The following is a 110,526-nucleotide window of genomic DNA, read 5'->3' on the forward strand; positions in this document are numbered from 1 at the left end:
GACCGACCCGAGCACCGGCGGGGTCGGCGCGTTCGTGGACGACGCCAGGGTCACCACCACCGGCGGGAACCTGGACGCCGAGGGCTTCGAGTCCGGGCTCGGCGCCTGGTCCGTGCCCGGCCCGCCGGCCGGCAGCCCGGCCGGAGCCGGTGACTTCGCCAGGGCCCAGGCCGACAAGACGGCCGCCGTGACCACGAAGGACACCGTGTTCCTCGGCTTCGGCCTGGAGCAGGTGGCGAGCGACACCGAACGGGCCGCCGCGATCAAGAAGATCATGAAGTACCTGATCGGTTAGGAGGAGCGAGCCGTACGGCGTGACGCCGCACGGCTCCGCGGGGCCGGGCGCCACGGGGCGGGCGCCCGGCCCCGTCGCGTGCTCCCGCAGGGCCGTGCCGTGTTCGGCGGAACGGCTGGCCCGCACCAAAAATTCTTAGTAAGGTTTCCTATTAATAACGCGCTATCCGTCAGCCGTTGGACATGTTCCACCTCCATTCCCCCCTGTAGGAGGAGTCCACGTGCATCTGCGAAACAAGGTGGCCGCCGGGGCGGCGACGCTCGTCGCCGGCTCTCTGCTGGTCCTGCTCCCGTCCTCCCCGGCCGGCGCCCACGGCTCCATGTCGAACCCGCCCAGCCGCGCCTACGTCTGCAAGACGGAGGGCCCGGACAGCCCCGACTCGGCGGCGTGCAAGGCGGCCGTCGCGGCCGGCGGCACCCAGGCGTTCTACGACTGGCACGAGGTGTCCCTGCTCACCGCGGGCGGGCGGCACCGTGAGCTCATCCCGGACGGCAGGCTCTGCAGCGCCGGGCGCGACAAATATCGCGGCCTCGACCTGGCCCGCGCCGACTGGCCGGCCACGAAGGTCAGCGCCGGACCGCTGACGATCACTTACCACGCGACCGCGCCGCACGCCAACAGCAACTTCGAGTTCTACATCACCAAGCCCGGCTGGAGCCCGACCCAGCCGCTGCGCTGGTCGGACCTGGAGCACATCAGGACCTTCACCAACCAGAACCCCACCACCTACACCAACTGGACGATCAACCTCCCGCAACGGACCGGCCGCGCCATGATCTACTCGATCTGGCAGCGCGTGGTCGGCAGCGAGGAGGCCTTCTACACCTGCAGCGACGTCGACTTCGGCGGCGGCACCAACCCGACGCCGACCCCGACGCCGACCCCGACGCCGACCCCGACGCCCACGCCCACGCCCACCGTCACCCCCACGCCGACCCCGACGCCGACCGTCACCCCGACGCAGCAGCCGGGCGGCACCTGGGCCCCGAACACCGCATACGCCGCGGGCGCGCGGGTGACCTACGGCGGCGCGACCTACCAGTGCCTGCAAGGGCACACCTCGCTGCCGGGATGGGAGCCGCCGAACGTGCCGGCCCTCTGGAAGCGCGTCTAGGGAGTCCCCGGTGGAGCCGCCGTCCCGCGGCGGCTCCACCGGACGCCGCCGGTCGGGCCTGGGGGCCGCTCCTCTCCGGCCCGGTCACCACCCCGCGGGAGGAGTTCCCTGATGAGACGTTTCACCCTGGCCGTGCTCGGCGTCCTGCTCCTCGCCGGCTGCGGGGTCCACAGCGGAGAGTGGGCCCGCGACGCCGTGGCCGGCCGCGCCTCCGAGGCCGCCGCAGGCCGGGACTTCAACTCCGCCGACGTGATGTTCCTGCAGATGATGGTCGTCCACAACGGCCAGGGCGTGGAGATCGTACGGCTGGCGCGCGACCGGGCCGCCCGCGAGGAGGTCAGGACCCTCGCGGCGGCGATCGCCACGACGCAGGAGGCCGAGATCGCCTCGATGGCGGGCCTGCTGCGGGAGTGGGACCAGCCCGCGACCGCTCCGGCCGACGAGCACGCCGCCCACGGCGGGATGCCCGGAACCGGCCGCAAGGAGATCGCCGCCGTCGAGAAGGCGGCCCCGGCCGACTTCGAGAAGAAGTTCCTCGACACGCTGATCGCACACCAGGATGACGCGGTCCAGCTGGCGAAGGCGGAGGTGATCGCCGGCCGCAACCCGCAGGTGAAGCTGCTGGCGGAGCGGATCGAGGCCTCCCGCACCGGTCAGATCAGGCACATGCTGCATCTTCTCGGGCAGTGAGGCCCGGCCTCACTCCGCCTCCGTACGGCCGGCACGGGGCCGGTCACGCCCGTCGAGCCGGGCGAGCACCTCCGAGGCGACCTGCCGGGGCGTGAGAGCCGAGACGTCGAAGGTCAGATCCGCCACCTCCGAGAAGAAAGGCCCCCGGCGGGCGCGCTGCTTGACGAGCATCGCCTCCAGGTCGGGTTCGAAGTGCGGGCGGTGCGCGCCGGAGAGCATGCGCTCGGCGAGCACCGCCGGCGGCGCGTCCAGCCAGACCACCACCGCGGACTCCAGCGCGGCGCGGCAGTCCGGATCGTCCACGACGCTCGCCGCCGCGGCGACCACCGGGGCCGGCCGCTCCGCGAGGGCCTCCCGCAGGTGCTCCGCCTCCCTGCGGTGGAGGACCTCCTTGCCTCCCAGCTCCACGGTCTGCGCGGCGGTCTCCCCGCCGTACCGCGCGGCGATGTCGGGATCGCTGTCGCGCAGCTCCCGGCCGAGATCGGCGGCGAGGATCCGCGCCACGGACGTTTTGCCGGAGCCCATCAGGCCGGTGACGACGATCGGGCGGTCAGATATCACGTGCGGCCTCCGATGGCGACGTTTGAGATCCGTGTGGGGGATAGGGAGGAGGTACTGGCTCGAAGGAGGGAAGACCCATGACCATCGCAGGCGGCATCGTCCTCATCATGCTCGGCGCCATCCTCACATGGGCGGTCGAGTTCGACCTCGCGGGGTTCGACATCAACGTGGTCGGCGTCATCCTGATGCTCGGCGGCCTGGCGTGGCTGATGTTCGCGCTCTACCGGATCAACGCCGCTCGCCGCGCTCTGGCGACCAACACCACGGTGGTGACCGAGGACCCTGTGACGCACCAGCGCGTCTACGAGGAGCGCCGCTACGACGACCCTCCGGTCGTGTGAGGTTTCCCCATCCCTGAAACGGAAGGACGGGACATTGAGCAGGGTCGTATCCCGCAGCCTGAGCGCCGCGAGCGGAATGCTCGGCGGTGCTCTGGCCGGAGTCATCTTCAAGCAGGTCTGGAAGTTCGCCTCCGGAAAGGAGGAGGCTCCGCAGGCCACCTCGGAGGAGTACGGCTGGCGCGAGGTCATGGTGGCCGCGGCCGTCCAGGGCGCGATCTTCGGCATGGTCAAGGCCGCGATCGACCGTTCGGCGGCACAGAGCATCCACCGGGCCACCGGCAAGTGAGCCGTCGCCCCCTCCCCGGCGCATGAGCCGTGAGTCCCCCGCCGAGCCCGCCCGCCGCCGTCGACGGCGGCGGGCGCGCGGCGGTCCGGGACGTCGGCGGCCCGGCGCTGTGACTGCTGCGCCGTGACTGCTGGGGGATGCCGCTGATCGCCCGGTGCCGCTCAGCGCCTCCGGCGGCGGATCGCCACGGAGGTGATGGCCCCTCCGATCAGGGCGAGGGCCGCCATCCCGCTGGCCGCGGCCAGAACGGCCGGGCGGCGGCGGGAGCGCCAGGCCCGCCGGGCGAGGTTTCCCCGTCCGTCGCTTTCGTACGGCAGCCGCCACAGACTGGCCACTCCGGTGGGAGAGCCGGCGGCCCTCCGGTCCCCGCCGGTCGCGCGGGAATCCTCGCGGTTCTCGCCACCGCCGGTCCGGCCGCTGGCCGTGCCCTTGTGCCTCATTGCGTCCCCCCTCGGGCTCACGCCGACGGCGTACCCGCCGGGACGTCGGTCATTCGCGGAGCACGGCCTCGTGCGGTGAGAATCTCCTCGTAGACGGCCAGGGTCTCGGTGGCCACCCGATCCCATCCGTAGCGGGAGCCGGCCCGGTCCGCGGCGGCGGCACCGTACGCCGCGAGCCGGATCGGGTCGGCGAGCAGCCTGCGCAGGGCGCGGCCGAGGGCCGCGGGCCGGCGCGGCGGGACCAGCAGGCCGGTGACGCCGTGGACCACGGTGTCCAGGTGCCCGCCGACGGCCGAGGCGACGACCGGCACCCCGCAGGCCATGGCCTCCAGCGGCACGATGCCGAACGGCTCGTACCAGGGCACGCTGACCACGGCGTCCGCCGAGCGCATGAGGGCCGGAACCTCGTGCCGCTCCACCCTGCCGATGAACCGGACCCGGTCGGCCACTCCGCACCCGGCGGCGATCCGGGACAGCCGCTCGCCCTCCGGCTCGCCGGACCGGCAGCCCGCGACCACCAGCGTGGCGCCGGGCACATGGCACAGCGCGCGGACCACGGTCTCCACGCCCTTGCGCGGAACCGGGCGGCCGATGGAGAGCAGGACCGGTCGCGGCCCCAGGTCCAGCACGGGACCGGCGGGGGTGAAGGCGCGCAGGTCCACCCCGCAGGGGACGACGCGAAGGGCCTGCCGGCGGGCCTGCATCCGTTCCAGCTCGGCCACCTCGTCGGCGCAGGTCGCTATCACCGCGTCCGCGTGCGAGGCGATGATCGACTCGACCCCGACGCGCTCGCGCGGGCTCGTGTCGGCCGGGCCCTGGTGGCGCCGTTTGACCGTGCCGAGGGCGTGGAAGGTGTGTGCGACGGTCACCCCGGTGTCCCGGGCGGCGGCCAGCGCGGCCAGGCCGCTCATCCAGAAGTGGCTGTGCGCGATGTCGGGGGCGTCCTCTTCCCAGCGCCGGGCCAGCCAGCGGCTGAAGTCGGGCATCCAGGGAAGCAGGTCGTCCTTGGAGATGCTCTCCGCGGGCCCGGCGGGGACGTGGACGACGGTCACCCCGGGGCCGAAGGCGACCTCTTCGGGCTGGTCCGGGGAGTCGGCGCGGGTGTAGACGGCCACCTCGTGGCCCTGGCCGGCGAGCGCGCGGGAGAGCGCTGCGACATGGACGTTCTGGCCCCCGGCGTCGGCGCCGCCGACGGTTGCGAGGGGACTGGCGTGTTCGGACACCATCGCGATCTTCATAGGCACGGCTCCGCAGCGGTGATGCGACAGCAACGTGCCTGCGTCCTAGGCATTCTCTGCCTGGCTTACCCGATCAGAGGGTTTTAAACCTGTTTGACCTCGGTGTTCACGGGAAGGCGAGCTGTTTTAAGGGGAGAGGAGTTCGATCATGGAGGCTCCGCAATACGTCGCCGCCCGGGTCCAAGGGGCGCTGGCGGAAGACGATCGCACCCACGAGCTCGGGATCCGGGTGGACGTCCGGGGGGACCAGCTCTTCCTGCGCGGCCAGGTGGGCTGCTTGGAGCGCCGCGCGCTGATCGCCGACGTGGCCGCCGAGGCGGCTCCCGGGCTGACCATCCACAACGAGCTCAGCGTCGTCGACGTCCGTGAACCGGAAGAAGAGGAGAAGCTGTGAGTCTGCGTATCGCGGCAGTCGGTGACGTGCACCTCGGCGTGGACGTCGGCGGCCGGTACCGCTCTCACCTGAACGGTATCGAGGAGAAGGCCGATGTCCTGCTGCTGGCCGGTGACCTGACCAGGCACGGCACGCTGGAGGAGGGGGAGGTCGTGGTCAACGAGTTCCGCGACCTCCCGATCCCGGTGGTCGCCGTGCTGGGCAACCACGACCACCACTCGGACAAGCCCGCGGAGATCGCGGCCATGTTGCGCGACGCGGGGATCATGGTGCTGCACGACGACTCCGTCGTCGTCGAGGTCAACGGGACCCGCCTCGGCGTGGTCGGCGGCAAGGGGTTCGGCGGAGGGTTCGCCGGCAAGTGCGCCAGCGAGTTCGGCGAGCCGGAGATCAAGGCGTTCGTGAACCACACCAAGCGGATCGCCGACCGCTGGCGGGTGGCGCTCAAGGAACTGGACGCCGACAAGCGGGTGGTCCTGTCGCACTACTCGCCGGTCAACGACACCCTGGCGGGCGAGCCTCCGGAGATCTACCCCTTCCTGGGCAGCTACCTGCTGGCCGAGGCGATCGACGCCGAGGGCGCGGACCTGATCCTGCACGGCCACGCGCACATGGGCACGGAGAAGGGGCTCACGTCGGCGGGCATCCGGGTGAGGAACGTGGCGCTCCCGGTGCTGGGCCGGGCCTACGGGGTCTACTGCCTCAACGGCGACGAGGGGTGCTGAGACGGGCGCCTGAGGCCGCGAGGCGGCGCAGGCGCCGGACGTGCCGAGACGCGGCACGGGCATCGAGACGGGCATACGACGGCGGGCCGGGTGGTGACCCGGCCCGCTAAGTCATGGAGTGGAATGTCGGGGCGACTTGGTTCAGGCGAGCCACGGCTCGCCTCAGACGTTGAAGATGCTCACACCCCCGGGGCCGACGAGGAAACCGAGGACGATGAGGACGATCCCCCAGAGGAGGTCGCGACGGGCCAGGATCACGTAGATCCCGGCGATGACGAGAGCGACTGCGATGATCCAGAGCAAGGTAACCATAAACGACGACTGCCCTCACAGCTCGCTAATTAACGTCTTTGGTCCGGTAAAGGTCGATGAGCGGCTGGACGAACCAGAACCAGGCGCTGCCCAGCCCGATGGCGCCGCCGAACAGCACGGCCGGCCAGCCGCCGATCACCGTCTCCGTGACGAGCGCGACCGAGCTGGTGATCGAGACGGCGAGCCCGATGGCGCCGGCGATGCCGAGCTCGTTGGCACGGTGGAGCATCCGTTCCTTCAGTCCCGTCCGGAACAGCAGGCGGTGCTGGGCGGCCGGGGTGATGAAGCAGACGGAGGCGAGGGCGGCGCTCAGCAGCGCGATGAAGAAAAGCCACCGGCCGAGGGCGTCCACCTTGTGGAACCCCGAGGAGAACGGCAGCGTCAGCAGGAAGGCGAAGAGGACCTGTACGCCTGTGACAGCGACCCGCAGCCCTTGGAGCAGCTCGTTCAGCTCCCGGTCCACACGTTCCTTCGGGCTCTCGCCCGGCTGGGGTCCTTCCATCTGAGGGTTAGAAGGGTGGCTCATTCACGGGGATTACCCGACCTTTAAGGTGTTATGCCTGGTGACTAGGGGGCGATCCTGGGGGTAATCCTCCGCTATGGGAAGCCACAGTCACGAGGTCACCGATGCGATCCTGGAGACGCTGAAGCGGGCGAGTACCGGGCTCAAAGACGCCGACGTCAGGTTCGCGCTGGCCGGAGGGTGCGCGGCCTACGCGCGGGGGGCCGCTCCCTCCCTGCACGATGTGGACTTCGTCCTGCCTCAGGAGGATGTCCCCACCGCGCTGGAGGCCCTGCGCGACCTGGGCTTCGAGACCGCCAAACCTCCGGAGGACTGGCTGGTCAAAGCCTATGACGAGGGCAGGCTGGTGGACCTGATCTTCCGGATCGCCAACAACCCGGTCACCTCCGCGCTGCTGGATCGGGCCGAGCCGTTGAAGGCGTCCGCGGTGATCGTTCCGGTCCTGGAGGCGACCGACCTGGTCATCTCGTGGCTGCTGCCCCTCTCCGAGCACGCCTGCGACTACGGCTCCCTGCTTCCCCAGGTGCGGGCGCTGCGGGAGCAGGTCGACTGGAACAGGGTCGCGGCGGTGAGCCGGGCCTCGCCGTACGCGTCCACCTTCCTGACGCTTCTGGAGCGTCTGGGCGTGGTGACCGGTCCCGTCGACCCGTCGGGCGATCCCACCTGGCCCTGATCCGCCGACACTGATCTCACCGTACTGATTTCACCGTACGGCGGGCGGGAAGGAGACCGGCCTTCCCGCCCGGAAGGGGTCGTGACCCGGGAAACGCGGAAGGGCCCCGCCGTGAGGCGGGGCCCTTCCTGTTTGCCCACCGGATCAGTAGGTGGCCGAGCCGCCCCCGTAGGGGAAGCGGCCGTAGTACTCACCGACCCGGTCACGGTAGGAGGTCTCCTTGAAGGTGGACTCGTCGAACTCCGGCGCGTCCTTGATCTCCTGCTTGGTGCGCGCGACATAGATCTTGCGCTCCTGCGGATCGATCTGTGTCACCGTGCTGGCCGGGAGCAGGACCTTCTTGCCGAAGATCCACGGACCGGTGTCGACGACGATGTAACTCTCGCCGACATCGTAGGTCGCCTCGTCGACGGAGCCGATCTTTCCGTCCGTGGCCTCGACGTCGTATCCAGCGACGTCCAGGCTCTTGTTGACGTCATAGACGTCGGCGCGGTAGGTCCACAGCTCAGGCTGCATGGTGTTTCTCCCTTCGGTTTGATTCTCCGGGCCTAACCCCCGTACCCGAGCAAAAGGGAGTAAACGGAATTTTGCCAAGCTATCCGGAGCCCGTCCTCCTCCGCCCGCTCACGATGGGAGGAAGGGCAGGTCAGCGCATGTCATCTCATGTACGGACCACATCCTGACGTCCGGTAGTCTTGTCGAGGTCAGGCGCCGCTAGCTCAGTTGGTTAGAGCAGCTGACTCTTAATCAGCGGGTCCGGGGTTCGAGTCCCTGGCGGCGCACGGCGAGGAACCCCGGTTCGCTACGGCGAGCCGGGGTTCCTCTGTTGCACGGCACGATCCGGTCCGCCGTGCGCCCGTGCCGCCTCCCACGCTCCTGCGGCGGCCGGGTCACTCGCGGAGGTTCAGTTCGAGCCGGTGTGCGAGGGCGGTGTTGCGGCGGCGGCCGAGCCGGTGGACCGCCAGCTCCAGGGCCTCACGCTGGCCGACGAGGACCACCCACGACCGGGCCCGGGTGACCAGGGTGTAGAGCAGCCTGCGGCGCAGCATGATGCCGCCGGACTCGGCGACGATCGGCGCGACCACGAAGGGGTACTCGCTGCCCTGGGAGCGGTGCACGCTGATGGCGTAGGCATGGGTCAGCTCGTCGAGCTCGTCGAAGCCGTAGGTCACCGTCTCCCCGTCGTCGATGAGGATCTCGACGAGCCGCTCCTCCGGGACGACCGTGGTGATCCTGCCGGTCTCCCCGTTGAAGACGCCCTTGTCGTAGTTGTTGCGGATCGGCATGACGCGGTCGCCGACCCTGAAGGCGGAGGCGCCCGACCAGTGCTCGGCCCTGCCCTCGGCGGCGGGGTTGAGCCGCTCCTGGATCATCCGGCCGAGCTCGGTGGTCCCCGTCAGGCCCTTGCGCATCGGGCACAGGACCTGGACCTGCTCCGGGCCGACCCGCTGCTTGTGCGGGATCGCCACCGTCGCCAGGTGGACCACCCGCTCGGCGACCTGCGCGGGATCGTCGAGCTCCTCGAACCAGAAGCCGCCCCCGCCGCGGGGCGAGGGCACCTCACCGGCCCGGATCAGGTTGGCGGCCTGGATGATCCCGCTGCCCTCCGCCTGGCGGAAGACGTGGGTCAGCCGGATCCGGGCGATCTCCTCCACGCGCAGCAGGTCGGCCAGGACGCTGCCGGGGCCGATGCTCGGCAGCTGGTCGTCGTCACCCACCAGCAGCAGGTGACTGCCGGCCGGGATGGCCGCGGTGAGCCGGGTGGCCAGATGCAGGTCCAGCATGGAGGCCTCGTCGACCACGATCAGATCGGCCTGCGCGGGTGTCTGCTCGAACAGCGCGCCGGAGTCGGGATCCGGCTCGTGGGCCAGCATCCGGTGCACGGTCATCGCGGGCATGCCGGTGAGCTCCGACAGGCGCTTGGCCGCCTTGCCGGTCGGCGCCGTGAGGGTCACCGTGCCGCCCGCCGCCCGCACGGTCGTCGCGATGGCCCTGACGGTGTGGCTCTTGCCGCAGCCGGGGCCGCCGGTGACGACGGACACGGTGTTGGCCAGGACCATGGTCACCGCGGCCCGCTGGTCGTCATGGAGCCCGGGATCCTCCTGGAACGCGCGCATGGGCAGCGTCGAGCGCGCCTGCCAGAGCCGGGTCAGGTGGGCGGTGAGGGCCAGCTCGCGGCTGTGGACCTCCTTGCTGAAGACGACGGTCCGGCCGGGGTCGTCCGGGGACGCCTCGACGACCACCCGCCGCTCGGCCACCAGGGCGTCCACCGCCCGGCGGACCAGGTCCTCGTCCTGGCCGGTGAGCTCGACGGTCTGGGTCAGTACGGCGAGCAGCGGCAGGTAGCAGTGCCCGCCGCCCGCCGAGGCCTCCAGCCGGTCCAGGACCGCCGCCTTGATCCGCTGGGGACTGCTCTCCGGAACCCCCGACCGCAGCGCGATCCTGTCGGCGGTGGAGAAGGCGATCCCCCTGACCCGGCCGATGAGCCGGTACGGGTCGGAGGCGAGGACCTCACCCGAGTCCGGGCCGAAGACCTGGTAGATCTTGGACGCGAGGAGGGGGCTGATCCCGAAGCCCTGCAGGACCACCATCAGCGCGGCGATGTCCTTCTGCTCCCGCCACGCCTCGACGATCTGGCCCTGCCGCGCGGGACCGATGTTGACGACCTCCCTGAGCCGTTCCGGCTCGGTGTCGATGACCGTCAGCGTCGCCTCTCCGAAATGGTCGACGATGGCGTGGGCGAGCCGCGGCCCGATGCCGCGGATCAACCCCGAGCCGAGGTATATCCGGATGGCCCGGACCGTGGCCGGGACCACCCGCTCGCACCCGGTGACCGCGAAGTGCCTGCCGTGGCGCGGATGCTCGCCCCAGCCGCCGGCGAGCCGGACCGTCTCCCCGGGCTGGACCCCGGCCAGCGCGCGGCCCGAGGCGACGAAGCCGGGCACGTCCTCGGCGCTCATCCGCGCGACCGTGTACTCGTCCTCGCGGACGTACACGAGTTGCTCGACGGAAGCCTCCACAGCCCAGATCCAACCATCTCCGCGGCCGCCGTACGCCGGGCGGGCGACACGCGGGGCGGAAGGGCGTCCTTGACCTGGAGCGAACTCCAGCCCCCAGGATGGCCGGCATGGAGAAACGCGTTATCGGAAACCTCGACGTCAGCGCGATCGGGCTCGGTGCCATGCCGATGTCGGTGGCCGGGCACATGCCCGACGAGGCCCAGTCGATCAGGACGATCCACGCCGCCCTCGACGCCGGCGTGACGCTCATCGACACCGCCGACGCGTACACGCCCTCCTCCGGCGAGGTCGGGCACAACGAGCGACTGGTGGCCAAGGCCCTGGCGCTGTGGTCCGGAGACCGGGGCACGGTCCTGGTCGCCACCAAGGGCGGGCACACGCGCACCCCCGGCGACGGCTGGGGCGTGGACGGGCGGGCCTCTCACATCCGCCGGGCGTGCGAGAGCTCGCTGAAGGCGCTCGGCGTCGAGGCGATCGGGCTCTACCAGCACCACCGGCCCGATCCCGCCGTGCCGTACGAGGAGAGCGTCGGCGCGCTGCGCGACCTGCTCGACGAGGGGAAGATCCTGCTGGCCGGGATCTCCAACGCCGACCCGGAGCAGATCAGGACGGCGTACGAGATTCTCGGCGGGCGGCTGGCGAGCGTGCAGAACGAGTACTCACCGCGGTTCAGGAGCAGTGAGCCGGAGATCGACGTGTGCGCCGAGCTCGGGGTGGCGTTCCTGCCCTGGTCCCCGCTGGGCGGCATGTCGTCGGCGGGCGGGCTCGCCGGGCCGTTCGCCGAGGTGGCGGCCGCCCGGGGCGTCTCGCCGCAGCGGGTCTGCCTCGCCTGGGAGCTCGCCAGGAGCCCCGTCGTGATCCCGATCCCCGGGGCCAGCCGCCCGGAGACCATCCTCGACTCGGTGGCCGCCGCCGATCTCACTCTGACCGAGGACGAGCTGGCCGTTCTGGGGTGAGGCGCCCGCCTCCCCCGCCGTCGCACCGAACATCTGTCGCACCGAACAACACCCGCCGCCGGGAGACCGGCGGCGGGTGTTGACGTATGGGCTCATTATTTCTATGGTTCATTACATAAGTAACGAACCAGCGAAGCAGGTGTTCATGTTCGACGATCGGAGTCCGATCTATCGGCAGATCGCCGACCGCATCAAGGCCGATGTGCTGAGCGGGGTGCTCAAGGGCGACGAGCAGGTCATGTCGACCAACCAGTACGCCGCGTTCTACCGGATCAATCCGGCCACGGCGGCCAAGGCGTTCCAGCAGCTGGTCGACGAAGGGGTCCTCTACAAGAAGCGAGGTATCGGCATGTTCGTCAGTCCGGCCGCCCCCGAGGTGCTCAGGGCCCAGCGCCGGGAGAGCTTCTTCACCGACGTGGTCGACCCGATGGTCGCCGAGGCCAGGGCGATCGGCATCCCGCTCGGCGACATCGTCAGGCGGATCACCGAGACCGGGGGGCACGGATGAAGATCGAGGTCAACGGTCTGCGGGTGGACTACCACGACGTCCGGGCCATCGACGGCATGACGTTCTCCCTCGACGCAGGCAAGATCTACGGGCTCCTGGGGCGCAACGGGTCCGGCAAGACCACCCTGCTCTCGGTGCTGGCCGGCTTCCGCAGGGAGTCGGGCGGCACGGTGCGGGTGGGTGGGCGACCCGTCTTCGAGAACCCGGAGGTCACCCGTGAGGTCTGCCTGATCGGGGATGCGGGCGAGACGATCGACATCGACAAGGTCGAGGACGCGATCTACTTCGCCGAGTGGCTCCGGCCGCACTGGGACGCCGCCTACGCCGAGGAACTGCTGGACCGGTTCGGGCTGGAGCGGAAGATGAGCGTCAAGGCCCTGTCCAAGGGGAAGCGTTCGGCGCTGGGCGTGGTGGTAGGGCTGGCCGGCAGGTCACCGCTGACCATGTTCGACGAGTCCTACCTGGGCATGGACGCGCCCTCCCGCTACGTCTTCTACGACGCGCTGCTCGCCGACTTCATGGAGCACCCTCGCACGGTCATCCTCTCCACCCATCTGATCGAGGAGGTCGGCTCGCTGCTCGAGGAGGTAATGATCATCGACAGGGGCGGGCTGGTCCTGCACGAGGAAAGCCAGACCATGCTGTCACGCGGTACCTCTGTCACCGGGCCCGCCGACCGAGTCGAGGCGTTCACCGGCGGGCTCACCGTGCTGAACACCAGGCGGCTGGGGTCGACCGCCTCGGCGACGGTCTACGGCGACCTCGACGACGCCCGGCGGAGGCAGGCCCGGGAGGCCGGGCTCGAACTCGGCCCGATCGCCATGCAGGACCTGTTCGCCTACCTCACCGAACCGGCCGGAGACGCCGCGCCCGCCGGGCCGCCCGCGGACGTCCCGGCGGAAGGCACCCCGTCCGCCACCCCGTCCGGAGACGCCCGATGAGATTCCCCAGCCGGCTGCTCGCCGCCAACCTCTTCTTCGCCGCGCTGGTGTGGGTCGCCTTCTACGTGGTCGTCACACTGATCACGGTCGGCATCGCGGTCTACGGGACGCTCACGAAGAGCGTGTGGGAGGGCGCGACGCAGCTTCCCCGCTGGTTCGCGCTGTTCGTCGGCGTCGCCCTGATCCGGGATTTCCTCCCGCTCTACATCGCGCACGGGCAGACCCGCAGGCAGTTCGGCGCGCAGGCGGCGGTGACCGTCGCCCTGTACGCGCCGTTCCTGTCCGCCCTGCTCGTCCTGGGCTATCTGCTGGAGGCGCTCCTGTACCACCTGGCGGGCTGGCCGCAGGAACTGTCCAGCGCCCACCTGTTCGGCTCGCCGACGCAGGTGCCGCTCGTCTTCGCCGAGTACCTCGTCGAGTTCCTCGCCTGGATCGTCGCGGGAGCCTTCATGGCGGCGGCGTTCTACCGCTGGCGGGGCGGAGGGCTGCTCTCGCTCCCGATCGGCGTCGGGCTGATCTTCCTGGGTGAGGCGGCCGTGGGCGCCGAGTTCCGGCTGCCCTTCGTCCGCCTGGGGCTGGACGCCGGTTCCGCTCCGGGCGTGCCGGTGACCCTGGCGGCCGGTCTCGGCTGCTTCCTGCTCGGCCTGGCGATGACCTGGTCGATCATCCGGGACGTCCCGCTCCGCAACAGACCCTCGTGAAGGTTCCCGACATGCCCCGCCGAAGAGAGGCCGCCGTGCCGGTTCCGGAGTCATCGTGCTTCGCAGGAGCCACAAGGACAGGCTCGCCGTCGACGGCTTCACCGTACGGGAAGGCGAGACGTACGGCCTGCTCGGTCCGAACGGTGCGGGCAGGACCGCGACCATCCCCGTGATCGTCGGAGTCCTCGCCGGGGACGCGGGTGAGGTGCGGATCGACGGCTCGCCGCACGGCGCCTCCGGCACGCACACCAAGGCGCTGATCGGATACGTTCCGCAGGAGCTTGCCCCCTACCCGGGCCTGACCGCCGGGGAGAACCTGAACTCGGCACTCGGCACTCGGCACTCGGAGGCTACGCCGCGCACTCACGGCGTAGCCGCCGGACTACTCAAGCGATACGTGGTGTTTCCTCAGACGGGGGCGGTTTCGGCTTACGGTGAGACGGGGGTGGATATATGAGGATGTTCATCTGTACGGCGGCGCTGGTCACGGCATCGGCTCTCGTCTCCGGATGCGGTTCCACGACGGGCGGGACGGCGGCGCAGGCGCCCGCCGCAGGGCCGGGGGCGGGCTCCGCCCAGCAGGGGACGGCTCAGGCGAGCCGGGCCGAGGCGAACCCCGGTACGGCAGGTACGGGTACCGGGGGCCCGGCCGAGGTGAGCCCGGCCGAGGTGAGCCCGGCCCAGCACCGTGTCCTGACCGGCCAGTGCCGGTACGCCGACACGGAGCGGCTGCGCGGGGAGTGCCGGTCCGCGGTCGAGCGCGACTACCGGGTGGGGAAGGCGAACCCTTCCCTGGACTGCCGGACCTACTCCGGGATCAGCGTCTGCGGCACCCTCCTGCTCAGCGAGCGGGAGCGCCGGTGCGCCGAGGACGCGGTGGCTGCCGGGCTGGAGTCGCGCCGGGCCGAGGTCGAGTGCTACGTGCTTCCCTGACCCTCCCCTGACCGCTGTGCGGTACGGCGCCCATGCCACGATGACCCCCTGAAGCCCGCCGTACCGTGAGGAGAACCCCCGATGCGCATCAACCGGCTCGATCACCTGGTCCTCACCGTCGCCGACCTGGAGGCGACGATCGGCTTCTACAGTCGTGTCCTCGGCATGGAGCCGGTCACCTTCGGCGAGGGGCGGCGGGCGCTGGCCTTCGGCCAGTCGAAGATCAACCTTCACGAGGCGGGCCGGGAGTTCGAACCCAAGGCGGCGCACGCGGTCCCGGGCAGCGCCGACCTCTGCCTGATCGCCTCCGATCCGCTGGAGCAGGTCGTCGCCGAGCTGGCACGGCACGGCGTGCCGATCGAGGAGGGGCCGGTTCGCCGCACCGGCGCGCTGGGCCCGATCGACAGCGTCTACCTGCGTGATCCAGACGGCAACCTCATCGAGATCAGCGCCTATGCCGAGAGGCCGTGACCCGCAACGTCGCGGTGACGGCGGCACACCGGACCGGTGCGGCCGACAGGGTACGGGCCGGTCGTGCGGCGGTGACGGGACCGGTCGCGGAAGATCCGCCTCCGTACGGTGAGGTGGCCTCTCACTACCGGGTGTCGCCCTACCGGCACATCCTTGTCTCCCCGGTTGATTGCAGGAGGTGGGGACAGGTGCGGCTCCCAGTGGAGGATGTCGTCTGGGAACGGTTGCGCAGGCGGCACGCCGATGCGTGGTCGATCTGGAGAAGTGACGGAGGGCGCTGGTACGCGACCCGGCTCACCGGGACGTTGTCGCAGGCCGAGATGGACGCGGGCCTCGTCATGACCGCGTACGGCGATGACGCCGACGAGCTCGGCGCGATCCTGGCCGAGCAGGAGCGGTTCACCGGCCTGGCCGCGGACCGGCCGTAGGGCCTCGCGGCAGCGTCTCCCCGGGGTCACAGGTCGCGGACCACCCGGGCCGGGGTGCCCACGGCGACGACGCCGGAGGGGATGTCCCTGGTGACGACGGAGCCGGCGCCGATGACGCTGTCGGCGCCGATGGCGACTCCGGCCAGCACGATGGCGCCGCCGCCGAGCCAGACGTTGTCGCCGATCACGATGGGTGCGGCGGCCTCCAGCTTGTTGCGCCGCTGATCGGGGTCGAGCGGGTGGGTGGGGGTGAGCAGCTGCACGTTCGGGCCGATCTGCACGTCGTCGCCGATGGTGATGGGGGCGACGTCCAGGGCGGTCAGGCCGTAGTTGGCGAACGTGCCCGAGCCGACGGTGACGTGGGAGCCGTAGTCGACGTAGAGCGGGGGCCGGATGTGGGCGTCGGGGGCGATCGAGCCGAGCAGCTCCTCCAGGACCGGGCGGGCGGCGTCGGGGTCGGTGGGATAGAGCTCCCCATAGCGGTGGGCCAGGGCCGCGGCGCGCCTGAGGGCGGCCTCCAGCTCGGGATCGTCGGCGATGTAGAGGTCGCCGGCGAGCATGCGCTCGCGGTTGGTACGCGGATCTCCAGGAAACAGGTCGGTCATAGGTGTGAACGTAAGCACGGAGCGTACGTCCGTACGCGAAGGCACGACGATTTCTCGGTGGTCCGTGTCCGCCTCCGTCTGCCGGCCGGGGTCTCATCCGATTCTCAGGTCACCGATATGGGCGTCTCATCCAGACCCCCGACCATCAGGGCAGGTCAACGAACCACGCAGATACGGGAGCGTCATGAACCGCACCAAACGTCTCGTCGTCATCGCCGGGATCGGCACCGCCCTGGCCGGTGGGCTGGTCGCTCCGCTGGCGGCCTGGGCCGCCGAGCCGGCGCCCACGTCGTCTCCGGACACCGCCACGACGGATCCCGGTGCCCGGCCCGGAATCGAGCGGCCCGGAATCGAGCGGCCCGGAATCGAGCGGCCCGGAATCGAGCGGCCCGGAATCGAGCGGCAGGGCCTGCGCGGCGGCCACGGCCAGATGGCCGCCAAGCTCGCGGAGCTCCTCGGCCTCGACGAGGACAAGGTCGCCGCGGCCCTGGAGGGGCTCCGACCCTCGGCCGGCACCGGCCGGCCCTCCGGAGAGGGGCGGGAGGCCGCCCGGCAGGAGATGATCGAGGCCCTGGCGGCCAGGCTCGGCGTCACCGCCGACAAACTCGCCGCGGCGATGGACACGCTGCGTTCACAGCGCGCCGCCGAGGCCGAGAGCGCGCTGAGCAAGCGGCTCAAGACCGCCGTCGCCGGGGGCACTCTCACCCGGGCCGAGGCCGACGCGGTCCTGAAGGCCCACCGCGCGGGCCTGCTCGGCGGCGGGCACCGAGGCGGCGGCGAGGACGCCGGCCGGAGTTCCGGCCAGCAGTCCTGATCCGGCACGCGGCCGGGGTGCGAGACGCCCCGGCCGTACCGTGCTCCAGCCGGGTGGCGGGAACCCGCCGGTGGCCCCGGGAGTGACCGTTCGGGCCGGACGGCCTACGGGACCCTGGCCACCACGGCGAGGGCGCCGGGCCGGCTGAGATCGAATTCGGCGTCCTCCTCGAACTCCGGGCGCCATGACTGGACCGGGACGATGCCCGGGTCGAGCACCTCCAGGCCCTCGGTGTAGGCGGCGAGATGGGCCGGACCGCGGGTGACGGCCAGCCCGGTGGAGGTGGAGCTGTAGGCGCCCCTCATCTTGGCGCGGTCCTCCTCCGAGAGGTTTCCGGCGTGACCATGGGAGATCACCAGGTGGCTGCCGGGGACCATGACGTCGCGGACCGCCGCGACGATGCCGGCGGCGGCGTCGTCGTCCGGGACGAAGTGGAGCATGGCCAGCAGGAGGACGGCGACCGGCTGGTCGAAGTCGATGTTCGCGCGGATGGCGGGGTGGTCGAGCAGGGCCTTGGGCTCGCGCATGTCGGCCTGGACGACGACGGTGTGGGGATTGTCCTCCAGCAGGGCCCTGCCGTGCGCCAGGACGATGGGGTCGTTGTCGACGTAGACGACCCGGGCGTCGGGGATGACGCGGTGGGCGACCTGGTGGACGTTCTCCTGGGTGGGCAGGCCGGAGCCGATGTCGAGGAACTGGCGCACGCCGCGGCCGGCGATCTCGGTCACCGCCCGGGACAGGAACGCGCGGTTGGCCCGGGTCACCTGCCGGACGTTCGGCGCGGCCTGCATGAACTTCTCGGCGGCCTCGCGGTCGGAGGCGAAGTTGTCCTTGCCGCCCAGGTAGTAGTCGTACATCCGGGCCACGCTCGGGATCGTCGGATCGATCCCCGCCGGTGCCTGCTCCTGGACCATGACGCTCTCCCCGATCCGCTTGATCGTCTCATGGGCGATGGTAGATCAAAGGGGGAGATTTTTCGGGTTCTGGCCTGAAGGTTGTGCAGCGGACGCAGAGTCCGCTGCGGCCGGCCCGTATCCGTGAAGGGGCCGCGCCTTCCACGCGGCCTGTTGCAGAATCCCGATCACTCGACCGGCGGAGACCTGGACGCCGGCGGCGAGGGTGCGCCGATCCACTCCGTGGTGCTCCTCCGCCGTCTTCCGGTCGTCACCCGGAGGCGACCCTCCTCGCAGGCCGACCCCGGCGCCAGAGCACCACGGCGGATGCTGCCTCCGGCCTTCGACGGTCAGTCGCTACTGGCCGTTCCGATCCTCCTCACGGGCCTTCGCGGTCGCTCAGGCGAGATCAGTCGGCGGGCTTGCCGAACCAGCGGGAGAGGTGGTCGTCCAGGTCCTGCTGATCGTCGCCGATCCAGGCGACGTGGCCGTCGGGGCGTAGCAGGACGCACGGAGCATCCAGTGCCGCAGTGGGATCCGCGAGGTAATCGACCCGGTCCGACCAGCCGCCGACGGTCAGGCGTTCGGTGCGGTCCAGCAGCAGGCCGCGGCCGCGATGCAGCAGACCGTAGAGGCGGCCCTGTTTCACGTCGATGTCGCGCAGGCGGCGGCCGAGCAGGTCGGGGCCTTCCCCGAAGTCGTAGCGGATGCCGATCGCGGTGATCTTCTCGATCAGACGGCGGTTCACCTCGTCGGAGTCCATCAGTTCGGTGAGCAGTCTGCGCACGGCCTGCGGGCCCGGTTCGGTGGACAGCAGTTCCATCTGGGCGCGGGTGTTGTCCAGCATGTCCTCGGCGACCGGATGACGTTCGGCCTGGTAGGTGTCCAGCAGTGTGTCCGGCGCCCAGCCGCGGAGCTGTGCGGCCAGTTTCCAGCCGAGGTTGAATGCGTCCTGAACGCCCAGGTTGAGGCCCTGACCGCCGATGGGTGGATGGATGTGCGCCGCATCGCCGGCCAACAGCACCCGACCGACGCGATAACGTTCGGCCAGCCGGGTGGCATCCCCGAAGCGGGACAACCAGCGCGGGGAGTGCACGCCGAAATCGGTTCCGGCGACGGTGCGCAACTGTTGTTTGAAATCTTCGAGGGTGGGCGGTTCCGCACGGTCGCTGACTCCCGCGGCGGGGACGACGACGCTGTAGACCCCTTCGCCGAAGGGCCGGAGCCAGAATCGCCGATGGGTCTCGCCGATCTCGGCCACCTTGGCGGCGATCTCCTCCTGCGGCATGCCCGCTTTCATCTCGCCCATGAGCGTGTCGGTCCGTGAGGGCTCGCCGGGGAAGCCGACGCCGAGCAGTTTGCGCACCGTGCTGCGCGCGCCATCGCAGCCGACGAGATAGCGCGAACGCAGTCGCTCCCCGTCGGACAGCTCGACGGTCACGCCCTCGTCGTCCTGCTCGAAACCGGCGACCGCGCGACCGCGCCGGACCTGCGCGCCCAGTCCGATCGCATGTTCTTCGAGCAGGTGAACGATGACCGGCTGCGGGATGCCCAGCAGATAGGCGTACGCGGAATCCAGGCCCTTGGGCGCGGGCTTGGGGATGGCGGCGAAGAAACCGCCGGCCGGGCGCTGTCTTCCATGCGGGAGAATGCGATCCAGAAGTCCGCGCATCGCCATCAGCTCGAGACTGCGAATATGCAGACCGACTATGCGGACGAACGACACGGGCTCGGTTTCCTTCTCCAGAACGAGTACCCGCACATCGTGCAGCCGCAGTTCGGCGGCCAGCATCGCACCGGTCGGCCCGCACCCGGCAATGATCACGTCGAAGACGGGGGGCGTGTGGTCGGCGCCGGAGACCGGCGACCGGAGAACTCCGGGGGCGTCGCCCACCGGGGAGTCACGCTCGACCCTGTCGTTCGACGGCGGTTCGGCGGTGACCTGCTGAGAGTGCATGGGTGTTGCCTTTCGGGAGGGCCTTGTCGGAGAGGCGCTCCCGGCGACACCTACGTCAATCGCCCGACCGTGACGGGAAGGGGGAGCACCCACATCGATACAGCGTTCATGGGTCTCACCTCCTCGGGCGGTGTCGCGGTCAACGGCAAGCTACAAGCCCGGACATCATCCCGTCCAACCCTTTCCCGGCAACGTGATCACGACTCCGAACGGGCCCGTGCGGTTGCAGGACGAATCCGGCGTGGCGGCCCGGCCGTCCCGGTCACGGTCACGGCCGACGACCTGATCCCGCACCGGCTGCTGGAGGGGAACCGGTTCGTGGTGCGTACCGACTTCTCTGACCGGGGACGACGGCAGGCCGTACGCGACCCGCCCGGCGGCATCGACAAGGGAAGACGACGTCGACCAGGTGCAGCGAGTCGCGGATCGTCCCGACGCGACCTCCGCGCCGCGGAACAACGAGGCCGGGCCCCGCTCGCTTTCCGGACGCCGTCCAAAGGGCGGCAACACAAACCTAAATTGTGCATACTGCACAGTTTCGCAATGTGGTGCCCGGGGAGCATGGGGCTGCAGCGCACAAGCGCCGGGGGTCCGTACCAAGAGGTCAGATGAGAGAACGGAATGCGCTTCTGTTCCGGCGGGCCGTCCCCGTGGGGGTCGCGCTGATTCTTCTGGTGACAGCAGGTCTCGTCGGCTACTTCGGAATCGAGGACCTGGGCGAAGCCCTGGCGTTCACCGGGAGGTTCACCGGAGCCCTCTTCGTCGTCGCCGCCGCGGTGATGGCCGTCTCGGTCATCGCGGTGCTGGACCACTGGTTCTGGAGAAGCTACCAGAATTCCGGCCTGGTGGTCGTGGCCGGAACCGGTCTCGCGTTCATGGTGAACTCCATGCTGCTGATCACGATGATCAGGGATGCGGAGCAGAAGCGGTATCTGCTTCTCTGGCTGGTCCTCGCCGTCGGATCCGCGTGGGCGCTCTATGCGAGCTACCGGGCGGACGTCGTGATCCCGTCCCCCAAGAGGTTCGGGATCGCGGTGATGGCGACCACCGTCGTCGCCGTGGCGGATTTCGGCTACTCCCAGCTCTATGAGCCGTACGAGCAGCCGACGCACATGATATTCGAGGCGAGTCTCGGTGATCCGGTGTACACCGCCGAGTCGACGGTCATCTCGCTGCCCGTGGACATAAAGATCGTGAACGGCGGCAAGGTCGGGGTGTACGTGCTGGCGACCGAGTATCAGGTCCTGGGGAGGAAGGCGGCCGTCCGCCCGGACGGCCGCGAGAGGAACGAATGGCGGGACGACGCGGTGGCGGACTATCCGATCTCCCTCTACACGGACATCGAGTATTTCGACCTGGTCAGGAAGGCGAAGTTCCTGCCGACGTACGGAGAGTGGCTGAATCCAGGGGAGGAGGTGAACGTCGCCCAGGTGGTGGAGGTCCCGGCCGCGGCCTCATATGACACGATGCAGCTCCGGGCATTCGCCATCATCGCGCGGAAGGACAGGATGGGCCTCGAAGGAGGTCTGTGGTTTCCGGCAGACTTCTCCTGGGAGCATCCGGAAAAGTTCGGGAAGGAGGTCGAATTCATCGAGTATCGCAGCAGGATACACGAGAACAACGCCATAGCGGAGTTCGCGAGAGAGCCGCGGTCCATCGCCATACGCCAATATGTGAACGATGCCGAACTCCCGGCGATCGCCGTTCTGCGCAAAGGCGAGGAATACCGCGAGATGTCCCTCGCCGAATTCGACGACATGGTGACCCGGTACGGCCTCATCAGCATCACCACGGGCTGGAAGGAGAAATCCCTCCGGAGGCCCGACCGCTGACTCTCGCACGGCTCCGGGCGTACGGGAGCCAGGCGTACGGGATCGGGCCGGGATCTCTAGCGTCCGCGGGCCTTCACGCCCACGATGCGACGGCCGGGCGATCCTCCTCCAGGGCAGCGGATGTACTTGCCCTCGGCCACGACGGGATCCCGGCCGGGGATTTGGATCATCCCGTAGAAGTGAACGCACCTCATCTCCGGCTCCGTCTTCAGCCTCTCCGTTATGGGGCCTATGTAGCTCTTGTATTTCCCGCTGCTCATCTTCTTCAGGTTGATCTGGCTGCGGGCTCTCGTTCCGAGTCCGACCTCCATCTTGGCGCGTTTGCCCGGTGTGGCCGACTTGATGGTCACCGCGCAGTACCGATCGGCGGTCCTGCTGTAGAACAGGTGGACTCTCCCTACGACCTCCTCGGCTCTGCCGTAGTCTTTGATTTCTCTCTCCTCGACCTTCTTGAACCCTGGACCGCACACGCTCCTGGGCGCCTGGGAGGTGGCGGACGCCGGGGCGCTCGGCGCGGAAAGAGGCAGTGACGCGGCGACGGCGGCGCCCAGGGCGGTCGCGACGAGTCTGTTTTCGACGACTTTCTTCGTGAAGAAGCTCACTACGGGTGCCTCCCCGGTGTGATTTCGCAGGTCTCCTCGTGACCTCCTCGATCGTTTTTGTAATCCCTTTATTTATTTTCGAGTGATTGGTGACGGAAAATCAACCGGGGGTGCGTAAAGATTCCTCGTCCCTTCACCCGGCCGATGCTCCGGCCGTACTCCGGACACCGTCCGCAAGCAGATCCCGCCGGTGGCTCCGGGAAAGGGCGCGGTGCGACGGGGCCGGCAGGCCGTACCGGGGGGACGGCGGTTCCCGGGGTCTCTGCGATCATGCCTTCATGACCGATGACACGGCCGGGCGGCTGAGCAGGCAGGAGATCTCCGAGGCGGTCGGGGATCTGGGGTGGCGGTACGTCCTGGGTTCCATCCTCACGACGGTGCCGGTGGGCTCGCTGGCGCAGGCGGTCGAGGTCGCTGCGCGCCTGGTGGAGGCGGCCGGTGGCGACGCGGACGACAGCCTCCGGATGGACGTGCGCGCGGACCTGCTCGCCCTCAACGTGCAGTCCCTCGCCCTGGCGCGCGTGACCCCGCGCGAGCTGGAGCTCGCCCGGCGGATCTCCGCGGCCGTGGCGGCCCTCGGCCTCCGGCTCGGCCCCGGGGGCGCCGGGTCGGCGGGGCCGCGGGCGGTCCAGCTCATCGAGATCGCGATCGACGCGCTCGACATCGCCCGGATCCGCCCCTTCTGGAGGGCGGTCATGGGATACGGCGACGAGCCCGGCGCCTCGGGTCCCGAGGACGCCATCGTCGACCCCCTCGGCCAGGGCCCGGCGATCTGGTTCCAGCAGATGGACGCGGCGCGCCCGCAGCGCAACCGCATCCACCTGGACGTCTCCGTCCCGCACGACGAGGCGGCCGCCCGCATCGAGGCCGCGCTGACCGCCGGCGGCGTGCTGCTGTCGGAGGCGGCCGCCCCGGCCTTCTGGGTGCTCGCCGACGCCGAGGGCAACGAGGCCTGCATCACGACCTGGCAGGGCAGGGACTGACGCGGCGATCGGACCGGGGGCGCCGGAGCGGAGGCATCCATCGGGGAGAGGACGCTCCGTGCGCCTACCGGTCGAGGGAGAGCGGGAAGGAGACCGGCCCGCCGGGGGTGCGGACGGTCACCCGGCCGCCGGAGCAGGTGACCTCCGGGTCGCCGCTGCCCGGGACGATCAAAGTGAGCACGGAGGCGGCCGCGGGGGAGAGGACCGTCGCCGACCGCGCCGTCCGGAGATGGCCGGTCGCGATCTCCTGGAACCCCACCTCCTGGCCGTCGAGCGGCAGGCCCGAGTCCGGGGAGAGCTGGACCAGCGTCACCCGCTCCTTCCCGTCCGCGAGCACCACCCCGCCGTCGCGTTCGGAGACCACGGCGAGCGACGGGCCGAAGTGCCAGAGGCTGCGCAGCGCCGACCCGGCCGGGACCTCGTCCAGCACGGCCATCAGGTCGGCGCCGTGGTTGACCAGGACCGAGCGGGTGCGGCGGACGCCGTACGCGTCGTCGGTGAGCCGGAAGCACTGTCGCCGTGCGCCGGTGGACGCGCTCACCAGGCGCGTCGCCGTACCCTCCCGGAACGCCGCGTCCACCACGACCGGGACGTTGTGCGCCTCGGGGGAGATCGTCCAGCGCCGGTACGGCGTGCGCTCGTAGGAGTGGAAGCCCGCCTCGACGAGGATGTCGCGGCCGCGGGCGTGGTAGGTGACGCCCAGGTGGTCCTCGTGGCCGTGGAGCGTGCGCCCGGGGCCGAACCTGATGGAGTAGTACGCCGAGCCCGGGTCGTCCCACGCGGTCCTGCCGAAGACGTAGCCGGCGTCGAACACCTTCACCGTGTCCGGCTGGGACGGGAAGCCCGCCGGGCGCACGCCGGCCGGGCCGTCACCGATCGGCACCAGGCACCCGTCGGGCTGGGTGGCGTGGCCGACGTAGGACTCCAGCGACCTGCGCCGCGCGACCAGGTCGGGCGGGACCTCGATCCCGCACCGCTCGATCGTCTCCAGCGCCACCCCCAGCCGCCGGTGGACGTAGACGCCGTAGCGCGGCGCCTGCTCGTGCAGCACGCCCTGCGCGTCGACGGCGAGCCGCGCCGAGGCGGTCATCCGCCGGACGGCCAGCTCCTGCCAGGGGGCGTGGCCCAGACGGCGGCCGATCGTCAGGAGCGCGATGTCCTGGTCCAGTCCATGGTTGTGGCCCTGGCGGTAGAGCGCCGGATCGGCCAGGACCGCACCGTGCTCGGCCAGGCTCCGGCGCAGCCAGGAGGCCCGCACGTGCGCGCTGAGGCAGACCAGTGCGGGGCCGCGCAGTGCGACCGGGTGCTCGGCCCAGGCCCACGGGCTGACCCCGATCCCGCCCCGGGGGTTCGCCCGCACCCAGTCCTCGGCGATCACGGCGGCGCGGTCGAGGAGCTCGCGGTCTCCCGAGCGCTCGTACTCCACGACCAGGCTCCCCATCCAGCGCAGCGCGTGCAGGTTCAGCGACCAGGAACGGCTCCGGTGCGGATCGAGGCGCCAGTCGATCCTCCCCGTGCCGAGCTCGACGGCGGGCAGACCGGCGAACGTGACCCGCCCCAGGGCGACCTCGGAGACCTTGACCGAGGGGAAGCCTCCGGCGGCGCAGACGGCCGGGCCGTCACCCGCCGGGAGGTCCGCTGCGGCGGGCCGCCGCGGGAAGGCCGACGAGGCCAGCCGCCGCAGGAGAGACGGGACAGGGAGCCTGCGGGCGAAGGCCGGCAGGGCGGGCCGGTGCGCGATCGGGCCCGGTGCCGTGCCCAGGTAGTCGGACAAGTGCTTGCTCCAATACGTCGCGCGAGCGGCCCCTGTGCGCTCGCGGAGGGGTGAACGGGCCGGTGGGACGGGTCGCCGGCGCGGGCCGGGCGGCATGTCGCGCGGTGCCCGCAACGCCGGTGCGATGACTCCGGGTGCCGTTGCGAACGCGGACGGTGGCGGCCGGAGGGATCGGGAGGGCGGCCGGGCCGCCTCAGACCCCGGGCTCGGCCGGGGTCCGCAGCGCGGCCGGGTTACGCAGGCCCGGCCGCGAGCGGGTCACGGAAGGCCGGGCGCGGCCGGCTCCTCGTCGGTCCAGCCCGCCTCGAGCACCAGCTCCACCCGGTCGCCTCCCGATCCGGGCGGGCCCGTGACGGCGGAGGAGAGCACCTGCGAGTCGCCGGGATCGATGATCAGCGTCCGCTGGACGGGGACCGGGGCGGTCCGCAGGGTGAAGGAGAACGCGGCACCCCTGCGGCCCCGTTCGTCCGTGGCCTCACCCAGGTAGCGGACGTTCGGCAGCTCCGCCAGCGCCCGGTAGGCGGCCGCCCGTACGGCCGGCGGTGACGGCTTGCTCCACAGCAGGCCGCTGAGCGCGTCGGCGACGATGCCGTCGAGTGGGCCGTCGAGTGGGCCGTCGAGCGGGCCGTCGAGCGGGCCGCTCGCGGCGCCGTTCCCCGCGCCTCCGCCGTCCGCCCCGGTCCCGGTTCCCGCCTCCCTCGTGCCCGTGAGGGCGCCGGCCGCCGCCTCCTCCCGCACCGCCCGGCTCACCCAGTCCCTCAGCGCGGCGGCGTCGGCCGGCAGCCCCTGGATCTGCTCGAAGGTCATCGCGCGGCCGGCCATGCTGAACGGCACCTTGGCGGCGGCCTTGATCCGCCCCTTCTCCGGAGAGGCGGACAGCACGTATCCCCGGCTCGACCACTCGGCGGGCGAGCCGTCGCGCCGCCAGGCGTCCTCGTCGGCCTTGCCCGCCGGGTGCGCCCCCAGCGCCCGGGAGCCGGACCAGACCCGGCCGTCCCTGGCGACCCACTGCTCGGTGATCCGCGACTCCACCAGCCGGTAGCGGTTCTCTCCCCGCCCGAGCAGCTCCGGGTGCGGTTGCCGGTGCAGCTTCCTGACCCGCCAGTACGCGCCGGTCGCCGCGGGTTCGGAGGCGGCGGTGGTCGCCGCCGCCAGCAGGACCGACCGTCCGGAGACCGTCGAGATCCGGCCCGGTCCTGCCCGTTCCCCGGCGGTCGTCCCCGCGACCACGGTCATGGCCGCCACCACCGCCGCGGCGGCGAGCCCGGCCACGGCCGGCGCCCACGGCAGCCGCCGCCCCGGCCCGGTTCCCGTGCGCCGGCGGGGACCGGCCCCCCGGCGCCCGCGGGCCCCGGCCTCCAGATGCTCACGGATCCCGGCCTCCACCCGGCCGCGCGTCCTGGCCTTGAGGAACGGGTCGGCCTGCGGCTCGCCGTACAGTTCGCGGAGCGTCTCCAGCTCATCCACGGCCGGCCTCCTCGGGATCGAGCATCGGGTTGCCGCCGAGCGCGGCGCGCAGCTTCCTCCTGGCCCGGCTCAGCCGGGACCCGACGGTCCCGTACGGGATGTCCAGGACGGCGGCGATCTCCTCGTGGCTCAGCCCGGCCAGGGCGACCAGCAGCAGGACGTCCCGGTCGCGCCGGTCGAGCCCGGCCACCGCCGCCGCGAGCTCCGGTCGCAGGCTCTGCGCGCTGACCCGCACGGCGACGCGCTCGTCGTGGGCGGGGGCGTCGGCGTCCGGGCCGTAGCGCCCGAGCGCGCGCAGCGTGCGGACCTCCAGGCGGCGGTGCCTGCCGACGAGGTTGGTGGCGATGCCGTACAGCCACGCCCGCACGCCGGCCCGGGACGGGTCGTAGGAGGCCCGCTTCCGGAACGCGGTGAGGAACGTCTCTGCGACGACGTCTTCGGCGTGGTCGGTGCCGAGCCGCTGGGCGACGTAGCGGTGGATCTCCGCGAAGCAGGCGTCGAAGACCGCGCCGAACGACTCGGGATCGTCGAGGGAGAGCGGGCCTGCCCCGGCCTCCTCCTCGGGCCGGACGGCCCGGGGCGGCGCGGTCACGATGGTCTCCCCGTCATCTGCACCCTTTCGAAAGCGAATCGGCGGTCGTCTGTTATCACCCGATCCGCCGATTCGCTTTCACGGTCACGGATGTGACCTGTGTCACCTTCTCAGGCCCGGCCCCGGTGCACGATGAAGCTGAGCGCGGTGCTCTGGCGGCCCAGACGGGAGTCATAGGCCGTGACCCTAATGTGGTCGGCGGGGTTCTCGGCGCGGCAGGCGAGGACCTTCGAGAGCGCGTGCTCCGGGTCGTCGAGGTCGAACATCGGCATGCCGTACATCTCCCAGAAGATGTTGCGCGGGCCGGGATCGCCGGTGTGCTCGACCGCCACCGAGAACCCCCGGCCCAGGGCGTAGGCGAGCTGGGCGGCGATCTCGGCGTCGGTCAGGTCGGGAAGGTAGGAGAAGGCTCCCTGGGTGATCCTCATCGGACGGGCTCCTCGTCGACAGGGGCGGGCGGGGCGGTCGCGCGGGCTCGGCGCGGTGGGGTCATCGCGCGGGCTCGGCGCGGTGGGGTCATCGCGCGGGCTCGGCGTCGGGGACGTCGGTGGAGGCGTAGGCGAACTCGACCTCTCCCCAGGTGTCGAGGGCGGCCGCCAGCTCGGGGGAGTGCTTGGCGGCGGCCCGCAGGATGTCCGGGCCCTCGGCGGCCAGGTCGCGGCCCTCGTTGCGTGCCTTGACCACGGCCTCCAGCGCCACCCGGTTGCCGGTGGCCCCGGCGGCGATGCCCTGCGGGTGGCCGAAGGTGCCCCCGCCGAACTGCAGGATCACGTCCTCCCCGAGGTGGTGGACGAGCTCGTGCATCTGCCCGGCGTGGATGCCGCCGGAGGCGACCGGCATCACGCCGGGCATCGAGCCGTAGTCCTGCTCGAACAGCAGGCCGTCGCCGGTCCCGTGGGCGGAGGCCCGGCAGGTGGTGTAGTAGCCGCGTACGGCCGAGGCGTCCCCTTCGAGCTTGCCGACCACGGTCCCGGCGTGGATGTGGTCGACGCCGAGCAGGCGGCACCACTTGGCGATCACCCGGAAGTTCACGCCGTGGTCCTTCTGCCGCGTGTAGGTCGAGTGCCCGGCCCGGTGCAGGTGGAGCAGGACGCCGTTGTCGCGGGCCCACCGCGCCATCGAGCCCATCGCGGTGAACCCCACGGTCAGGTCGATCATGATGATCGGGCTGCCGAGCTCCCTGGCGGTCTCGGCCCGCTCGTACATCTCCTCCATCGTCGCCGCGGTGCAGTTCAGGTAGTGGCCCTTGATCTCGCCGGTGCGCTCCTCGGCCCTGCGCACGGCCTCGCTCACGAACAGGAACCGGTCCCGCCAGCGCATGAACGGCTGGGAGTTGACGTTCTCGTCGTCCTTGGTGAAGTCCAGCCCGCCGCGGAGCGCCTCGTGGACGACCTTGCCGTAGTTGCGCGCCGACAGGCCCAGCTTGGGCTTGACCGTCGCGCCGAGCAGCGGCCTGCCGTACTTGCCGAGCAGCTCCCGCTCCATCACGATGCCGTGCGGCGGGCCCTGGAAGGTCTTCACGTAGGCGAGCGGGAGCCGCATGTCCTCCAGGCGCAGCGACCTGACCGCCTTGAAGCCGAAGACGTTGCCGATGATCGAGGAGGCGAGGTTGGGGATCGAGCCCTCCTCGAACAGGTCGATGTCGTAGGCGACGTAGGCCATGTACTCGCCGTATCCGCCGGACTCGTCCTCGCGCACCCGGTCCACCCGGTACGCCTTGGCCTGGTAGTGCCGGTAGTCGGTCAGCCGGTCGGTCCACACCACCGTCCACGTGGCGGTGGACGACTCGCCCGCGACCGCCGCGGCGGCCTCCTCGGGGGTGACGCCCGGCTGCGGGACGATCCGGAACGCCGCCAGCACGTCGGTGTCCTTCGGGACGTAGTCCGGGTCGTAGTAGCCGAGGGCGGCGTAGGGGACGACTCCGGTGCTCAAACGGTTGTGTGCCATGCCTTCACGGTGTGCGGATTCCGTGAAAGCGTCTATGGAGAATCCGCCGACGACTCTCAAGGAAACGCTTGACGCTCACCCAGCTGCGCACCTTCCTCGCGGTGGCCGAGACCGGCTCGGTGCGGGCCGCCGCCGAGCGGCTGTACGTCACCCAGTCGGCGGTCTCCGCCGCGCTCGTCGCCCTGCAGCGTTCCCTCGGCCTGCGGCTGGTACGGCCTGCGGGCCGGGGACTGCGGCTCACCGAGGCCGGGGAGGTGTACGCAGAGTACGTACGGCGCGTGCTCGGCCTGCTGGAGGAGGCCCGTACGGCCGCCGCCGGCGAGGCCGACCCGGAGCGCGGGCAGGTCAGGGTGGCGGCCGTGACCACGGCGGGGGAGGAACTGCTCCCCCCGCTGCTGGCCGGATTCCGGAACCGGCATCCGGGTGTGGGGATCATCCTCGAGGTGGGCAACCGGGAGCGGGTGCACGCGATGCTGGCCGGTCACGAGGCCGACCTGGTCGTGGGCGGGCGTCCTCCGGCGTCCGGGCCGTTCCGGGTGCTGGCCGTACGGCGCAACGAGCTGGCGGTCGTCGCGGCCGGGAGCGCGGTGAGCGGCTGCGACGACCCGGCCGACCGCGCGGACCCCGCCGGATCCGCCGCGCGCTCGGGCCTTGCCGCCTCCACTCCCGCCCCCGCCCCCGCCGACGCCGTGACCTGGCTGGGCTGCCAGACCTGGCTGCTGCGCGAGCCCGGCTCCGGTACCCGGGCCACCACCGAGGCGCTGCTGGAAGGCCTCGGCATCACTCCGCGCACCCTCACCATCGGCTCCAACGTCGCCGTGCGAGAGTCCGTCAAGGCCGGTCTCGGCGTCACACTGCTGTCCCGGGACGCCATGACCGAGGGCATGGTGGAGATCCCCACACCGCTGACCCCGATGCGCCGCGACTGGCATCTGCTCGCCCACCGCGGACCGCTCCCGGCCACCCCGCGGCTCCTGGTGGAGCACGTCCTGCGGCTGAGCCCGCAGTGGCGGCAACGACCGGATCCGCAGGCCGGTCACGGGACCCGGGACACTAGGCGAGGTCCCGGACCGGGATGACGACCCGCAGCAGGGTCCCGGCGCCCCGGCGGCTGTGCACCTCCAGGCGTCCGCCCAGCAGCTCCGCGCGCTCGCGCATGCCGCCCAGGCCGTAACCGGTGGGAGCGGGGCGCTCGGCCAGGCGGGAGGGGTCGAAGCCGACCCCGTCGTCCTCTATCTCCAGCTCGACGTTGCCGCTCCGCACCGCCAGGCTGATCAGGGCGGATCCGGCGCCGGAGTGCTTGGCCACGTTGGACAGCGCCTCCTGGGCCACCCGGTAGATCGCGGTCTCCACGTGCCCGGGCAGCCGGAGCGGGACGAGGTCGGCCTCGACCGCCAGCGACGGGAACGACCTGGCCAGGCTGGCCAGGCTGGCGGGCAGGCCGAGGTCGTCGAGCACGGGGGGACGGAGGCCCTCGATCGCGGACCTGGTCTCGCGGAGCGCGTCGTCGGCCAGCGCCCGCGCCCGCCCGATCTGCTCCGCCGCCACCCGCAGGTCCGTGACGGTACGGCCGCCGCCGGGCGGCGGGGTCTCCGGCGCGAGCGCGTCGAGGGCGGCCGACAGGTGGTAGGAGAGGCTGACGATGCGCTGGCTGATGCCGTCGTGGATCTCTCCTGCGAGACGGCGGCGCTCGGCCTCCTGGGCGAGGACGACGCGTTCGGCGAAGCGCTCCATGGCCTCCTCCCGCTCGGCGAGGAGGCCGTGGAGGCGGGCGTTCTCGATGGTCCCGGCGATCAGGCCGCCCACGGAGTGCAGGAGCTCCACATCGGCATAGGTGAACACCCGGTGGACACGGGTGTGCACGTTGAGGACGCCGACCAGGTGGCCGGGGCGGGCGGCGATCGGGACCGAGCACATCGAGGTGAAGTCCTCGCCCCGCAGCTCGGGGATGTACTTGTAACGGGGATCGGCGAGCTTGTCGTCGTCGATCACCACGGGCCTGCCGTGGGCCGCGACCCAGCCGGCCACCCCCTCGCCGAGGTCCAGCTCGATCTGGCCGGACAGCTCGTCGAAGGGCGGGGTGGCCCCGCGCAGGACGAGCCGCCGGCCGGTGTCGTCGAGGAGGTGGACGAAGCAGATGTCGGTCTCGGTCGTCTCGGTGATCAGTGCCGCCACCCCCTGCACGATCTCTCCGAGGTCGAGTCCGGCGGAGATCGTCTCGATGATCCGGGAGAGCAGCCGCGCCTCCCGCTCGGGGTCGGTGAGCCCGAGCCGGCTCACCGGAAGACCCCCTCGCGCAGCGCGGTGGCCACCGCGGTGACCCGGTCGCCGACGCCGAGCTTGCGGTAGATGCCGCGGGTGTGGGTCTTGACGGTCTCCTCGCTGAGCGTCAGGCGGGCGGCGATGCCCTTGTTGGTCAGGCCGGACACCATCAGCGCCAGCACCTCGCTCTCCCGCTGGGTGAGGCCGAGGTGGGCCCCCGGCCAGAACTCGCCGGAGTGCAGCCGGGCGGCGGACAGGGCGATGCGGCCGGCCAGCATCGGCGCGATCAGCACCTCCCCGGAGGCGATCCTGGTCAGTGAGGCGACCAGTTCCGTCCCGGTGACGTCCTTGAGCAGGAACCCCGAGGCGCCCAGCCGCAGGGCCTGGTAGACGTACTGCTCGTCGTCGTAGACCGTCATGAAGACCACGCGGCAGGCCGGCCGGGCACGCAGGATCCCGGCGCAGGCGTCCAGGCCGCTCTCGCCGCGGAGCCGTACGTCGAGCAGGACCAGGTCGGGCTCGTGGTCGAGAACGGCTCTGATCGCCCCGCCGGAGTCGTGAGCCTCCCCGACGATCTGCACCTGGTCCCGGTACGACTGCAGCATGGCCCGCAGACCGTCGTGGACCATCTGGTGGTCGTCGACGGTCACCAGCCGGAGGGGTGGGCTCCTCATGCGTTCAAGGTACGAAAAAGCAGGCATTTAAGGATCCCCCGGAGCATCCCCCAGTTGGGGGAAGGCCGTCCCGGAAACCCGACATACCGTCCGGATGACGCCTCAACACACCGGAATCCAGCGGAAGTGAGCCGCCCGTGCCCCACAAGCTGATGCGGATCCACCGGGCCGAACCCCTGCGCCCGGCCATGCTCGCCATCGCCGGCGACAGCGCGGCGGGGAAGACGACCGTCACCCGGGGCCTGACCGAGGCCCTGGGCGCAGACCGGAGCACCTCGGTCTGCGTCGACGACTACCACCGCTACGACCGGGCGGAGCGGTGCGGCCTGCCGTTCACCCCGCTCCACCCGGCCTGCAACCACGTCCAGATCATGGAGCAGCACCTCCAGCTGCTCGCCATGGGCCAGCCGGTCCTCAAGCCCGTCTACGACCACCGGGACGGCTCGCTGGTACGGCCCCGCCTGGTCGAACCGCGCGACCTGGTGATCGTGGAAGGGCTGCTCCCGCTCCACACCAAGCTGGCCAGGGCCTGTTTCGACGTGACCGTCTACCTCGACCCGCCGGAGCCGGTCAGGCACGCCTGGAAGATCGCCAGGGACACGGAGCGGCGTGGCTACACCCGCGAGCAGGTCCTCGCCGAGCTGGCCAGGCGGGAGGCGGACTCCTCCGCCTTCGTCCGTCCCCAGCAGCGCGAGGCGGACATCGTGGTCCGCTTCGAGCCGGCCGGGGGTGGCGCCGGCGTGCCTCTGTCGGTGACGCTGCTCCTGCGGCCCACGGTCCGGCACCCGAACTTCGCCCGGATCCTCTCCGGGGCGACCAGCTCGGCCGCCCATCTCACGCTCATGCGCGACTCCGACGGCACCCCGGTGGACGCCCTGCACATCCACGGGAACGCGGACCCGCTGGAGGCCGACGTGGTGGCCAAGGCGATCTGGCACGACCTCGGCGTGCCCGAGCCGCTGCCCGGCTGCCTGGGCCGCATGCCCGACGGCTCGCGCAACGAGCCGCTCCGCATCACCCAGCTGATCCTGCTGCACCATCTGATCCGCGCGGGCGTGTGGCGGATCCCCGGCGAGTGATCCCCGCCCCGGGCGATGTCCCGGTGAATCGCCCCGGTCAGGCTGGGTAGGCCGGAACTCTGAGAGACCAGGAGGCGCGATGAACCAGCAAGGCCAGACCGGCCCCGGCGAGCCCGAGAGGCAGGAGGACGGTTTCCCGGTCGCGGGGCAGCAGCAGTCACCGCTCTCGCAGTCGCCCGACGCCGAGCCCGAAGGGGACGCCGTCCCCGGCGAGGCGCGCGACTGGCTGCCGTCGGAGGCCCAGTCGCCCGACGACATGGAATGACCGGGACGGAGCCCCGGTAACCCGGCGGCGGGGAAGGACGGGGACGGCCGGATCGCCTCTTGCCGGCGATCCGGCGGGTGAGGCGCGGGCCGGAGCGGGACTCAGGCGTCCCAGTCGACGGCCACCTTCTCCGGGTCCTCGGCGGCGATCTTGACGGGGAGACCCGTGCCGGGCAGGGTCCGGTGCAGGTGGGCGGCGGGCACGCGGTGGCCGAGCCGCACCTCGTACGGCAGGCGCCCGTCGGCCGGGGTCACCAGCAGCACGAACCCCACGATCGGGTCGCCGTTGTCGGCGGTCATGCCGTCCATGCCGAAGGTGCCCAGCACCAGGGCGGTGCCCGGCACGCCCCGGGCGAGCAGATCGGCCGCGGACAGATGTTCCCCGGCCATCGTCCTGCCGTACCCCGCTCCGGGTGCCGTGTCCCGCGCCACGGTGAACGACTGTCCGGCGTACACGGCCTCGGCGAACCCGCCGAAGAAGGACATCGTCCGGCTGAGGGTCGAGGCGTGCAGGGCCCACGCCGCGGCGAAGGAGCCCGCGAACATCACGATCATGCCCGAGGCGAACGCCGGCACCGCCCAGACGGGTGAGGGCCACATGGACATCCCCGTGATCCCCGCCACGAGCAGGGCGGCCCCGCATCCCCCGATGCCCAGCCCCAGCTTCCCCATGCGCCCCATCGCTCTTCCCCGTTCCCAGAAGTACGGCGTGCCGTTGTGACGCCGTCAGGAAACCGGAGATCGCTTTCACCCGGGTTGCATCCCGATTGCGTGCGCGCGCAGCGGTCCCCGCCGGGCAGGGTGGGGCGTTTCCGGCTGGGTATGGCCATCCCATGGGACATGTGGTGGTGGGCGTGGACGGATCCGCGGACAGTCTCCGCGCGGTGGAGTGGGCGGTGCACGAAGCCGTGCGGCGGGGCCTCCCGCTGCGCGTGGTGCACGCCGCCTACGCGTGGCTGCACTCCCCGGCGGAGGCGGGGATCGAGGAGGTGCGGCAGTGGCTGCTCAACAACGGCCGCCAGGTCCTCGGCCAGGCCATGGCGCACGCGCGGGAGCGCGAGCCCGAAGCGGTGGTCACGGACGCCGTCGTGACCGGCGACCCCGTCGGGGTGATGGTCGCCGAGGCGGAGGAGGCGGAGCTGCTCGTGGTGGCCTCGCGGGGGACGGGCCGGATCTCCAGCCTGCTGCTCGGCTCCGTGGCGCTGAAGGTGGTCTCCCAGGCGCCCTGCCCGGTGGTGGTGGTCCGCGGGCCGGTCGAGCCGGAGAAGACGTTCGGCGAGGTGGTGGTCGGGGTGGACGGGTCGCCGGCGAGCGCCGGGGCGCTGCGGTTCGCCGCCGCCGAGGCGTCGCTGCGCGGGGCGCGGCTCCGGGTGATCCTGGCGTGGAACCTGGCCACCCCGGCGGCCGAGATGATGCCCCCGATGCTCATCGAGCTCGGCGAGGTCGAGGCCGCCTGGACCCGCGTCCTCGACGAGGCGGTGGGCTCCGTCGCGAGGAGCCACCCGGAGCTCGACATCGCCCACCAGGTGGTGACCGGTCATCCGGTGCAGACGCTCATCGACGCCTCGGAGGCGGCGGACCTGGTCGTGGTCGGGTCCCGGGGGCGGGGCGCGCTCGCCGGGCTCGTACTCGGCTCGGTGAGCCACGGGGTGCTGCACCACGCCTGCTGTCCGGTGGCCGTGATCGGCTCGCACGTCCTCTCCGGCCGGTTGGAGGACGGACAGGCGACCTGAGGACGCACGGGCTCCGGACTCCGCACCCGGGCGGGCAGGGCGACGCCCGAACGGCTCCCCTCCCGGCCGGGTCGAGGGCGCTCCCCGGGCCGTCGGCGCCGTCCCGGCGTCGTCCTGTCTGGGAAGCCGTTCTACGGGTAGCCCCGGGATATGGCGATCTACGGCTTCCATTCCTCGCACGAGCAGATCCACCCGGCCGAGCTGCTGAAGGCGGTGACCCGGGCCGAGCAGGCGGGTTTCGCGGCGGCGATGTCCTCGGACCACTTCTCCCCGTGGAGCGCGCGCCAGGGCCACTCCGGCTTCGCCTGGTCCTGGCTGGGCGCGGCGCTGCAGGCCACGGAGCTGCCGTTCGGGGTGGTCAACGCCCCCGGCCAGCGTTACCACCCGGCGATCATCGCCCAGGCGATCGGCACCCTCGGCGCGATGTTCCCCGGCCGCTTCTGGGCCGCGCTGGGCACCGGGGAGGCGAGCAACGAGCACATCACCGGCGGGCGCTGGCCGCGCAAGGCCGTGCGGACGGCGCGGCTGCGCGAGTGCGTCGATGTCATCCGGGCGCTGCTGGCGGGAGAGGAGGTCAGCCACGACGGCCTGGTGACCGTCGACCGGGCCCGGCTGTGGACCCGCCCGGAGAACCCGCCGGAGCTGTTCGGCGCGGCGGTGAGCGCGGAGACGGCCCGGTGGTGCGCGGAGTGGGCCGACGGACTGATCACCGTGAACGCGCCGATCGAGACGCTGCGCGAGATCTCCGGCGCCTACCGGGAGGCGAGCGGCCGGGGCAGGCTGGCGCTCCAGGTCCACCTGAGCTGGGCCGCGGACGACGAGACGGCTCTGGCGATCGCCTGCGACCAGTGGCGGAGCAACGTCTTCCCCCCGCCCGTCTGCTGGGACCTCGAAACGGCCGAGCTGTTCGACGCGGTGTCGGAGGAGGTGCCGCCGTCCAGGGTGGCCGAGGTGGTCAACGTCTCCTCCGACCCGGGGTGGCACGCAGCCCGGCTGAACGAGTACGCCGAGCTGGGCTTCGAGGAGATCTACCTGCACCACGTCGGCCAGGAGCAGGACGCGTTCATCGACGCCTTCGGCGCGAAGGTGCTGCCCCAGCTGCGGTGATCTCCCGGCCGCGCCCGCGGGATGAAAGTTTCACGCGTGGTTCACATGCTGGGGGGAATGTTCTACATTGGGCTGTGGGAGCGCTCCCATAGGCGAGGAGAATCCAGTGTCCCTCCAGCACAGCCCGCTCGCGGCGCCGCCGCACCCCGAGTACGCCGGGCGTCCCGGACGCACCGGGCGCGTCGGATGCCCGGGATGTGCCGGACTCACCGGCCACGTCGCCGAAGGGCTGCTGCCCGCCGTCCCGGCGAGTGTGCGCGAGGCCCGATCGATGGTCCGCCGGCGGCTCGCCGTGTGGGGAGCCGGGAACCTGGTGGACGACTGCGTGCTCGTCGTCAGCGAACTGGTCACCAATGCGATCCGCCACGGAGGAGCCCCCTGCGTCCTGCGGCTGGGCGGCGGCGAGGGCCACGTGTACGGCGAGCTCTTCGACCCGGGCACGGGCGCGCCTCGGATGCGCGAGACCGGTCCGGAGGCGACCGGCGGCAGGGGCCTGCGGATCGTCGACGCCCTCGCCGACGACTGGGGCGTCACCTGGCCGCCCTCGGGGGGCAAGGCCGTCTGGTTCGTCCTGGGCGCCTCCGTCCTGGGCGCCTCAGTCCCGTCCCACCGCCTCCAGGCCTCACCGGCCGCCGAGCACGCCTGTCGCGGGCTCGGCGCGTAGCAGCGCTCCCGCCCGCGGCGCGTTCCCGCCGGATGACGGAGCCCCCGATGACGGAGCCCCCGATGACGGAGCCCCCGATGACGGAGCCCCCGATGACGGAGCCCCGGAACGGACGCGACCGGCTCTCAGTAACCGACCGCCGTGAAAGGCGTCGGGGTGTACCACGTCGCCTGGCTCTCGGGGTGCCTCTGATCGAAGCAGTGCCCCGACAGCCGGCCGTCGACTCCGAAGGAGCCGTTGTACTCGCCCACCGAATCGGGGTTCCAGCTGACGGTCATCACTATCCTGTCGCCCTGCACCCGCCCGCTCACCTGCCCCTCGGCGCCGTTGTAGCGCGCGGTTCCGGTGAGCAGGAACACATCTCTCCGCTGCAGAGTGAACGTCACTGCGTAGCCGTTGGTCTGGTAGGCGACCCACGGCTCCCTCTCCACGTCGTATGCGCCGGCCATCGGGATACTCCTCTCCTGGTGTCCGTGCGGTCCGCAGGAGATCGGTGCCGGTGGCGGTACCGATCCGGTGCCAGGCCGTACGGCGAGGCCGCAGCCGGACCCGGCGGGAAGCCTGTGCGCGGCCGCCGTCCTCAATGCCTGCGGCCTGACGGAGTCGCCCTGCGAGCGGCCCGGTTCTGGAAGGTCGCGCCTTTCTGCCCGGTGAGCGGACCTGAGACCATCCTCCCTCCGCCGCCGTCGTGACCACAACCATGGCCGGGGCAAGACCGGATGCACCGGCCGTCCACGGCGCCCAGGGGGAGGGAGACCGGCGGTCTGACGCGCCGGACCGCGTGGCGGGTGTGACGCGCCGGGCGGAGCGCGCGGCTCAGCCCCAGGTGATCGTGGCCTTCTCCCGCCACAGGGCGAGCACGCTCCGGTCGCCCCGCACGTCGAGGCCCTCCACGCCTGCCCGGTTCCACAGCAGGAGGTACAGCCCGGTGGCGGGACCCGTGACCACGCAGTCGGCCTCGTGCAGGCCCTGCGTGATGGTCCGCCCGTCCGGCTCCACCCGGATCGTCCAGGCGGTCGGGTGGTCGGTGGCCTGTACGGCCAGGCTGACCGGCGGGTCGGAGACCAGCCGTCCCCGGCGTCTGGGGAGGAAGCCGCCGAAGAGCTCGTCGACGCCGTCGGCCGCGAGGGCGGGGTCGAGCGATGTGACGTCACCGGCGGCGGACTCGGCGTCGATCCGGTGGATCGCGGTCTCGTGCGCCTGGCGGCGGGCCCAGAACGCCAGAGGGGAGGGCGCCCGCAGGAAGGTCCAGCACGTCACGCCGGGATCGGCGTCCTCCAGCGTCCGCACCAGCGCGCCGTGGCCCGCGCGGAACCAGTCGAGCAACCCGTCATCGTCCGGGGCGGAGAAGAACGCCGCCTTCTCGTCGTCGGCGAACGGCTCCGCCCTCGCGGTGGCGACGTGCGCCGCCGCCCAGCGGTGCACGCCGCCGACGTGGCCGAGCAGGTCCCGCACCCGCCAGCCGGGGCAGGTCGGCACCGGGGCGTCCAGCCCGGCCCGCGCCGCCGCCTCCACCAGCCGAGAACCGGCATCCTGCAACGCGACTACATGATCACTGATCTTCATGGTCGGATTGTCCCAGCCGCTCCGGTGCGGTGACCAGCCGTACGGCGCGGACCCCGAAGAACCGGCGGGGAGGCACGCCGCGGAACCACCTGATCGGCGGGTGCTTCCCGCACGGGGGCCAGGGATCCCGGAGCCGGAGGAGACGGTCAGGTTCTGCGGCGGTAGGGGATCCACAGGCCCAGGCCGTAGAGGCCGAGGCCGAGCAGGACCATGAAGGCGATCGTCGGCCACTGGAGCCCGTCGGGCAGGTGGAGCGCGAGGAACCAGCTCCGGTTCTCGGTTCCGCCGGCCTTGAGGACGCCGGCCACGATGCCCTGCGGGAAGAGCGGGACGGCCCCGATCGACCAGCAGATCACCGTGATGATCTGCTCGCGTTTCGGCAGGTGGTCGAGGCTCATCCAGCGGCCCGGCCCGGTGGCGGCGGCGGGCCGCTTGCCCGTGCGCATCGTCTGCAGCAGGTCGGGCCCGTGGCTGTGCAGCCGCCGCTGGGCGAGCAGTCCGAACCCCCAGAAGGACAGCGCGCCGGTCACCACGCCGACGGCCACGCCCGCCCAGCCGTACAGCCAGGCCGCCAGCGCGGCCGGGGCCCCGGTGAGCGCCACCAGCGCCAGGACGGCGTAGGCCAGGCCGGTCATCGCGCCGTCGTCCTCGCTGACGCGCAGCGGGTTGCCGCCGCGCCGGTGCGGGTCGGTGCCGGGGACGAGCGCGTAGACCGAGATCAGCGGCACGATCCCGGCGCCGCCGCCGAGCAGCGCGGCCGTGAGCGCGAGCACCGCCGGTTCGAAGCCGCCGACCGCGGCGGAGAAGGCCAGCGTCACCGCCACCGCCACCGGGCCGACGACCAGCAGCCAGGCCTGCTGCCTGCCCCGCACGTCGGCCGCGCCCGGGGCGACCAGGGTGAGCCAGAGCGCGGTGCCGTCGGCGCCGTAGAGGTTGGCCGACATGGCCGCGGCCATCAGGACGAAGATCGGTCCCGCCCAGGGCAGCATGCCGTGCACGCCCAGAAGCAGCGGGGCGGCGGCGAAGAACACGCCGTAGGCGAGGGCGAAGGTCAGCTGGTGGGTCCGGACCAGGTCGCGCGACCAGACGCGCAGTTCCTTGGCGACCACCGCGCCCGACGCGGTCGAGGCCGTGATGGGCCGCCGGCCCCGGGCCGAGGCCCTGGCCGAGCCCGCGCGCCGGGTGAGCAGGGCGGCCCAGGCGGCCAGCAGCAGCGCGACGAGCACCGCCAGCGCGCCCAGAGTGAGGGCCGCGCGGCCCCAGGATCCGGCGACGGCCGCCTCGACCGCGGCCAGCCCCCAGCCGGACGGCAGGTAGCGCAGCGCGGCCGAGGCCTCGGGCGTGATCCCGCCGGCCTGGCCCAGCGCCACCGCGAAGACCCAGCCCTGGCCGAGGGCGGCCAGGATGGCGCCGTTGACGAGACCGGCGCCGACCGCGCCCACGCGCGAGCGCAGGGCGAGGCCCAGTACGGCCACCGCGACCCGCGAGAGCAGGACGAAGACGGCGAGTTGCAGGAGCATCGCGGGGAGGGCCACCACGACGGCCGCCGGGCTCTGCCGTACGCCGAAGACCGCGAGCCCGGCCAGGGCGAGCAGGCTGATCACGGGGGCGATCCCGACGAAGGCTCCGACCAGCAGGCCGGAGGCCAGGCGCCGCGGGGGGATGCCGAGGAGGGTGAAGTACTCCGGGCGGAGCGTCTCGTCGCCGCCCCCGGAGAAGACCGGGCCGAAGATCCAGCCGAGCATCCAGATCGCGTAGGCCGCGGCGAGCAGATCACCGGTCCGGAACGCGGCGAACAGGGTGCCACCCGCCAGCACGAGCCCGAGCACGCCGCCGATCACGATGGAACCGGACTTCTGGCCGCTCATCGAGTTGCGCAGCACGGCCAGCTTCATGCCGGCCATCGTCAGGGAGGTCGTCAGGGAGGTGGCCGCGGAGGGCGTCACGGAGGCGGTCATCGCGACAGCCACGACAGCGCCTTGGCCCCGGCGCCGGGCGCCCCGACGAGATCGACGAAGGTGTCCTCCAGGGAGCGCTCGCCCCGGACCTCCTCCAGCGTCCCGGCGGCGGCCACCCGGCCGGCGTCGATCACGCCGACGTGGTCGCAGAGCTGCTCGACCAGGGCCATGACATGGCTGGAGAGCACGATGGACCCGCCCCCCGCCACGAAGCCGCGCAGGATGGTCTTGATCGTGGCGGCCGAGACGGGGTCGACGGCCTCGAAGGGCTCGTCGAGCACGAGCAACCGGGGGGCGTGCAGCAGCGCGACGGCGAGCCCGATTTTCTTGCGCATGCCCGTGGAGTACTCGATCACGAGGGTTCTCTCCGCCGCGTCGAGCTCCAGCACCGAGAGCAGCTCCTCGGCACGCTCGGCGACGACCTCCTTCGGCAGGCCGCGCAGCAGGCCGAGGTAGGTGAGCACCTCACGCCCGGTCAGCCGCTCCGGCATCGCCATGCCGTCGGGCAGCACGCCGACCAGCGACAGGGCACGGGAGGGGGCGGACCAGACGTCCGCGCCGAAGATCCGGGCACTGCCGGCGTCGGGGCGCAGCAGCCCGACGGCCATGGACAGGGTGGTGGTCTTGCCGGCGCCGTTCTGCCCGACCAGCCCGTAGAACGAGCCCTGGGGAACGGTCAGGTCGACGTGGTCGACGGCTGTCTTCTCACCGAAGGTCTTGGACAGGCCGACGATCTCAAGTGCTGGGGTCACGAGGGGAGGTCTCCCGGGCCGCAGGTGTGCACACCGGGCCGAATAACGAAGTTCAACGGGCGGGCCAGGAGATTCGATCATGCGGAACCGCGCGGAGTCCATACCTCCGGCGGCGATCGGGTGCCTGCGGACATGTGCCCGGCCGGTCGCGGACCTGCGGGCCGGGCCCGCGACCGGCCCCGGGGAAGCGGGGCCCCGAGGCGGGCTCCGTCACCAGCGGTGGTGCACCTGCGGCCGGATCAGCTCGTCGTAGGCCTCCCGTACGGCGCGCAGCGACTCCCCGGGCAGCGGCTCCGCGGCCGCGGCGGCAGCGTTGGCGCGGGCCTGGCCGGGGTTGCGGGCGCCGGGGATGACCACCGAGACACCGGGCTGGTCGATGATCCAGCGCAGCGCGAACTGCGCCGTGGTCATCCCCTCGGGCACCAGCGGGGTCAGGCGGCGCACCGCCGCCAGGCCGGTGGTGTACTCGACGCCGGAGAAGGTCTCGCCCACGTCGAAGGACTCGCCGTGCCGGTTGTAGGTGCGGTGGTCGTCGGCGGCGAAAAGGGTGGACTCGTCGTACTTGCCCGACAGCAGGCCGCTGGCGAGCGGGACCCGGGCGATGATGCCGACCCCGGCCTCGGCCGCCGCCGGGAGCACCTGCTCCAGCGGCTTGAGCCGGAAGGCGTTGAGGATGATCTGCACGGTGGCCACGCCCGGCCTGGCGATGGCGGTCAGCGCCTCGTCGCACGTCTCCACGCTCACCCCGTAGGCGGCGATCCGACGCTCCTGCACGAGGGTGTCCAGGGCGTCGAAGACCGCGTCGGAGGAGTACACCGGGGTGGGCGGGCAGTGCAGCTGCACCAGGTCGAGGGTGTCCACGCCGAGGTTGGCGCGGGACCGGTCCGTCCAGGCGCGGAAGTTGTCCAGGGTGTAGGCCGAAGGCTCCTGGGCGACGCGGCGGCCCATCTTCGTGGCCACGGTCAGCCCGGGCCTCTCCCTGATCAGCTGTCCGACGATCCGCTCGCTGCGGCCGTCGCCGTACACGTCGGCGGTGTCGATGAAGGTCACACCGGAGTCCACCGCGGCGACGAGGACGGCCAGCGCCTCGTCCTCCCCGACCTCGCCCCAGTCGGCGCCCAGCTGCCAGGCGCCGAGTCCCACGACGCCAACTTTCCTACCGGTTCTGCCTAGTTTGCGCTGTTCCACGTGCCCGATCGTAGTCCGCCGTCCGATCCGCCGGTCAGGCGCTTCCCCTGCCGCCGCCCGCGACTCCCAGGAGCGCTCCCCCGGGGCAGGAGGCGGTGCCGCCGACCTCCTGCTGGGGAGGGACCAGCGCCGCTCGCCGCAGGGCCGGCGGCTCCGTGCAACCGGCGGGCCGGGACGCTAGTTGGCGCAGTCCTGGTCGTTGAGGGCCAGGGCGATCTCGTAGATCTCACCGTGGGACAGCAGGAAGGAGTAGGAGGCCTTCGGGTTGCCCGGGACGGTGACCGTGGCGTATCCGCTGGCCGACTGCTTCAGCTCGGGGTAGGCCTTGATCATCTGCCCGGCAGTGGAGCCGATCTTGATTCCCTGGGGGGTCTTGACGCCCTTGGGCGCGAAGATCATGGCGACGCCGAGCTTCTTGGAGATGTACAGGCCCACGTTGTCGCGGCCGGTCGGGTGCGCCTTCAGATCCCAGCCCGTGCACGGGCTCGCACTGGACTTGCGCACGATCTTCCGGGTGGCCTTGGCCTTCTTGGCGCTCATGCCGAGCTTCACGCCGCCGTATCCGAACGGTCCCAGCGTGCCGCCCGCGGAGGCCGTGTGCCCGGTCGCGGCGGGTGCGGCGACCGCCGCGGGCACGCCGCCGCCCAGCAGCACCCCTCCCGCCAGCGCCGTCGCCAGCGCCGCGCCACCCAGACGCCGGACCGTCGTGTATCCCGTCATGGTTCCCCCGTTGTGGTTGCGAGTCATACCCCGGTTCGATGCAAGATCGACTGAGAAAGTTCGGCGATCCTTCCCGGCTCCGGGAAACAGGCGTGCGTCGGCCGGACCCGTCGCCGGGACCGGGCGGAGGCCGGAGGACTTCCGCCCGGCCGACGCCCGCTTCCCCCGCCGGCGCGCGGACGCGGGCGCCGCGGCGTCATCCGCGGCTGATGCGGACGGCGTCGGCGATGACGTAGCCGGTGCCCGAGGTCTGCCGGCCGACGCCCACCACGTCGTACGTCCCGGCCTTGAGCGTGAACGTCCCGAGGCTGCGCCAGACGCCGCCGCCCGAGCGCTGGTCGACGTAGACCGTCGTGTTGCCGGCCGAGGCCGCCACGATGTAGGGAGCCGAACTGCTGTATCCCGGATGCGCCGGATAGCGGACCTCGACCCGGTACCTGCCGGTGGCGGGGACCTTCATCCTGTACCAGGCGGGGTCGGCGGCGGAGGCGGGGGAGGCGAACCGGTAGTCGGGCCCGAGGCGCTGGCCGGAGTAGGCGGAGGTCTTCCAGTTCGCGCTCGCGGTGAACCGGCCGGCGGTGCTGTTGTCCGTGGTGGCCGACCACGCCGGAGTGCTCCCGCCGGTGACGTACTTCATGTACGTGGTCCAGTTCCAGTGCGGGCCCGGGTCGGTGTGCGTGGCCCCGGGCACCTCCCTGTGGGCGATGATGTGCCTGCGGTCCTTGGGGATGCCGTACTTCTCGCAGAGGTGGCGGGTCAGCGCGGCGGAGGCGCGGTACATCGCGTCGGTGAACCACGCGGCGTTGCTGACGTAGCCCTCGTGCTCGATGCCGATGGACCGGTGGTTGTAGTCCCGGTTGCCCGCGTGCCAGGCGACGTCCTTGTGGCGCACCATCTGGGTGACGGCGCCGTTCGACGACTTGATCACGTAGTGCGCCGAGACCTTGGCGGCGGGGTTCTGGAACCAGGAGATGGCGCCCGCGTACGACCCCTGGGTGACGTGGACGACCACCCGGTCGATCTTCCGGCTCGACGGGCGGTTGGCGGCGGTGTAGTTGCTCGGCCTCGCGGCCACCCAGGTCGCGGACGGGTACTCGGCGCCGGGCGCGGCCATCGCGCCGAGGTCGGGGGCCTGGGCGTAGGGGCCCCGGTCCGCGGTGACCACCTGCGGCGCGACCGTCACGCCGCGGGCGCTGAACCCGGTGCCGAGCAGCTCGTAGACGGCGTCGGCGTAGAGCCGTGCGGTCTCGGGGGAGGAGGCGTTGCCGTACTTCGCCACGGCCTGGTACCAGCGGCCCATGTCCTTCCTGGCGGTCTCGTCGAGGCCGAGCGCGTCGGCGTGGGCGCGCAGGAGCGCCGCGCCGCCGAGGACGTTCGACGCGGCGTCGGCGCGCAGTTTCCCGACCGGCAGGCCGGTGAGTTCGGCGGCCTGCTCCAGCGCGTGCGTGGTGGGGTTGCTGACCAGGTGCATCATGCCGTAGCCGCCGCTGGCGCTGGGCTCGCCGCCGTGGTCGTCGAGCCGGGTCTCGGCGTAGCCGAGGGCGGCGAGCAGGTCGCGGGGGACGCCGTACTCGCCCGCGGCGCGGTCGAGCGCCGCGGGCAGGGGCGGGTCCGGTTCCGGTTCCGCGAGGGCGGGGCGGCCGGCCAGGACCAGCAGGGCCGCGAGGGCGAAGGCGGCGAGAACCGCCGGCCGGCTATGGGCGAACATCACGGAGGTCTCCTTGTCCGGGGGTGAATGCAGCACGGTAGAGGAGCCCACGATGATCATCGGTGAGGTTGTTGCTATGGGTATGGGAGAAAATTTCCGCTTGCTCCGGGACTGGTGATCCGTTCCTGCTGAGATTCCGTCCTGACCAGCGGCTTCCGGCACGGGCTGGAGCCCGGGCGGGCGGATGATCGAATCTGTCGGAGCGGCTCGCTAGGGTGAGCGCTTCGTCCGATTCATCCTGTTTGCCCCCTGAGGGTGTCCACGTGCGTCTCGTCCGCCGCTACCGTTTCGGGTCGATCGCCGCGTTCGTCGCGGTCGGCTATGCGCTCACCCTCGTCGTGGCCGCCGTCATCGCGCTGGCCGGTGGCGACGGACTCCTCCGGCGGCTGGTGTTCCCCGCCGGCTGGTCGGGGCCGGACGACGACCTGACGGGCTGGGCCGTACTTCCGCCGGCCCTGGCCGGCGGGATGCAGGGCTGGGCTCTCTGGCAGATCCTCCGCGGATGGGTGGACGGGGAACGGCCCCGGTCGGAGAAGCGGGTCCGCCGGCTGCGCGGGCTGCTCTACGCCGACCTGCTCCTCGGCCTGACCCTCTCCCACCCCTTCGACCTGCTGGACGTCTGGTGGGTGGACATCCTGTGGAGCCTCGGGCAACTGGCCGTCGTCGTGCTGTTCCACCGGGTGCTGGAGGACGCCTCCCGCCTGCTGAGGCTCATCGCGCTGGTGGCGGGGACGCTCACCACGGTGGCGTGGCAGGGCAGGGTGGTCTCCGGCGAGTTCGGGTTCCAGACCGCTTACATGTTCTTCGACTTCGTGTCGCAGCACGTCGTCGAGGTCGGCTACCGCAGCCCGGGAGGCGAGATCGTGCTCGGGGACCCGATGGGCGGCTCCACGCTCCCCGATCTCGCGCTCCGCGGCAGGAGCGGCGACTACCGGATCCGCGTGCACTACGCCTGGCTCCCCTGGAACGGGGAGAAGTACGGCGCGCAGCACCTGCTGATCATGGCCTATCCCGGCCGCGGAGACGACGTCGTCGTCCACCGCGAGCGGACCAGGCCGTGATCTCGCCGTCGCCCTCGTTGCGCCGAAGGCCGCCACGAACCGGGGCGAGGTCCAGAGCAGAAGAGGGCGCGGTCCGGAGACCGCGCCCTCGGGGGCGTCTGCCCCGGTGGAGTCCGTGCTCGCCTGCGCGGCTCCCCGCCCGTATCCGGAGGCTTTTCCTCCTGAGGGCCTGGTGCGGCATCCTCCAGCAGTCGCGGCGTCATCGCGATCCCGGTGAGGCGCTCGGCCAAGAGGAACGCCGGCCGTCCGTGGGGGTCGGCGATCGGGTGGACGGGGGAGTCGATCCGAGCGCCATCGCGAGGTTCTTCGGTGTGTGAAACCGCTCCCACTCGCTGACCTCGGCGAATTTCCGCAGCCTGTGGGTCAGTTCGTCCAGTTCCGCCATGGTCCTCAGGGTAGGGCTACGACGGGACGAAGACGTGCCGCAAGGGGTTTCGCTGATTTGCCCTGTGCTCACCCGGCGGGACATGCCGAGGGCGGGGAGAGCATGAACCGCCCGCCGCCGGGCATGCAGTGATCATGAGTCTGGAATGGGAGCAGATCGTCGTCGACTCGGCGGATCCGGTCGCCCTGGGCCGGTGGTGGGCCGAGGCCCTCGGCTGGGTGGTGATCAACGACGCGAGCGACGAGTACGAGATCCGCCCGGCGCCCGATCGCCTTCCCGGCCTGCTCTTCGTTCCGGTGCCCGAGCCCCGGACGGTCAAGAACCGGCTCCACCTCGACTTCCGCCCCGACGACCAGGACGCCGAGGTCGCACGGCTGCTGGCGACGGGCGCCCGCCGGGCCGACGTGGGGCAGGGCGAGCAGTCATGGGCGGTCCTCGCGGATCCCGAGGGCAACGAGTTCTGCGTCCTCCGCGCCCGGGCCTGAAGCACCGCCAGAGGTCCCGCGGGGGACCCGGTGCCCGGGATCGAGCGGATCCGGTCCTTCCTGCGCGGGGCACGGCTCCCCGATCATGAGAGGTTCATGCTCTTCCCGACCGGAGGTGTTGCGCGTGGCGCACTACAGCAGGCTCTACACGGTCGTCATCGACGTTCCCCAGGCCGACCATGACCGGGAGGCGGAGTTCTGGCAGGGGGCGATCGGACCGGAACTGAAAGCCAACGAGAGGTATCCGGAGTACCACGGCGCCCTGCTGCACGGGCAGGAGTTCGCGCTGATCATCCAGCGGCTGGGGGATGGGGAGAGCCGGGTGCACGTCGACATCCACACCGATGATCTGGAGGCGGAGGTCGCGCGGCTGGAGCGGCTGGGCGCCGAGCGGGTGCAGAAGGCGAACGACCGCTGGTGGATCATGCGGGACCCGGCCGGGCTGCCGTTCTGCGTCATACCGGACGCCCCCGGCACGCTGCACGACGGCAACGCCCAACGGTGGGACTGACGCCGTCCCCTCTCCCGCCGTGCCCGTCCGGCGGCGGGGGAGGGGGCGACGGGAGAAAGGACGCGCCGCGCCGCCGTCAGGCCGGGCGCTCCGGGAGGCGGCCGGTGACCCAGTCCGTGACGAGGGCGAGGACCTCGGGGTCGGTGGGCCTGCGGATCTGCTGCTTGTAGGTGCGCAGGCCCCCGGCGTCCGGGTCGCGGCGGAGCAGGTGGCTCAGCTCGGGCACCCGGACGGTCGTGACGTCCCCCTCCGTCAGGGCGGCGATGGCGTCGAGGTCGGCGGGGTCGACCTGGACGTCGCCCGAGCCGGTGACGGCGAGGACCGGCACGCGCAGCCCGCGCAGGAGCGGCCCGGGGTCGAAGGCGATGAACTCGCGGTGCCAGCGCGCGTTGGTCTTCCGTCCCTGGACCCGGGCGACGTCGGTCGTGGTGGCCTTGAGCCGGGTGATGGCCTGGTCCTGCTTCTCGAACAGGTCGGTGCGGAGCACGCGCAGGATCACGCGGACCGGTGCGGGCAGGTCCCCGGCGATCTGCCGGGCCTGCCACCTCAGGGTCTCCTCGCCGGTCTTGGCGATGCCGGCCAGCAGCACGATCCCGGCCAGGCCCGCCTGCTCCCCGGCGCCGAGCGCGGTGGCGATGACGGCCCCCTCGCTGTGGCCCGCGAGGAACACCGCCGCCGGGTCGATCTCCGTACGGTTGCGGAGCCAGGCCAGCGCGGCCCGAGCGTCGTCGACGTTGTCGGTCAGCCCCGCGGTGAGGAAGTCGCCCTGCGACTCGCCGACCCCGCGCTTGTCGTAGCGGAAGGAGGCGACACCCGCCCGTGCCAGGGCGTGCGCGAGATCGCGGCTGACCCCGAGGGGCATGCGCCTGTGGTCGGCGTCCCGGTCGAGCGGGCCCGATCCCGTCATGATCAGCACCACGGGGTGCGGTCCGGGGCGGGCGGGCAGGGCCAGCGTGCCGCCGAGGATCAAGCTGCCGGAGCGGAAGGTGACGCGCTCCTCGGCGACCGGAGCGGGCAGGCCGGCCGATGCGCGGATGCGCCCGGCGAGCTCCGGCGCGTGCTCGTCGCCGACCAGCAGCTCGTCGTAGCGGGTGCCGCTCAGGGCCACCCGTACGGCGGGCACGCCCCGGCGGACGGCAACGAACGCCCGGCTCCCCGGCCTCCGCCACGTCCCGATCCTGACCCGGCCCGGGACGGCCAGCCCGGGGGCGCGCAGGCCTCGGGCACCGGTCAGCGCGTCCTCCACGACGGCGACCCCGCGGACCGCGGCCAGCGGCACGCGGATGTCGCCGCGCAGCCCCGCCGTCTTCTCGCCCCGGCCGAGCGTCAGCACCAGCTCGCCGCCGGTCACCGTCATCGTCGCCATCTCGTGTTCCTCCCTTTTCGTCTGCCATAAGTATTCTCATTTTTGAGATTGATGTCAAATATGAGAGCATTAAGCTATGAAGACGACGGTCGACCTTCTTCTCCACCCCGTCCGGCTGCGCATCGTCCAGGCGCTGCTCGGCGACCGCCGCATGACCACCGCGGCCCTCGCCGCCGAGCTCTCCGACGTCTCCACCGCCACCCTCTACCGGCACGTCGGCACGCTGACCGAGGCCGGGGTGCTGGAGGTCGTGGAGGAGCAGCGGGTGCGGGGCGCGGTGGAGCGCACCTACGCGCTGCGCCTGCCGGCGGCGCAGATCGCCGAGGAGGATCTGGCCGCGATGTCGCCGGAGGACCACCGGCGGGCGTTCATGGCGTTCACGGCGGGGCTGCTGGCCGACTTCGACCGCTACACCGGGCGCGGTGACGTCGACCTGCGACGGGACGGCGTCGGCTACCGCCAGGCCGCCCTGTGGCTCTCCGACGAGGAGCTCGCCGAGTTCGCGGCCGACCTCCGGCGGGTAGTGGAGGCCAGGCTGGGCCACGGGCCGGCGGAGGGGCGGGTCAGGAGGCTCTTGACCACCGTGCTGATGCCCGGTGTTCCCTAGTCGGGGTGGTGCTGGTGCTGCAGGTAGGCGGCGGTCTCGGGGTTGGCCGGGAAGTAGGCCTCGATGGCCAGCTCGGCGACGGTGATGTCCAGCGGGGTGCCGAAGGTGGTCATCGTGCTGAAGAAGACCAGCTCGCGGTAACCGCGGCGGAGTCGGAGCGGGATCACGAGCTGCCCCGGACCCGCGCCGAGTTCGGGCTCGGGCTGGTCGCAGGGATAGTCGTCGAGCTCCCGCCAGAGGTCGGTCAGCTCGGGGTCGGCGGTCAGGCTGATCTGGCGGCGGAGCCGGTGCAAAAGATGGGCTCGCCACTCGCCCAGATTGAGGATCCGGTGGGCCATGCCCTTGGGATGCAGGCTCAGCCGCAGCACGTTGACCGGCGGGACGAGCAGCTCGGGCGCGACGCCGCGCAGCAGCAGGCCGGTGGCGGCATTGCGGTCCACCAGGTTCCAGCGCTGGTCGACGACCACGGCGGGGTACGGCTGGTGCCCGCTCAGCACCTGCCCCAGCGCCGTCCGGACCGAGGCCATCTCCGGCGAGTTCAGCGGGGTCTCGGCGAAGACCGGGGCGAAGCCGCCCGCGAGCAGCAGGTGGTTGCGCTCGCGCAGCGGCAGGTCCAGCTCCTCGGCGAGATGGAGGATCATGTCGCGGCTCGGTTTCGACCGGCCGGTCTCCACGAAGCTCAGGTGACGGGTGGAGACGTCGGCCTGGATGGCCAGATCCAGCTGGCTCATCCTCCGCCGTTCCCGCCACTGGCGCAGCAGCTCGCCGACAGGCCGGTTCCCGCTGGTGGTGGTCACAATCACCACGATATCCAGCGATGATCGACCAAACCATTACCCACCATGTAACGACAGTCGTGACGTCCGTTCCCGGTCCTCAGACCTCGTGAGAGACGGCGGATAACGGTTGGCGGCCCGGGTCCCCGACCAGCCAGACTGGCCCGGTGGACCGGGAGCGGGGCCGTACGGCCGACGTGGTGGTGACGGCGGGGGACGACTGCCTGGGGACCTTCGGCCCCTTCCCCGTGGACAGCCCCTGGTGGGCCGACGTCGAGCCGGTCGCCGCGCACCTGACGGCGGCGCTCGGCGCGCCGGTCATGGTGCTCCGCCTGATCGGCGTCACCGGAGGGGAGGGGGGCAGGGGCGGACGGGCCGCCTACCACGCCGAGATCTTCGGGCGGCCCCGCTCCGGGCTGCTCGGGCCCCCTCCCCCCGGCCTCGACGGCCTGCTGGACCCCGCCCCCCGGCGGGCCGGCTGGGCGACGGCCGCCGGACTGAGAGCCGCGCTGGAGTGGGCGCGGCAGGAGCTGCTCGCGGCGGGCCGGCCGGCGCGCGGGGACGCCGAGCAGGTGAAGACCTGGAACCTGTCGGGGCTGTTCCGCATCCCCACCGCCGTGGGTCCCGCCTGGCTGAAGGCCACGCCCGGGTTCGCGACGTGGGAGGCGGGGGCGATGGAGGCGGTCGCGCGGGTGGATCCGGAGCTCGTGCCCGGCGTCATCGCGGCCGACGCGGCGCACGGCTGGACGCTGCTCGACCACGTCCCCGGCGAGGACTGCTGGGAGGCCCCGGACGGGATCGTCCGGGCGATGGTCGGCCGCTGGGCCGCGGCGCAGGCGGCGATCGCGCGGCACCGGGACGGGCCCCGGACGGCCTGCCGGACCGCACCCCGCGGGTCCTGGCCGGGCTGGTGCGCGACCTCCTCGGCAGGGAGGAGGAGCTCGGGCTGACCGCCGCCGAGCTGGCGGCGGCGCACCGGCTGGCCGACGGCCTGCCGGCGCTCGCCGCCGCTCTGGAGGAGTGCGGCCTGCCGGACACCCTGGTGCACGCCGACTTCCACTCCGGCAACTGGCGGTCCGACGGCCGGCGCACGGTCGCCGTCGACTTCGCCGACAGCCACATCGGCCACCCCGCCCTGGACGCCCTGCGGATCCGCGACTTCCGGCCGGGACGGCCCCGGCCCGAGGCCGCGGCCGCCTGGATCGCGGCCTGGTCGGACCTGGTCCCGGGCTCCGACCCGGGCCGGGCGCTGGCCCTGGCCGAGCCGCTCGGGCACCTCATGTACGCGGTGAGATACCAGGAGTTCCTCGACGGCATCGAGACCAGCGAGCGGATCTACCACGAGGGCGACCCGGCGGTGGAGATCCGCGCGGCGCTGGAGGCCGCCGCCCGCCCGTGAGAGCGCCCCGGCCGGGCCCGTGGGCGGGCGCCGTCGCGTGTGCGCGGACCGGCGCCCGGTGCGAGGTCAGCGGCGGCGGATCTTGGAGGCGAGGCGGTTGGTGAGGCGGTCCCACTCGCTGCCGAACGGGTTCTCCTGCACCAGGTAGGTCCAGGTCGCGGTGGGCCGCTTGAGACCCTCGCCGCCGAGATCGAGGCCGTCGGCGGTGATCGCGGCGCTCTCGAACGTCGCGACCGAGCGCGACTCGACCTCGGCGAGCAGGCGCTGGTAGGCGGCGACCGCGTCCTTGTGGAACTCGTCGATCGGGCTGGCCCGGCCCAGGACCCTCAGGTGGATGCCCTCGCGGAGCTCGGCGAGGTAGGCCAGGTGCTCGGCCCAGCAGCGGTCGAGGTGGAACAGGACGATCTGCCGGGCCGCCTCGTGCAGGGTCTCCTCGCGCGTCTCCTCGGGAAGGGCCTCGCTCAGCTCGGCCCAGCGCTCGGGGGCGGCCGCGGCGAGGGCCTCTCCGGCCGTCCGGCCGCGCAGGACCCGGTCACGGCGTTCCAGGACCAGGTCCCGCTGGCGTTCGAGCAGGCGGGTGTAGCGCCAGGTGTTGCGGTGGATCTGCGCGTTGACGCCCTCGGCGACGCGCTGGGCGTGGGCCACGAGCCGCCGGCTCGGCACGCCGGAGGAGTACTCGTCGGCGACGTAGTGGGTGATCAGGTCATCCTCGCCGCTGACGAAGAAGACCGAGCCGCCGGGGTCGCCCTGCCGGCCGGCCCGGCCACGGAGCTGGTCGTCCAGGCGGCTGCTGGCGTGGCGTCCCGAGCCGATGACGTACAGCCCGCCGAGGGCGTCCACCCCCTCCCCGAGCCGGATGTCGGTGCCGCGCCCGGCCATCTGGGTGGAGATCGTGATCGCCCCGCGCTCCCCGGCCCCGGCGATGATCGAGGCCTCCTCGGCGTCGTTCTTCGCGTTCAGGACGGCGCACTCCAGCCCCCGCCCCGAGAGGTTCAGGGCGAGCCGCTCGGACTCGGCCACGTCCAGGGTGCCGACCAGGATCGGCCGGCCGGTGGTGTGCGCCTCGGCGATCTCGTCGACCAGCGCCCGGTCCCGGTCCATGGCGAACTCGAACAACCGGTCCGGCTCGTCCTCGCGGACCAGCGGCCGGTTGGACGGGACGACGGCCACCTTAAGGTCGTAGAACTCGCGCAGCTCGTCGCCGACGGCCACCGCCGTGCCGGTCATCCCGCAGCGCTCGGGATAGCGGGTGATCAGGCCCTGGACCGTGATCGTGTCGAGGATCTCGCCGGTCTCCGAGGGGGCCAGCGTTTCCTTGGCCTCGACCGCGGCCTGCAGGCCGTCCGGCCACCGCTGCAGCAGCGCCACCCGCCCCCGGGACGGGTTGACCAGGTGCACCCGGCCGTCACGGACGATGTAGTCGACGTCCCGGGTCAGCAGGGCGTGGGCGTGCAGGGCGAGGTTGACCTCGGTCAGGCGCTGGGTGTCGTGGTAGAGCTCGACGCCCAGCGCCTCCTCGACGGTGTCGATGCCCTTGGAGGTCAGGTGCACGTTGCGGGCCTGGTCGTCGATCTCGTAGTGGTAGCCCTTGACGAGCCTGCGGACCAGCGCCGCCGTCTCCGGCACGCCTCCGCCCGCGTCGGCGGCCCCGGCGAGAACCAGGGGGACGCGGGCCTCGTCCACCAGCACCGAGTCGGCCTCGTCCACCAGCACGACCTCCGGCTCGGGCAGCAGCAGGTCGGCCGCGTCGACGCGGAGCCGGTCGCGCAGCACGTCGAAGCCGATCTCGCTGACCGAGCCGTAGGTGACGTCCCTGGCGTAGGCCTCGCGCCGCTCCGCGGGCGTCGAGGTCTCCCCGATCCAGCCGACCGAGACGCCCAGCGCCTCGTACAACGGGCCCATCCACTCGGCGTCGCGCCGGGCGAGGTAGTCGTTGACGGAGACGACGTGGACCCGCCTGCCCCGCAGGGCGTATCCGGCGGCGGCCATGGCCCCCGACAGCGTCTTGCCCTCGCCGGTGGCCATCTCGGCGACGTTGCCGGAGAGCAGGACGAGCGTGCCGAGCAGCTGCACGTCGTACGGCCTCAGCCCGAGCGCGCGGTCGGCGGCCTCGCGCGCGATCGCGCAGAACCCGGCCAGGTCGTCCATGGAGGGGGCCGGCAGCTCCGCGAGCCCTCGCAGGCGCTCCTGCCGGGCTCCGGCCGCCTTGACGATCCGCTCGAAGGGGGCGAGGTCGATGGAGCCGGGACGTTCCAGAAATCGCCGGACGAACTGCTTTATCGAGGCCATGTGCTCTCCATGCCCCCTCCAACGCCCGCTTCCGGGATCGCGTTCCCGTCCTGCGTTCCACCGTACCCGCCGGAGTGGATCATCCGCGCGGCGGAGTGCCCGGTCAGGGCAGCACGCGCAGGGTCTCCAGGGCGGTGAACAGCTCGGCCGCCTGGCGGGGGTCGTCGAACCGGCGGCCGGTCAGCGACTCGATCCGGGCGAGCCGGTAGCGCACGGTGTTGCGGTGGCAGAACAGTGATTCGGCGGTTCGCGCCGTCGAGCCGCCCGACGCGAACCACGCGTGCGCGGTGCCGAGCAGCGTGCCGCGGTCCTCGGCGGGCAGGCTCAGGACCGCGCCGAGAACCCGCCGGGCCAGGTCGTCGGCGGTCTCCGGGCTGCTGGCGACCAGCGTGGCGACCGGGCGGTCGCCGTACCGGGAGACTCCGTCGGTGCCGGGCGGGACGGAGGCCAGCGCGAGCCGGGCCAGGCGCAGGGCGGAGGCGGTCTGCGAGATCTGCGTGTACGGCGGGCTGATCCCGAACCGGCCGGGCGGCGGGTCCGTCAGCAGGCCGCCGGGGGAGCGCGGCCCCTCGGCGGGGCGCGAGGCGTCCAGCGAGAGGACGGCGAGGCGCTCGCCGGGCAGCTCGCGCCAGACGGCCTGGACGGGCAGCCGGGGTTCGGCCGCGCTCTCGGCCGCCAGGACGTGGAAGCGGCCCTGCTGGGGCAGGCCCAGCGTGTCGGCGCTCTCCCGGATCCGGGCGTGGTCGGTGCCGAGCAGGGCGTCGAAGAGCAGGTCGCGGTCGCGGCGGACGCGCAGCTCCCGTTCGGCCTCGACCTCGTGGTAGGTGGTGCGCACCGCCTCGGAGTAGTCCTCCAGCCCGAGCCAGAGCTCGCTGACGCTCTCCAGGAGCACGGACTGCGCCCGCCGGCCGGCCGTCGCGACGTAGCTCTCCCAGATGAACAGGGTGCCGACGCGGTAGCTGTGCAGCAGGGCGGCGAGCGGCACGCCCTGCAGCGCGCGGCGGCGGGCGTTGGCCCGCACCGTCTCCAGCTCCATCGGGCCCTCTCCGGCCAGGTAGGTGTAGATGCCGCGCAGGTGCAGCGCGCACACCGCGGTCAGGTCCTCCGGCGGGACGACGGCCAGTTCGGCCTCCGCCGTGCGGATCCGCTGGGCCAGCCGCTCGGCCAGCGGGTCCACCTGGCCGAGCAGGCGTCTGCTCAGCGCCGCGAAGTCGGGGTGCGCCACGGAAGCATTGTCCCAGGCGGGTTGTGCCGTCGCACAATGAAACCGAACGTAATTCGCGTCGGCGGACCGTGGACACGCCACGCCGCGGGGACCACGCTGGACCGGTGGCATTCTCCGACCGCCAGTACGAGATCTACCTCAACGGCCTGGCCGGTCTGCGCCCGCCGTGCCCGGCCGACACCTCCGTCCCCGACACCTCCGTCCCCGACACCTCCGCCCTGGAGCCCGCATGAGCCTGTCCGACCTGCAGCCCGTCCCCGCCGACCGGCTCACCTTCCGGCTGCCGCCGAAGTTCGAGACCGTCGAGGAGGAGCGCCGCCACCGCCAGGAGCGCCTGGTCGCCGCCCTGCGCCTGTTCGGCCGGTTCGGCTTCGAGGAGGGCGTGGCGGGCCACATCACCGCCCGCGACCCCGAGCACACCGACCACTTCTGGGTGAACCCGTTCGGCATGTCATTCAAGCAGATCAAGGTCAGCGACCTGATCCTGGTCAACCACGAGGGGCAGGTCGTCGAGGGCCGCTACCACGTCAACCAGGCCGCCTTCGCCATCCACGCCATGGTCCACCAGGCCCGCCCCGACGCGGTCGCCGCCGCCCACTCGCACTCGGTGCACGGCAAGGCGCTGTCGTCCCTCGGCACCCTGCTGGAGCCGCTGACCCAGGACGCGTGCGCGTTCTACGAGGACCACGGATTGTTCGACGACTACACCGGTGTCGTCGTGGAGACCGAGGAGGGCCGCCGCATCGCCCAGGCGCTCGGCTCCTACAAGGCGGTCATCCTGCGCAACCACGGCCTGCTGACCGTCGGCGACAGCGTCGACGCCGCCGCCTGGTGGTTCATCACGATGGAGCGCAGCTGCCAGGCCCAGCTGCTGGCCAAGGCCGCCGGCCCCACCGTCCCGATCGACCACGAGAACGCCAAGCTCACCCACGGCCAGATCGGCAACGACTTCGTCGGCTGGATCAACTTCCAGCCCCTGCACGACCAGATCGTCGCCTCCGACCCCGACCTGTTCGGCTGAGCGGCGGCCCCGGCCGTTCCCCGGGGCCGGCCCGGCCGGCCCCGGGGTTGAGCGGCCTCAGCCGGGCCGCAGGAGGAACAGGCGTGTCAGGTCGTCCATGCGGTAGCGCAGCTGCCCGGCACGGTCGATGTCCGCCGTGACGAACCACATGTCGACCAGGGTCTCCAGGTGCTCCTCGGCGGCGGCCGGGGTCAGGCCGCAGGCGGCGGCCACGGTGTCGGCGGTGAACTCGTCCGGTCCCCGGCGGGCCAGCCGCTCCAGCGTCGGCCGCACGTCCGGCCGCACCCGCGCGTAGCCCTGACGCAGCGCGTCCCGCACGTCCAGGTCGGCGACGCTCAGCTCGTCCAGGCGGCGGTGCTCCTCGCGCAGCGCCGCCGCCAGCCGGGCCAGCGGCCAGTGCGGCCGGGCGGCGAGCCGGGCGCCGCAGATGCGCACCGCCAGGGGCAGCCGGTCGCAGAGCCGGACCAGTTCGGTCGCGGCCTCGGGCTCGGCGCTCACCCGCTCGGGCCCGATGACGGCCGCCAGGAGCTCGATGGCGTGGTCGGCGTCGAGCCGGTCCAGGTCGACGATCCTGACGCCGCCGACGCCCACCAGCCGAGGCCGCCCGGTGACGATCACCGCGCAGGACGGCGACGCGGGGAGCAACGGCCGCACCTGCGCCTCTCCCGCGGCGTCGTCCAGCACGACCAGCACGCGCCGGTCGTTGGTCAGGCTGCGGTACAGGGCCGCGCACTCGGCCGGGTCGTCCGGGACCGCCGTTCCCGGTACCCCGAATGCCCGCAGGAACCTGCCCAGGACGCGGATCGGAGGCTCCGGGGCGGAGCCGCTGCCGCGCAGGTCGGCGTAGAGCAGACCGTCGGGGTAGACCGGCGCCAGCCGCTGGGCGGCATGCACCGCCAGGGCGGTCTTGCCGACACCGGGGGGACCGGTGACGGCGGCGACCGGCGTGGCCGACGGTCCCCGGCCGTCCGGCAGCCCGCCCAGGTGGTCCAGGAGCATGGCGGTCTGCTTCTCCCGGCCGGTGAAACCGGCGACGTCGGTGGGGATCTGATGGGGGACGACGGGATGCCTCCACCCGCCGGGCTGCCGTTCCGGCGCCGTGCCGCCCGCCGAGACGAGAGGTCCGGCGCTTCCCGCCGCGTCCGGGGGATCCTGGTTGAGGACGGCGAAGTAGGCGCGCTGCGCGTCCGCGCTGGGCGCGATGCCCAGTTCGTCGGCGAGGCGGGAGCGCAGGCGCTCGTATTCCATGAGGGCCTCGGCGGGGCGCCCGCAGGCGGCGTACAGCTCGATCAGGCGGGTGTGCAGCGGCTCGTCGAACGGCCGCGTCCTGGCCAGGGCGTGGATTTTCGGCAGCACCAGCTCGGGGACCCGCGCGGGTACGGCCAGCAGGGCCAGTCTCCGCAGGCATGCGGCGTGGTCGTCGTCCAGCGCCCGTGCTGCGGAGTCCTGCCGTACCCCGTCCGGGGCGCCGTCGAGCACGGGCCCGCGCCACTGATCGAGCGCGGCCATCAGCGTCGTCAGCCGCAGGTGGGGATCGGCGGTGTCGGCGTCGGCGGCCATCGCGGCGCGGAAGCGGGCGGCGTCGACGAGGTGATCGGGCAGCAGCAGACGGTAGCCGCCGTCGGCGTGCTCGACCCGGGCGACCGGGCCCACCCCCTCCCGCAGCCAGGCGCGCAGCCGCGACACGGCCGTGCGCAGGGCCGTCGTGCTGCCGGTACCGTGACCCCACACCTGCTCCAGCAGGCGCGCCTCGGGCACGAGTTCGCCGTTGTGCAGCAGCAGCACCGCCAGGATCATCCGCGGGTGGGGGGCGGGCAGCGACAGGGGAGCCGCCTCGCGGCAGACCCGGAGCGGGCCGAGGATCTGGAAGTCGTACGCGGGAACAGTCGTGTCGACCGTCATGTCCGTTCCTTCGCGGGAGTCGCCTGAGCCGCCCGTACGTCCTGCGCAAAAGACCGATCTAAGTCAGATGTAGCGATGTTTGCGGACATTGCAATCGTACGGCCAATGATCCGAAATCTCCCCCCTTTAACGTTTCGTGTATCAGCGAGCCGTCAGTCGTGCGCGAGGCAGTAACACCGCCAGCGGAGGGCTTCGGAGGGGGCGCAACATGGGGGAACCGCGATGGCATGGAACGCGGCGGCCGACCGGTGCTCCGGCCTCCGCAGTTTCCCCTGCCTCCCCCGCGGCGGCGGCCGTGTGATCCGCCGGACCGGCGTCACCTCCCCGCAGACCCGCCCAGGAACAAGGCAGGAACGATGACCGATGACATGACCGGCGACATGGCCGGTGGCGTGACCGGCGAGGAGTGGGAGGCTCCCGCCTCCTTCGGACAGGAACGGATCTGGCTGGCCGAGCAGCTCGACCCGGACTCGCCGGTGTTCAACCTGCCGTTACCGTTCGACCTGCCGTACCCGCTGGAGACCGACCAGGTCGTCACCGTGCTGCAGGCGCTCATCGACCGGCACGAGGTGCTGCGCACCTCCTTCCGGCTCCGCGACGACACCCTGCGGCAGGTGGTGCACTCGCGGGCCGTACCGGACGTGCGGGTGCACGACCTGCGGGGACTGCCGGCCGCGGAGCGCGGGCGGCGGGCCCTGGAACTGGCCCGGGACGCCGCGGCGGACCCCATCTCCACCGACCGCGCCCCGCTGCTGCGGGGCCTGGCCGTGCGGACCGAGGACGACTTCTGGACGGTGACGCTCGTCGTCCACCACATCGTCTCCGACGCCACCTCGGCCGTCATCCTCTCCAGGGAGATGTCCGAGCTGTGCGAGGCCACGCTGGCAGGCCGCCCGGCCGGCCTGTCCGAGCCGCCCATCCAGTACGCCGACTACGCGATCTGGCAGCGCCAGCAGCTGACGGAGGAGGTGCTGCGGGAGCAGACCGCCTACTGGAAGGCGCAGTTGGCCGGGCTGCCGGCCGTGCACTCCCTGGCCACCGACCGGCCTCGATCGGCCCGGCTGCGCTACGACGGCGGCGAGGTCCGCTTCACCCTTCCCCTGCCGGTGCGGGAGCGGGCCGAGACGGTGGCCCGCGAGGCGAAGGCGACCCCGTTCATGGTGTTCCTGACGGCCTACGTCGCGCTGCTGTCCAGGATGTCCCGTGACGACGACATCGTGGTCGGGGTGACCCTGAGCGGCCGGGACCTGCCGGACGTCGCCGAACTGATCGGCATGTTCATCAACCAGGTGGTGGTGCGGGCCGACACCTCGGGCGACCCGTCCTTCGCCGAACTGCTCGACCGGGTCCGCGACACCGTGCTCGATTCCATGGAGCACGGCCGGGTCCCGTTCCAGGCGGTCGTCGAGGCCGTCGCGCCGCGCCGGGACCCGGGGGTGCAGCCCCTCTACCAGATCGGCTTCAACTACATCCCCGACTCCGGCATCGAGACCGTCCCCTACACCACCTCCAAGGACGACCTGGCGATCGACCTGACCTCGGACGTCAGCCGGCTGCTGTACCGCGCGGACCTGTTCGACCACGCGACCGCCGAGGCATTCGCCTCCCGCTACCTGCGGGTCCTGGCCGCGGCCGTGGACGACCCGCGGATCCGGCTCGGCGACCTGCCGGTGCTGGAGGAGGCCGAGCGGGACCTGCTGCTCGCGCCCGCCGTCCCGGCGTACGAGCCCGCCACGGTGCACCGGATGGTGCGGGAACAGGCCGCGCGCACGCCCGAGGCGGTCGCCGTGGTCGCGGGCGGGCGGCGGCTGACCTACGCGGAGCTGGAGGAGGCCGCCGAGCGGGTGGCCGGGCGGCTGCGCCGGGCGGGCGCCGGACCGGAGTCGCTGGTCGCGGTCTACGCCGGCCCCTGCCTGGAACTGCTGCCTGCCCTGCTCGGCGTGTGGCGGGCCGGGGCGGGATACCTGCCGGTGGATCCGGGTTATCCCGCCGAGCGGGTGGCGTACCTGCTGGCCGACTCCGGCGCCGCGGTGGTGCTCACGCACAAGCACCTGGCGGGCGCGCCGGAGCTCACCGGGACGACCGCGCTGGCGATCGACGACCCCGACGAGTGGACGGCCGGGCCGCCGGACCCCGTACTCCGGAGTGAGACCTCCAGCGAGGCCCCGAGTGAGACACGGAGAGAGGCGGGGCCCGGCAACGTCGCCTACGTCATCTACACCTCGGGCTCGACCGGGACCCCCAAGGGCGTCGTGGTCGAGCAGGCCTCGGTCGCCGCCTACCTGTCCTGGGCGGGCCGCGCCTACCCCGGCCTGGCCGGGCAGGCGCTGCTGCACTCGCCGATCACGTTCGACCTGACCGTGACCGCGCTGTTCGGGCCGCTCACCGTCGGCGGGACCGTACGGCTGGCCGCCCTCGACGAGACCCTCACCGCGGACGACCGCCCGGCGTTCCTCAAGGCCACCCCCAGCCACCTGGCGCTGCTGGCGGCGCTGCCCGAGCACGCGGCGCCCACCGCCGACCTGGTGCTCGGCGGTGAGGCGCTGCCCGCAGCCGCGGTCACCGCCTGGCGCGAGCGGCACCCCGGTGTCACGGTCGTCAACGAGTACGGCCCCACCGAGGCGACCGTCGGATGCGTCACGGCGCACGCCGGGCCGGGAGAGGAACTGCCCACCGGGCCGACGGGCTCGGCCGTCATCGGCCGCCCGGTCCCGGGCAGCGCCGCCTACGTCCTGGACGACCGGCTGCGCCCGGTGGCCACCGGGGTCGTCGGCGAGCTGTACATCGCCGGCCCCCAGGTCACCCGCGGCTACCTGAACCGGCCCGGCGCCACCGCCGCCGCCTACGTCCCGTGCCCCTACGGGCCGCCCGGCGGCCGGATGTACCGCACCGGCGACCTGGCCCGCCGCCGCGCCGACGGGAACCTGGAGTTCCTGGGGCGCGTGGACGACCAGATCAAGCTGCACGGCCACCGCATCGAGCCGGGCGAGATCGAGGCGGCCCTGCGCGCCCGGCCCGGGGTGCGCGAGGCCGCGGTCCGCCTGCACGTCGGAGCCGCCGACGTCACGGGCGCTCCCGACGGCGCGGACGCCCTCGGCGGCGCGCGGCTCGTGGCCTACCTCGTCGGGGAGGCCGACCACCGGGAGGTGAGCGAGGCGCTGGCCGCCGTCCTGCCGTCGCACATGCTCCCCTCCGCCTACGTCACCCTCGACGCCCTGCCCCTGACCGCCAACGGCAAGCTCGACCAGGCCGCGCTCCCCGCTCCGGCCGCGGACGACAAGGCCGGGACCGGATACGTCGCGCCGCGCACCGCGGCGGAGGAGCTGGTGGCGGAGGTGTTCGCCGAGTTGCTCGGCGTGGAGCGCATCGGCGTCCACGACGACTTCTTCGAGGCGGGCGGCAACTCCCTGCTGGGGATCCGGGCCATGGCCCGGATCCGCCGGCAGGTCGGGGTCGATCTCCCGGTGCGGGGACTGTTCTCCTACGCCACCGTCGCCGACCTCGCGGCCGAGATCGAGCGGCGGCTCACCGAGGACCTCGACAGCCTCAGCGACGAGGACGTCGATCGGATGCTCGCGCAGGAAGGCGATGCCCAGGCATGACGACACCCCCGCGGATCTCTCCTCCGGCCTCCTCCGCACCCCCGCCCCCGACCTCCTCCGGGTCCTCTCCGGCGGCCTCCTCGGCGGCCCGCCGGGCGCTGCTGGAACGGCGGCTGCGCCGGCGCGTGGCCACGACCGTCACCCCTCGCCCCGAGGGGACCGCCCCGCCGCTGTCCTACCAGCAGGAGCGGGTCTGGTTCATGGAGCAGTTCGCCCCGGGAACCGGCCAGTACAACATCCCGATCCCGATGCGGCTGACCGGGCCGCTCGACGTCGAACTGCTCGACCGGGCCCTGCAGTCGCTCCCGGCCCGGCACGAGGCGCTGCGCATGCGCTTTCCCGCCGACGGCGACGGCAGCCCGAGCGTCGTCGTCGAACCCGCCGTCACGGTGCCGCTGCGCGTCACGGAGGCCGGCGGCGAGGACGAGGCCCGGGCGCTGGTCACCGAGTTCGCGGACGAGCCGTTCGACCTGGCGCAGGGGCCGTTGCTGCGCGCCCTGCTCGTCAGGATCGCCGACGGCGACCACCTGCTGCTGGTCAGCACCCACCACATCGTCGGCGACGGGTGGTCGGTGGACCTGCTGCTGCGCGACCTCGCCGCGGCTTACCACGGCCTGCGTTCCGACACCGGGACCGTGCTCCCCGAGCAGCCCATCTCCTACGGTGACTTCGCGCACTGGCAGCGGACCACCCAGGCAGGCGCCGAACTGGAGCGGCAGCTCGCCTTCTGGAGTGAGCGGCTGGCCGGGGTACCGGCCCTGGAGCTGCCCGGGGACCGGCCTCGGCCCGCCGTACAGGTCTTCGACGGCGACCGGCACCTCGTCGAGACCGACGCGGAACTCACCGCCGCGCTGAACCGGTTCTCCCGGGAGCGCGGCGCGACCCTGTTCATGACGCTGCTGGCCGCCTACCAGGTGCTGCTGGCCCGCCACTCCGGCCAGGATGACTTCGCCGTCGGCTCCTCCTCGGCCGGGAGGTCGCTGCCGGAGCTGGAGAACGTGGTCGGCATGTTCGTCAACATGCTGCCGATGCGGGCGCGGCTCGGCGACGACCCCACCTTCGAGGAACTGCTCGAACGCACCAAGGTGAACGTGCTCGACGCCTTCGACCACGCGGAGGTGCCCTTCGAGAAGCTGGTCAACGCGCTGGGCGTGCCCCGGGACGTCAGCCGGCCGCCGGTCTTCCAGGCGATGTTCGCGCTGCAGAACTACCGCATGGGCAGGATCGACGAGGCCGGACGGTCGGACCTGGACATCACCTGGCTGCCCACGGACCTGCGCACCACCCGCTTCGACATCGAGCTGCACGTCATCGAGGTGTCCGACAGGCTGGTGGTCAAGTTCATCTACAACACGGCGCTGTTCGACGAGGCGACGGTCCGCAGGCTCACGGCCAGGTTCGTCGCCCTGCTGCGCTCGATCGTCGCCGACCCCGCCATGCGCGCGTCCGAGCTGCCCATGCTGGACGCCGAGGAGCGGGCGCTGCTGCTGGAGGTGTGGAACGACACCGCCGTCGGCTGGGACGCCTCCGGCGGCGGAAAGCCGACCGGCGGGGAGACGGCCGGTGCGGAGGCGACCGGCGGGGAGGCGACGCTGCACGGCCTGGTCGAGGAGCAGGCCGCCCGCACCCCCGACGCGGTCGCCGTGACCTTCGAGGGCCGTCACCTGACCTACCGTGAGCTGGACGAGCGGGCCGGCCGGGTGGCGCACCGGCTGCGCGGACTGGGGGTGGGACCGGAGACCCTGGTCGGCGTCTACGCCGAACGCTCGGCCGAGCTCGTGGTCGCCCTGCTGGGCGTGCTCAAGGCGGGTGCGGCCTACCTTCCGCTCGACCCCGAGTATCCCGCCGACCGGCTGGCGTTCATGATCTCGGACGCGGGTGCGCCCGTGGTGCTGACGCAGGGTCGGCTGCGGGCGACCCTGCCGGCCACCGACGCGACCGTCCTGGACCTGGACGACCCCGGTGAGTGGCGGGAAGGCCCCGGCGAGGGACGGGAGGATCCCGGGGCCGCCCCGGGCAACGCCGCCTACGTGATCTACACCTCGGGCTCGACCGGCCGCCCCAAGGGCGTGCCCAACACCCACCGCGGCATCGTCAACCGGCTGCGCTGGATGCAGTCGGCCTACCGGCTGGGCGCCGGCGACGTCGTGCTGCAGAAGACCCCCGCCGGATTCGACGTGTCGGTGTGGGAGTTCTTCTGGCCGCTGCTGACCGGGGCCCGGCTGGTGCTCGCCCGGCCGGGCGGGCACAAGGACGCGGCGTACCTGCGCGACCTCGTCATCGCGGAGGGCGTGACCACCGCCCACTTCGTCCCCTCCATGCTGGCGGTGTTCCTCGCCGACGACGAGGAGGCCGCGGCGCGCTGCGTCACGCTGCGCCGGGTGATCTGCAGCGGCGAGGAGCTCCCCGTCGCCACGGCCGCCGCGTTCGTCGCGGCCCTGCCCGGCTGCGAGCTGCACAACCTGTACGGTCCCACCGAGGCCGCCATCGACGTCACCTCCTGGCACTGCAGTCCGGAGGCCGTCGCCCGGGCGGTCACGCTGCCGATCGGCGCCCCGATCGCCAACATCCGGCTCTACGTCCTGGACCGGCGCGGGAATCCCGCCCCGATCGGCGTGCCCGGCGAGCTGCACATCGGCGGGGTCGGCGTGGCCAGGGGCTACCACCGCCGCCCCGCGCTGACCGCCGAGCGGTTCGTGCCCGACCCGTTCGGCCCTGAACCGGGTGGCCGGCTGTACCGCACCGGCGACCTGGCCCGCTGGCGGCACGACGGGAACCTGGAGTTCCTGGGCCGCATCGACCACCAGGTGAAGCTGCGCGGCCTGCGCATCGAGCTCGGCGAGATCGAGACGGCGCTGCGGGAGCGGCCCGAGGTCGCCGAGGCGGTCGTCGTGGTCCGCGAGGACACCCCGGGCGACAAGCGGCTGGTGGCCTACCTCACCGCCGCCGGCCGGGACACCGAGCGGGACGCCGACGAGGACATCGACGCCGCCGAGTTGCGGGCCGCGCTCAAGCGCACGCTTCCCGACTACATGGTGCCCGCGGCGTTCGTCACCCTGGAGGCGCTGCCGCTGTCGCCCAACGGCAAGCTGGACCGCGCCGCGCTGCCGGCCCCGCGGGCGCGGCGGGAGGCTTCCGCCGAGCCGGTCGAGCCCACGACCGGGACCGAGCACATGCTGGCCGCGATCTGGGCCGAGGTGCTCGGCGTGGAGCGCATCGGCGTCCACGACGACTTCTTCGACGCGGGCGGTCACTCCCTGCTCGCCACCCAGGTGGTGGCCCGCATCCGCAAGGCCTCCGACGGCTCGGGGCGCCCGGTCGGCGTCATGGACCTGTTCCAGAACCGCACGATCGCCGAGCTGGCCGCCTTCATCGACGGCGGCGAGGGCGCGGCGGACGGGCCGCCGCCGCTGCTGTACGAGCTGACGCCCAAGGGGCGCCCCCGCACCCTGTCGCTGGTCTGCGTGCCGTACGGCGGGGGCAGTGCGATCGTCTACCAGCCGCTGGCCGATGCCCTGCCCGAGGGCAACGCGCTGTACTCGGTGGCCATCCCCGGCCACGACGTGGGGCTGAGCGAGGAGGCGCTGCCCTTCCACGAGCTGGTGGAACGGCTCGCGGCGGAGATCCTCCAGGGAGTGGACGGCCCGCTGGTCCTGTACGGCCACTGCGGCGTCGGCAGCGCGATCACGGTCGGCGTGGCGCGGCGGCTGGCCGAGCAGGGCCGCGACGTCGAGGCGGTCTACATCGGGGCGATGTTCCCCTTCGCCCGGCTGAAGGGCGTCGTGGGCTCGTGGCAGACCCGGTTGGAGAAGCTGCGCCACAACCGCCAGTACGCCAACTGGCTCAAGGGGATGGGCGTCGACACCGACGACCTCGACCCGGAACAGGCCGATCGGATCATCGGCAACATGCGGGCCGACTCCCGCGCCGCCGAGGAGTACTTCACCACGCTGCTCGACCGGCGGGCGGACCCGATCCCCGCGCCGATCATCTCCGTGGTCGGCTCGGAGGACCCGGTCACCGACTACTACGCCGAGCGCTACCGCGAATGGGAGTTCATCACCGGCACCACCGGCCTGGTGGTGCTCGACCGGGCGGGCCACTTCTTCCTGAAGCACCGGGCGGAGGAACTGGCCGAGATCGTCACGAGTGTGCATCCCGCGATGGCGCGGCGCGAGACCGACGAGTACGACATCGCCCATCGGGGCACCGACGCCCCCTGGGCCCTGCACTCCGTGCACCATCCCGGCGACCCGGCCGCGCCTGCGGACAAGCCCGCGGTGCAGCCGAGCACCGCGAGGTTCGCCGCGGTCACGATCGGGCAGCTGGTGTCGTCGATCGGCTCGGCGCTGACCGGCTTCGCCATCCCGGTGTGGCTGTTCGACCGCACCGGATCGGTGGCCGACCTCGGCCTGCTCTGGGCGCTGGCGCTGGTCTTCGGCGTGGTGACGCTCCCGTTCGCCGGTCCGCTGATCGACCGCTTCGACCGGCGGGCCGTGCTGATCGTGGCCAGCGGCGCCTCGGGCGTCATCCAGCTCGGCCTCACGCTGCTGCTGTGGACGGGAGGGCTGGACCTGGCGGCCGTCTACGTGATGCTGCCGCTGAACTCGATGGCCGGGACGTTCCAGCGCCTGGCCTTCCAGGCGGCGGTGCCGCAGCTGGTCCCCAAACGCTATCTGGGACACGCGGCGGGCCTGGCCCAGCTCGGCAACGGCTTCGCGATGCTGTTCGCGCCCCTGGCGGGCGCCGGTCTGTACGTCGCGATCGGCCTGCCCGGCATCCTGGCCATCGACGTGGTCAGCTACCTGTTCGCCGTCGCGGTGCTGCTCGTGGTCCGCTTCCCCGACCTGATGGGCTGGCGTCCCCGCGAGCCGCTGCTGACGGCGATCGGCGAGGGCATGCGCTACTCGTGGAACCTCCGCGGGTTCCGCTACATGATCATCTATTTCGGCGTCGCGAACATCTTCCTGGCCCCGGCGCTGGTGCTGACGGTCCCGCTGACGCTCTCCTTCGGCACGGTCGAGAACATCGCCCACGTGGCGATGGCGGAGGCCCTGGGCGCCACGGCCGGCGGGATCGCGATGGCGCTGTGGGGCGGCCCCCGGCGGCGCCGGATGGTCGGTGTGCTCCTGGGCAACCTGGGGACCGCGGCCGGATGCCTGATCATGGGTCTGCGCCCGTCCCTGGCGGTGGTCGCCTTCGGCGCCTTCTGGCTGGGCGCGGCCATGTCCGTCTCCCAGGGCATCTACGTGACGCTCGTCCAGGTCAAGGTGCCGCAGCGCTTCCACGGCCGGGTCCTCGCGCTCAACCAGGCCATCTCCTGGTCCACCCTGCCGATCGGGTTCGCCCTGCTGGCCCCGCTGGCCACGTCCCTGTTCGACCCCCTGCTGCGGCCGGACGGGGCGCTGGCCGACTCCGTCGGCGCGGTCCTGGGCACCGGCGACGGGCGGGGCGTCGGCCTCACCTACGTCGTCTTCGCGCTGGTGATGGCCGCCACCACCGTCTGCGCGTTCGGCGTGCGGCTGCTGCGCGACTTCGACACCGAGGTGCCCGACTCGCTCCCCGACGACCTCGTCGGCATCCAGGAACGGCAGCGCCGCCTGGAGAGACTCCGGAACGACCCGGCGGCCCCGGCAGACCACCGTCCCATCAAGGAGATCCGATGACAGGCGTCATCCCCGCGAACCCGCCCCGGCTCGGACCGGTCGCCGGGCGCCTCGACGGCAACGAGCACACCGGCCTGGTGGCGTACGAACTCGGGCCGGACATGACCGACCATGTGGGCTGGGCGAAGACCCACCGCGACGGCATCCGGGCCGTCCTGGGCACGCGGGGCGCGGTGCTGCTGCGCGGCCTGCCGGTGGATCTGGAGCTGTTCGACGGGATCGTCCGGGCCGTCGGCGGCGACCCGCTGCCGTACACCGAGCGCTCCACCCCGCGCACCTCGGTCACCGAGGCCATCTACACCTCCACCGAGTACCCCGCGGACCAGGCGATCCCCATGCACAACGAGAACTCCTACTCCGACGCCTGGCCCGGCCACCTGTTCTTCTTCTGCCAGATCGCCGCGGCCACGGGCGGGGCCACCCCGATCGCCGACAGCCGCTCCGTGCTGCGCCTGATCCCGGCCGAGGTGCGCGAACGGTTCTCCGGCGGCATCGTGTACGCCAGGGCGTTCCGGGAGGGGCTCGGCCTGTCCTGGCAGGAGGCGTTCCAGACCGACGACCCGGCGGCGGTCGAGGCGTACTGCGCGCGCCACGGGCAGAGCTTCCAGTGGACCGAGGACGGCCTGCGTACCAGGCACCACCGGCCCGCGGAGCAGACCGAGCCGCACGGGGGAGAGCGGGTCTGGTTCAACCAGGCGAACCTGTTCCACGCCTCCAGCCTCGACGAGGAGGTCCTGGAGGCACTGCTGTCGCTGTACGACGAGGCCGATCTGCCCCGGCACGCCTATCTGGGCGACGGCTCCCCGATCGGCCCCGCCGACCTGGCCGCGATCAAGGCCGCCTACGACGAGGCGTCCTTCTCCCTCCCCTGGCGGCCCGGGGACCTGATGATGGTCGACAACATGCTCTGCGCCCACGGGCGCGAGCCGTTCACCGGCGAGCGCCGGATCCTGGTCGCCATGACGCCCTGAGCGGACGCCGGCCGACCGGCCGGTTCTCAGCCGGGGTGATCGACCTGCTGCCCGGTACGTCCCGGGGGGCCGCGGACGCCCTGCGGAGGCGGGTGCCTGCGCAGGATCCGGTCATACCGCGGGGGAGCGGCCCTTCGGGTATCTTTCCTCAGGCGTGGCCGGGGTTTCCGGCCTCCCCGAGCCCCGCGGACCGATCGGAGTGCGATGCCCGCTGACGAGACGACCGCCCCGCCCCCGGCGGTGCCTCGGGTGGGCCGCTGGAGCGCCCAGGGCTGGTTCGCCCTCGTGCTCGTGGCGATGTCCGTCCTGCTGTGCGCGGGCGCCGTGATAGGAGCGCTGGTCCTGCGCAACACCGCCCAGGTCTCCAACCGTCTGTCCGACCTGATCGCTCCGGCCCGCCTGGAGGGGGAGCGGCTGGAGACCGCCCTGCTCGACCAGGAGAGCGGCATCCGGGGCTTCGTCCTCACCGGCAAGGAGGAGTTCCTGAGGCCGTACACGGCGGGCCAGGAGGCCGCGAGCCGGTCGGCGAAGCGCGTCCGGGAGCTCATCGGGGCGAGGGAGCCGGTGGGGCGGCTGGACGAGCTGGAACGTCTCGCGGCGGAGTGGCGGGTCCGGCACGCCGAGCCGATGGTCGAGCTCACCCGGCGCGAGGGACCGGAGAAGGTGACCCCGTCCCAGACGGAGGAGAGCAAACGGGCCTTCGACGCCGTGCGGAGCGCGATGGAGGCGCACAACGCCGCGTGGACCCGGCTGCGGGACACCGCCCGTGCCGACCTGGAGTCCGCGCGGGTGACACGCGACATCTCCTTCGTCGTCATCCTCGGCGTCCTCCTGCTGGCCGTCCTCGCGATGGCGGTGCTGCTCAGGCTGGTGGTGTTCCGCCCGCTGGAGCGCCTGTCCGCCGCCTCACGCCGGGTCACGAGCGGCGACTTCGAGCACCGCATCGACACCGGCGGTCCGGCCGACCTGGCCGAGCTCTCCCGGGACATGGAGGCCATGCGCGAGCGGATCGTCGCCGAGCTGGAGGAGGCCCGCCGCTCCCGGCAGCTCCTGGCCGACCAGGCCACCGAGCTCAAGCGCTCGAACACCGAGCTGGAGCAGTTCGCCTACGTGGCCAGCCACGACCTGCAGGAGCCGCTGCGAAAGGTGGCCAGCTTCACCCAGATGCTGGAGCAGCGCTACGGCGACAAGCTCGACGACCGGGCCAAGCAGTACATCGCCTTCTCCGTCGACGGCGCCAAGCGCATGCAGGAGCTCATCAACGAGCTGCTCACCTTCTCCCGGGTGGGCCGGATCACCAAGGACCCCGTGGAGTTCGGCCTCGGCGACGCGGTCGCGGCGGCCCGGCGGAACCTCTCGGCCGCGATCGAGGACGCCGAGGCCGTGATCGAGGTCGGTGAGCTGCCGACGATCAGCGGTGACCGGTCCCAGTTCGTGATGCTCTGGCAGAACCTCATCGGCAACGCCGTCAAGTTCCGCCGACCCGACCGCGCGCCGGTGGTCCGGATCGAGGCACGACGCGAGGGCCCGGAGTGGCACATCACCGTGACCGACAACGGCATCGGCATCGACGCCCGGTTCGCCGACAAGATCTTCATCATCTTCCAGCGGCTGCACACCCGCGACGCCTACGCGGGGACGGGGATCGGCCTCGCGATCTGCCGGAAGATCGTCGAATACCACCACGGGCGGATCTGGCTCGACTCCGACCAGCGGGACGGGGCCCGATTCGTCATCGCCCTGCCCGCCAAGGACGACGCGCCGCCGCACGCCGCTCTCCCCGGGGAGGGAACGCGGAACGAACCTGACGCCGGTTGACAGGTATGAGCGGCACGATCGCCCCATGACCACTACCGCGAAGTTCCTCGCTGTGACCCTCGACTGCGCCGAGCCCAAGCGGCTCGCGGAGTTCTACGCGGCCGTGTTCGGCTACGAGGTCCAGTACGCCGAGGACGAGTACGCCGGCATCGGCGACGGCACCATGAGCATCTACTTCCAGAAGAACCCCGAGCGCAAGCCCGCCGCCTGGCCCGGTCCGGACAAGCAGTTCCACCTGGACGTACGCGTTCCGGACGTGGAGCGGGCGGTCGAGGACTACCTGGAGCTCGGGGCGAGCAGGCCCGACTTCCAGCCCGGCGAGGGCTGGGTCGTGCTCGCCGATCCCGAGGGCCACCTGTTCTGCGTCTGCCCGGACCGCGACTGAGCGGGAGCCGTCGCGGGCCGGTGGCGTCCGGGCGTCAGCCGGTCGCGGCGGCCCGCCGCGCGGCCAGTGTCGCGGCCCGCCGGGCGTCGTCCAGAGCGAGGTCGATCGCGGTCCACGCCAGCGCGGTGGCCGCGGCGACCACGGCCGCGTCGGCCGTCGCGGTGGCCGCCGCCGCGGCGAAGGCGGGGGTGTGCGGCATGCTGAGCCCGGCCGGGTCGATGCCGATCACCGGGTGGATGCTCGGCAGGGCGTGGGAGACGTTGCCCATGTCCGTCGAGCCGCCCCGGAACTCGACGGGCACCGGGAACGCCTCGCGGCCGGTGGCGGCGAGGTTGGCGGCGTAGGCGTCGGCCAGCCACGGGTCGTTGCGCATCTCGGCGTAGTCGGGGCTGGTGCGGGTCATCTCCATGGTGGCCCCGGTGGCCAGCGCGCCCGCCGCGAAGCAGTCGCGCACCCGCGCCTCCAGCTCGTGCATGGCGGCCAGGGTGTCGGCCCGCAGGTAGTAGGCCAGCCTCGTGCGGGCGGGCACGATGTTCGGGCGCACCCCGCCCTCCTGGACGATCCCGTGGAGCTGGCCGCCGGGGACCATGTGCTGGCGGAGCAGGCCGAGCGCGACCTGGGCGACGGTCACCGCGTCCAGGGCGTTGACCCCGGTGTGCGGGGCGACCGACGCGTGCGCCTCACGGCCCGTGTAGACGATCTCGAACTGGCCGCTGGCCTTGGTGGAGACACCGCCGGGCGTGCTCAGGTCCACCGGAGAGGGGTGGGCCATCATCGCCACCGTCACGTCGTCGAACGCGCCCCGGTCGAGCATGAGCTGCTTGCCGCCGCCGTCCTCCTCGGCCGGGGTGCCCAGCAGTTTCACGGTGAGGCCCAGCTCGTCGGCGACGGAGGCGAGGGCCAGGGCCGCGCCGACGCTGGAGGCGGCGATCACGTTGTGGCCGCAGGCGTGGCCGATCTCCGGCAGCGCGTCGTACTCGGCGCACAGCGCCACGACCAGGTCGCCGCCGCCGTACGTGGCGCTCAGCGCGGTCGGCAGGTCGCAGACGCCGCGCGCGACGTCGAACCCGGATCGCTCCAGGACGGTGGCGACCTTCTCCGCCGACCGGTGCTCGGCGAAGGCGAGCTCCGGCTCGGCGTGGATGCTCCGGCTCAGCGCCACCAGCTCGTCGGCGGCGGCGGAGACCCGGGCCCTGGCGGCCTTCTTGGGGGACGGCATGTTCTCGGGAGACAGGACGGGCACTTCAGTACTCCTTTATCCCTGCGGCTGTCCCTGCGGCCCGACACGATCTGCGCCGGGAAGGCCTTCCGGCCTTCGTGGTCGGCGTTCAGGTCGTTGCGCGCCCCGGTGAGGGCAGGGTCGTACCGGCGGTCGGTGAACGGCTCGACGATGATGCGGATCCCGCCTCGGCGAGCAGCTCACGGGTGGCGGCCGGCACCGCGTCGTGAGCCTGCTCGCTCCGGGGCCGGCCGGGACGCCGGCGCTGCTCGTCCGCCATGGGTCCAGAGAATCGGCCATCTCCGGCCATTAATCAATAACGGGACGTTGCGTTTCATTACTCCGTTGGCAGAACGTTATTCCGCCGCCGATCGTCCTGTGGCCTGTTCCTGCGGGTCAGGGCCGCTTCGTGACCTCCTTCCCCTCGCTGAGGGTGAGCAGGGCGACGGAGCCGAGCAGGAGGACGGAGCCGGCCGCGGCGAGCGGGGTCAGCCGCTCGCCGAGCAGGAGCACGCCGAGGAGCGTCGCGCCGACCGGTTCCACGAGGGTGATCACCGAGGCGGTCGTGGCCCGCACTCCGGCGAGCCCGGCGAAGAACAGGCCGTAGGCCAGGGCCGTCGGGACGGCGCCGACGTAGGCGATGAGCGCCCAGGAGGCGAGCAGGTCGCCGGTGGGGACCAGGCCCTGGGCCAGGGCCAGGGGGAGCAGGCAGAGCCCGCCGACGGCGAAGCCGCCCAGGGCGGTGGCGTACGGCTCGGCGGACGCGGCCCGGTTGAGCAGCGTCACACCCGCGTAGCCGGCCGCGGAGAGCAGCGCCCACCCGGTGCCGGCCGGGGAGAAGCCCTCCGGGCCGTCGCCGAGGGTCAGCGCGGACAGCCCGGCCAGGGCGAGCCCGAGGCAGCCCAGGCCGCCCGCGCCCAGCCGCTCGCGCAGGAGCGCGAACGCCCCGGCGGCGACGAGCACGGGAGTGGCGCCGATCGTGACCAGGGTGGCCACGGCCAGGCCGGACTCGGCGATCGCCGCGAAGTAGGCCGTCTGGTAGACGGCCATCGCCGCACCTGTGACCGCGACGCGCCCGGGCCCGGACAGCCGCCCGAGGCCGAGGCCGCGGCCGGAGCCCAGGAGGCGCAGGGCGAGCAGGAGGACGGCCGCTCCGGCGGCGAACCGCCAGAACGAGGCCGCGACGGGACCGAGCCCGCCGGCCCGGTGGAGCAGAGCGCCGGCGGCGCCGCCGGTGCCCCAGGCGGTCGCCGCGATGGAGACGTACAGCAGGCCCCGCCGTACGGAGACGTGCGTCATGGAGATCTCTCCAGAGAAAGTGGTCGTCGATGTCCGCGCGTATGCGGGCAGCGACCACCCACCGGGCCACCCGGACCCGGTCACACAGGAGAGATGCCGCCCGCTAGCGGGCGGGCGGAGGGGACACGATGAACGGCGTCATGCGCCGACCGTAGCGGAGCGCCCGTTTCCTGATCCACCGCTTATCCGGCCCGGCGAGCCCGCGCCTCCCGCGGCGGCGGGAGGAGCCGTTCCCCCACGTGAGAAGCGTCCGGTGAACACGGTCCGGCCTGGGCGGAGCCGAAATCGGACGCGGTTCGCGCAGGGAAAACGGCTGCCCGATCCCGGAGAGGCCGTTATCAGCCCGTGCGGCACCCTAAGCTGGATGGATGACCCGAGTATCGCTTTTCTCCCCATGTATGGCTCCCCCTGGCGGGTGGCGATGACCTGGGTCGGTATATCGATCGCTCTCGTCGGCGCCCTCGGCTACGCCCTGGGCGCCGCGCTCCAGCAGTTCGAGGCGGTCTCCGAGGGCGCCTCGCTCAAGCTGATGAGACGGCCCCGCTGGTGGCTGGGCGGCGTCATCGGGTTCACCGGCGCCTCCCTGCACGCGGTGGCGCTGAGTTTCGCGCCGCTGGTCGCGGTGCAGCCGGTCAGCGTGGCCACGCTGGTGTTCGCGGTGCCGCTCGCGGCGATGCTGCACGGCAGGAGGCCGCACCGGGCGGAGATCATCGGGTCGGTCGCGGTGGCCGTGGGCCTGCTCGGCCTGCTGCTGCTGGTCCCCGTGCACGCGGTCACGCCGCACATGACGGGCCGGGAGGCGTTCGGCTTCCTCGGCTGCGTCGGCCTGGTCGTGCTGCTGGCGCATCTGGCCGGGCGGAAGGCGGCGGGCCCGGCGAAGGCGCTGCTGCTCTCGGTCGGCGCGGGCGCGGTGACAGCCAGCGTGTCCACGTTCGTCCGGGTGGTGGGCGGCAACTTCGGCGGTGACTGGGCCAAGCTGCTGAGCTGGTTCACCCTGGCGGTCCCCGTGCTGCTGATCTGCGCCGTCGTGCTGCTGCAGAAGTCCTACGAGGTGGGCTACTTCGGCATCGCCTACGCCGGGGTCCAGGTGTTCGACCCGATCACCTCCATCCTCGCCGGCGCGCTCCTGCTCGACGAGGCCGTGCCCTCCGGCTGGTCGAACGTGATCCCCGCGCTCCTCGCCGGCGCGCTCATGGTCTGGGGCACCCTCACGCTCGGGCGGCTCGCCCCCGATCACGGCGCCCGCCCCGCCCCGGCGCCCCCGGCGCCCGTCTCCGTCGCGCCGTAGCCCCGAGGGGGTCACGCCGCCGGAGGGCTCCAGCCGAAGATCTCATCCGCCGCGCCGGCCATCCGGGCGGGAGCGAGCCGCGAGGCGAGCGCCATCGACGCGTCGCGCAGCCGTACGGCCAGGGGACTGCTGATCTTCGTGGCCCGGCAGATCGAGGCGGAACGGGCGACGATCTTCGCGGTCCGCTCCAGGCGGGCGGCGGTGTAGCCCGGAAGCCGGGCGGCGACGTCGCCCGCCGGACCTTCGCCCGTCCCGGCGGCGTGGGCGAGCACCACCGCATCCTCGATCGCCTGGCAGGCGCCCTGGCCGAGGTTGGGGGTCATGGCGTGGGCCGCGTCGCCCAGCAGGGCGACCCTGCCGCGGTGCATCGCGGGCAGCGGGGTCTCCAGAGAGTAGACGTCGTTGCGCAGCACGTTCTCCTGTGAGGCCGCGGCGAGCAGCGCCGGGATCGGGGCGTGCCAGGCGCCGAACAGGCGGCGCAGCTCCGCCAGCTGGTCGCCGCCCCCGCCGCCGGCCGGGACGGTGTCGGTGGCGTAGCAGTAGGTCAGGCCCCCGGCCAGCGGCATGATCCCGAAGACCTTGCCCGCCCCCCAGCTCTCGGACGCCTGGCCGGGGACGCCCTCGGCGGCGATGAGCACCCGCCAGCTCGTGGTCCCGGAGTAGCGAGGCCCGGGGTGGCCCGGGAAGAGCGCGGCCCTGACCGGGGAGTGGATTCCGTCGGCGGCGACCACCAGGTCGGCCTCCAACGGGGCGGCCGCGCCGCCGGTGCCGCCTTCCGCCGTCCTGTTCGCCGGGCCGCCCGGCTCCTCGCCCGGGGCGAGGAAGACCGCGCCGGTCTCCGGGTCCACGCCCGTCACCGTGGTGTTCAGCCGGATCGTGCCGGGCGCCAGCCGCGCGACGAGGGCGTCGACCAGGTCGGCCCGGCGCAGCAGGACCACCGAGTCGCCGTGCCGGGCGGCCATGGCCTCCGCGCTGGTCTTCGCCAGCCACCTCCCGCTCGCGCTCCGCACGCCGCCGTCTCCCTGGACCGCCGAGAGCGCGCGGATCTCGTCGCCCACGCCGATCGTGTCCAGGGCCTTGAGCGCGTTGGCCGCGACGGCCAGCCCGGAGCCGACCGGTTCCAGCGACGCCGCCCGCTCCAGCACCGTCACCCTCCAGCCGCGCCGTTGCAGCGCGACCGCCGCGGTCAGCCCGCCGATCCCCGCTCCTACCACCACTGCGTCCGCCATGACCTTCTCCTCACTACGAATGTAGTGAAGGCTACTACGCCTGTAGTTAGACTACAAATGTAGTATCCGGGGATGAAGTCCCAACGCGCGGAGCTGGTGGCCGACGCCGCCATCACGCTGCTGGTCGAGCGCGGCATGCGCGGCCTGACCCACCGGGCGGTCGACGAGGCGGCGGGCCTGCCGCCCGGCTCGACGTCCAACCTTGCGCGCACCCGTGCGGCGCTGCTGGAGCTGGCCCTCGACAGGCTCACCCGGCTGGAGGCGGAGCAGTTCTCGTCCACCCTGGCCGAGTACGGCGGCACGGGCGACGGCGGGCCTGGGGGCGCCGGGGGGCCGGGGCTGGAGGCGCTGGTGGAGCTGACGGTGCAGAGCCTGTGGGCGCAGCTCACCGTCGGCCGCCGCCGTACGATCGCCCGCTACGAGCTGGCGCTGGAGGCCACCCGGCGGCCCGAACTCCGGGTGATCTACGACCGGGCGGGCGTGAGGTTCCGGGAGCCGGTGGTCGAGGTCCTCGCCGCCGCGGGCTCCGCCGACCCGGTACGGCACGGCCTCCAGATGGTGGCCTTCAGCGAGGGCGTGATGTTCGACGCCATCGTCGGGGCCGGCGCCGAGCCGACCCTCGACGACCTCCGCTGCGGTGTGCGGGAACTGCTGAGCGGGATGCTCCCGGGGGCCGGGGGCGGACGGGAGCGCGGCCCCGGCGTCCGGTGACCGGGGGACCGCGATCCCGGGGCGGGCGCGTCAGACGGACATCGGGACCGTCCCCTCGGCGAGGCGGGCGGCCAGCCGGGCGCGGTGGGCCGGCCACTCCTCGTCCAGGACGCTGAAGTAGACCGTGTCGCGCCAGGTGCCGTCGGGGCGGCGGCGGTGGCGGCGCAGGGTGCCCTCGTAGGTGCAGCCGATGCGCCGGATGGCCGCCTGGGAGCGGGTGTTGAGGTGGTCGGTCTTCAACTGGACCCGGTTGAAGCCGAGCGCGCCGATGGCGTGGTCGATCAGCAGGATCTTGCACTCGGTGTTCACGGCGGTGCGCCAGACGGCCCTGCCGTACCAGGTCCAGCCGATCTCGACGCTGTCGTCGAAGCCGGGTACGTCGATGTAGGTCGTCCAGCCGACCGCCCGCCCGGTCCGCCTGAGGACCACCGCGAACGGGACGTGCCGGTCGTCCTCGATCAGGTGGTGCGCGATCGAGGCCAGCGCGGCCTCGGTCTCCGGCACCGGGACGCCGAGCCAGCGCCACACCTCCTCGTCGCCGCCCCCGGCCAGGAACAGGTCGGGCAGGTGGCCGGGGGTCAGAGGCTCCAGCCGTACGGTGTCGCCTTCGAAGGTGGTGGGAGAGGGCATGTTCGCGGTCATGGGACGAGGTTAGGGTGGCGGTGGGCCGCGGGGCAGGGCCACTTGTGCCCTGTTTCCGGCGACCAGCCGGGCGCCGCTCCCCGGTTCCGGCGGCACGCCGTCCCCGCTGCGGGCGCGGGACCACTGCACCGCGGGGGTCCGGGAACCGTACCGCTGTCGACAGACATACCGTCCGGTCGGTACGCTCCGGGGGAGACGTGAGGAGGGCCCATGGATTTCGGGTTCGATGCCAGGACCGAGGAGCTGCGGGAGCGGCTGCTCGGCTTCATGGATGAGTGCGTGTATCCGGCGGAGGAGGCCTTCGAGGCCCAGGCGGCCGAGAGCGGCTGGGCCAGTCCGCCCCTGATGGAGGACCTCAAGGACGAGGCGCGCAGGCGCGGCCTGTGGAACCTCTTCCTGCCGGGCGAGCACGGCGCGGGGCTGACCAACCTGCAGTACGCCCCGCTTGCCGAGATCATGGGCCGCTCGCCCAGGATCGCTCCCGCCGCGACCAACTGCGCCGCCCCGGACACCGGGAACATGGAGGTCCTGGCCCAGTTCGGCAACGAGTGGCAGCGCAAGGAGTGGCTGGAGCCGCTGCTGCGCGGGGAGATCCGCTCGGCGTTCGCGATGACCGAGCCGGACGTCGCCTCCTCCGACGCGACGAACATCTCGCTGTCGATCGTGCGCGACGGCGGCGAGTACGTGATCAACGGGCGCAAGTGGTTCGCCTCCGGAGCGATGAACCCGAACTGCGCGATCTTCATCGTGATGGGCAAGACCGACCCGGAGGCGGCCTCGCACCGGCAGCAGTCGATGGTCCTGGTGCCGCGGGACACCCCGGGCGTGGACGTACGGCGCGGCATGCACGTGTTCGGCTACACCGACGGCGACCACGGCGGCCACGCGGAGATCGTCTTCACCGACGCCCGGGTGCCGGCGGAGAACCTGATCGGCGAGGAGGGCGGCGGCTTCGCGATCGCCCAGGCCCGCCTGGGCCCCGGCCGCATCCACCACTGCATGCGGCTGATCGGGATGGCCGAGCGGGCCGTCGAGCTGATGTGCACCCGGACCCTGGCCCGGAGCACGTTCGGCAAGCCGATCGCCCAGCAGGGCGTCGTCCAGGACTGGATCGCCGAGTCCCGGGTGAAGATCGAGCAGCTCCGGCTGCTGGTGCTGAAGACCGCCTGGCTGATGGACACCGTCGGCAACCGCGGCGCCCACACCGAGATCCAGGCCATCAAGATCGCCACTCCCCGGGAGGTGGAGTGGATCCTCGACAAGGCGATCCAGGCGCACGGCGCCGGGGGCGTCAGCCAGGACTTCCCGCTGGCGGGCCTGTGGGCCGGGGCCAGGTCGCTGCGCCTGGCCGACGGCCCGGACGAGGTCCACAAGCGTTCCCTGGCCTACCGCGAGCTCAAGAAGCACATGGGGGAGCGTTCATGACGGGCGACGACGTCGCGTCCCTGGCCAGGGAGTTCCTGGCCTCACACGATCCGGGCGACCGGCAGGCGTTCCTGCGGGCCCGCTTCGACGCCGGGCTGGCGTGGGTGCACTTCCCCGAAGGGCTGGGCGGCCTCGGGGCGCCCCGCGAGCTGCAGCAGGTCGTCGAGCGCGAGCTCGCCGGGACGCCGCAGCTCGACACCGGGGTCCAGGGGATCGGTCTGGGCATGGCGGCCCCGACGATCCTGGCGTTCGGCACCGAGGAGCAGAAGAAGCGCTTCCTGCGCCCGCTCTGGACGGGCGAGGAGATCTGGTGCCAGCTCTTCAGCGAGCCCGGCGCCGGCTCCGACCTGGCGACTCTCGCCACCCGGGCGGTCCGCGACGGCGACGAGTGGGTCGTGGACGGGCAGAAGGTGTGGACTTCCGGCGCCCACCACGCCCGGTGGGCGATCCTGGTGGCCAGGACCGACGTGGACGTGCCCAAGCACCGCGGGCTGACCTACTTCGTGTGCGACATGCACGCGCCGGGTGTCGAGGTCCGGCCGCTGCGGCAGATCACCGGTGAGGCCGAGTTCAACGAGGTCTTCCTGACCGGGGTGCGGCTCGGTGACGACCTGCGGCTCGGCGAGGTCGGCGACGGCTGGCGGGTCGCGCAGATGACGCTGATGAACGAGCGGGTCGCCATCGGCGGGGCCCCGGTACGGCGCGGCGGCGGCATGGTCGGGCTGGTGACGGAGACCTGGCGTTCCCGGCCCGAACTGCGCACCCACGACCTGCACCAGCGGCTGCTGCGGCTCTGGGTGGAGTCGGAGGTGACCCGGCTGGCCGGCCAGCGCCTGCGCGAGCAGCTCTCGGCCGGGCAGCCGGGACCGGAGGGGTCGGGCATGAAGCTCTCCTTCGCCTCGCTCAACCAGGCGCTGTCCGGGCTGGACGTGGAACTGCGCGGTGAGGAGGGGCTGGAGTACGACGACTGGTCGTTCCGCCGCTCCGACAGCGTGGACTTCTTCGGCCGCGGTGCCGGATACCGCTACCTGCGGGCCAAGGGGAACTCGATCGAGGGCGGCACCTCGGAGATCCTGCGCAACATCGTCGCCGAGCGCGTGCTCGGCCTGCCGTCCGAGCCCCGCGTCGACAAGGACGTGCCCTGGAAGGACCTGCCGCGATGACATGCAGCGAACGCGACGCAGTGAGCGGAGTGGGGCGCGAGGGACGAGTGCCGCGCGCAGCGAATGAGGATGCGGTGAGCGACCGATGACGCGGAGCGAACGCGACGCAGTGAGCGGAGTGGGGCGCGAGGGACGAGTGCCGCGCGCAGCGAATGAGGATGCGGTGAGCGACCGATGACACTGCTTTATACCGAGGTGGAGGAGGAGCTCCGGGCCTCCGTGCGGGACCTGCTCGCCGACCGGTGCGCGCCGGACGCCGTGCTGAAGCGGGCCGAGTCGGCCGCGCCGTACGACCTGGAGCTGTGGAAGACGCTGGCCCACCAGATCGGGGTGGCGGGGCTGCTCGTGCCGGAGGAGTACGGCGGGGCGGGGGCGACGGCGCGCGAGGCCGCGGTGGTGCTGGAGGAGCTGGGGCGCGCGGTCGCGCCGGTGCCCTTCCTGACCAGTGCGGTGCTGGCCACGAAGGCGCTGTTGGTGGCCGGGGAGGAAGACCTGCTCCAGGAGCTCGCCGCCGGTGACGTCACGGCGGCGCTGGTGGTCCCGCTGGCCGCCTCGCCGTACCGGCCGCTGCCGGAGACGGTCGCTGTCGGCGCGGACGGCACGCTGAGCGGCGAGGTGCGCGCGGTGGCGGGCGCGGAGATCGCCGACGTGCTGCTCGTGCCGGTCGGTTCGGCGCTCTACCGGGTGGCGGCCGAGCACGCCCGCGTCGAGGTCGTGCCCTCACTGGACCTGACCCGGCCGATCGCGACGGTGGGCTTCGACGGCGCCCCCGGAAAGGTGATCGGCCACTTCGAGAGGGAGCGGGTGCTCTCGTTCGGGGCCGGGCTGCTCGCTTCCGAGCAGCTCGGGGTGGGGCAGTGGTGCCTGGACACGACGCTGGCCTACATCAAGGAGCGTCACCAGTTCGCCCGCCCGGTCGGCTCCTTCCAGGCGATCAAGCATCGGATGGCCGACCTCTGGCTGGACGTGGTGCGCGCCCGCGCCGCGGCCCGCAACGCCGCCGACCTGCTGGCGGCCGGGTCGGAGGATGCCGGGCTGGCGGCCGCGGTGGCCGCCTCGTGGTGCTCGGAGGTGGCGCTGCACGTCGCCGAGGAGGGCGTGCAGCTGCACGGGGGCATCGGCATGACGTGGGAGCACCCGGTGCACCTGTATCTCAAGCGGGCCAAGGCGTCGGAGATCGCGCTGGGCACGCCGGGCGCGCACCGCGAGGCCGTGGCGGCGCTGGCGGACCTGCCCGGCCCGGTCTGATCACGGGGTGAGCCGCACGCCCGGCCGGGCGTGCGGCTGCCGGACCTGACGGCCCCGGGGGCATGCCCCCGGGGCCGTCAGTCTTTCCCGGGGCCGAGACCGCGCAGCACGGTGTCGACGACGCGGGTGGCGAGCTCGTCGATGCCGGCGTCGGGGTCGGGGCCCGTGCCGGTGAACGATCCGTGGGCGGCCTCGGTCAGGACGGCGAAGTAGACCCGGCGCGCCCAGAGCAGATCGACGTCGGGGCGGATGACCCCCTCCTGCTGGGCGCGGCCGATGACGAGGTCGGACTTGGCGGTGACCTCCGCCTCGATCCGGGCGGCCTCGCCGGTGAGCGGGCCGTGCTGGGCGAGCGCGAACCGCCAGCCGGACTTGACCCGGAGCACGTTCGCGGTCGCCTGGTACATCGCGACCCGCGGAGGCGCGGTGGCGGGCCGGGCGGCGTCCACCGCCTCGGCGATCTCCTTCCACGCGGCCACCGCCATGATGTCGATCAGCGCCTCACGGCTGGCGAACCGCCGGTGGATGGTGGTCCTGGCGACCCCGGCGGCCTCGGCGATCTGCTCCATGGTCGCGGCCGGATTCTCGCTGAGCACCCGTTCGGCTGCTTCCATGATCGTTTTTATGCTGCGTTCGGCGTCCGCGCGCAGCTTGCGGCCTGTCGTGTTCATGACCAGACGCTACACCGTCGATCCCGTTCGCAGGACAACCGCAACATTCATGTTGCAGATAAGGAATTAGCTGCTACCTTTGAGACGCAGCAGAAGGAACGGACAGGAGATTGACATGATCGGAACCGCCCTCGTCACCGGTGCCTCCTCCGGCATCGGCATGGAGTTCGCCCGCCAGCTCGCCGGGCGCGGGCACGACGTGGTGCTCGTCGCCCGCTCCGCCGACCGGCTGGAGCGGCTCGCCGGAGAGTTGCGGGACGCGCACGGCGTGCGGGCCGAGGTGGTCGTCCAGGACCTGTCGGCGCCGGATGCGGCCTCGGCGGTGGCGGAGGAGCTGGCCGCCCGCGGGCTGAGCGTGGACCTGCTGGTCAACAACGCCGGGTTCGGCACGGTCGGCCGCTTCGAGGAGATCCCCGGAGAGCGGGAGCACGACCAGCTGATGGTCAACGTCGTCTCGCTGGTGGGCCTGACGCACGCGCTCGTGCCGGGCATGCTCGCCCGGGGGCGCGGCGCGGTCGTGAACGTGGGCTCGGTCGCCGGCTTCCAGCCCTCGCCGTTCTTCGCGACCTACGGCGCGTCCAAGTCGTTCGTGCTCAACTTCAGCCTGGCGCTCTGGAGCGAGCTGCGCGGGCGCGGGGTGAAGGTGCTCGCCGTCATGCCCGGACCGGTCGAGACCCCGTTCTTCGACGTGATCGGGACGCGCCGGGCCGCGATCGGGGCGCGGATGAACACCCCGGAGCGGGTCGTGCGCAGCACGTTGCGCGCCCTCGACCGGGATCGCGGCTACGTGGTGCCGGGGCTGGGCAACATCGGCCTGGCCCACCTGATGCCCCGGCGACCGCGCAGGCTCATCGCCCTGATCGGGCGGATGGTCACCCGGAAGGTGGTGGCTACGCCTCCTTCTCCGGCCGCAGCGATGTGAGCAGCAGGTCGGCGAAGTGGGCGCCCAGCTCGGCGCCGGAGAGCGGCCCCTCCGGGCTGTACCAGGTGCCGAGGTGGTGCACCGAGCCGAAGAAGAAGTCGACCACGATGTCGGCGGGCACGTCGGTGCGGAAGACGCCCTCGCGCTGGCCCTCGGTGACCAGGTCCCGGAAGCGCTCGTGATAGATGCGGCGCTCGGCGCGGACGCTCTTGCGGGTGTCGGGCGCGAGCAGGTGCATCGAGCGGAAGAAGATCTTGGAGTCGTCGAGGTTCTCGACCGTGGTCCGCACGACGTCGGCGGCGGCCCCGTGCAGACGCTCGGTCACCGGCCCCGGGCTGTCGGCGAACTGGTTGAGCCGCTCGGTCTGCAGGCGCAGGACCCGGCCGTAGATCTCGTGGAGGAGATCGTCCTTGGAGTCGAAATAGTGGTACATGGCGCCCTTGGTGACGCCCGCGGCGGCTACGATCTCCTGCACCGAGGTGCTCTCGAAACCCCGCTCGGCGAACAGGCGGGTCGCCTCGCCGAGCAGGCGCTGCCGTACCGGCTCCTGGTCCTGGGCCATCGCTTCCCCCCTCGTGTGGTGAGGCAAGCATACCGACTGGTCGGTCAGATTATTCAGCCTGACGGAGGCGTGTTATTTCCGTCACTTTTCCATCCTGGAGCCCCCGATTGGGTATGTGATGGCTGAGGATCTCCAGCGTCGCAGATTCGTCTCCCTCCCATCGTCGAGCCTCGGGGGTTCGCTGTGCCTGGCGGATCGATCTACGTGCCGCAGACCGACCAGCTCCACGGGTTGTCGCCGCAGGTGATGTACGAGCAGTTCTGGCACAAGGAGGCCAAGGAGCGCTGGAAGATGCGCGGCCTCAAGGCGGCGGCCGGCGTGGCCGTGGGCGTCGCGCTGGGTTACCGGTTCGGGCTGTCCCCCGTGCTGGCCGGGATCGTGCTCGGGCTGCTGGTCGGCGTCGCCGACGCGGTCGTCGCCTGGTGGTCCTACGAGTCCACCGCGGTCTGGCGGGGCAGGCGCCGCGGCGAGACGATCACCGCCAAGCGGCTGCGGCGCAGGCTCGGCAGGCGCGGCTACCGGATCCTCGGCGGCCGGGCCGTCCCCGGCCAGGCCTCGGTCGACCACCTGGTCATCGGCCCCGGTGGCGTCTGGATCGTGGACAACGAGTCGTGGAGCCCCGACACGGAGATCGCCACGTACGGCGAGCGGCTGTTCCTGGGGGAGAAGTACGGTTCGAAGGAGGCCGCGGCGCTCGTCGGGGTCGCCGGCGCGCTGGCCGAGGTGCTCGGGCGGGAGTCGGGGATCCCCGTGGTGATCGAGCCGCTGGTCGCCGTGCACTGCGGCAAGCTCGTGCACGGCACGGACCGGCGGCGCACGGTCACCGCCGAGGGGGTGACCCTGATGCGGCCCCGCCACCTCGCCTCCTGGATCCTGGGCGCCCCGAACCAGGAGCTCGACGACAGCCAGGTGGAGGCGCTCGCCCGCACGGCGGCACGCGTGCTGCGCCGGATGCGCTGAGCGCGTCCGGCGCGGCCCGGTCAGGCGAGGTCTTCGATGAAGGCCGCGAGCTGGGCGACGTTCCGGCACTCGTACATCGGCACGACCGAGCCGTAGGCCGTCGCCACCGAGTCGCCGCTGTCCCACTGGTTCACCGGCTCCGGGTTGAGCCAGTAGGAGTGCCGGGCCTGCCGGCTCAGCCGCTTCAGCGTCTCCAGCGCGGGGGGCTGGTAGTTGGAGCGGGCGTCGCCGAGGATCAGCAGCGAGGTCTTCGGGCCGACGGCGTCGCCGTACCGCTCGGCGAACCGCTCGAACGCGTGACCGTAGTTGGTCCGGCCGAACCGCACCATGTCGGCCTCCTTCGTCAGCCGGGTCATCGCCTCTGCCACGTCGGCGCCGGGGACGAAGAAACGGGTGATCTCATCCACGGTGTCCACGAAGCCGAATGCGCGGACCTTGGTGAACTGCTCGCGCAGCGCGTAGGTCAGCAGGAGCGTGAAGTGGGCGAAGGAGGCGACCGAGTCGCTGGTGTCGCACAGCACGACCAGCTCGGGCTTGTGCGGGCGGCGCGGCTTGAGATAGGTGGTGAGCGGGACGCCGCCGGTGGACAGCGAGGCCCGCACGGTGCGCCGGAAGTCCAGGCGGCCCCGGTGGCCGAGCCGGTGTTTGACGGTCAGCCGGGCGGCCAGGCGGCGGGCGAGCGGGTGGACCTCCCGGCGCAGCCTGGCCAGGTCGGCCCGGGTGACGCGGAGGAAGTCGAGCTGCTCCAGCGGGGGACGCACGGCCGAGCGCGCGATCCGCTCGATCCCGGACTCCTCGGCGATGCGCCGCCGGACGTCGGTGGAGACGGCCTCCTCGAACCGCCTGATGTTGCGGTCGATCCGCTGCCGGGCGACCTTCTCCGCCATGCCGCCGCGCTCCTGCCCGGCGAGGATCTCGGCGAGCAGGCGGGCCATGAGCGTCTCGGGGGACAGGGCCCGCATGACCGGGAAGGAGAACCAGTTCTGCCTGCCCGGCCCGGCGGGCTGGCGGCCGAACCGCTCGACCATCGCGCGGGCGAAGGCGTTCATCTCTCCCGTGGCGTCCCCGGCGCCCGCCAGCAGCTCCGCCAGCCGGTCGCGCAGCTCGGGGAGCTCGGCGGCCTGCGGGTCGGGGAGCCCGGGGCCGGAGTCGGGGCGGGAGCCGTACAGGCCCGTGGTGGAGGCGGGGAACCACAGGTCGAAGAGGGTGTCGAAGCCCGGCCGGTGCGAGGGCCGCTTGACCAGCGTGGCCGCGTAGGCGGCGCGCAGCGACTCCCGCTCGGCCAGGTCGATCACCTCCAGCGCCCGCGCCGCGTCCAGCCCCTCCGCCAGCGAGACGGGCAGTCCCGCCTCGCGCAGCGCGTGCACGAAACCGACGTGCCGGTCCAGCAGGCGGGCGCCGCCGGTGGCGCCCGCGGGGGTGCCCCGCTCGCTCACGCCGTCCCCCCTCCGGCCTCCGGGCCGCTCACAGGCCGAGCTCCTTGCGGGCGCGGGTCTGGTCGGAGACGTGCTTGAGCACCACACCGAGGGTGGAGGAGGCCGTCTCCTCATCCAGCTCGGTCCGGCCCAGCGCGAGCAGGGTGTTGGCCCAGTCGATGGTCTCGGCGATCGAGGGGGCCTTCTTCAGCTCCAGCGTGCGCAGCGTGGCGACGGTCCGGGCGAGCTGCTCGGCCAGGACCGCCTCGATCGCCGGCACCTGGGCCAGCACGATGTCCCGCTCGCGCTCCGGCGCCGGGTACTCCAGGTGCAGGTAGAGGCAGCGCCGCTTGAGCGCCTCCGACAGCTCGCGGGTCGCGTTGGAGGTCAGCACGACGTACGGCGTGCGCACGGCGGTGATCGTGCCGAGCTCGGGGATGGTGACCTGGTAGTCGGAGAGGATCTCCAGCAGCAGTCCCTCCACCTCGACGTCGGCCTTGTCGGTCTCGTCGATCAGCAGGACCGTGGGGATCTCGGCGCGGATCGCGGCCAGCAGCGGCCGTTCGAGGAGGAACTCCTCGGTGAAGATGTCGTCGTGGGTGGCGTCCCAGTCCTGGCCGTTCCCGGCCTGGATGCGCAGGAGCTGCTTTTTGTAGTTCCACTCGTACAGCGCCCGGGCCTCGTCCAGCCCCTCGTAGCACTGCAGCCGGATGAGCTGCGCCCCGGTCGCCGCCGCGACGGCCTTGGCGAGCTGGGTCTTGCCCACGCCTGCAGGGCCCTCGGCGAGCAGCGGCTTGCCGAGGGCGGCGGCGAGGAAGACCGAGGTCGCGATGGCGTCGTCGGCGAGATAGTCCACGGCGGCGAGCCGCTCACGGACGTCGGCGGGCGAGGCGAACCACATGTGTGCTCCCGGAGCAGAACCGAATGTTGTTCTAGCTTAGCGGGTCGAACCAGCCGATTTCGAAGCACGTCCGGAAGTGCGCTATCCTTCAAGGGCTTCACGCGCCGCTAGCTCAGTTGGTTAGAGCAGCTGACTCTTAATCAGCGGGTCCGGGGTTCGAGTCCCTGGCGGCGCACCGTTCGAAGGCCCAGGTCGCGACAGCCGACCTGGGCCTTCGTGTTTCCAGTCGCTCGGGACGGCATGCCGAGCGGAGGTCGATGTTCCCCGGCGAGCCGGATCAGGAGCCGGTCGAGCTTCCCGGTCTTCTCCGGTTCGACCGGGGCCAGACGGGCGGGGTTGGGCTCGGCGGTCCGGGCGGGGGCGCCGGACGCGGTGGAGACCCCCGCGCCGGTCATGACGGTGATCGCGCTCACGGTGGACCTTCTCGGTGACGGGCGCGTACGGGGCGGTGGTGAGACGTCCGCTGTTTTCCTTGGCTTTCCGCAGGAGGTGCCGAAGGGAAGGGAAACCGTCAATCGGCGGTACTGATTCGCTGACAAGGAATGCGATATGTCTCGCCTCAAGGATCTCAGTGTTGGAAAGCGGCTCGGCCTCTCCTTCCTCATCGTGACGATGTTGATCGTCGTCACTGTCGTCGCCGGCCGGTCGGGCATGGAGAGCCAGGGCGACATCTCCCTGCGGATGGACCAGTTGGAGCAGGTCGAGGACGACGTCCAGAAACTGACCTACTACGCCGCCGACATCACCGGCTGGCAGGGTCTGGTGGTGGCCGACGCCGGAGCCTTCGGCGGAAAGGTGGCCACCGGCCCCGACGCCTACAACCGCAAGGGCGAACTGGAGAGCAAGAAGGCCCTCTACGACACGCTCGACGCCACCCACGTCGATTACCTGACCGAGGCCGAGCGGGCCCAGTTCGACAAGCTCCGCCCCGCCTGGGACGAGTTCTTCGTGTGGGACGAAAAGATCATGGAGCTGCTCGCCCAGGACACCCCCGAGGCCCGGGTGGAGGCGATGAACAGCATCAACGGCGGTGAGGCCGCCGCCGCCTACTCCGAGAGCCTGGAGATCAACGCGGCGCTGACCGATTCCCTCGCCAAGCGTGTCGTCGAGCTCAGGAACGAGGCGGCCGAGGTCAAGAGCGACAGTGAGACGATCCTGCTCGGCGCGCTGATCGTGGCCCTGATCGTGGCCGCCGGCCTGAGCACGGTCGCGACGCGTTCGGTGGTGCGCCCGCTGTCGGTGGTGGTGGCCGCGCTGGGCCGGCTGGCCCGCGGCGACCTCACCGTGCGGCTGAACCTGAACCGCCGCGACGAGCTCGGCCGGCTCGGCGACGCGGTGGACGCCACCACCGAGTCCCTGTGCACCACGGTGGCCGCGGTCGTGGCCCACAGCGACACCCTGGCCACCTCCTCGGCCCACCTGTCGCAGGTCTCCGAGCAGATCGCCTCCTCGGCCGAGGAGGCCAGCGTCCAGTCCGGCGTGGTCGCCTCGGCCGCGGCCGACGTCTCCCACAACGTGGAGATCGTGGCCGCGGGCGGTGAGGAGATGGGCTCGGCGATCCGGGAGATCTCCCACAGCACCTCCGAGGCCGCCTCGGTGGCCGCCGAGGCGGTCGCGGTGGCCGAGTCCACCAACGCGATGATGGCCCAGCTGGAGACCTCCTCGGCCGAGATCGGCAACGTGGTCAAGGTGATCACCAGCATCGCCGAGCAGACCAACCTGCTGGCGCTCAACGCCACCATCGAGGCCGCCCGCGCCGGCGAGGCCGGCAAGGGCTTCGCCGTGGTCGCCGGGGAGGTCAAGGACCTGGCCCAGGAGACGGCCAAGGCCACCGAGGACATCTCCCGCCGGGTGGAGGCCATCCAGGCCGACACCACCGCCGCGATGGAGGCGATCGGCCGGATCAGCGAGATCACCGGCCGGATCAACGACCACCAGGCGGCGATCGCGGCGGCGGTGGAGGAGCAGACCGCCACCACCGGGGAGATGAACCGCAACGTGGCCGACGCCGCGACCTTCAGCAACGAGATCGCGGCCAACATCGCCGGCGTGGCGCAGGCGGCGGCGATCACGACCGAAGGCGTGGAGCAGTCGCGTCAGGCCGCTGTGGAGCTGGCCGGGATGAGCCGGTCGCTGCGCGAGCTGGTGGGCCGCTTCACCGTCTGACCGGGGCCGGGACAGCCGGCGAGGAAGGCCCGGTCTTCGCACACCGCCGGTGTGCGAAGACCGGGCTTTTCCGCATGGGCGGGCCGGGCCCTACCTCTCGGCCGGCTCGACGGTGTGGTCGTCGGCCTCGTCGACCGGCGAGGGGTTGTCGCCGGAGCCGAGCTCCCTGCGCAGCCGCTCGAGATCAATGCTGTGGGTGCCGTACTTCAGCTGGCGGGCGACCTTCGTCTGCTTCGCCTTGGCTCGACCCCGTCCCATTGGCTGCACTCCCTTGTATCGGCCTACTAGGCCTCTCGTCACTGTCGCATCGGAGGCATCTTACCTAAGACCCTTAGGAGTTGAAGAATTGTGCAATTTGCTAGTTTGTAAGTAGCCTGCGTCCGCGCGCGGGCAACGAGGGACGGACACGGTCGACGAGAGGCGGGAAGCATGGGCGAGTTCACGGCGGAACTACTGGCACGTATCGACGAGGTCGAGGCCGAGCTGCGGCTCATGCGGCAGGCCGACGACGACCACGCGGTCGAGGTGCTGTCCGGCAGGCTGGAGAACCTGCTGCGGATCGCCGCCCGGCACGGCGTCGAGGTGCCGCAGGCGGAGGGCGCGCCGGTCGGAGGAGCGGGCTGACCATGCCGGTCCCGCTCTACCAGGCCAAGGCCGAGTTCTTCCGCACGCTGGGGCATCCGGTCCGCATCCGGGTGCTCGAGCTGCTGAGGGACGGGCCGCTGCCGGTGCGCGACCTCCTGGCCAAGATCGACGTCGAGGCCTCCAGCCTCTCCCAGCAACTGGCGGTGCTGCGCAGGGCCGGGGTCGTGACCGCCACCCGTGAGGGCGCCACCGTGGTCTACGCGCTGTCCACCCCCGACATGGCCGATCTCCTGGATTCGGCGCGCTGGATCCTGACCGAGGTGCTGGCCGGCCAGGGTGAGCTGCTCGCCGAACTGCGCGCGGAACGTCACAGGTGAGTGCGGCCGCGTCCGCCTTCAGCCGGTACGGCGGCGTGCTCATCACGCCACCCTCCCTGGCCTAAAGTAGCCGGAGCCGGTGACGGCCGACCCTTGACCGACATGCCTTCCCGCCGCGAAGAGACGTTCTCGGGAGAGAACTTCCGGCCCAGGCGGGTTCGAGCGGTTCCGGTGAGGGGAACCGTCGGGTGCCGGAGCTTCCTTCCGGCCGCCTGGAAGGCAAAATTGGGGCGTGGTCAGGAGGATCGGGACGGTAGGGATGGACGATCGCGGGCAGGAGCGGCTCTCGCCGGTGCTGGGTCAGCTGTTCCCCGACGGCGGTGAAGGGCGGGTGCTCGGGATCGAGCTGCCGCCCGGGGACGTGGTCTGGCCCGACCCCGGCTACGCCAGGCTCCCGGCCTCCCGGCGACCGGCGTTCTGGCTCAGCGAGGCCGCGGTCTCCGCCGAGCTCTGGTCGGCGTTGCGGGCCGAGCATCCGCGTTCGGGGCTCTGGCCGGTGCTGCTGGAGGACTCCGTCCAGCCGTGGTCGGCCGGGCAGATCGCCCCGGACGCCGCCACCGAGATCGACAACTACCACGTCGCGGCCTTCATGGCCGAGGTGTGGGCGGACTGGATCGAGAAGGCCCACTCCGACCAGCTGGAGATCCTGGACCCGTTCGGCCCCCGGTGCCCGGGGCCGGCCGCGCCGGGGCCGCCGGGAGCCGATCCCGGGAAGGTCGCCGACTGGTACGCCGGAATCATGGCCGAGCGCCGGACCCCGCTCGGGCTGGTGGCCGTGGAGCGGGGTGCCGACGCGCTGGCGGTCATGGGCTGGCAGGGCGCGTTGAACCACAACGAGTGGATGGTCCCGCTGGCGGCCGTGGTGCGCAGCTGGGAGGAGCGGTTCGGCGCGCGAGTGGTCGGAATGGGGTTCAACACCCTCGATCTGAGCGTCGCCGCGCCGCCGGTGACCGCCGAGCACGCCCTGCACGTGGCCGCCGAGCACTGGACGTTCTGCCCGGACAGCATCATCCAGGGTGCCGGAACGCTCATCGACTACGCCGAGCAGATCAGGAGCAGGAACGCCTGGTCCTTCTGGTGGGACTGACCGCCGCTCTTGCGCTCCCCACTACCGAATGGGATTCTGTTTCAACGAATCAGAATTTGATTCTGTTGTGGTGGACCTACGGGAGGAGTGCCGTGATCCTGCGCACCCCGGCGAACGGCATCGAGATCGCCTATGACACCTTCGGGTCCCCCGAGGGCCGCCCGCTTCTGCTGGTCATGGGTCTCGCCTCTCAGCTCATCCACTGGGATGAGGACTTCTGCGGGATGCTCGCCGACCGCGGCCACCACGTGATCCGGTTCGACAACCGGGACGTCGGCGAGTCCACCCACCTCCATGACGCCGGGCCGTCCGTGCCGGGCGGGGCCGCGCCGTACCTCATCGGCGACATGGCCGACGATGCGGCCGGGCTGCTCGACGCGCTCGGCCTGGACTCGGCCCACGTGGTCGGCGTATCGATGGGCGGGATGATCGCGCAGTCGATGGCCGTCCGCCATCCGCGCAGGGTGCGCAGCCTGACCTCGATCATGTCCACGCCGAGTCCCCAGGCCGCCCCGCCCACCGAGGCGGCCATGGCGGCGCTCATGTCGCCGCCCTCACCCGACCGGGAGACGGCGATCGCGCGGGCGCTGGAGACCTGGAAGGTCATCGGCTCTCCGGGCTATCCCCTCGACGAGGAGCGGATCGCCAGGGTCGCCGGGCTGAGCTACGACCGCGCCTACGACCCGGCCGGGGTGGCCAGGCAGCTCACCGCGATCATCGCCTCGGGCGACCGCGCACCGCAGCTCAAGGAGCTGTCGCTGCCGGCCCTGGTGCTCCACGGCGAGGAGGACCAGCTCGTGCCCCTGTCGGGCGGGATCGCCACGGCCGAGGCCGTCCCCGGAGCCAAGCTGGTCACCTTCCCCGGCATGGGCCACGACCTGCCGCGCGCGCTCTGGCCCGAGATCGTCGATGCGATCTCCGGCCTCACCGCCGCCGCGGAGCGCTAGGCACGCTCAGAGCGCACCCTGAGCGCACCCTGAGCGCACCCTGAGCGCACCCTGAGCGCACAGCGGCTCCGCCTGCGGCCCGAGCCTCCCGGGGCGAGAGCCGCAGGCGGAGGATTCAGACCTCGAGCTTCTCCTCGATGCCCCGGAGATTGTGCCGCGCCAGTGCCAGGTTGGCCCGGCCGCGGTCGAGCGCGAGGTAGAGGAACAGCCCCTTGCCGCCCCTGCCGGTGATCGGCCGGATCACGTGGTACTGGCCGCTGAGCGTGATGAGGATGTCCTCGATGGAGTCCTTGAGACCCAGCGACTCCATCGTGCGGAGCTTCGCCTTGACGACCTCGGTGTTGCCCGCCGCGGCCACCTGGAGGTCCAGGTCCTTGGAGCCGCCCAGGGCGCCCAGCGCCATCCCGCTGTTGTAGTCCACGACCACCGCGCCGACAGCGCCGTCGATCGCCATCATCTCCTTGAGAGAGACGTCCATGCTGGCCATTGTCTTCTCCGATTCACTTGGTGAGCGACATGCGTCGTGTTATGGCGGCGAGGCTCGCCGCCGTCTTGCGGCCCTCCAGTCGCAGCAGCCCGAGGTTGGTGCCCGGGCGGGCGAGGACTGTAAGGACGATCTTTGGGCCCGCGGCGTAGAAGGCCGCGTAGCCGTTGGTGCCGGAGATCAGGGTCTCCTCCAGTGCGCCTTTGTCGACGGTGTTCGTCATCCGGCGGCTGAGGGCCAGCAGCGCGGACGAGAGCGCGCCGGCCTGCTCGACCTCGCCGGGCAGGTCGCTGGCGATGGGCAGGCCGTCCACGCTGCACGCGATGCTCCCGTTCACGTCCGGCATGCGCTGGCGCAGCAGGGTCATCTCCCGGTGCACCTCGTCCCGCAGTTCCACTGGCATCCTCCTTCCGATCCATTTCAGGGTCCGCAACCTCAAGAGCATGGAGCCGCCCTCATGCGAGTGCCTCCAATGCGTTCCTCAGCCGGATGAGCAGGCTCACGTCGGCGGGGTCGCCCGTCGCCTGGGGAAGCCAGTCCGGCGGCTGGGAGGGGTCCGCCACGCGTTCCGGGACCTTCTGGGCGACACCGGCCCGCCTGGGCAGCGTGCCGGAGGGCGGACGGGCCGGCAGCGCGGGCGGGGGTTCGGGCGGCGGATCCGGCGGCGCCTCCCCTGCCGGGGGGCCGGGAGCCGGCTCCGGCAGGCGCAGGAGTCCCGCCGCGGCGAGCTGCCGTACGGCGAGCAGCACCGAGTAGGCGGGACGGCCCAGCTTGCGCGCCAGTTCGGCGGGGGTCGCCGTGGAGTCCGTGCCGACCAGCACCTCCCATTGCAGCGAGGTCAGCATGACCCGCTGGGCGGGGATGCGTCCCAACGGGACGACGGGGAGCGTGTCCAGTTCGGTGGACGGCCAGGCCTGGTCCAACTGCACTCTCCTTCGCCTGCACTCCCTGACCAGTCCGGTCACGTCGAAATACCACTGGGGTCCGAGCCAGTGCCGCTCTCCCGGCCGGAACCGGGGCCGGACGCCGGAGGCCCGGAACAGGAAGAACACGGCGTCCAGCACCGCGCTCAGCACGCAGAACTCCAGCTCGCCCCGGGTGAGGACACCCCGTTCGATCAGCCGGTCGCCGCCCCACCGCTCCTCGTCCGCCGCCTGCCTGGCCTGCCGTACGGCATAGACGGAGATCCGGCCGCTGGCGGTCAGCAGGTCCTCCACCCGGGGGCAGGAGGGGGCTTCGGCGTAGGTGACGCGACCATCGGTGAGGTAGAGCACCCCGGCCTTGCCCAGTCGCAGGGAGCCGGTCGCCCGGTCCTCCGCGAGTCCGCTGAGTATGCTCTCGACGGTCGGCATGGCTTATGTCGTTATGAGCTGGCCGGAGAGCGACTGGAGCCGGTGGCGGGCAAGGGCCAGATTAGAGCGTTCTAGGTCGAGACGGACATATATCACTAATGGTCCATCGAATATCGTCTCCAGTGGTCTCAGTAAATGATGGCCGCTGTCCGTCGTCACGATCATGTCGTTGATCCGGACCGCTCCGGTGGGAGAGGCCGCGGCGAGCCCGTCCAGCGTCGCCCGGAGCGTCTCGCTCAGTCCCGCGGCCGATTTCTCCACGTCGACGTGGCGGCTGCCACCGCCGACCCCCACCGCCATCCCGCTGGTCTGGTCGATCAGGATCGCGTCCAGCGCACCGGGTATCGCCATCACTTCGGTGAGGCACTCTTCGATGCCGAGCACTCTGTCTCCCTCGCCGACGGCTGCTGAAAACGTCGTCTGGCCAGAGTAGAGATATATGGAAGCGCGCTAAGTGCCCGGATTAGAAGTGAGTTGTCCGGAGATATAGGATTTAACTACTGGGTAGAAGGATGTGCACCCCGAGTGGGATGACACCTACAGAACCTCGGAGATCAACGCCTTTTCGTCCGGCTTGAAAACAAGAATGTTCTTCACGTAGGACTGCACGGCGGCCGGCAGTCCGACGTCGTTGCCCGCCTCCTGGGACATGAACCAGCGGTGGTCGAGCACCTCGTGGAAGAGCTGGGCCGGCTCCAGCTTGCGCCGCAGCTCCTGCGGGACGGCCTCGATCGTCGGCTGGAACACCTCGGCCAGCCAGCGGTGGGCCACGATCGCCTCGTCCTCGTGGCGCAGGCCGTACGAGACCTTGAAGGAGTCGAGGTCGTTGAGGAGCCGCCGGGCCTGGTTCTCCTCCACGTCCAGGCCGGTGAGACGGAGCAGCCTGCGCTGGTGGTGGCCGGCGTCGACGACCTTGGGGCGGACGATCAGCCGGCCGGTGCCGGCCTTGCGGCGGACCATCATCTCGGCGACGTCGAAGCCGAGCCGGTTGAGCCGCCGGATGCGCTTGTCGATCATGTGCCAGTCGACCTCTTCGATGATCTCCTCGGAGGTGAGCTCGCCCCAGAGCCGGTGGTAGCGCTCGCAGATCGAGCCGGCGATCTCCTCGGGATCGAGAGAGGGGTGCAGCAGGCCGCCGGCCTCCAGGTCGAGCATCTCGCCGTAGATGTTGGTGTGCGCGACGTCGATGTCGTGCAGCCGCTGGCCCTCGCTGATCATCGGGTGGAGCTCGCCGGTCTCGGCGTCGACCAGGTAGGCGGCGAAGGAGCCGGCGTCCCTGCGGAACAGGATGTTCGACAGCGAGCAGTCGCCCCAGTAGAAGCCGGTCAGATGGAGCCGGACGAGCAGGACGGCCAGCGCGTCGAGGAACCGGTTGAGCGTGTCGGGCCGGATCGTCCCCGACATCACCGCCCGGTAGGGGAGGGAGAACTGCAGGTGCTGCGTGATCAGAGCCGAGTCCAGCGGCTCGCCGTCGGCGTCGGTCCGCCCGGTGACCACCGCCACCGGCTCCACCGCGGGAGTGTCCAGCCGGTGCAGGTCCCACAGCAGGCGGTACTCCCGCTTGGCGAAGTGCTCGCTGATCTCCTTGATCGCGTAAACCTTGCCGGAGAGCCGCGCGAAGCGGACCACGTGCCGGGAGATGCCTCTCGGAAGCGAGACCAGGTGGTGCTCCGGCCACCGCTCCAGCGGCACGTCCCAGGGCAGGCGGAGCAGGTCCGGGTCGCTGGGAGCGCCGGTGAGCTGCAGGGGCATGAAGTCAGTCCTCGCGGGTCGGGAAGGTGGGAGGCTGGAGGGCGCGCTGGACCACGGCGGCGAGCTGCTCCTCGGTGAGCACCCGGGGCTCGCCGACGGCCTTGGCCCGCACGTAGACCTCGCAGAGCCACTCCAGCAGCCGGGTGGCCTCGAACGCCTTGTCCAGGTCGTCGCCGATCGTGACCCCGCCGTGGTTGGCCAGCAGCGCGGCCTGCCTGCCGGCGAGCGCGGCCCGCACGTTGTCGGCGAGCTCGGGGGTGCCGTAGGTGGCGTAGTCGGCGACCTGGACGGTCCCGCCGAGCAGCAGCGCGTTGTAGTGGATGGGCGGCAGCTCGGTCATCGTGGTGGCGACGACGGTGCCGAAGACGGAGTGGGTGTGCACGACCGCCCGCGCGCCGGTGCTCGCGTAGACCGCCAGATGCATCGGGGTCTCGGAGGACGGCTGCAGCCCGCTCTCGACCAGGTGGCCCTCGACGTCGAGCACCGGGCAGGCGCCGGGCTCCAGCCGGTCGAGGGGCACCCCGCCGGGGGTCACCGCGACCAGGTCGCCGGCCCGGATGCTCAGGTTTCCGGCGGTCCCGACGACGAGGCCGGTCTCGGCGGCCCGGCGGCCGTATTCACAGAGCAGGCGACGCTGCTCGGCCAGCAACATGCTGCTAAAAGTAGGGGATTGTGATATTTAGGAGCAAATATCTGCGACTGGTCTAGACCGGGCTGGGCTCCCCGTCGGCCGAAGGTGCCGAGCCCGGGGTGGGACCGGAGACATCCCGTCGCTGATCAGGTGCGAAGTATGGGGTACCGTATGCCGATCTCCATGGAGTCATCCCTTGTGGTTGGCGGATTTCTACCGGAAATGTCGCGAGGACATCACGGCTCGGTCTAGACCGGATATGGGCTCTTGACGCTGGGCTCTCGCGGTCCGTACGTTCGATCGAACGTTTAGGAAACTTTCCTAATTGATCCCCCGCCCAGGAGGGTTGCATGTCCAACTCGGCCGGTACGCCCGGAGAGATCACCCGGCGGCAGATGCTTCGCCGGATCGGCCTGACCGCCCTCGTCGCCGGTCCAGGTGCCGGGCTGCTCAGCGCCTGCGCCACCGGCGGCTCTCCCGCCGCCACCAGCTCCGCGGCGCCCTCCGCGGCCGCCGCCACCTCGGCCGCCAACCCCTTCGGCGTCGCGGCCGGCGCCCCCCTCGAGGTCGTCATCTTCAAGGGCGGCCTGGGTGACAGCTACGCCACCGAGGTGCACGAGCCGCTGTACAAGAAGGCCTTCCCCAAGGCCGAGATCAAGCACGTCGCCACCCAGCAGATCGCGCAGACCCTGCAGCCCCGGTTCGCCGGCGGCGACGTCCCGGACATGATCGCCAACTCCGGCACCGACCTGATGGACAACGCGGCCCTGCAGCAGGAGGGCCAGCTCCTGGAGCTGACCGAGCTGTGGGACGCCCCCTCGATCGACGACCCGAGCAAGAAGGTGCGCGACATGGTCGCGCCGGGCACCGTCGAGTCGGGCCTCATCACCGGCAAGCCGTACGTGATGAACTACGTCTTCTCCGCCTACGGCCTCTGGTACGACGCCGCGCTCTTCGAGAAGGAGGGCTGGGCCCCGCCGAAGACCATGGAGGAGTTCAAGACCCTCTGCGAGGCGATCAAGGCCAAGGGCATCACCCCGTTCGCGTTCGCGGGCAAGAACGCCTCCTACTACGCCTACTGGATGATCCTCATCTCCGCCGCGAAGATCGAGGGCAACCAGCTCCTGCTCGACATCGACAACCTCGTCGACGGCGCCTGGACCCGCGACTCGGTCAAGCAGTCCGCCGCCGCCTGGGCCGAGATCGGCAAGTACATGGACAAGTCCTTCGAGGGCCTGATCCACACTGAGGTGCAGACCCGGCAGAACCAGGGCAAGGTCGCCCTCTACCCGTCGGGCTCCTGGCTGGAGAACGAGCAGAAGAGCCAGACCCCGGAGGGCTTCAAGTACGCCCTGACGCCCACCCCCAGCGTCACCGCCGCCGACAAGCTGCCCTTCGAGGCCATCCGCGCCGCCGCCGGCGAGGGCTACATCGTCCCCGCCAAGGCCAAGAACCCCAAGGGCGGCCTGGCGTACCTGCGCATCATGCTCTCCAAGGAGGGCGCGCGCGGCTTCACCGAGAAGTCCGGCAACATCACCGTCGTGACCGGCGCCGCCGACGGCCTGGAGCTGTCGCCCGGCAACGCCAGCCTGAGCGCCGCGCAGACCGCCGCCGGCCAGAACATCGTCACCTACAACAGCTTCGAGGGCTGGTACAAGGAGCTCGAGACCGAGCTGCGCAAGCAGACCAACGCGCTGATGTTCGGCCGCATCTCCGCCGACGAGTTCTGCGAGAAGATGCAGAAGGCAGCCGACAAGACCAAGGCCGACTCGTCCATCACCAAGCAGAACCGGACGGTGTAGCCCACAATGCGGCACGGCAAGTATCCGTTCATCGTCGGATTTCTCTTCGCACCCGTAGTCCTCTACGTGGTCTTCGTGATCAGCCCGTACATACAGGCCTTCTACATCGCGCTGACCAACTGGAAGGGAATCTCGGCAAACCCTCAGTTCATCGGCCTGGAGAACTTCACCAGACTCTTCGATGACGAGGTTTTCTGGGCCGCGGTGCGTCACCACGGTGTCCTGTTGCTTGTCGTGCCGCTGGCCACCATCGCCATCGCGCTGTTCTTCTCCTTCCTGCTCAACCTGAGCGGCGGGCAGAAGGGCGGCCAGATGACGGGCCTGCTGGGCTCGAAGTTCTACCGCGTGGTCTTCTTCCTGCCCCAGGTGCTCGCGGTGGCCATCGTCGGCGTGCTCTTCCAGGCGATCTACCGCCCGGACGAGACCGGTGTGATCAACAGCCTGCTCGCCAAGGTCGGCGTCGAGCCGGTCGGCTGGCTCATCGAGCCCGACCTGGCCCTCTGGGCGATCATGGGCGTGATGGTCTGGCAGGCCGTCGGCTTCTACGTGGTCCTGTTCTCCGCGGGCATGTCCTCCATCCCCAGGGACGTGTTCGAGGCCGCCGCGCTGGACGGCGCGGGCCGCTTCACCCTCTTCTTCAAGATCACTCTTCCGCTGCTCTGGGACACCATGCAGGTGGCCTGGGTCTACCTCGGCATCGCCGCCTTCGACGCCTTCGCCCTGGTCCAGGTGCTCTCGGTCGACCGCGGCGGGCCCGACAACGCCACCACCGTCCTGCCGCTGGAGATCTGGCGGACGGCGTTCAACTTCTCCAAGTTCGGCTACGCGTCCGCGATGGGCGTGGCGCTGTTCTTCATGACCATCACGTTCGCGGCGCTCACCCTGCGCGTGACCCGGCGCGAGAGGATCGAGTTCTGATGGCCGCGAACACGGCGTACAAGCCGTCCTCCCGTACGGCGGCCCCGGCCCGCAGGCGCAGGGGACAGCAGAACCCGGTCGGCGTCTTCAGCGTCCTGTCCCACATCGCGCTGGCGGTCTGGGCCCTGCTGATCATCGGCCCGATCGTGTGGACGTTCCTCGCCTCCTTCAAGACCAACACCGAGATCTTCGGCGACGCCCTCACCCTGCCCGCCTCCTTCGGCTGGGACGCCTGGGGCCGGGCGTGGGAGAAGGCCCACATCGGCCAGTACATGCTGAACACCGTCTTCGTGGTGGCGTGCAGCACGGCCGGGACCATGCTGCTGGGCTCGATGGCCGCCTACGTGCTGTCGCGCTACGCCTTCCCCGGCAACCGGGCGATCTACTTCCTGTTCGTCTCCGGCATGACCTTCCCGGTCTTCCTGGCGCTGATCCCGCTCTTCTTCGTGGTGAAGAACCTCGGTCTGCTCGACACCCACCTGGGCGTGATCCTGGTCTACATCGCCTACTCGCTGCCGTTCACCGTCTTCTTCCTCTCGGCGTTCTTCAAGACGCTGCCGACCTCGGTGGCGGAGGCGGCGATGATGGACGGCTGCTCGCACACCCGGACGTTCTTCCAGATCATGGTGCCGATGGCCAAGCCCGGCCTGATCAGCATCACGATCTTCAACATCCTGGGCCAGTGGAACCAGTACCTCCTGCCGATCGTGCTGCTGTCCGGCAACGTCCAGGACAAGTGGCTGATCACTCAGGGCGTCGCGAACATCTCCACCAGCGCCGGCTACGAGGCCGACTGGCCGGGAATGTTCGCCGCGCTGAGCATGGCCATCATCCCGGTCATGATCGTCTACATCGTCTTCCAGCGGCAGATCCAGTCCGGTCTCACCTCGGGCGCCGTCAAGTAGCGCCTCCGGACGGGTACGGCCGGGGCGCCGGTTGGCGTCCCGGCCTCCGCCGTGATGTCCTGGGGCGATGGACCTGCTTGACGACTCCGCGGTACGGCAGATGCTGACCGGCGTGCCCGAATGGCGGCGCGAAGGCGACGAGATCCGCCGGACCGTCACCGCCCCCGACTTCCCGACCGCCATCCGCGTCGTCGACGAGATCGCGGTCGAGGCCGAGAAGCTCAACCACCATCCCGACATCGACATCCGCTGGCGGACCCTGCGCCTGGCCCTCACCACGCACGACGCGGGCGGCCTGACCGGCCTCGACTTCACCCTCGCCGCCCGCATCGACGAGATCGCAGCCGCCCACGGGGCGTGACGCCGGCCGGGGAGACCGGGAACGGGTTGGGGAAACACTCAGCGTGGTCGATCCGCTACTGGTTAGAGTGAGGGCCTGCCCCTCGGCCTGACCGGTTCAGGAGATGTCATGCGCCTGCCTGTGGTTCTCTCCGTCGCCGCGCTGCTCGCGGCCGCCTGCGGCACGCAGCAGGCGGCCCACCCGGTGGGGCACCCGCCGGCGAAGAGCACGCAGGCCGCCGAGGTCAGGCTGGCCGGCGAGGGCCGGTTCGGGGCTCCGGCCACGGGCGGGCCCGCGATCGCCTACGACGGCAAGCTGGTGCCCCGCGGAGCGTCGGCGCGGGTGACCGCGGTGTCGGGTGCGGTGCTCGCCACCTCCACGGTCGTCGTCGAGGGCTTCCTGCCCGACCGGACGTACGGCGTGCACCTGCACGTGAACCCATGCGGCGCCGACCCGGAGGCCGCCGGGCCGCACTACCGGCACGTCCACACCCACGCCAGCGCCGACAACGAGGTCTGGCTCGACTTCACCACCGATTCCGAGGGCGCGGCCACGGCCACCTCCCGGCAGGACTGGGCGTTCCCGCCGGGCAAGGCGCCCCGTTCCATGGTGATCCATGCCCAGAGGACGAAGGCGACGGGAGCCAAGGCCGGCACGGCCGGGCCCCGGGTCGCCTGCGTCACCCTCGGCGAGGGCTGATCCCGGTTCCGGCTCGTGCCTTCCTCGGGGGAGGGCATGAGCCGGAACCGCACGCCGCCATCGGCTCCGCCTGCCTGCTCGCCGTCACGGCTCCGGTGTCGGCTCCGGCATGGGCCCCGGCCCGCGCCCGGGCTCAGGCGACGAACTTGGCGACGATGCCGCGCAGCCTTTCCGCGGTGCGCGCGAGCTCTTCGGCCGACTGAGCGGTGGTGAGCGCCCCCTCGCTGGTGCTGCGGGCGTCGTGGGCGACCTGGACGACCCCGGCGGCGATCTGTTCGGAACCGGTGGCGACCTCGGTGATACCCCGGCCCATCTCATCGGTGGTGGCCGACTGCTCCTCCACCGCGGAGGCGATGGTGACCTGGAAGTCGTTGATGCTGTTGACGATCGCGCCGATCTCGTCGATCGCTTCGACCGCCGCGTGGGCGTCCTGCTGGATCGCGGTGATGCGCGCGGCGATGTCCGCAGTCGCCTCAGTGGTCTGCTGGGCCAGTTGCTTGACCTCGTCGGCGACCACCGCGAAGCCCTTGCCGCGCTCGCCGGCGCGGGCCGCCTCGATGGTGGCGTTCAGCGCCAGCAGGTTGGTCTGCGCGGCGATCGCGGTAATGACCTTGACCACTTCGCCGATCTGCGCGGAGCTCCGCCCGAGCTGGGCAACCGTTTTCTGCGTCGAGTCGGCGACCTGGACCGCCTGGCCGGCCACCGTGGCGGCCTGGCTGGCGCCGTTGGCGATCTCACTGATCGCGGCGGTCATCTGCTCGGCGCCGGCGGCCACCGCCGCCACGTTGTTCGCCATCTGCCCGGCGATCTGACTGGTGTGCCCCGCACGCTGCGAGGTCGACTCGGCGGTGGAGCGCAGCTGACTGCTGACCGCCGACAGTTCGGTGGAAGCGCTGGCCACGTTGTCGGCGTCGCCGCGCAGTGCCTGGATGGCCTCGCGCACCCGGTCGATGGCATGGTTGAGCCCGGAGGCCATGTGGCCGACCTCGTCACGGGTGTCCACGCGGGCCTGGCCGGTCAGATCACCGTCGGCCAGGGCGCGCAAGGCCTCGACCATCCGCCGCAACGGCACGGTCGCCGACAGGTAGAACCCGGCCAGCAGGTACCCGACGAGCGCGACCGCGGCCAGCGCCGCCGCCTGCACCGTGAACGCCCTGGACTGCAGACCGTCGATCCGGGTGGCCAGCAGTTGGTCCAGCTGCGGGCCCAGCGTCGCCATCATCTGCTCGATCGCCGCGGCGGCCCGTTCGCCCGTGGCAGCCGTGACCTCCTCCAGCCGTCCGCTCGCCACCGCCTCGTCGACCTGGGCGATGACCTCGCCGACGGCTCGGTGCTCGGCTTCCACCTGGCTGCCGGCCTGGCGCAGCCCGGGATGGCCGGTGACGTCCAGGGCGGTGGCCATGCCCGCATCGATGGCGGCCTGCGTGCTGGCCAGCGCCCCGGAGGTTCGCGCCAGTCCCAGACGCACCTGCTGGACCTGGGCCGCGGAGCCGTCGGCCGCCAGCAGCGCCTCGTCGACCGAGCGGCCGGTCAGGTCCAGAAGCACCGGCAACCGGAATACCAGCGTGTCCATCACATAGTAGGAGTCCAGGTCCGGGTCCAAGGTGAGGTTGGAACCGTTGGAAACCGTCACGATCAGGTCCAGCAGGGCGGTGATGGCCTTGTTGTAGGCCTCCAGCGACGCCTGACCGGGGCCGGCGGAGTCCGCCTGCTCCAGTGCCGACCTGGCCGCCGGCCAGGAGGAGGCGGTGCCCAGATCGGCGCCGTAGCGCGCGTCGGCCGCGTCGACCGCGCCGATCGCCTCCGCCAGCCCGGCGTCGGCGCCGGTGGCACCCGCCACGGCGCCGTGACGGGCCTCCACCGTGGCGGCGACCAGGTCCAGCAGCGGCGACAGGTAGGCCCCGCCGTCGCGCTCCTTGGCGCTGAAAGCCACCTGGGTCCGCTGAATGTCGACATACCCCCAGGTCACGAACGCCAAGGGCAGCAGCAGCACCACGGTCACCAGGAGAATCTTGTGCGCATACTTCAGGCGGCCCAGCAGCATGCTCGCCGGTCGAAATAGTGTCTGCATCCGGGCCGTCTCTCATCGGAATGGGCAACTTGCCCGCCTACTCGGCATTTCCCGTGATGAGGTGAGGGTTTCCGGCCTCCGTGCTCGAGGGAAGGCCGGGGCGGGGGTCAGCCGAACACGGCGGGCGGCGGGACGGGGACGAGGACCGGGTCGCCGTCGTTCAGCGGCCGCGCCCCCGCGACGAACCGGTGCAGGTCGTCACCGTGCACGCAGCGGGCCTGGCTGAGGCCGCCCGCCGCCTTGCGGAGCATGCCGTCGAGGGGGAGAGCGGTGCGGGAGGCGGCGACGATGAGGTTGCCGAACCTGCGCCCGCGCAGCACTCCGGGATCCGCCAGCAGGGCCATGCGCGGGAAGGTGCCCCCGATCGTGGCGAGCACCCGGCGGGCGAAGGCCAGGCCCTTGCCGTCGGCGATGTTGACCAGCAGGGTCCCGGCCGGCCGGAGGACGCGGGCCACGTCGCCCATGTACTCGCGGGTGGCCAGATCCAGCGGCATCGTGGCGCCGCTGAAGGCGTCCAGCACGAGCAGGTCGGCGGAGGCGTCGTGGAGTCCGGCGGTGGCGCTGCGGCCGTCGAGGATCCTGACCTTGAGGCGGGGCACGGACTTCAGCCGGAGATGGTCGCGGACGAGTTGGACCAGGGCGGCGTCGGGCTCGGCGACGAGCTGCCGGGAGCCGGGGCGGGTCGCCGCGACGTAGCGGGGCAGGGTGCAGGCGCAGCCGCCGATGTGCACGGCGTCCAGCGGACCCTCGTCCAGCAGGTCGATCACGTCGGCCATCAGCCGGACGTACTCGAAGTCGAGGTAGGTGGGATCCTCCAGGTCGACATAGGACTGGGGCACGCCGCCGGAGGAGACCACCCAGCCGGAGGGGCGGTCGAGATCCCGCAGCAGATCGACCTCGCCGAAGGTCACCGGATAACGGCCCGGCATCGGCTCCCGCGGTTCCCTGCTGACCATCCCTTTGATCCCTTTTCTTTGATATACACCGATCGGAGACATCTGGGAGAAACCGTATGCGCAGTCGGCCGCTCCTCGCGCTCATCATCATCGTCCTCGGCATCGTGGGCGGGAGCGTCTACGCGCTGACCCGGCCCGCGCAGTCCGGGAGCAGGCAGCCGGAGGCCCCCGGTGCGGAGGACACGGCCAGGGCCTACCTGACCGCCTGGGAGGGCAGCGACCTGGCCACGATGGACAGGCTCGCGGGCGGCACCCCCGCCGACTTCATCGAGCGGCACGTCTCCTTCAGTGAGGAACTGGACATCGAGTCGCTGAGCCTCACTCCGGGGACGATCAGGCTGCAGGGCGCGCAGGCGGCGGAGATGTCGTTCAAGGGCGTCAGACAGGTGAAGGGGCTCGGCACGTGGCCGTTCTCCTCGACGCTGAAGCTGGCCGTCCGGGACGGGAGATGGCGGGTGGTCTGGAGCCCGGAGACGCTCCACCCGGCGCTCAAGGACGGCGGGCGGCTCCAGCTCACGGAGACCCCCGGCGAGAAGGCCGAGCCGGTCACCCGGACGGGGGAGCGTTTCCCCCGCGACAACGGCGCAGAGGACTACCTCGCGGAGCTCCGCGCGGACCTGCCGGAGGAGCCCTCCCAGGGCGGCTACGCGCTGGAGGCCGTTGCCTCCGACGGGAGGACCCGGCGGCTCCTGGGGGACGATCCCCAACCGGCCGAGCACGTCCGCACGACGTTCTCCCGCCCGGTCCAGGCCGCGGCGGCGAGGGCGCTGGACGGGGTGGAGCGGCCCGCCGCGATCGTCGCGGTCCGGTCGAGCACCGGGGAGATCCTCGCGATCGCCGACCGGCTGGGCGGCCGGCACGCGTTCCTGGGCCGGTATCCGGCCGGCTCGACGTTCAAGGTGGTCACCGCCGCGGCCCTGCTCTCGGCGGGACTCGCCCCGCAGTCCCAGGTCTCCTGCCCGGAGAGCTACTCGCCTCCGGGGGGCCGTCCGTTCCGCAACGCCTCGGGCACCCCTTCCGGATCCCTCACGCTCACCGACGCCTTCGCGGTCTCCTGCAACACCGCGTTCATCGAGCAGACGGTGCGCGCGCTGCCCGGCGGCGGCCTGGTGAAGGCCGCCGAGCTGTTCGGCTTCAACAAGCCGCTGAAGGTCCCCGCGGCCTCCTGCGTGATCGAGCCGCACGGCGACGACAACGAGCTGGCCTCCGACGCCATCGGCCACAACTCGGTGCTGGCCAGCCCGCTCTGCATGGCCCTGGCCGCCGCCGCGGTGGAGAGCGGGACCTGGCGCCAGCCGGCCATGACGAAGCGCCCGAAGGAACGGGAGGACGAGGTACCGCTCCCGCCGGCCGTGGCTGAGGGACTGCGCACGATGATGCGGGCGGCGGTCGCGACCGGTACCGCCTCGGCCGTCCCCTTGCCGGAGGGCACGGCCGGGAAGACGGGCACCGCCACGGCCACCGGCGGCGGAGAGCACGCCTGGTTCATCGGCTACCGCGACGACGTGGCCTTCGCGGTGCTGGTGGAGGACGGTGGGAGCGGAGCGCGGAGCGCCCTTCCCATCGCGGCCCGTTTCCTGCGCGCCCTGTAGGGAAGAAGGTCTCGCGGAGGGCGACACTGTAGGGGATATCACAACCTACGAGGGCGTAAGTTACGCTACCGTAGGTTCATGCCCTCGACCGTTGCTGAGAAACTGTCACTCCCGGACTCGGTCAAGCCTCGTCTCCGCGGCTGGCTGCACGCCGGGGCGCTGCCCGTCACGCTCGTCGCCGGGTTCGTCCTCGTCGCCCTGGGTCCCACCCTGCAGGCGCGACTCGCCGCGGCGATCTACGCGATCACCTCCGGCCTGCTCTTCGGGATCTCGGCCACCTACCACCGCGGCACGCTCTCCCCGCGCCTGGAGGAGGTGCTGCGCCGCCTCGACCACGCCAACATCTACCTGATCATCGCGGGCACCTACACCCCGTTCGCACTGCTCGCGCTGGACGGTCCGGCCAGCGCGGTGGTCCTCTCCGTGATCTGGACCGGCGCGATCGCCGGAGTCCTGTTCCGGGTGCTGTGGACCAGCGCGCCCCGCTGGCTGTCCACCGCCCTCTACATCGCCCTCGGCTGGACCGCCGTGTTCGTGCTGCCCCAGCTCATGGAAGGCGCCGGGGTGGTGGCGGTGATCCTGGTCATCGTCGGCGGCGTGCTCTACACCGCCGGAGGCGTCGTGTACGGCCTGCGCCGCCCGGACCCCTCGCCCCGCTGGTTCGGCTTCCACGAGGTCTTCCACGCCTTCACCCTCGCCGCCTACCTGGTGCAGTACGTGGCGGTGTCGCTGGTGGTCTACGGCGCGTCCTGACGCGTCCGGCGCCCGAGGAGGACGGTACGGCGCCCCGCGGAGCCCCTCCGGTGAGCCGCCGCGCCCGCCGGGAACCCTCTCCCGGGACTTCTACGGCGGCCCGGACCGCTGCGCCGGGGCCGTGCGGGGCAGGGTGAGGACGATGCGGATGCCGCCGCTGGCCTGGTTCTCCACCTTCACCTCGCCCCCGTGCCATCGGACGATCTTGTCGGTGATGGACAGGCCGACCCCCAGGCCGGCGATCGCCTGCTCCTCGGCGTTCGGAGCGCGGTAGAAATCCTCGAAGACATACTTCAGGGCCTCCGCCCCGACCGCGATCCCGGTGTCGCGGATCTCCAGTGTGGGAGTGGGCTCGGCGGTGACGGTGACGTCGATGGTGCCGCCGGGCCGGGTGAACTTGACCGCGTTGTCCAGCAGGTGGCGCAACGCCTCCCGCAGCCGTTCGGCGTCGACCCACACCTCCGCTCCGGCGGGGGCGTGCAGGTTCAGGGTGTGACCCTTGCTCCGGGCCTCGTCGATGACGTCGGTGATCGCCTGGCGGGTGACGCCGGCCAGATCCGCCCGGTCCGGGCTGAAGCCGAGGCTCCCGGCGTTGAGACTCGCCAGCAGCAGCAGGTCGTCCAGCAGGTCCAGCAGGTGCGCCCTGTTGCGCTCCACCACCTCCAGGAACCTGAGCTCGGTGGCCTCGTCCAGCCCGCCTTCCTCCAGCAGTTGCAGGTAGCTCCGGATCGAGGTCATGGGGGTGCGGAGCTCGTGGTTGACCGTGCGCAGGAACTGCTCCTTGAGCTCCCGCAGCTCCTGCAGACCCTGGGCGACCTGGCCGGACTCCTCCAGGTCACGACCGTGCAGCTCCAGCAGCATGGTGGCGTTCGCGGCCAGGGAGAGCAGCACCTCCCGCTGCTCGGAGGTCAGCTGGCGCGGCCGGTGGTCGAACAGGCACACCGTGCCCAGGGCGTGACCCCGGCTGCTGAGCAGCGGCGCACCGGCGTAGTAGCGCACGTGCGGCTCCCCGGTCACCAGCGCGTCTTCCCGGACGCGCGGATCGGCCAGCGCGTCGTGGATCTCCATGGGCGCACCGGCCTCGACGACGTACGGGCAGAACCCGCTGTCGCGATCCACACCGCTCAGGTCCGTGCCCACCCGGCCCTGGAAGTACTGCCGCTCCCCGCCCACCAGGTTGACCAGCGCGACCGGCACCCGGCAGATGCGGGCGGCCAGCACGGCGATGCTGTGGAGCTTCGGCTCCAGAGCGGGGTCCAGTACTCCCAGCTCCTCCATCTCCAGCAGCCGCTCGGCCTCGTCGGCCGGTATCGGCATCTTCGGCATTCGCAACCTGCCCGAACCTTTTTGGCGCGCCCCCCGGAAGCACTCGGCATCCCGGGGCCCAGTCGGTTCATGCCCAGGTCGCCGGTGACCTACCGCGCTCCGGCCGGTTCGTTCCCGGGTCGCCGGGGCTCACCGGCCGGCGCGATCTAGGATGCCCCCATGACGAGCATCCGCGAGCTGGCCGCCGAGCCGTACGTCTCGGTGAGCACCTTCCGCAAGGACGGCACGGCGGTGGCGACCCCCGTCTGGGCCGCCCCGGACGGAGAGGCTCTGGTGATCTGGACCCCCGTCTCGGCGGGCAAGGTCAAGCGGATCCGCAACAACCCCCGGGTCACGCTCAGGGCGTGCGACCTGAGAGGGAACGCCCGGGGCGGGGAGGCCGAGGGCCGGGCGGAGATCCTGTCGGCGGAGGAGACCGAGCGGGTGCGGGCGCTGCTGAGGAAGAAGTACGGCCTGCAGGGCCGCCTGGTCATCCTCGGCAGCAGACTCCGGCGGGGCGGCCGGGGGACCGTCGGGATCCGCATCGCTCCCGCGGGCTGAGCGCCCCCGGGCTCCGGCGCGGGCGGCCGGCGCCGGTGGGCCGCCGTCCGGAGGGGCGGGTCCGGGCTATCCCGCGGCGAGATCGAGGCGCCGGGCGGCGAGCTCGGCGTAGAGGGCCGCGCCGTCCGCCAGCACGGCGTCGTCGAAACGCGCCTGCGGGGAGTGGTTGTAGGCCGCCTTGCGCGGGTCGAGATCCGGCGGGCACGCGCCGAGCACCACGAACGCCGAGGGAACCCGGTCGCACACGTAGGAGAAGTCCTCCGCGCCGGTGAACGGCTGGGGCGCCCGGGTGAACCGCCCCTCGCCGTAGACCTCACGGACGGTGTCGCCGACGAACTCGGCCTCCGTGCCGTCGTTGACCGTGACCGGGTAACCCATGTCGAAGCAGGCGTCCACCTCGAGGCCGTGCGCCGCGGCGATGCCCTCGACGAGGGCGACCGACCGCTCCAGGACCCGCTCGTGGGTGGCGGCGGAGAAGGACCTGATCGTCGCCTCGAACCGGGCCTCCTCAGGGATCACGTTGCCGACCGTACCGGCGTGGAAGGCCCCGACGGTGACCACCACCGGGTCGAACACGTCGAACCCGCGCGTCACCATCGACTGGAGCGCGAGGACCATCTCGCACGCGGCGGGGATCGGATCCTTCGCCAGGTGCGGGGCCGAGCCGTGACCCCCGGCGCCGCGCACGGTCACGATGAGCTTGTCGGCGGCCGCCATGATCGTGCCCGTCCTGGTGAGGAACAGGCCGTTCGGGAGCACCGAGCTGATCACATGCAGGGCGTAGGCCGCGACCGGCGGCTCGCCCGCCGCGTCCAGCACGCCCTCGTCGATCATGATCTTCGCACCCCGGTGGCCCTCCTCTCCCGGCTGGAACATGAAGATCACATTCCCCGCGAGCCGGTCGCGCCTGGCCGACAGCAGGTGGGCCGCTCCGGCGAGCATGGTGGTGTGGAGATCGTGGCCGCAGGCGTGCATCCGCCCGTCCAGCCGGGAGACCGTCTCCGCGTCGCCGCGCTCGGAGACCGGCAGGGCGTCCATGTCGCCGCGGAGCAGCACGGTCGGGCCGGGCAGGTCGCCTCGGAGCACCGCGGTGACCGAGCTCAGCCCCTGGCCGAGCCGTACCTCCAGGGGGAGGCCGTCCAGCGCGGCCAGCACCTTCTCCTGGGTCCGGGGCAGATCGAGGCCGAGCTCGGGCTCCCGGTGCAGAGCGTGGCGCAGGCGGACCAGCTCATCGTGCATGTCGGTGGCGGATTCGCGGAGAGACACGGGACATTCCTCCAGGCGTGTCGGCGGTGACTTCCTTGAGACGATCTTCCCCGACCGGGTGGAGCGGGAATGCGACCGACCCTCGGCAATGAACAATCTTCACAGAATGACCAGCTTGAGCGTAATGTCTTCAGGTGAAAGCGCCATTGACGGGGAATAATCTGTCCAACTCACCGTGGAGGGGACATGGACGTGCACGCCCGCCTCGCTCGCCACCTGCTCGTCGACGGCTACCGGCTGGTCCTGGACCTCGAACGCAGCCGGGGCTCCCGGCTCGTCGACGCCCGCACCGGCCGCGACTACCTGGACTTCTACACTTTCTTCGCCTCCGCCCCGCTCGGCGTGAACCCGTTCGACGACGATCCGGACTTCCTCGCCCTGCTCGGCAAGGTCGCCGCGAACAAGCCCGCCAACTCCGACCTCTACACCACCCACCTCGCCGACTTCGCCGAGACCTTCACCCGCGTGCTCGGCGACCCCGAGCTGCCCCACCTGTTCTTCGTGGAGGGCGGCGCGCTGGCGGTGGAGAACGCGCTCAAGTGCGCCTTCGACTGGAAGAGCCGCCGCAACGCCGCCGCCGGCCGCTCTCCGGAGCTCGGAACCAGGGTGCTCCATCTCACCCGTGCCTTCCACGGCCGCAGCGGCTACACCCTCTCGCTGACCAACACCGACCCGGTCAAGACGGACAGGTTCCCGAAGTTCGACTGGCCCCGCATCGAGGTGCCCGCCATCCACTTCGGAGACGTCGAGGCGGCCGAGGAACGGGCCCTGTTCCAGGCGCGAGCCGCCTTCGCGCGGTATCCGCACGACATCGCCTGCTTCATCGCGGAGCCGATCCAGGGTGAGGGCGGCGACAACCACATGCGCCCGGAGTTCCTGCAGGCGATGGAGCGCCTCTGCCACGAGCACGATGCCCTGTTCGTCCTGGACGAGGTGCAGACCGGAGCCGGGACCACCGGTACCCCCTGGGCCTACCAGCAGCTCGGCCTGCACCCCGATGTGGTCGCCTTCGCCAAGAAGGTCCAGGTGGGCGGGGTGATGGCGGGCCGCAGGGTGGGCCTGGTCCCGGAGAACGTGTTCCAGGTGAGCGGCAGGATCAACTCCACCTGGGGCGGAGGTCTGGTGGACATGGTCCGCTCCCGCCGGATGCTGGAGATCATCGAGCGCGACGGCCTGATCCCGCGTGCCGCCGAGCGCGGTGAGGAACTCCTCTCCGAGCTGCTGAAGATCCAGGAGAGCCTCCCCGGCCTGGTGGAGAACGTTCGGGGACGGGGCCTGATGTGCGCGTTCGATCTCCCGGACCCGGCGGCACGCGACAGGCTGGTGGTCGCGCTCAGGGAGGACGAGGGCGTGCTGGTCCTTGCCTGCGGTGAGCGGTCGGTACGGCTCCGCCCGGCACTCTCGGTCACCTCGGCGGAGATCCGGGAGGGCGTCTCCGCCATCACCCGAGCGCTGGCGGCCGCGGATCTCAGGGTGTCGGCCTGATCTCAGGGCGCCGGCTTGGAGGTGTCCCGGGCGGGAGCGCCGCCGGAGGCCTGCTCCAGCCAGAGGCCGATGGCGGTCACCCGCGAGTCCGCGCCGAGCTTGGCGTAGATGCGGTTCACATGGTTCTTGACGGTCTTCTCACTGAGGAACAGGTGCTGGGCGATCTGCCCGTTGGAGTGACCGTTCGCGATCAGCTCCATGACTTCGGTCTCGCGCCTGCTCAAGCCCGTCACGACTCTGGGTTCGGCGTTGAACCCGGCATCGTCGACTCTCATCCGGCCTCCGTGGCAGCAACACGGTCAGGTCGCCGAGGCCCCCGGTCTTACGGCGTAGCGATAGCAGCGAGCATAACCTGCAATATCCATCTTTGGTGGACAAAACAGAACGGCCGGTCCCGAAGGACCGGCCGTTCGCCTGGGGTGAGCGAGGGGACTTGAACCCCCGGCATCCAGGACCACAACCTGGCGCTCTGCCAACTGAGCTACGCCCACCATGTCCGCCGCAGCGGCACATGAAAAGTGTAGCGGTGTTTGGGAGTCCTCACGTACCCGATTTATCGAGGCTGCGTCCATGGCGACGCTGCACGTCGCGGCTCGGGGGCTGGTAACCGGTTCCCGCCCTCGTCGCGTCCTCGCTCGTCCCTCGCTGCGGGCGTTCCTCGGTTGGTTCACCGGCGC

Annotated in this window: 111 protein-coding genes and 3 tRNA genes (1 of these 114 only partly in view); 61 read left to right on the plus strand and 53 right to left on the minus strand. The window is 71.9% G+C overall.

The genetic code is table 11. From position 1 onward, the window contains the following. The 3 genes from HS041_RS32370 to HS041_RS32380 form a co-directional block, all read left to right on the plus strand. Positions 1-295 carry the final stretch of a M14 family metallopeptidase gene (locus HS041_RS32370; RefSeq protein WP_196444661.1) on the plus strand. The gene continues 2,786 nt to the left of window position 1, outside the view, so the window shows 295 of its 3,081 coding nt (coding positions 2,787-3,081); the start codon falls outside the window, past its left edge; the stop codon is at positions 293-295. Between the two features lie 220 nt (positions 296-515). After that, positions 516-1,409, plus strand: coding sequence for a lytic polysaccharide monooxygenase auxiliary activity family 9 protein (locus HS041_RS38935; RefSeq protein WP_307845547.1), 894 nt, complete (start codon positions 516-518; stop codon positions 1,407-1,409). 111 nt (positions 1,410-1,520) lie between these two features. After that, entirely contained in the window at positions 1,521-2,099 is a 579-nt protein-coding gene (locus HS041_RS32380) for a DUF305 domain-containing protein (protein ID WP_196444662.1), read from the plus strand. A gap of 9 nt (positions 2,100-2,108) precedes the next feature. Here the strand turns inward: HS041_RS32380 and HS041_RS32385 are convergent, their stop codons facing one another. After that, positions 2,109-2,660: a shikimate kinase gene (locus HS041_RS32385; RefSeq protein WP_307845548.1), complete on the minus strand. Its 552-nt coding sequence runs from the start codon at positions 2,658-2,660 to the stop codon at positions 2,109-2,111. A gap of 77 nt (positions 2,661-2,737) precedes the next feature. Here HS041_RS32385 and HS041_RS32390 point away from each other — a divergent pair, with 77 nt between their 5' ends. Together HS041_RS32390 and HS041_RS32395 are read left to right on the plus strand one after the other, a co-directional pair. Next, the gene (locus HS041_RS32390) at positions 2,738-3,001 is read left to right on the plus strand and encodes a DUF6458 family protein (RefSeq protein ID WP_196444663.1); all 264 of its coding nucleotides are present in this window, start codon (positions 2,738-2,740) and stop codon (positions 2,999-3,001) included. A 34-nt stretch (positions 3,002-3,035) separates the two neighbouring features. Further along, complete coding sequence (locus HS041_RS32395) at positions 3,036-3,287, plus strand: DUF4235 domain-containing protein (protein WP_196444664.1); 252 nt, start codon at positions 3,036-3,038, stop codon at positions 3,285-3,287. Positions 3,288-3,448: 161 nt separating this feature from the next. On the opposite strand, the gene HS041_RS32400 is transcribed toward HS041_RS32395, so the two are convergent. Both HS041_RS32400 and HS041_RS32405 read right to left on the minus strand, forming a co-directional pair. Next, entirely contained in the window at positions 3,449-3,727 is a 279-nt protein-coding gene (locus HS041_RS32400) for a hypothetical protein (RefSeq protein WP_196444665.1), read from the minus strand. Positions 3,728-3,744: 17 nt separating this feature from the next. Beyond that, entirely contained in the window at positions 3,745-4,965 is a 1,221-nt protein-coding gene (locus tag HS041_RS32405) for a glycosyltransferase (RefSeq protein WP_196444666.1), read from the minus strand. Between the two features lie 148 nt (positions 4,966-5,113). Here HS041_RS32405 and HS041_RS32410 point away from each other — a divergent pair, with 148 nt between their 5' ends. Together HS041_RS32410 and HS041_RS32415 are read left to right on the plus strand one after the other, a co-directional pair. Then, on the plus strand, positions 5,114-5,359 hold the full coding sequence (locus HS041_RS32410; RefSeq protein ID WP_196444667.1) for a BON domain-containing protein: 246 nt from the start codon (positions 5,114-5,116) through the stop codon (positions 5,357-5,359). Further along, complete coding sequence (locus tag HS041_RS32415) at positions 5,356-6,084, plus strand: metallophosphoesterase family protein (protein WP_196444668.1); 729 nt, start codon at positions 5,356-5,358, stop codon at positions 6,082-6,084. Before HS041_RS32410 ends, HS041_RS32415 begins: the two co-directional genes overlap by 4 nt. Positions 6,085-6,246: 162 nt before the next feature. Here HS041_RS32415 and HS041_RS32420 read toward each other — a convergent pair whose 3' ends face one another. Together HS041_RS32420 and HS041_RS32425 are read right to left on the minus strand one after the other, a co-directional pair. Beyond that, positions 6,247-6,396 (minus strand): GPGG-motif small membrane protein, encoded by a 150-nt coding sequence (locus tag HS041_RS32420; RefSeq protein WP_184941115.1) that lies wholly within the window; start codon positions 6,394-6,396, stop codon positions 6,247-6,249. Positions 6,397-6,421: 25 nt separating this feature from the next. After that, the gene (locus HS041_RS32425) at positions 6,422-6,898 is read right to left on the minus strand and encodes a DUF6328 family protein (RefSeq protein WP_196444669.1); all 477 of its coding nucleotides are present in this window, start codon (positions 6,896-6,898) and stop codon (positions 6,422-6,424) included. Positions 6,899-6,995: 97 nt separating this feature from the next. On the opposite strand from HS041_RS32425, the gene HS041_RS32430 reads away from it, so the two are divergent. Beyond that, a complete protein-coding gene (locus tag HS041_RS32430) occupies positions 6,996-7,592 on the plus strand; it encodes a nucleotidyltransferase family protein (RefSeq protein WP_196444670.1) in 597 nt (198 codons plus the stop codon). 144 nt (positions 7,593-7,736) lie between these two features. Here HS041_RS32430 and HS041_RS32435 read toward each other — a convergent pair whose 3' ends face one another. Continuing rightward, complete coding sequence (locus HS041_RS32435) at positions 7,737-8,108, minus strand: PRC-barrel domain-containing protein (protein ID WP_196444671.1); 372 nt, start codon at positions 8,106-8,108, stop codon at positions 7,737-7,739. 192 nt (positions 8,109-8,300) lie between these two features. Here HS041_RS32435 and HS041_RS32440 point away from each other — a divergent pair. Next, positions 8,301-8,374, plus strand: a tRNA-Lys gene (locus tag HS041_RS32440). 108 nt (positions 8,375-8,482) lie between these two features. Here the strand turns inward: HS041_RS32440 and recD2 are convergent. After that, on the minus strand, positions 8,483-10,612 hold the full coding sequence (gene recD2, locus HS041_RS32445) for an SF1B family DNA helicase RecD2 (RefSeq protein WP_307845549.1): 2,130 nt from the start codon (positions 10,610-10,612) through the stop codon (positions 8,483-8,485). A gap of 107 nt (positions 10,613-10,719) precedes the next feature. Here recD2 and HS041_RS32450 point away from each other — a divergent pair, with 107 nt between their 5' ends. The 8 genes from HS041_RS32450 to HS041_RS32485 all read left to right on the plus strand — a co-directional run bounded on the left by HS041_RS32450 (position 10,720) and on the right by HS041_RS32485 (position 15,550). Next, a complete protein-coding gene (locus HS041_RS32450) occupies positions 10,720-11,568 on the plus strand; it encodes an aldo/keto reductase (protein ID WP_196444672.1) in 849 nt (282 codons plus the stop codon). A 145-nt stretch (positions 11,569-11,713) separates the two neighbouring features. Then, positions 11,714-12,076, plus strand: a complete 363-nt coding sequence (locus HS041_RS32455; protein WP_196444673.1) for a GntR family transcriptional regulator — start codon at positions 11,714-11,716, stop codon at positions 12,074-12,076. Beyond that, on the plus strand, positions 12,073-13,017 hold the full coding sequence (locus HS041_RS32460; protein ID WP_196444674.1) for an ATP-binding cassette domain-containing protein: 945 nt from the start codon (positions 12,073-12,075) through the stop codon (positions 13,015-13,017). Before HS041_RS32455 ends, HS041_RS32460 begins: the two co-directional genes overlap by 4 nt. Next, positions 13,014-13,718: a hypothetical protein gene (locus HS041_RS32465; protein ID WP_196444675.1), complete on the plus strand. Its 705-nt coding sequence runs from the start codon at positions 13,014-13,016 to the stop codon at positions 13,716-13,718. The genes HS041_RS32460 and HS041_RS32465 overlap by 4 nt, the downstream gene beginning before the upstream one ends. 55 nt (positions 13,719-13,773) lie before the next feature. Next, positions 13,774-14,175, plus strand: coding sequence for an ATP-binding cassette domain-containing protein (locus HS041_RS32470; protein ID WP_307845550.1), 402 nt, complete (start codon positions 13,774-13,776; stop codon positions 14,173-14,175). Continuing rightward, positions 14,172-14,651 (plus strand): hypothetical protein, encoded by a 480-nt coding sequence (locus HS041_RS38940; protein WP_230880059.1) that lies wholly within the window; start codon positions 14,172-14,174, stop codon positions 14,649-14,651. The genes HS041_RS32470 and HS041_RS38940 overlap by 4 nt, the downstream gene beginning before the upstream one ends. Before the next feature lie 81 nt (positions 14,652-14,732). After that, the gene (locus tag HS041_RS32480; RefSeq protein ID WP_196444676.1) at positions 14,733-15,122 is read left to right on the plus strand and encodes a VOC family protein; all 390 of its coding nucleotides are present in this window, start codon (positions 14,733-14,735) and stop codon (positions 15,120-15,122) included. A 188-nt stretch (positions 15,123-15,310) separates the two neighbouring features. Next, a complete protein-coding gene (locus HS041_RS32485; RefSeq protein WP_307845551.1) occupies positions 15,311-15,550 on the plus strand; it encodes a hypothetical protein in 240 nt (79 codons plus the stop codon). A 26-nt stretch (positions 15,551-15,576) separates the two neighbouring features. Here HS041_RS32485 and HS041_RS32490 read toward each other — a convergent pair whose 3' ends face one another. Further along, positions 15,577-16,155, minus strand: coding sequence for a sugar O-acetyltransferase (locus HS041_RS32490; RefSeq protein ID WP_196444677.1), 579 nt, complete (start codon positions 16,153-16,155; stop codon positions 15,577-15,579). A gap of 184 nt (positions 16,156-16,339) precedes the next feature. Here HS041_RS32490 and HS041_RS32495 point away from each other — a divergent pair, with 184 nt between their 5' ends. Further along, positions 16,340-16,969, plus strand: a complete 630-nt coding sequence (locus HS041_RS32495; protein WP_196444678.1) for a hypothetical protein — start codon at positions 16,340-16,342, stop codon at positions 16,967-16,969. 104 nt (positions 16,970-17,073) lie between these two features. On the opposite strand, the gene HS041_RS32500 is transcribed toward HS041_RS32495, so the two are convergent. Next, on the minus strand, positions 17,074-17,883 hold the full coding sequence (locus HS041_RS32500) for an SAM-dependent methyltransferase (protein WP_196444679.1): 810 nt from the start codon (positions 17,881-17,883) through the stop codon (positions 17,074-17,076). Positions 17,884-18,271: 388 nt separating this feature from the next. Beyond that, entirely contained in the window at positions 18,272-19,819 is a 1,548-nt protein-coding gene (gene rox / locus HS041_RS32505; protein WP_196444680.1) for a rifampin monooxygenase, read from the minus strand. A 608-nt stretch (positions 19,820-20,427) separates the two neighbouring features. Here rox and HS041_RS32510 point away from each other — a divergent pair. Continuing rightward, entirely contained in the window at positions 20,428-21,651 is a 1,224-nt protein-coding gene (locus tag HS041_RS32510; protein WP_196444681.1) for a hypothetical protein, read from the plus strand. Between the two features lie 56 nt (positions 21,652-21,707). Here HS041_RS32510 and HS041_RS32515 read toward each other — a convergent pair whose 3' ends face one another. Continuing rightward, a complete protein-coding gene (locus tag HS041_RS32515) occupies positions 21,708-22,253 on the minus strand; it encodes a hypothetical protein (RefSeq protein WP_196444682.1) in 546 nt (181 codons plus the stop codon). A gap of 278 nt (positions 22,254-22,531) precedes the next feature. Here HS041_RS32515 and HS041_RS32520 point away from each other — a divergent pair, with 278 nt between their 5' ends. Then, on the plus strand, positions 22,532-23,236 hold the full coding sequence (locus tag HS041_RS32520) for a VOC family protein (protein ID WP_196444683.1): 705 nt from the start codon (positions 22,532-22,534) through the stop codon (positions 23,234-23,236). Positions 23,237-23,300: 64 nt separating this feature from the next. Here the strand turns inward: HS041_RS32520 and HS041_RS32525 are convergent, their stop codons facing one another. The 5 genes from HS041_RS32525 to HS041_RS32545 form a co-directional block, all read right to left on the minus strand. Further along, positions 23,301-25,010, minus strand: a complete 1,710-nt coding sequence (locus HS041_RS32525; protein WP_230880060.1) for a heparinase II/III domain-containing protein — start codon at positions 25,008-25,010, stop codon at positions 23,301-23,303. Between the two features lie 258 nt (positions 25,011-25,268). Continuing rightward, positions 25,269-26,477, minus strand: coding sequence for a hypothetical protein (locus HS041_RS32530; protein WP_196444684.1), 1,209 nt, complete (start codon positions 26,475-26,477; stop codon positions 25,269-25,271). Continuing rightward, positions 26,470-27,069 carry an RNA polymerase sigma factor gene (locus tag HS041_RS32535; RefSeq protein WP_196444685.1) on the minus strand — a complete coding sequence of 200 codons (600 nt, stop codon included), beginning with the start codon at positions 27,067-27,069 and terminating at the stop codon, positions 26,470-26,472. The genes HS041_RS32530 and HS041_RS32535 overlap by 8 nt, the downstream gene beginning before the upstream one ends. Positions 27,070-27,179: 110 nt before the next feature. Beyond that, on the minus strand, positions 27,180-27,497 hold the full coding sequence (locus HS041_RS32540; RefSeq protein WP_196444686.1) for a RuBisCO small subunit-like domain-containing protein: 318 nt from the start codon (positions 27,495-27,497) through the stop codon (positions 27,180-27,182). Positions 27,498-27,585: 88 nt separating this feature from the next. Further along, positions 27,586-29,016: a ribulose-bisphosphate carboxylase large subunit gene (locus tag HS041_RS32545; protein WP_196444687.1), complete on the minus strand. Its 1,431-nt coding sequence runs from the start codon at positions 29,014-29,016 to the stop codon at positions 27,586-27,588. Between the two features lie 68 nt (positions 29,017-29,084). On the opposite strand from HS041_RS32545, the gene HS041_RS32550 reads away from it, so the two are divergent. Beyond that, a complete protein-coding gene (locus HS041_RS32550) occupies positions 29,085-30,095 on the plus strand; it encodes a LysR family transcriptional regulator (protein WP_196444688.1) in 1,011 nt (336 codons plus the stop codon). Here the strand turns inward: HS041_RS32550 and HS041_RS32555 are convergent. Together HS041_RS32555 and HS041_RS32560 are read right to left on the minus strand one after the other, a co-directional pair. Continuing rightward, a complete protein-coding gene (locus tag HS041_RS32555) occupies positions 30,070-31,296 on the minus strand; it encodes a GAF domain-containing sensor histidine kinase (RefSeq protein ID WP_196444689.1) in 1,227 nt (408 codons plus the stop codon). The genes HS041_RS32550 and HS041_RS32555 overlap by 26 nt on opposite strands. Beyond that, the gene (locus HS041_RS32560; RefSeq protein ID WP_196444690.1) at positions 31,293-31,952 is read right to left on the minus strand and encodes a response regulator; all 660 of its coding nucleotides are present in this window, start codon (positions 31,950-31,952) and stop codon (positions 31,293-31,295) included. The genes HS041_RS32555 and HS041_RS32560 overlap by 4 nt, the downstream gene beginning before the upstream one ends. A gap of 137 nt (positions 31,953-32,089) precedes the next feature. On the opposite strand from HS041_RS32560, the gene HS041_RS32565 reads away from it, so the two are divergent. Then, positions 32,090-33,031 carry a phosphoribulokinase gene (locus HS041_RS32565; protein WP_307845552.1) on the plus strand — a complete coding sequence of 314 codons (942 nt, stop codon included), beginning with the start codon at positions 32,090-32,092 and terminating at the stop codon, positions 33,029-33,031. 79 nt (positions 33,032-33,110) lie between these two features. Further along, complete coding sequence (locus tag HS041_RS32570; protein ID WP_196444691.1) at positions 33,111-33,296, plus strand: hypothetical protein; 186 nt, start codon at positions 33,111-33,113, stop codon at positions 33,294-33,296. Between the two features lie 101 nt (positions 33,297-33,397). On the opposite strand, the gene HS041_RS32575 is transcribed toward HS041_RS32570, so the two are convergent. After that, positions 33,398-33,976, minus strand: coding sequence for a hypothetical protein (locus tag HS041_RS32575; protein WP_196444692.1), 579 nt, complete (start codon positions 33,974-33,976; stop codon positions 33,398-33,400). 152 nt (positions 33,977-34,128) lie between these two features. On the opposite strand from HS041_RS32575, the gene HS041_RS32580 reads away from it, so the two are divergent. From HS041_RS32580 to HS041_RS32590, 3 genes are all read left to right on the plus strand, one after another. Further along, positions 34,129-35,028, plus strand: a complete 900-nt coding sequence (locus tag HS041_RS32580; protein ID WP_196444693.1) for a universal stress protein — start codon at positions 34,129-34,131, stop codon at positions 35,026-35,028. Between the two features lie 150 nt (positions 35,029-35,178). Then, a complete protein-coding gene (locus HS041_RS32585) occupies positions 35,179-36,135 on the plus strand; it encodes a TIGR03885 family FMN-dependent LLM class oxidoreductase (RefSeq protein ID WP_196444694.1) in 957 nt (318 codons plus the stop codon). A 106-nt stretch (positions 36,136-36,241) separates the two neighbouring features. After that, positions 36,242-36,799 (plus strand): ATP-binding protein, encoded by a 558-nt coding sequence (locus HS041_RS32590; protein ID WP_196444695.1) that lies wholly within the window; start codon positions 36,242-36,244, stop codon positions 36,797-36,799. A 125-nt stretch (positions 36,800-36,924) separates the two neighbouring features. Here HS041_RS32590 and HS041_RS32595 read toward each other — a convergent pair whose 3' ends face one another. From HS041_RS32595 to HS041_RS32625, 7 genes are all read right to left on the minus strand, one after another. After that, positions 36,925-37,248 carry a hypothetical protein gene (locus tag HS041_RS32595; protein ID WP_196444696.1) on the minus strand — a complete coding sequence of 108 codons (324 nt, stop codon included), beginning with the start codon at positions 37,246-37,248 and terminating at the stop codon, positions 36,925-36,927. A gap of 367 nt (positions 37,249-37,615) precedes the next feature. Then, the gene (locus HS041_RS32600; RefSeq protein ID WP_196444697.1) at positions 37,616-38,365 is read right to left on the minus strand and encodes a maleylpyruvate isomerase family mycothiol-dependent enzyme; all 750 of its coding nucleotides are present in this window, start codon (positions 38,363-38,365) and stop codon (positions 37,616-37,618) included. A 146-nt stretch (positions 38,366-38,511) separates the two neighbouring features. Continuing rightward, entirely contained in the window at positions 38,512-40,335 is a 1,824-nt protein-coding gene (locus HS041_RS32605; RefSeq protein WP_196444698.1) for a hypothetical protein, read from the minus strand. Continuing rightward, entirely contained in the window at positions 40,320-41,075 is a 756-nt protein-coding gene (locus tag HS041_RS32610; RefSeq protein ID WP_307845553.1) for an ABC transporter ATP-binding protein, read from the minus strand. The genes HS041_RS32605 and HS041_RS32610 overlap by 16 nt, the downstream gene beginning before the upstream one ends. A gap of 210 nt (positions 41,076-41,285) precedes the next feature. Continuing rightward, positions 41,286-42,263, minus strand: coding sequence for an aldo/keto reductase (locus HS041_RS32615; RefSeq protein ID WP_196444700.1), 978 nt, complete (start codon positions 42,261-42,263; stop codon positions 41,286-41,288). 177 nt (positions 42,264-42,440) lie between these two features. Continuing rightward, the gene (locus HS041_RS32620; RefSeq protein WP_230880061.1) at positions 42,441-42,983 is read right to left on the minus strand and encodes a hypothetical protein; all 543 of its coding nucleotides are present in this window, start codon (positions 42,981-42,983) and stop codon (positions 42,441-42,443) included. 196 nt (positions 42,984-43,179) lie between these two features. Beyond that, the gene (locus tag HS041_RS32625) at positions 43,180-44,691 is read right to left on the minus strand and encodes a golvesin C-terminal-like domain-containing protein (RefSeq protein ID WP_196445073.1); all 1,512 of its coding nucleotides are present in this window, start codon (positions 44,689-44,691) and stop codon (positions 43,180-43,182) included. Positions 44,692-44,954: 263 nt separating this feature from the next. On the opposite strand from HS041_RS32625, the gene HS041_RS32630 reads away from it, so the two are divergent. The 3 genes from HS041_RS32630 (at position 44,955) to HS041_RS32640 (ending at position 47,133) form a co-directional block, all read left to right on the plus strand. After that, positions 44,955-45,752, plus strand: a complete 798-nt coding sequence (locus HS041_RS32630; RefSeq protein ID WP_196444701.1) for a hypothetical protein — start codon at positions 44,955-44,957, stop codon at positions 45,750-45,752. A 519-nt stretch (positions 45,753-46,271) separates the two neighbouring features. Continuing rightward, the gene (locus HS041_RS32635) at positions 46,272-46,622 is read left to right on the plus strand and encodes a VOC family protein (protein ID WP_196444702.1); all 351 of its coding nucleotides are present in this window, start codon (positions 46,272-46,274) and stop codon (positions 46,620-46,622) included. Positions 46,623-46,746: 124 nt separating this feature from the next. Next, positions 46,747-47,133: a VOC family protein gene (locus HS041_RS32640; protein WP_196444703.1), complete on the plus strand. Its 387-nt coding sequence runs from the start codon at positions 46,747-46,749 to the stop codon at positions 47,131-47,133. A gap of 76 nt (positions 47,134-47,209) precedes the next feature. On the opposite strand, the gene HS041_RS32645 is transcribed toward HS041_RS32640, so the two are convergent. Continuing rightward, complete coding sequence (locus tag HS041_RS32645) at positions 47,210-48,499, minus strand: alpha/beta hydrolase family protein (protein ID WP_196444704.1); 1,290 nt, start codon at positions 48,497-48,499, stop codon at positions 47,210-47,212. 76 nt (positions 48,500-48,575) lie between these two features. Between HS041_RS32645 and HS041_RS32650 the strand changes: the two genes are divergently transcribed. After that, positions 48,576-49,106 (plus strand): helix-turn-helix domain-containing protein, encoded by a 531-nt coding sequence (locus HS041_RS32650; RefSeq protein ID WP_196444705.1) that lies wholly within the window; start codon positions 48,576-48,578, stop codon positions 49,104-49,106. Here the strand turns inward: HS041_RS32650 and HS041_RS32655 are convergent. Then, on the minus strand, positions 49,103-49,903 hold the full coding sequence (locus tag HS041_RS32655) for a helix-turn-helix domain-containing protein (protein ID WP_307845554.1): 801 nt from the start codon (positions 49,901-49,903) through the stop codon (positions 49,103-49,105). The two genes, HS041_RS32650 and HS041_RS32655, sit on opposite strands and share 4 nt — an antisense overlap. Positions 49,904-50,049: 146 nt before the next feature. Here HS041_RS32655 and HS041_RS40270 point away from each other — a divergent pair, with 146 nt between their 5' ends. Continuing rightward, positions 50,050-50,832, plus strand: a complete 783-nt coding sequence (locus HS041_RS40270) for a hypothetical protein (RefSeq protein ID WP_196444706.1) — start codon at positions 50,050-50,052, stop codon at positions 50,830-50,832. Beyond that, positions 50,793-51,281: a phosphotransferase gene (locus tag HS041_RS40275; RefSeq protein WP_196444707.1), complete on the plus strand. Its 489-nt coding sequence runs from the start codon at positions 50,793-50,795 to the stop codon at positions 51,279-51,281. Before HS041_RS40270 ends, HS041_RS40275 begins: the two co-directional genes overlap by 40 nt. A gap of 66 nt (positions 51,282-51,347) precedes the next feature. Here HS041_RS40275 and secA2 read toward each other — a convergent pair whose 3' ends face one another. Then, a complete protein-coding gene (secA2, locus tag HS041_RS32670) occupies positions 51,348-53,570 on the minus strand; it encodes an accessory Sec system translocase SecA2 (protein ID WP_196444708.1) in 2,223 nt (740 codons plus the stop codon). Positions 53,571-53,673: 103 nt separating this feature from the next. After that, positions 53,674-54,795 carry a PucR family transcriptional regulator gene (locus tag HS041_RS32675; RefSeq protein WP_196444709.1) on the minus strand — a complete coding sequence of 374 codons (1,122 nt, stop codon included), beginning with the start codon at positions 54,793-54,795 and terminating at the stop codon, positions 53,674-53,676. Between the two features lie 104 nt (positions 54,796-54,899). On the opposite strand from HS041_RS32675, the gene HS041_RS39590 reads away from it, so the two are divergent. Together HS041_RS39590 and HS041_RS32680 are read left to right on the plus strand one after the other, a co-directional pair. Further along, positions 54,900-55,028 (plus strand): hypothetical protein, encoded by a 129-nt coding sequence (locus HS041_RS39590; protein ID WP_255530168.1) that lies wholly within the window; start codon positions 54,900-54,902, stop codon positions 55,026-55,028. Further along, on the plus strand, positions 55,025-55,816 hold the full coding sequence (locus HS041_RS32680; RefSeq protein WP_196444710.1) for a class II aldolase/adducin family protein: 792 nt from the start codon (positions 55,025-55,027) through the stop codon (positions 55,814-55,816). Before HS041_RS39590 ends, HS041_RS32680 begins: the two co-directional genes overlap by 4 nt. 57 nt (positions 55,817-55,873) lie before the next feature. On the opposite strand, the gene HS041_RS32685 is transcribed toward HS041_RS32680, so the two are convergent. Next, a complete protein-coding gene (locus tag HS041_RS32685; RefSeq protein ID WP_196444711.1) occupies positions 55,874-57,718 on the minus strand; it encodes an AfsR/SARP family transcriptional regulator in 1,845 nt (614 codons plus the stop codon). A 356-nt stretch (positions 57,719-58,074) separates the two neighbouring features. On the opposite strand from HS041_RS32685, the gene HS041_RS32690 reads away from it, so the two are divergent. The 5 genes from HS041_RS32690 to HS041_RS32710 all read left to right on the plus strand — a co-directional run bounded on the left by HS041_RS32690 (position 58,075) and on the right by HS041_RS32710 (position 70,160). After that, positions 58,075-61,320 (plus strand): non-ribosomal peptide synthetase, encoded by a 3,246-nt coding sequence (locus HS041_RS32690; protein ID WP_230880063.1) that lies wholly within the window; start codon positions 58,075-58,077, stop codon positions 61,318-61,320. After that, entirely contained in the window at positions 61,317-66,986 is a 5,670-nt protein-coding gene (locus HS041_RS32695) for a non-ribosomal peptide synthetase/MFS transporter (protein ID WP_196444712.1), read from the plus strand. Before HS041_RS32690 ends, HS041_RS32695 begins: the two co-directional genes overlap by 4 nt. Further along, positions 66,983-67,957 carry a TauD/TfdA family dioxygenase gene (locus HS041_RS32700; protein WP_196444713.1) on the plus strand — a complete coding sequence of 325 codons (975 nt, stop codon included), beginning with the start codon at positions 66,983-66,985 and terminating at the stop codon, positions 67,955-67,957. The genes HS041_RS32695 and HS041_RS32700 overlap by 4 nt, the downstream gene beginning before the upstream one ends. Before the next feature lie 204 nt (positions 67,958-68,161). Next, positions 68,162-69,775, plus strand: a complete 1,614-nt coding sequence (locus tag HS041_RS32705; RefSeq protein ID WP_196444714.1) for a sensor histidine kinase — start codon at positions 68,162-68,164, stop codon at positions 69,773-69,775. Between the two features lie 25 nt (positions 69,776-69,800). Next, complete coding sequence (locus HS041_RS32710; protein ID WP_196444715.1) at positions 69,801-70,160, plus strand: VOC family protein; 360 nt, start codon at positions 69,801-69,803, stop codon at positions 70,158-70,160. 34 nt (positions 70,161-70,194) lie between these two features. On the opposite strand, the gene HS041_RS32715 is transcribed toward HS041_RS32710, so the two are convergent. Beyond that, the gene (locus tag HS041_RS32715; RefSeq protein ID WP_307845555.1) at positions 70,195-71,403 is read right to left on the minus strand and encodes a M20 family metallopeptidase; all 1,209 of its coding nucleotides are present in this window, start codon (positions 71,401-71,403) and stop codon (positions 70,195-70,197) included. Between the two features lie 372 nt (positions 71,404-71,775). Further along, on the minus strand, positions 71,776-72,678 hold the full coding sequence (locus tag HS041_RS32720) for a DMT family transporter (protein WP_196444716.1): 903 nt from the start codon (positions 72,676-72,678) through the stop codon (positions 71,776-71,778). Between the two features lie 364 nt (positions 72,679-73,042). On the opposite strand from HS041_RS32720, the gene HS041_RS32725 reads away from it, so the two are divergent. Beyond that, positions 73,043-73,966 carry a DMT family transporter gene (locus HS041_RS32725; protein WP_230880064.1) on the plus strand — a complete coding sequence of 308 codons (924 nt, stop codon included), beginning with the start codon at positions 73,043-73,045 and terminating at the stop codon, positions 73,964-73,966. Between the two features lie 11 nt (positions 73,967-73,977). On the opposite strand, the gene HS041_RS32730 is transcribed toward HS041_RS32725, so the two are convergent. Continuing rightward, a complete protein-coding gene (locus tag HS041_RS32730; protein WP_196444717.1) occupies positions 73,978-75,195 on the minus strand; it encodes an FAD-dependent oxidoreductase in 1,218 nt (405 codons plus the stop codon). Positions 75,196-75,267: 72 nt separating this feature from the next. On the opposite strand from HS041_RS32730, the gene HS041_RS32735 reads away from it, so the two are divergent. After that, a complete protein-coding gene (locus HS041_RS32735) occupies positions 75,268-75,906 on the plus strand; it encodes a TetR/AcrR family transcriptional regulator (RefSeq protein ID WP_196444718.1) in 639 nt (212 codons plus the stop codon). 30 nt (positions 75,907-75,936) lie between these two features. Here the strand turns inward: HS041_RS32735 and HS041_RS32740 are convergent, their stop codons facing one another. Continuing rightward, a complete protein-coding gene (locus tag HS041_RS32740; RefSeq protein ID WP_196444719.1) occupies positions 75,937-76,548 on the minus strand; it encodes a GNAT family N-acetyltransferase in 612 nt (203 codons plus the stop codon). Between the two features lie 210 nt (positions 76,549-76,758). On the opposite strand from HS041_RS32740, the gene HS041_RS32745 reads away from it, so the two are divergent. The 3 genes from HS041_RS32745 to HS041_RS32755 all read left to right on the plus strand — a co-directional run bounded on the left by HS041_RS32745 (position 76,759) and on the right by HS041_RS32755 (position 80,384). Beyond that, complete coding sequence (locus HS041_RS32745) at positions 76,759-77,973, plus strand: acyl-CoA dehydrogenase family protein (protein WP_196444720.1); 1,215 nt, start codon at positions 76,759-76,761, stop codon at positions 77,971-77,973. Continuing rightward, on the plus strand, positions 77,970-79,136 hold the full coding sequence (locus tag HS041_RS32750) for an acyl-CoA dehydrogenase family protein (RefSeq protein ID WP_196444721.1): 1,167 nt from the start codon (positions 77,970-77,972) through the stop codon (positions 79,134-79,136). Before HS041_RS32745 ends, HS041_RS32750 begins: the two co-directional genes overlap by 4 nt. A 174-nt stretch (positions 79,137-79,310) precedes the next feature. Next, positions 79,311-80,384 carry an acyl-CoA dehydrogenase family protein gene (locus tag HS041_RS32755; RefSeq protein WP_196444722.1) on the plus strand — a complete coding sequence of 358 codons (1,074 nt, stop codon included), beginning with the start codon at positions 79,311-79,313 and terminating at the stop codon, positions 80,382-80,384. A gap of 77 nt (positions 80,385-80,461) precedes the next feature. Here the strand turns inward: HS041_RS32755 and HS041_RS32760 are convergent, their stop codons facing one another. Beyond that, complete coding sequence (locus HS041_RS32760; protein ID WP_196444723.1) at positions 80,462-81,055, minus strand: TetR/AcrR family transcriptional regulator; 594 nt, start codon at positions 81,053-81,055, stop codon at positions 80,462-80,464. 115 nt (positions 81,056-81,170) lie between these two features. Here HS041_RS32760 and HS041_RS32765 point away from each other — a divergent pair, with 115 nt between their 5' ends. After that, positions 81,171-81,977, plus strand: a complete 807-nt coding sequence (locus HS041_RS32765; RefSeq protein ID WP_196444724.1) for an SDR family NAD(P)-dependent oxidoreductase — start codon at positions 81,171-81,173, stop codon at positions 81,975-81,977. Here the strand turns inward: HS041_RS32765 and HS041_RS32770 are convergent. Continuing rightward, positions 81,946-82,539: a TetR/AcrR family transcriptional regulator gene (locus tag HS041_RS32770; RefSeq protein ID WP_196444725.1), complete on the minus strand. Its 594-nt coding sequence runs from the start codon at positions 82,537-82,539 to the stop codon at positions 81,946-81,948. The genes HS041_RS32765 and HS041_RS32770 overlap by 32 nt on opposite strands. Positions 82,540-82,722: 183 nt before the next feature. Here HS041_RS32770 and HS041_RS32775 point away from each other — a divergent pair, with 183 nt between their 5' ends. Next, positions 82,723-83,499: an NERD domain-containing protein gene (locus HS041_RS32775; RefSeq protein ID WP_196444726.1), complete on the plus strand. Its 777-nt coding sequence runs from the start codon at positions 82,723-82,725 to the stop codon at positions 83,497-83,499. Between the two features lie 20 nt (positions 83,500-83,519). On the opposite strand, the gene HS041_RS32780 is transcribed toward HS041_RS32775, so the two are convergent. Together HS041_RS32780 and HS041_RS32785 are read right to left on the minus strand one after the other, a co-directional pair. Beyond that, entirely contained in the window at positions 83,520-84,935 is a 1,416-nt protein-coding gene (locus tag HS041_RS32780; RefSeq protein ID WP_307845556.1) for a vWA domain-containing protein, read from the minus strand. A 28-nt stretch (positions 84,936-84,963) separates the two neighbouring features. Then, positions 84,964-85,815, minus strand: a complete 852-nt coding sequence (locus HS041_RS32785; protein ID WP_196444728.1) for an AAA family ATPase — start codon at positions 85,813-85,815, stop codon at positions 84,964-84,966. A gap of 101 nt (positions 85,816-85,916) precedes the next feature. Here HS041_RS32785 and HS041_RS32790 point away from each other — a divergent pair. Then, positions 85,917-85,990 (plus strand) — tRNA-Lys (locus HS041_RS32790). On the opposite strand, the gene HS041_RS32795 is transcribed toward HS041_RS32790, so the two are convergent. Then, positions 85,956-86,228 (minus strand): hypothetical protein, encoded by a 273-nt coding sequence (locus HS041_RS32795; protein ID WP_196444729.1) that lies wholly within the window; start codon positions 86,226-86,228, stop codon positions 85,956-85,958. The two genes, HS041_RS32790 and HS041_RS32795, sit on opposite strands and share 35 nt — an antisense overlap. A gap of 136 nt (positions 86,229-86,364) precedes the next feature. Between HS041_RS32795 and HS041_RS32800 the strand changes: the two genes are divergently transcribed. After that, positions 86,365-87,981 (plus strand): methyl-accepting chemotaxis protein, encoded by a 1,617-nt coding sequence (locus HS041_RS32800; RefSeq protein WP_196444730.1) that lies wholly within the window; start codon positions 86,365-86,367, stop codon positions 87,979-87,981. Positions 87,982-88,071: 90 nt separating this feature from the next. On the opposite strand, the gene HS041_RS32805 is transcribed toward HS041_RS32800, so the two are convergent. After that, positions 88,072-88,239: a DUF3073 domain-containing protein gene (locus HS041_RS32805; RefSeq protein ID WP_196444731.1), complete on the minus strand. Its 168-nt coding sequence runs from the start codon at positions 88,237-88,239 to the stop codon at positions 88,072-88,074. A 171-nt stretch (positions 88,240-88,410) separates the two neighbouring features. On the opposite strand from HS041_RS32805, the gene HS041_RS32810 reads away from it, so the two are divergent. The 4 genes from HS041_RS32810 to HS041_RS32825 all read left to right on the plus strand — a co-directional run bounded on the left by HS041_RS32810 (position 88,411) and on the right by HS041_RS32825 (position 90,977). Continuing rightward, the gene (locus HS041_RS32810) at positions 88,411-88,605 is read left to right on the plus strand and encodes a hypothetical protein (protein WP_196444732.1); all 195 of its coding nucleotides are present in this window, start codon (positions 88,411-88,413) and stop codon (positions 88,603-88,605) included. A gap of 2 nt (positions 88,606-88,607) precedes the next feature. Next, entirely contained in the window at positions 88,608-88,943 is a 336-nt protein-coding gene (locus tag HS041_RS32815) for an ArsR/SmtB family transcription factor (RefSeq protein ID WP_196444733.1), read from the plus strand. A 259-nt stretch (positions 88,944-89,202) separates the two neighbouring features. Then, the gene (locus HS041_RS32820; protein ID WP_196444734.1) at positions 89,203-90,030 is read left to right on the plus strand and encodes a DUF4253 domain-containing protein; all 828 of its coding nucleotides are present in this window, start codon (positions 89,203-89,205) and stop codon (positions 90,028-90,030) included. Between the two features lie 92 nt (positions 90,031-90,122). Continuing rightward, on the plus strand, positions 90,123-90,977 hold the full coding sequence (locus tag HS041_RS32825) for an alpha/beta fold hydrolase (protein WP_196444735.1): 855 nt from the start codon (positions 90,123-90,125) through the stop codon (positions 90,975-90,977). Positions 90,978-91,092: 115 nt separating this feature from the next. Here the strand turns inward: HS041_RS32825 and HS041_RS32830 are convergent, their stop codons facing one another. The 6 genes from HS041_RS32830 to HS041_RS32855 all read right to left on the minus strand — a co-directional run bounded on the left by HS041_RS32830 (position 91,093) and on the right by HS041_RS32855 (position 95,217). After that, the gene (locus HS041_RS32830) at positions 91,093-91,464 is read right to left on the minus strand and encodes a hypothetical protein (RefSeq protein ID WP_196444736.1); all 372 of its coding nucleotides are present in this window, start codon (positions 91,462-91,464) and stop codon (positions 91,093-91,095) included. 13 nt (positions 91,465-91,477) lie between these two features. Next, the gene (locus HS041_RS32835; protein WP_196444737.1) at positions 91,478-91,858 is read right to left on the minus strand and encodes a roadblock/LC7 domain-containing protein; all 381 of its coding nucleotides are present in this window, start codon (positions 91,856-91,858) and stop codon (positions 91,478-91,480) included. Between the two features lie 58 nt (positions 91,859-91,916). After that, positions 91,917-92,813 (minus strand): DUF4388 domain-containing protein, encoded by an 897-nt coding sequence (locus HS041_RS32840; RefSeq protein WP_196444738.1) that lies wholly within the window; start codon positions 92,811-92,813, stop codon positions 91,917-91,919. Positions 92,814-92,816: 3 nt separating this feature from the next. Next, a complete protein-coding gene (locus HS041_RS32845) occupies positions 92,817-93,197 on the minus strand; it encodes a roadblock/LC7 domain-containing protein (RefSeq protein WP_196444739.1) in 381 nt (126 codons plus the stop codon). A 153-nt stretch (positions 93,198-93,350) separates the two neighbouring features. Continuing rightward, positions 93,351-94,565: a DUF4032 domain-containing protein gene (locus tag HS041_RS32850; protein ID WP_196444740.1), complete on the minus strand. Its 1,215-nt coding sequence runs from the start codon at positions 94,563-94,565 to the stop codon at positions 93,351-93,353. A gap of 4 nt (positions 94,566-94,569) precedes the next feature. Further along, positions 94,570-95,217: a class II aldolase/adducin family protein gene (locus tag HS041_RS32855; protein ID WP_196444741.1), complete on the minus strand. Its 648-nt coding sequence runs from the start codon at positions 95,215-95,217 to the stop codon at positions 94,570-94,572. A 329-nt stretch (positions 95,218-95,546) separates the two neighbouring features. Between HS041_RS32855 and ngcE the strand changes: the two genes are divergently transcribed. The 5 genes from ngcE to HS041_RS32880 all read left to right on the plus strand — a co-directional run bounded on the left by ngcE (position 95,547) and on the right by HS041_RS32880 (position 99,860). Beyond that, positions 95,547-96,998, plus strand: a complete 1,452-nt coding sequence (ngcE, locus tag HS041_RS32860) for an N-acetylglucosamine/diacetylchitobiose ABC transporter substrate-binding protein (RefSeq protein WP_196444742.1) — start codon at positions 95,547-95,549, stop codon at positions 96,996-96,998. 6 nt (positions 96,999-97,004) lie between these two features. Next, positions 97,005-97,916 carry a carbohydrate ABC transporter permease gene (locus HS041_RS32865; RefSeq protein WP_196444743.1) on the plus strand — a complete coding sequence of 304 codons (912 nt, stop codon included), beginning with the start codon at positions 97,005-97,007 and terminating at the stop codon, positions 97,914-97,916. Then, positions 97,916-98,821, plus strand: a complete 906-nt coding sequence (locus HS041_RS32870; protein WP_196444744.1) for a carbohydrate ABC transporter permease — start codon at positions 97,916-97,918, stop codon at positions 98,819-98,821. Before HS041_RS32865 ends, HS041_RS32870 begins: the two co-directional genes overlap by 1 nt. A gap of 67 nt (positions 98,822-98,888) precedes the next feature. Continuing rightward, positions 98,889-99,182 (plus strand): 4a-hydroxytetrahydrobiopterin dehydratase, encoded by a 294-nt coding sequence (locus HS041_RS32875; RefSeq protein ID WP_196444745.1) that lies wholly within the window; start codon positions 98,889-98,891, stop codon positions 99,180-99,182. Between the two features lie 108 nt (positions 99,183-99,290). Further along, complete coding sequence (locus tag HS041_RS32880) at positions 99,291-99,860, plus strand: superoxide dismutase family protein (protein WP_196444746.1); 570 nt, start codon at positions 99,291-99,293, stop codon at positions 99,858-99,860. Positions 99,861-99,993: 133 nt separating this feature from the next. On the opposite strand, the gene HS041_RS32885 is transcribed toward HS041_RS32880, so the two are convergent. Continuing rightward, a complete protein-coding gene (locus HS041_RS32885) occupies positions 99,994-101,931 on the minus strand; it encodes a methyl-accepting chemotaxis protein (protein ID WP_196444747.1) in 1,938 nt (645 codons plus the stop codon). Positions 101,932-102,038: 107 nt separating this feature from the next. Continuing rightward, on the minus strand, positions 102,039-102,887 hold the full coding sequence (locus tag HS041_RS32890) for a spermidine synthase (protein ID WP_374058910.1): 849 nt from the start codon (positions 102,885-102,887) through the stop codon (positions 102,039-102,041). Positions 102,888-102,943: 56 nt separating this feature from the next. Between HS041_RS32890 and HS041_RS32895 the strand changes: the two genes are divergently transcribed. Next, entirely contained in the window at positions 102,944-104,479 is a 1,536-nt protein-coding gene (locus HS041_RS32895) for a penicillin-binding transpeptidase domain-containing protein (RefSeq protein ID WP_196444748.1), read from the plus strand. Positions 104,480-104,557: 78 nt separating this feature from the next. Continuing rightward, positions 104,558-105,232 (plus strand): PAQR family membrane homeostasis protein TrhA, encoded by a 675-nt coding sequence (trhA, locus tag HS041_RS32900; protein ID WP_196444749.1) that lies wholly within the window; start codon positions 104,558-104,560, stop codon positions 105,230-105,232. A gap of 90 nt (positions 105,233-105,322) precedes the next feature. Here trhA and HS041_RS32905 read toward each other — a convergent pair whose 3' ends face one another. Continuing rightward, a complete protein-coding gene (locus tag HS041_RS32905) occupies positions 105,323-106,549 on the minus strand; it encodes a GAF domain-containing sensor histidine kinase (protein WP_230880065.1) in 1,227 nt (408 codons plus the stop codon). Between the two features lie 168 nt (positions 106,550-106,717). Between HS041_RS32905 and HS041_RS32910 the strand changes: the two genes are divergently transcribed. Continuing rightward, complete coding sequence (locus tag HS041_RS32910) at positions 106,718-107,098, plus strand: PPOX class F420-dependent oxidoreductase (protein ID WP_196444751.1); 381 nt, start codon at positions 106,718-106,720, stop codon at positions 107,096-107,098. Positions 107,099-107,164: 66 nt separating this feature from the next. Here the strand turns inward: HS041_RS32910 and HS041_RS32915 are convergent, their stop codons facing one another. Next, positions 107,165-108,364, minus strand: coding sequence for a M20 metallopeptidase family protein (locus HS041_RS32915; RefSeq protein WP_196444752.1), 1,200 nt, complete (start codon positions 108,362-108,364; stop codon positions 107,165-107,167). Between the two features lie 186 nt (positions 108,365-108,550). Here HS041_RS32915 and lat point away from each other — a divergent pair, with 186 nt between their 5' ends. Next, positions 108,551-109,849, plus strand: a complete 1,299-nt coding sequence (lat, locus tag HS041_RS32920) for an L-lysine 6-transaminase (RefSeq protein WP_196444753.1) — start codon at positions 108,551-108,553, stop codon at positions 109,847-109,849. Between the two features lie 2 nt (positions 109,850-109,851). On the opposite strand, the gene HS041_RS32925 is transcribed toward lat, so the two are convergent. Both HS041_RS32925 and HS041_RS32930 read right to left on the minus strand, forming a co-directional pair. Next, positions 109,852-110,124: a helix-turn-helix domain-containing protein gene (locus HS041_RS32925; RefSeq protein WP_196444754.1), complete on the minus strand. Its 273-nt coding sequence runs from the start codon at positions 110,122-110,124 to the stop codon at positions 109,852-109,854. A 140-nt stretch (positions 110,125-110,264) separates the two neighbouring features. Next, positions 110,265-110,340, minus strand: a tRNA-His gene (locus tag HS041_RS32930). Positions 110,341-110,526 lie beyond the last annotated feature (186 nt).

Source organism: Planomonospora sp. ID67723, from assembly GCF_015711605.1.
Lineage (GTDB): Bacteria > Actinomycetota > Actinomycetes > Streptosporangiales > Streptosporangiaceae > Planomonospora_A.

What these genes read in the sequence shown, in the direction of transcription:
- HS041_RS32380 (WP_196444662.1), top strand. Translation starts at nt 1,521, where the DNA reads ATGAGACGTTTCACCCTGGCCGTGCTCGGCGTCCTGCTCCTCGCCGGC.
- HS041_RS32390 (WP_196444663.1), top strand. Translation starts at nt 2,738, where the DNA reads ATGACCATCGCAGGCGGCATCGTCCTCATCATGCTCGGCGCCATCCTC.
- HS041_RS32400 (WP_196444665.1), bottom strand. Translation starts at nt 3,727, where the DNA reads ATGAGGCACAAGGGCACGGCCAGCGGCCGGACCGGCGGTGGCGAGAAC.
- HS041_RS32405 (WP_196444666.1), bottom strand. Translation starts at nt 4,965, where the DNA reads ATGAAGATCGCGATGGTGTCCGAACACGCCAGTCCCCTCGCAACCGTC.
- HS041_RS32410 (WP_196444667.1), top strand. Translation starts at nt 5,114, where the DNA reads ATGGAGGCTCCGCAATACGTCGCCGCCCGGGTCCAAGGGGCGCTGGCG.
- HS041_RS32420 (WP_184941115.1), bottom strand. Translation starts at nt 6,396, where the DNA reads ATGGTTACCTTGCTCTGGATCATCGCAGTCGCTCTCGTCATCGCCGGG.
- HS041_RS32425 (WP_196444669.1), bottom strand. Translation starts at nt 6,898, where the DNA reads ATGGAAGGACCCCAGCCGGGCGAGAGCCCGAAGGAACGTGTGGACCGG.
- HS041_RS32430 (WP_196444670.1), top strand. Translation starts at nt 6,996, where the DNA reads ATGGGAAGCCACAGTCACGAGGTCACCGATGCGATCCTGGAGACGCTG.
- HS041_RS32435 (WP_196444671.1), bottom strand. Translation starts at nt 8,108, where the DNA reads ATGCAGCCTGAGCTGTGGACCTACCGCGCCGACGTCTATGACGTCAAC.
- HS041_RS32450 (WP_196444672.1), top strand. Translation starts at nt 10,720, where the DNA reads ATGGAGAAACGCGTTATCGGAAACCTCGACGTCAGCGCGATCGGGCTC.
- HS041_RS32455 (WP_196444673.1), top strand. Translation starts at nt 11,714, where the DNA reads ATGTTCGACGATCGGAGTCCGATCTATCGGCAGATCGCCGACCGCATC.
- HS041_RS32460 (WP_196444674.1), top strand. Translation starts at nt 12,073, where the DNA reads ATGAAGATCGAGGTCAACGGTCTGCGGGTGGACTACCACGACGTCCGG.
- HS041_RS32465 (WP_196444675.1), top strand. Translation starts at nt 13,014, where the DNA reads ATGAGATTCCCCAGCCGGCTGCTCGCCGCCAACCTCTTCTTCGCCGCG.
- HS041_RS38940 (WP_230880059.1), top strand. Translation starts at nt 14,172, where the DNA reads ATGAGGATGTTCATCTGTACGGCGGCGCTGGTCACGGCATCGGCTCTC.
- HS041_RS32480 (WP_196444676.1), top strand. Translation starts at nt 14,733, where the DNA reads ATGCGCATCAACCGGCTCGATCACCTGGTCCTCACCGTCGCCGACCTG.
- HS041_RS32490 (WP_196444677.1), bottom strand. Translation starts at nt 16,155, where the DNA reads ATGACCGACCTGTTTCCTGGAGATCCGCGTACCAACCGCGAGCGCATG.
- HS041_RS32495 (WP_196444678.1), top strand. Translation starts at nt 16,340, where the DNA reads ATGAACCGCACCAAACGTCTCGTCGTCATCGCCGGGATCGGCACCGCC.
- HS041_RS32500 (WP_196444679.1), bottom strand. Translation starts at nt 17,883, where the DNA reads ATGGTCCAGGAGCAGGCACCGGCGGGGATCGATCCGACGATCCCGAGC.
- rox (WP_196444680.1), bottom strand. Translation starts at nt 19,819, where the DNA reads ATGCACTCTCAGCAGGTCACCGCCGAACCGCCGTCGAACGACAGGGTC.
- HS041_RS32510 (WP_196444681.1), top strand. Translation starts at nt 20,428, where the DNA reads ATGAGAGAACGGAATGCGCTTCTGTTCCGGCGGGCCGTCCCCGTGGGG.
- HS041_RS32520 (WP_196444683.1), top strand. Translation starts at nt 22,532, where the DNA reads ATGACCGATGACACGGCCGGGCGGCTGAGCAGGCAGGAGATCTCCGAG.
- HS041_RS32540 (WP_196444686.1), bottom strand. Translation starts at nt 27,497, where the DNA reads ATGAGGATCACCCAGGGAGCCTTCTCCTACCTTCCCGACCTGACCGAC.
- HS041_RS32545 (WP_196444687.1), bottom strand. Translation starts at nt 29,016, where the DNA reads ATGGCACACAACCGTTTGAGCACCGGAGTCGTCCCCTACGCCGCCCTC.
- HS041_RS32560 (WP_196444690.1), bottom strand. Translation starts at nt 31,952, where the DNA reads ATGAGGAGCCCACCCCTCCGGCTGGTGACCGTCGACGACCACCAGATG.
- HS041_RS32570 (WP_196444691.1), top strand. Translation starts at nt 33,111, where the DNA reads ATGAACCAGCAAGGCCAGACCGGCCCCGGCGAGCCCGAGAGGCAGGAG.
- HS041_RS32575 (WP_196444692.1), bottom strand. Translation starts at nt 33,976, where the DNA reads ATGGGGCGCATGGGGAAGCTGGGGCTGGGCATCGGGGGATGCGGGGCC.
- HS041_RS32580 (WP_196444693.1), top strand. Translation starts at nt 34,129, where the DNA reads ATGGGACATGTGGTGGTGGGCGTGGACGGATCCGCGGACAGTCTCCGC.
- HS041_RS32585 (WP_196444694.1), top strand. Translation starts at nt 35,179, where the DNA reads ATGGCGATCTACGGCTTCCATTCCTCGCACGAGCAGATCCACCCGGCC.
- HS041_RS32595 (WP_196444696.1), bottom strand. Translation starts at nt 37,248, where the DNA reads ATGGCCGGCGCATACGACGTGGAGAGGGAGCCGTGGGTCGCCTACCAG.
- HS041_RS32600 (WP_196444697.1), bottom strand. Translation starts at nt 38,365, where the DNA reads ATGAAGATCAGTGATCATGTAGTCGCGTTGCAGGATGCCGGTTCTCGG.
- HS041_RS32620 (WP_230880061.1), bottom strand. Translation starts at nt 42,983, where the DNA reads ATGACGGGATACACGACGGTCCGGCGTCTGGGTGGCGCGGCGCTGGCG.
- HS041_RS32625 (WP_196445073.1), bottom strand. Translation starts at nt 44,691, where the DNA reads ATGTTCGCCCATAGCCGGCCGGCGGTTCTCGCCGCCTTCGCCCTCGCG.
- HS041_RS32635 (WP_196444702.1), top strand. Translation starts at nt 46,272, where the DNA reads ATGAGTCTGGAATGGGAGCAGATCGTCGTCGACTCGGCGGATCCGGTC.
- HS041_RS32645 (WP_196444704.1), bottom strand. Translation starts at nt 48,499, where the DNA reads ATGGCGACGATGACGGTGACCGGCGGCGAGCTGGTGCTGACGCTCGGC.
- HS041_RS32650 (WP_196444705.1), top strand. Translation starts at nt 48,576, where the DNA reads ATGAAGACGACGGTCGACCTTCTTCTCCACCCCGTCCGGCTGCGCATC.
- secA2 (WP_196444708.1), bottom strand. Translation starts at nt 53,570, where the DNA reads ATGGCCTCGATAAAGCAGTTCGTCCGGCGATTTCTGGAACGTCCCGGC.
- HS041_RS32680 (WP_196444710.1), top strand. Translation starts at nt 55,025, where the DNA reads ATGAGCCTGTCCGACCTGCAGCCCGTCCCCGCCGACCGGCTCACCTTC.
- HS041_RS32685 (WP_196444711.1), bottom strand. Translation starts at nt 57,718, where the DNA reads ATGACGGTCGACACGACTGTTCCCGCGTACGACTTCCAGATCCTCGGC.
- HS041_RS32690 (WP_230880063.1), top strand. Translation starts at nt 58,075, where the DNA reads ATGACCGATGACATGACCGGCGACATGGCCGGTGGCGTGACCGGCGAG.
- HS041_RS32695 (WP_196444712.1), top strand. Translation starts at nt 61,317, where the DNA reads ATGACGACACCCCCGCGGATCTCTCCTCCGGCCTCCTCCGCACCCCCG.
- HS041_RS32700 (WP_196444713.1), top strand. Translation starts at nt 66,983, where the DNA reads ATGACAGGCGTCATCCCCGCGAACCCGCCCCGGCTCGGACCGGTCGCC.
- HS041_RS32705 (WP_196444714.1), top strand. Translation starts at nt 68,162, where the DNA reads ATGCCCGCTGACGAGACGACCGCCCCGCCCCCGGCGGTGCCTCGGGTG.
- HS041_RS32710 (WP_196444715.1), top strand. Translation starts at nt 69,801, where the DNA reads ATGACCACTACCGCGAAGTTCCTCGCTGTGACCCTCGACTGCGCCGAG.
- HS041_RS32720 (WP_196444716.1), bottom strand. Translation starts at nt 72,678, where the DNA reads ATGACGCACGTCTCCGTACGGCGGGGCCTGCTGTACGTCTCCATCGCG.
- HS041_RS32725 (WP_230880064.1), top strand. Translation starts at nt 73,043, where the DNA reads ATGGATGACCCGAGTATCGCTTTTCTCCCCATGTATGGCTCCCCCTGG.
- HS041_RS32730 (WP_196444717.1), bottom strand. Translation starts at nt 75,195, where the DNA reads ATGGCGGACGCAGTGGTGGTAGGAGCGGGGATCGGCGGGCTGACCGCG.
- HS041_RS32735 (WP_196444718.1), top strand. Translation starts at nt 75,268, where the DNA reads ATGAAGTCCCAACGCGCGGAGCTGGTGGCCGACGCCGCCATCACGCTG.
- HS041_RS32740 (WP_196444719.1), bottom strand. Translation starts at nt 76,548, where the DNA reads ATGACCGCGAACATGCCCTCTCCCACCACCTTCGAAGGCGACACCGTA.
- HS041_RS32745 (WP_196444720.1), top strand. Translation starts at nt 76,759, where the DNA reads ATGGATTTCGGGTTCGATGCCAGGACCGAGGAGCTGCGGGAGCGGCTG.
- HS041_RS32750 (WP_196444721.1), top strand. Translation starts at nt 77,970, where the DNA reads ATGACGGGCGACGACGTCGCGTCCCTGGCCAGGGAGTTCCTGGCCTCA.
- HS041_RS32755 (WP_196444722.1), top strand. Translation starts at nt 79,311, where the DNA reads ATGACACTGCTTTATACCGAGGTGGAGGAGGAGCTCCGGGCCTCCGTG.
- HS041_RS32760 (WP_196444723.1), bottom strand. Translation starts at nt 81,055, where the DNA reads ATGAACACGACAGGCCGCAAGCTGCGCGCGGACGCCGAACGCAGCATA.
- HS041_RS32765 (WP_196444724.1), top strand. Translation starts at nt 81,171, where the DNA reads ATGATCGGAACCGCCCTCGTCACCGGTGCCTCCTCCGGCATCGGCATG.
- HS041_RS32770 (WP_196444725.1), bottom strand. Translation starts at nt 82,539, where the DNA reads ATGGCCCAGGACCAGGAGCCGGTACGGCAGCGCCTGCTCGGCGAGGCG.
- HS041_RS32785 (WP_196444728.1), bottom strand. Translation starts at nt 85,815, where the DNA reads ATGTGGTTCGCCTCGCCCGCCGACGTCCGTGAGCGGCTCGCCGCCGTG.
- HS041_RS32800 (WP_196444730.1), top strand. Translation starts at nt 86,365, where the DNA reads ATGTCTCGCCTCAAGGATCTCAGTGTTGGAAAGCGGCTCGGCCTCTCC.
- HS041_RS32805 (WP_196444731.1), bottom strand. Translation starts at nt 88,239, where the DNA reads ATGGGACGGGGTCGAGCCAAGGCGAAGCAGACGAAGGTCGCCCGCCAG.
- HS041_RS32810 (WP_196444732.1), top strand. Translation starts at nt 88,411, where the DNA reads ATGGGCGAGTTCACGGCGGAACTACTGGCACGTATCGACGAGGTCGAG.
- HS041_RS32815 (WP_196444733.1), top strand. Translation starts at nt 88,608, where the DNA reads ATGCCGGTCCCGCTCTACCAGGCCAAGGCCGAGTTCTTCCGCACGCTG.
- HS041_RS32820 (WP_196444734.1), top strand. Translation starts at nt 89,203, where the DNA reads ATGGACGATCGCGGGCAGGAGCGGCTCTCGCCGGTGCTGGGTCAGCTG.
- HS041_RS32830 (WP_196444736.1), bottom strand. Translation starts at nt 91,464, where the DNA reads ATGGCCAGCATGGACGTCTCTCTCAAGGAGATGATGGCGATCGACGGC.
- HS041_RS32840 (WP_196444738.1), bottom strand. Translation starts at nt 92,813, where the DNA reads ATGCCGACCGTCGAGAGCATACTCAGCGGACTCGCGGAGGACCGGGCG.
- HS041_RS32850 (WP_196444740.1), bottom strand. Translation starts at nt 94,565, where the DNA reads ATGCCCCTGCAGCTCACCGGCGCTCCCAGCGACCCGGACCTGCTCCGC.
- HS041_RS32855 (WP_196444741.1), bottom strand. Translation starts at nt 95,217, where the DNA reads ATGTTGCTGGCCGAGCAGCGTCGCCTGCTCTGTGAATACGGCCGCCGG.
- ngcE (WP_196444742.1), top strand. Translation starts at nt 95,547, where the DNA reads ATGTCCAACTCGGCCGGTACGCCCGGAGAGATCACCCGGCGGCAGATG.
- HS041_RS32865 (WP_196444743.1), top strand. Translation starts at nt 97,005, where the DNA reads ATGCGGCACGGCAAGTATCCGTTCATCGTCGGATTTCTCTTCGCACCC.
- HS041_RS32870 (WP_196444744.1), top strand. Translation starts at nt 97,916, where the DNA reads ATGGCCGCGAACACGGCGTACAAGCCGTCCTCCCGTACGGCGGCCCCG.
- HS041_RS32875 (WP_196444745.1), top strand. Translation starts at nt 98,889, where the DNA reads ATGGACCTGCTTGACGACTCCGCGGTACGGCAGATGCTGACCGGCGTG.
- HS041_RS32880 (WP_196444746.1), top strand. Translation starts at nt 99,291, where the DNA reads ATGCGCCTGCCTGTGGTTCTCTCCGTCGCCGCGCTGCTCGCGGCCGCC.
- HS041_RS32885 (WP_196444747.1), bottom strand. Translation starts at nt 101,931, where the DNA reads ATGCAGACACTATTTCGACCGGCGAGCATGCTGCTGGGCCGCCTGAAG.
- HS041_RS32890 (WP_374058910.1), bottom strand. Translation starts at nt 102,887, where the DNA reads ATGGTCAGCAGGGAACCGCGGGAGCCGATGCCGGGCCGTTATCCGGTG.
- HS041_RS32895 (WP_196444748.1), top strand. Translation starts at nt 102,944, where the DNA reads ATGCGCAGTCGGCCGCTCCTCGCGCTCATCATCATCGTCCTCGGCATC.
- trhA (WP_196444749.1), top strand. Translation starts at nt 104,558, where the DNA reads ATGCCCTCGACCGTTGCTGAGAAACTGTCACTCCCGGACTCGGTCAAG.
- HS041_RS32905 (WP_230880065.1), bottom strand. Translation starts at nt 106,549, where the DNA reads ATGCCGATACCGGCCGACGAGGCCGAGCGGCTGCTGGAGATGGAGGAG.
- HS041_RS32910 (WP_196444751.1), top strand. Translation starts at nt 106,718, where the DNA reads ATGACGAGCATCCGCGAGCTGGCCGCCGAGCCGTACGTCTCGGTGAGC.
- lat (WP_196444753.1), top strand. Translation starts at nt 108,551, where the DNA reads ATGGACGTGCACGCCCGCCTCGCTCGCCACCTGCTCGTCGACGGCTAC.
- HS041_RS32925 (WP_196444754.1), bottom strand. Translation starts at nt 110,124, where the DNA reads ATGAGAGTCGACGATGCCGGGTTCAACGCCGAACCCAGAGTCGTGACG.